Annotated in this window: 91 protein-coding genes and 2 pseudogenes (1 of these 93 running past the window's edge); 56 read left to right on the top strand and 37 right to left on the bottom strand. The window is 71.9% G+C overall.

Annotated features, from left to right (window positions below):
* Positions 1-230 precede the first annotated feature (230 nt).
* The 3 genes from H305_RS0101235 (at position 231) to H305_RS0101225 (ending at position 5,731) form a co-directional block, all read left to right on the top strand.
* Positions 231-2,561: a GH92 family glycosyl hydrolase gene (locus H305_RS0101235; RefSeq protein ID WP_028798801.1), complete on the top strand. Its 2,331-nt coding sequence runs from the start codon at positions 231-233 to the stop codon at positions 2,559-2,561.
* 223 nt (positions 2,562-2,784) lie between these two features.
* Entirely contained in the window at positions 2,785-4,113 is a 1,329-nt protein-coding gene (locus H305_RS0101230) for a wax ester/triacylglycerol synthase family O-acyltransferase (protein ID WP_028798800.1), read from the top strand.
* Between the two features lie 103 nt (positions 4,114-4,216).
* Positions 4,217-5,731, top strand: coding sequence for an SDR family NAD(P)-dependent oxidoreductase (locus H305_RS0101225; RefSeq protein WP_028798799.1), 1,515 nt, complete (start codon positions 4,217-4,219; stop codon positions 5,729-5,731).
* Positions 5,732-5,998: 267 nt separating this feature from the next.
* Here H305_RS0101225 and H305_RS0101220 read toward each other — a convergent pair whose 3' ends face one another.
* Together H305_RS0101220 and H305_RS0101215 are read right to left on the bottom strand one after the other, a co-directional pair.
* Complete coding sequence (locus tag H305_RS0101220) at positions 5,999-6,829, bottom strand: SDR family oxidoreductase (protein WP_028798798.1); 831 nt, start codon at positions 6,827-6,829, stop codon at positions 5,999-6,001.
* Between the two features lie 25 nt (positions 6,830-6,854).
* A complete protein-coding gene (locus tag H305_RS0101215; RefSeq protein WP_028798797.1) occupies positions 6,855-7,415 on the bottom strand; it encodes an HD domain-containing protein in 561 nt (186 codons plus the stop codon).
* Between the two features lie 509 nt (positions 7,416-7,924).
* Between H305_RS0101215 and H305_RS53865 the strand changes: the two genes are divergently transcribed.
* Both H305_RS53865 and H305_RS0101205 read left to right on the top strand, forming a co-directional pair.
* Entirely contained in the window at positions 7,925-8,098 is a 174-nt protein-coding gene (locus H305_RS53865; protein ID WP_199791313.1) for a hypothetical protein, read from the top strand.
* 58 nt (positions 8,099-8,156) lie between these two features.
* Positions 8,157-8,639, top strand: a complete 483-nt coding sequence (locus tag H305_RS0101205) for a GNAT family N-acetyltransferase (protein WP_028798796.1) — start codon at positions 8,157-8,159, stop codon at positions 8,637-8,639.
* Positions 8,640-8,702: 63 nt separating this feature from the next.
* Here the strand turns inward: H305_RS0101205 and H305_RS0101200 are convergent, their stop codons facing one another.
* Positions 8,703-10,043 (bottom strand): amidase, encoded by a 1,341-nt coding sequence (locus H305_RS0101200; RefSeq protein WP_028798795.1) that lies wholly within the window; start codon positions 10,041-10,043, stop codon positions 8,703-8,705.
* Positions 10,044-10,397: 354 nt separating this feature from the next.
* Between H305_RS0101200 and H305_RS0101195 the strand changes: the two genes are divergently transcribed.
* The 7 genes from H305_RS0101195 (at position 10,398) to H305_RS0101165 (ending at position 20,997) form a co-directional block, all read left to right on the top strand.
* Positions 10,398-12,773, top strand: a complete 2,376-nt coding sequence (locus tag H305_RS0101195) for an alpha-L-fucosidase (RefSeq protein WP_028798794.1) — start codon at positions 10,398-10,400, stop codon at positions 12,771-12,773.
* A gap of 223 nt (positions 12,774-12,996) precedes the next feature.
* On the top strand, positions 12,997-13,914 hold the full coding sequence (locus tag H305_RS0101190; protein WP_028798793.1) for a cyclase family protein: 918 nt from the start codon (positions 12,997-12,999) through the stop codon (positions 13,912-13,914).
* Positions 13,915-14,037: 123 nt separating this feature from the next.
* Positions 14,038-15,618 (top strand): GMC oxidoreductase, encoded by a 1,581-nt coding sequence (locus H305_RS0101185; protein WP_028798792.1) that lies wholly within the window; start codon positions 14,038-14,040, stop codon positions 15,616-15,618.
* A gap of 207 nt (positions 15,619-15,825) precedes the next feature.
* Entirely contained in the window at positions 15,826-16,620 is a 795-nt protein-coding gene (locus H305_RS0101180; protein ID WP_051370331.1) for an SDR family oxidoreductase, read from the top strand.
* Between the two features lie 34 nt (positions 16,621-16,654).
* Entirely contained in the window at positions 16,655-18,136 is a 1,482-nt protein-coding gene (locus H305_RS0101175; RefSeq protein WP_028798790.1) for a cytochrome ubiquinol oxidase subunit I, read from the top strand.
* Positions 18,133-19,173 carry a cytochrome d ubiquinol oxidase subunit II gene (locus H305_RS0101170; protein WP_028798789.1) on the top strand — a complete coding sequence of 347 codons (1,041 nt, stop codon included), beginning with the start codon at positions 18,133-18,135 and terminating at the stop codon, positions 19,171-19,173. Before H305_RS0101175 ends, H305_RS0101170 begins: the two co-directional genes overlap by 4 nt.
* 45 nt (positions 19,174-19,218) lie before the next feature.
* Complete coding sequence (locus H305_RS0101165) at positions 19,219-20,997, top strand: cation:proton antiporter (protein WP_028798788.1); 1,779 nt, start codon at positions 19,219-19,221, stop codon at positions 20,995-20,997.
* 10 nt (positions 20,998-21,007) lie between these two features.
* Here H305_RS0101165 and H305_RS0101160 read toward each other — a convergent pair whose 3' ends face one another.
* The 3 genes from H305_RS0101160 to H305_RS0101150 all read right to left on the bottom strand — a co-directional run bounded on the left by H305_RS0101160 (position 21,008) and on the right by H305_RS0101150 (position 25,615).
* A complete protein-coding gene (locus tag H305_RS0101160; RefSeq protein WP_028798787.1) occupies positions 21,008-22,846 on the bottom strand; it encodes a glycoside hydrolase family 15 protein in 1,839 nt (612 codons plus the stop codon).
* 447 nt (positions 22,847-23,293) lie between these two features.
* Positions 23,294-24,280, bottom strand: a complete 987-nt coding sequence (locus H305_RS0101155; RefSeq protein WP_234020586.1) for a CorA family divalent cation transporter — start codon at positions 24,278-24,280, stop codon at positions 23,294-23,296.
* Positions 24,281-24,571: 291 nt separating this feature from the next.
* Complete coding sequence (locus H305_RS0101150; RefSeq protein WP_028798785.1) at positions 24,572-25,615, bottom strand: LacI family DNA-binding transcriptional regulator; 1,044 nt, start codon at positions 25,613-25,615, stop codon at positions 24,572-24,574.
* Positions 25,616-25,845: 230 nt separating this feature from the next.
* On the opposite strand from H305_RS0101150, the gene H305_RS0101145 reads away from it, so the two are divergent.
* Genes H305_RS0101145 through H305_RS0101120 form a run of 6 tightly spaced genes read left to right on the top strand, consistent with a single transcriptional unit; the run spans position 25,846 to position 35,435 of the window.
* The gene (locus H305_RS0101145; RefSeq protein ID WP_028798784.1) at positions 25,846-27,135 is read left to right on the top strand and encodes an ABC transporter substrate-binding protein; all 1,290 of its coding nucleotides are present in this window, start codon (positions 25,846-25,848) and stop codon (positions 27,133-27,135) included.
* A 6-nt stretch (positions 27,136-27,141) separates the two neighbouring features.
* A complete protein-coding gene (locus tag H305_RS0101140) occupies positions 27,142-28,122 on the top strand; it encodes a carbohydrate ABC transporter permease (protein WP_078628820.1) in 981 nt (326 codons plus the stop codon).
* The gene (locus H305_RS0101135; protein WP_028798782.1) at positions 28,119-29,024 is read left to right on the top strand and encodes a carbohydrate ABC transporter permease; all 906 of its coding nucleotides are present in this window, start codon (positions 28,119-28,121) and stop codon (positions 29,022-29,024) included. Before H305_RS0101140 ends, H305_RS0101135 begins: the two co-directional genes overlap by 4 nt.
* Before the next feature lie 33 nt (positions 29,025-29,057).
* Positions 29,058-30,305 carry a glycoside hydrolase 5 family protein gene (locus H305_RS0101130; protein WP_028798781.1) on the top strand — a complete coding sequence of 416 codons (1,248 nt, stop codon included), beginning with the start codon at positions 29,058-29,060 and terminating at the stop codon, positions 30,303-30,305.
* A gap of 52 nt (positions 30,306-30,357) precedes the next feature.
* Positions 30,358-32,388 carry an endo-beta-N-acetylglucosaminidase gene (locus H305_RS0101125; protein ID WP_028798780.1) on the top strand — a complete coding sequence of 677 codons (2,031 nt, stop codon included), beginning with the start codon at positions 30,358-30,360 and terminating at the stop codon, positions 32,386-32,388.
* Positions 32,389-32,417: 29 nt separating this feature from the next.
* Positions 32,418-35,435, top strand: coding sequence for an alpha-mannosidase (locus tag H305_RS0101120; protein ID WP_028798779.1), 3,018 nt, complete (start codon positions 32,418-32,420; stop codon positions 35,433-35,435).
* Positions 35,436-35,928: 493 nt separating this feature from the next.
* Here the strand turns inward: H305_RS0101120 and H305_RS0101115 are convergent, their stop codons facing one another.
* On the bottom strand, positions 35,929-36,660 hold the full coding sequence (locus H305_RS0101115; protein ID WP_199791312.1) for a FadR/GntR family transcriptional regulator: 732 nt from the start codon (positions 36,658-36,660) through the stop codon (positions 35,929-35,931).
* A 194-nt stretch (positions 36,661-36,854) separates the two neighbouring features.
* Here H305_RS0101115 and H305_RS0101110 point away from each other — a divergent pair, with 194 nt between their 5' ends.
* The 8 genes from H305_RS0101110 to H305_RS0101075 are packed head-to-tail and all read left to right on the top strand — an operon-like array spanning position 36,855 to position 44,745.
* A complete protein-coding gene (locus H305_RS0101110) occupies positions 36,855-37,931 on the top strand; it encodes a sugar ABC transporter substrate-binding protein (protein ID WP_028798777.1) in 1,077 nt (358 codons plus the stop codon).
* Positions 37,928-39,421 carry a sugar ABC transporter ATP-binding protein gene (locus tag H305_RS0101105; protein ID WP_028798776.1) on the top strand — a complete coding sequence of 498 codons (1,494 nt, stop codon included), beginning with the start codon at positions 37,928-37,930 and terminating at the stop codon, positions 39,419-39,421. Before H305_RS0101110 ends, H305_RS0101105 begins: the two co-directional genes overlap by 4 nt.
* Positions 39,414-40,439: an ABC transporter permease gene (locus tag H305_RS0101100; RefSeq protein ID WP_028798775.1), complete on the top strand. Its 1,026-nt coding sequence runs from the start codon at positions 39,414-39,416 to the stop codon at positions 40,437-40,439. Before H305_RS0101105 ends, H305_RS0101100 begins: the two co-directional genes overlap by 8 nt.
* Positions 40,440-40,498: 59 nt before the next feature.
* The gene (locus H305_RS0101095) at positions 40,499-41,854 is read left to right on the top strand and encodes an L-fuconate dehydratase (protein ID WP_028798774.1); all 1,356 of its coding nucleotides are present in this window, start codon (positions 40,499-40,501) and stop codon (positions 41,852-41,854) included.
* Positions 41,851-42,615 (top strand): SDR family NAD(P)-dependent oxidoreductase, encoded by a 765-nt coding sequence (locus tag H305_RS0101090; RefSeq protein ID WP_028798773.1) that lies wholly within the window; start codon positions 41,851-41,853, stop codon positions 42,613-42,615. The genes H305_RS0101095 and H305_RS0101090 overlap by 4 nt, the downstream gene beginning before the upstream one ends.
* Complete coding sequence (locus tag H305_RS0101085; protein WP_028798772.1) at positions 42,612-43,598, top strand: aldo/keto reductase; 987 nt, start codon at positions 42,612-42,614, stop codon at positions 43,596-43,598. Before H305_RS0101090 ends, H305_RS0101085 begins: the two co-directional genes overlap by 4 nt.
* Positions 43,595-43,909 (top strand): L-rhamnose mutarotase, encoded by a 315-nt coding sequence (locus H305_RS0101080; protein WP_028798771.1) that lies wholly within the window; start codon positions 43,595-43,597, stop codon positions 43,907-43,909. The genes H305_RS0101085 and H305_RS0101080 overlap by 4 nt, the downstream gene beginning before the upstream one ends.
* Entirely contained in the window at positions 43,906-44,745 is an 840-nt protein-coding gene (locus tag H305_RS0101075) for an amidohydrolase family protein (RefSeq protein WP_028798770.1), read from the top strand. The genes H305_RS0101080 and H305_RS0101075 overlap by 4 nt, the downstream gene beginning before the upstream one ends.
* A 68-nt stretch (positions 44,746-44,813) precedes the next feature.
* On the opposite strand, the gene H305_RS0101070 is transcribed toward H305_RS0101075, so the two are convergent.
* The gene (locus H305_RS0101070) at positions 44,814-46,244 is read right to left on the bottom strand and encodes a lipase maturation factor family protein (RefSeq protein ID WP_028798769.1); all 1,431 of its coding nucleotides are present in this window, start codon (positions 46,242-46,244) and stop codon (positions 44,814-44,816) included.
* Between the two features lie 116 nt (positions 46,245-46,360).
* On the opposite strand from H305_RS0101070, the gene H305_RS0101065 reads away from it, so the two are divergent.
* The 3 genes from H305_RS0101065 to H305_RS0101055 all read left to right on the top strand — a co-directional run bounded on the left by H305_RS0101065 (position 46,361) and on the right by H305_RS0101055 (position 50,831).
* Positions 46,361-47,692: a DUF6777 domain-containing protein gene (locus tag H305_RS0101065; RefSeq protein ID WP_028798768.1), complete on the top strand. Its 1,332-nt coding sequence runs from the start codon at positions 46,361-46,363 to the stop codon at positions 47,690-47,692.
* A 79-nt stretch (positions 47,693-47,771) separates the two neighbouring features.
* Positions 47,772-49,847, top strand: a complete 2,076-nt coding sequence (locus H305_RS0101060; protein ID WP_028798767.1) for a SpoIIE family protein phosphatase — start codon at positions 47,772-47,774, stop codon at positions 49,845-49,847.
* Between the two features lie 123 nt (positions 49,848-49,970).
* Entirely contained in the window at positions 49,971-50,831 is an 861-nt protein-coding gene (locus H305_RS0101055; protein ID WP_028798766.1) for an Fpg/Nei family DNA glycosylase, read from the top strand.
* A gap of 176 nt (positions 50,832-51,007) precedes the next feature.
* Here the strand turns inward: H305_RS0101055 and H305_RS0101050 are convergent, their stop codons facing one another.
* The 3 genes from H305_RS0101050 to H305_RS0101040 all read right to left on the bottom strand — a co-directional run bounded on the left by H305_RS0101050 (position 51,008) and on the right by H305_RS0101040 (position 53,068).
* Entirely contained in the window at positions 51,008-51,658 is a 651-nt protein-coding gene (locus H305_RS0101050) for a zf-HC2 domain-containing protein (protein WP_028798765.1), read from the bottom strand.
* Between the two features lie 209 nt (positions 51,659-51,867).
* The gene (locus tag H305_RS0101045) at positions 51,868-52,383 is read right to left on the bottom strand and encodes a hypothetical protein (protein WP_028798764.1); all 516 of its coding nucleotides are present in this window, start codon (positions 52,381-52,383) and stop codon (positions 51,868-51,870) included.
* A gap of 136 nt (positions 52,384-52,519) precedes the next feature.
* Positions 52,520-53,068 (bottom strand): sigma-70 family RNA polymerase sigma factor, encoded by a 549-nt coding sequence (locus tag H305_RS0101040; RefSeq protein WP_028798763.1) that lies wholly within the window; start codon positions 53,066-53,068, stop codon positions 52,520-52,522.
* 484 nt (positions 53,069-53,552) lie between these two features.
* On the opposite strand from H305_RS0101040, the gene H305_RS0101035 reads away from it, so the two are divergent.
* On the top strand, positions 53,553-54,746 hold the full coding sequence (locus H305_RS0101035; RefSeq protein WP_028798762.1) for a CapA family protein: 1,194 nt from the start codon (positions 53,553-53,555) through the stop codon (positions 54,744-54,746).
* 37 nt (positions 54,747-54,783) lie between these two features.
* Here the strand turns inward: H305_RS0101035 and H305_RS0101030 are convergent, their stop codons facing one another.
* Positions 54,784-55,263 carry a universal stress protein gene (locus H305_RS0101030; RefSeq protein ID WP_028798761.1) on the bottom strand — a complete coding sequence of 160 codons (480 nt, stop codon included), beginning with the start codon at positions 55,261-55,263 and terminating at the stop codon, positions 54,784-54,786.
* Positions 55,264-55,553: 290 nt separating this feature from the next.
* Between H305_RS0101030 and lysX the strand changes: the two genes are divergently transcribed.
* Together lysX and H305_RS0101020 are read left to right on the top strand one after the other, a co-directional pair.
* Positions 55,554-58,832 carry a bifunctional lysylphosphatidylglycerol synthetase/lysine--tRNA ligase LysX gene (gene lysX, locus H305_RS0101025; protein ID WP_028798760.1) on the top strand — a complete coding sequence of 1,093 codons (3,279 nt, stop codon included), beginning with the start codon at positions 55,554-55,556 and terminating at the stop codon, positions 58,830-58,832.
* Between the two features lie 81 nt (positions 58,833-58,913).
* A complete protein-coding gene (locus H305_RS0101020) occupies positions 58,914-59,756 on the top strand; it encodes a polysaccharide deacetylase family protein (RefSeq protein WP_028798759.1) in 843 nt (280 codons plus the stop codon).
* 39 nt (positions 59,757-59,795) lie between these two features.
* Here the strand turns inward: H305_RS0101020 and H305_RS0101015 are convergent, their stop codons facing one another.
* The gene (locus tag H305_RS0101015) at positions 59,796-60,458 is read right to left on the bottom strand and encodes a class F sortase (protein WP_028798758.1); all 663 of its coding nucleotides are present in this window, start codon (positions 60,456-60,458) and stop codon (positions 59,796-59,798) included.
* A gap of 758 nt (positions 60,459-61,216) precedes the next feature.
* On the opposite strand from H305_RS0101015, the pseudogene H305_RS54285 reads away from it, so the two are divergent.
* A pseudogene (locus H305_RS54285) lies at positions 61,217-61,633 on the top strand (hypothetical protein); the annotation flags it as partial.
* Between the two features lie 176 nt (positions 61,634-61,809).
* On the opposite strand, the gene H305_RS0101005 reads toward H305_RS54285, so the two are convergent.
* The 3 genes from H305_RS0101005 to H305_RS55645 all read right to left on the bottom strand — a co-directional run bounded on the left by H305_RS0101005 (position 61,810) and on the right by H305_RS55645 (position 63,475).
* The gene (locus tag H305_RS0101005; protein ID WP_028798757.1) at positions 61,810-62,343 is read right to left on the bottom strand and encodes a hypothetical protein; all 534 of its coding nucleotides are present in this window, start codon (positions 62,341-62,343) and stop codon (positions 61,810-61,812) included.
* A 225-nt stretch (positions 62,344-62,568) separates the two neighbouring features.
* The gene (locus H305_RS0101000) at positions 62,569-63,330 is read right to left on the bottom strand and encodes a DUF4239 domain-containing protein (protein WP_078628818.1); all 762 of its coding nucleotides are present in this window, start codon (positions 63,328-63,330) and stop codon (positions 62,569-62,571) included.
* Between the two features lie 16 nt (positions 63,331-63,346).
* Positions 63,347-63,475 carry a hypothetical protein gene (locus H305_RS55645; RefSeq protein ID WP_037761960.1) on the bottom strand — a complete coding sequence of 43 codons (129 nt, stop codon included), beginning with the start codon at positions 63,473-63,475 and terminating at the stop codon, positions 63,347-63,349.
* An 810-nt stretch (positions 63,476-64,285) separates the two neighbouring features.
* On the opposite strand from H305_RS55645, the gene H305_RS0100990 reads away from it, so the two are divergent.
* From H305_RS0100990 to H305_RS0100975, 4 genes are all read left to right on the top strand, one after another.
* Entirely contained in the window at positions 64,286-65,230 is a 945-nt protein-coding gene (locus tag H305_RS0100990; protein ID WP_028798755.1) for an SCO0930 family lipoprotein, read from the top strand.
* A gap of 588 nt (positions 65,231-65,818) precedes the next feature.
* On the top strand, positions 65,819-66,631 hold the full coding sequence (locus H305_RS0100985) for an SAM-dependent methyltransferase (RefSeq protein WP_028798754.1): 813 nt from the start codon (positions 65,819-65,821) through the stop codon (positions 66,629-66,631).
* On the top strand, positions 66,628-68,763 hold the full coding sequence (locus H305_RS0100980) for a putative bifunctional diguanylate cyclase/phosphodiesterase (RefSeq protein ID WP_028798753.1): 2,136 nt from the start codon (positions 66,628-66,630) through the stop codon (positions 68,761-68,763). Before H305_RS0100985 ends, H305_RS0100980 begins: the two co-directional genes overlap by 4 nt.
* Positions 68,764-68,854: 91 nt before the next feature.
* Positions 68,855-69,634: an SDR family NAD(P)-dependent oxidoreductase gene (locus tag H305_RS0100975; RefSeq protein WP_028798752.1), complete on the top strand. Its 780-nt coding sequence runs from the start codon at positions 68,855-68,857 to the stop codon at positions 69,632-69,634.
* 242 nt (positions 69,635-69,876) lie between these two features.
* Here the strand turns inward: H305_RS0100975 and H305_RS0100970 are convergent, their stop codons facing one another.
* A complete protein-coding gene (locus H305_RS0100970) occupies positions 69,877-70,758 on the bottom strand; it encodes a LysR family transcriptional regulator (RefSeq protein ID WP_028798751.1) in 882 nt (293 codons plus the stop codon).
* 119 nt (positions 70,759-70,877) lie between these two features.
* On the opposite strand from H305_RS0100970, the gene H305_RS0100965 reads away from it, so the two are divergent.
* The 6 genes from H305_RS0100965 to H305_RS44125 all read left to right on the top strand — a co-directional run bounded on the left by H305_RS0100965 (position 70,878) and on the right by H305_RS44125 (position 77,339).
* Complete coding sequence (locus tag H305_RS0100965; protein WP_028798750.1) at positions 70,878-71,549, top strand: succinate dehydrogenase; 672 nt, start codon at positions 70,878-70,880, stop codon at positions 71,547-71,549.
* A 1-nt stretch (position 71,550) separates the two neighbouring features.
* Complete coding sequence (locus H305_RS0100960; protein ID WP_028798749.1) at positions 71,551-73,509, top strand: fumarate reductase/succinate dehydrogenase flavoprotein subunit; 1,959 nt, start codon at positions 71,551-71,553, stop codon at positions 73,507-73,509.
* Positions 73,506-74,255 carry a succinate dehydrogenase/fumarate reductase iron-sulfur subunit gene (locus H305_RS0100955; RefSeq protein WP_028798748.1) on the top strand — a complete coding sequence of 250 codons (750 nt, stop codon included), beginning with the start codon at positions 73,506-73,508 and terminating at the stop codon, positions 74,253-74,255. The genes H305_RS0100960 and H305_RS0100955 overlap by 4 nt, the downstream gene beginning before the upstream one ends.
* Before the next feature lie 98 nt (positions 74,256-74,353).
* Positions 74,354-75,379, top strand: a complete 1,026-nt coding sequence (locus H305_RS0100950; RefSeq protein WP_028798747.1) for a hypothetical protein — start codon at positions 74,354-74,356, stop codon at positions 75,377-75,379.
* A 158-nt stretch (positions 75,380-75,537) separates the two neighbouring features.
* The gene (locus tag H305_RS0100945; RefSeq protein WP_028798746.1) at positions 75,538-76,308 is read left to right on the top strand and encodes a GNAT family N-acetyltransferase; all 771 of its coding nucleotides are present in this window, start codon (positions 75,538-75,540) and stop codon (positions 76,306-76,308) included.
* Between the two features lie 227 nt (positions 76,309-76,535).
* Positions 76,536-77,339: a lysophospholipid acyltransferase family protein gene (locus H305_RS44125; RefSeq protein WP_037762080.1), complete on the top strand. Its 804-nt coding sequence runs from the start codon at positions 76,536-76,538 to the stop codon at positions 77,337-77,339.
* A gap of 163 nt (positions 77,340-77,502) precedes the next feature.
* Here the strand turns inward: H305_RS44125 and H305_RS0100935 are convergent, their stop codons facing one another.
* Together H305_RS0100935 and H305_RS0100930 are read right to left on the bottom strand one after the other, a co-directional pair.
* Positions 77,503-79,851, bottom strand: coding sequence for an ATP-binding cassette domain-containing protein (locus tag H305_RS0100935; protein ID WP_028798745.1), 2,349 nt, complete (start codon positions 79,849-79,851; stop codon positions 77,503-77,505).
* A gap of 97 nt (positions 79,852-79,948) precedes the next feature.
* Positions 79,949-80,962 (bottom strand): LLM class flavin-dependent oxidoreductase, encoded by a 1,014-nt coding sequence (locus H305_RS0100930; protein WP_028798744.1) that lies wholly within the window; start codon positions 80,960-80,962, stop codon positions 79,949-79,951.
* Positions 80,963-81,320: 358 nt separating this feature from the next.
* Between H305_RS0100930 and H305_RS0100920 the strand changes: the two genes are divergently transcribed.
* From H305_RS0100920 to H305_RS0100910, 3 genes are all read left to right on the top strand, one after another.
* A complete protein-coding gene (locus tag H305_RS0100920; RefSeq protein WP_028798742.1) occupies positions 81,321-82,094 on the top strand; it encodes a nuclear transport factor 2 family protein in 774 nt (257 codons plus the stop codon).
* A gap of 81 nt (positions 82,095-82,175) precedes the next feature.
* Positions 82,176-83,144, top strand: coding sequence for an aldo/keto reductase (locus H305_RS0100915; protein ID WP_028798741.1), 969 nt, complete (start codon positions 82,176-82,178; stop codon positions 83,142-83,144).
* A gap of 552 nt (positions 83,145-83,696) precedes the next feature.
* Entirely contained in the window at positions 83,697-85,592 is a 1,896-nt protein-coding gene (locus tag H305_RS0100910; protein WP_234020585.1) for a ricin-type beta-trefoil lectin domain protein, read from the top strand.
* 75 nt (positions 85,593-85,667) lie between these two features.
* Here the strand turns inward: H305_RS0100910 and H305_RS0100905 are convergent, their stop codons facing one another.
* The 3 genes from H305_RS0100905 to H305_RS0100895 form a co-directional block, all read right to left on the bottom strand.
* The gene (locus H305_RS0100905) at positions 85,668-86,912 is read right to left on the bottom strand and encodes a hypothetical protein (protein WP_028798739.1); all 1,245 of its coding nucleotides are present in this window, start codon (positions 86,910-86,912) and stop codon (positions 85,668-85,670) included.
* A 209-nt stretch (positions 86,913-87,121) separates the two neighbouring features.
* The gene (locus H305_RS0100900; RefSeq protein ID WP_028798738.1) at positions 87,122-87,868 is read right to left on the bottom strand and encodes a DUF4232 domain-containing protein; all 747 of its coding nucleotides are present in this window, start codon (positions 87,866-87,868) and stop codon (positions 87,122-87,124) included.
* Positions 87,869-88,010: 142 nt separating this feature from the next.
* Positions 88,011-89,396: a serine/threonine-protein kinase gene (locus H305_RS0100895; protein WP_028798737.1), complete on the bottom strand. Its 1,386-nt coding sequence runs from the start codon at positions 89,394-89,396 to the stop codon at positions 88,011-88,013.
* A gap of 46 nt (positions 89,397-89,442) precedes the next feature.
* Here H305_RS0100895 and H305_RS0100890 point away from each other — a divergent pair, with 46 nt between their 5' ends.
* Complete coding sequence (locus H305_RS0100890; RefSeq protein WP_028798736.1) at positions 89,443-89,994, top strand: RNA polymerase sigma factor; 552 nt, start codon at positions 89,443-89,445, stop codon at positions 89,992-89,994.
* A 103-nt stretch (positions 89,995-90,097) separates the two neighbouring features.
* Positions 90,098-90,589, top strand: coding sequence for a nucleotidase (locus H305_RS0100880; RefSeq protein WP_028798735.1), 492 nt, complete (start codon positions 90,098-90,100; stop codon positions 90,587-90,589).
* Positions 90,590-90,660: 71 nt separating this feature from the next.
* On the opposite strand, the gene H305_RS0100875 is transcribed toward H305_RS0100880, so the two are convergent.
* Positions 90,661-90,876, bottom strand: coding sequence for a dodecin (locus H305_RS0100875; RefSeq protein ID WP_028798734.1), 216 nt, complete (start codon positions 90,874-90,876; stop codon positions 90,661-90,663).
* 289 nt (positions 90,877-91,165) lie between these two features.
* Between H305_RS0100875 and H305_RS0100870 the strand changes: the two genes are divergently transcribed.
* A complete protein-coding gene (locus H305_RS0100870) occupies positions 91,166-92,428 on the top strand; it encodes an extracellular solute-binding protein (protein ID WP_028798733.1) in 1,263 nt (420 codons plus the stop codon).
* 126 nt (positions 92,429-92,554) lie between these two features.
* On the opposite strand, the gene egtD is transcribed toward H305_RS0100870, so the two are convergent.
* From egtD to egtA, 4 genes are read right to left on the bottom strand one after another with little or no spacing between them, the layout of a single operon-like run.
* Positions 92,555-93,526, bottom strand: coding sequence for an L-histidine N(alpha)-methyltransferase (gene egtD / locus H305_RS0100865; protein WP_028798732.1), 972 nt, complete (start codon positions 93,524-93,526; stop codon positions 92,555-92,557).
* The gene (gene egtC, locus H305_RS0100860) at positions 93,523-94,314 is read right to left on the bottom strand and encodes an ergothioneine biosynthesis protein EgtC (protein ID WP_028798731.1); all 792 of its coding nucleotides are present in this window, start codon (positions 94,312-94,314) and stop codon (positions 93,523-93,525) included. The genes egtD and egtC overlap by 4 nt, the downstream gene beginning before the upstream one ends.
* Complete coding sequence (gene egtB, locus H305_RS0100855; protein ID WP_028798730.1) at positions 94,314-95,645, bottom strand: ergothioneine biosynthesis protein EgtB; 1,332 nt, start codon at positions 95,643-95,645, stop codon at positions 94,314-94,316. The genes egtC and egtB overlap by 1 nt, the downstream gene beginning before the upstream one ends.
* Positions 95,642-96,976 (bottom strand): ergothioneine biosynthesis glutamate--cysteine ligase EgtA, encoded by a 1,335-nt coding sequence (gene egtA, locus H305_RS0100850; protein WP_028798729.1) that lies wholly within the window; start codon positions 96,974-96,976, stop codon positions 95,642-95,644. Before egtA ends, egtB begins: the two co-directional genes overlap by 4 nt.
* A gap of 257 nt (positions 96,977-97,233) precedes the next feature.
* Between egtA and H305_RS0100845 the strand changes: the two genes are divergently transcribed.
* Entirely contained in the window at positions 97,234-98,064 is an 831-nt protein-coding gene (locus H305_RS0100845) for a TIGR02452 family protein (RefSeq protein WP_028798728.1), read from the top strand.
* Between the two features lie 9 nt (positions 98,065-98,073).
* Here the strand turns inward: H305_RS0100845 and H305_RS0100840 are convergent, their stop codons facing one another.
* The 4 genes from H305_RS0100840 to H305_RS0100825 all read right to left on the bottom strand — a co-directional run bounded on the left by H305_RS0100840 (position 98,074) and on the right by H305_RS0100825 (position 102,283).
* Complete coding sequence (locus H305_RS0100840; RefSeq protein ID WP_028798727.1) at positions 98,074-98,520, bottom strand: type II toxin-antitoxin system PemK/MazF family toxin; 447 nt, start codon at positions 98,518-98,520, stop codon at positions 98,074-98,076.
* 154 nt (positions 98,521-98,674) lie between these two features.
* Entirely contained in the window at positions 98,675-100,165 is a 1,491-nt protein-coding gene (locus tag H305_RS0100835; RefSeq protein ID WP_028798726.1) for an SPFH domain-containing protein, read from the bottom strand.
* A 439-nt stretch (positions 100,166-100,604) separates the two neighbouring features.
* Positions 100,605-100,823, bottom strand: coding sequence for a hypothetical protein (locus tag H305_RS0100830; RefSeq protein WP_199791311.1), 219 nt, complete (start codon positions 100,821-100,823; stop codon positions 100,605-100,607).
* Positions 100,824-100,849: 26 nt separating this feature from the next.
* Entirely contained in the window at positions 100,850-102,283 is a 1,434-nt protein-coding gene (locus H305_RS0100825) for an amidase (RefSeq protein WP_028798724.1), read from the bottom strand.
* Positions 102,284-102,450: 167 nt separating this feature from the next.
* Here H305_RS0100825 and H305_RS0100820 point away from each other — a divergent pair, with 167 nt between their 5' ends.
* From H305_RS0100820 to H305_RS0100810, 3 genes are all read left to right on the top strand, one after another.
* Positions 102,451-103,485, top strand: coding sequence for a LacI family DNA-binding transcriptional regulator (locus H305_RS0100820; protein ID WP_037762078.1), 1,035 nt, complete (start codon positions 102,451-102,453; stop codon positions 103,483-103,485).
* A gap of 75 nt (positions 103,486-103,560) precedes the next feature.
* A complete protein-coding gene (locus H305_RS0100815; RefSeq protein ID WP_028798722.1) occupies positions 103,561-104,739 on the top strand; it encodes a 4-hydroxybenzoate 3-monooxygenase in 1,179 nt (392 codons plus the stop codon).
* 47 nt (positions 104,740-104,786) lie between these two features.
* Entirely contained in the window at positions 104,787-106,223 is a 1,437-nt protein-coding gene (locus H305_RS0100810) for a benzaldehyde dehydrogenase (protein ID WP_028798721.1), read from the top strand.
* Between the two features lie 54 nt (positions 106,224-106,277).
* Here the strand turns inward: H305_RS0100810 and trxA are convergent, their stop codons facing one another.
* Entirely contained in the window at positions 106,278-106,658 is a 381-nt protein-coding gene (trxA, locus tag H305_RS0100805; protein ID WP_028798720.1) for a thioredoxin, read from the bottom strand.
* Between the two features lie 121 nt (positions 106,659-106,779).
* Between trxA and H305_RS0100800 the strand changes: the two genes are divergently transcribed.
* Complete coding sequence (locus H305_RS0100800) at positions 106,780-108,207, top strand: dihydrolipoyl dehydrogenase family protein (protein ID WP_028798719.1); 1,428 nt, start codon at positions 106,780-106,782, stop codon at positions 108,205-108,207.
* A gap of 4 nt (positions 108,208-108,211) precedes the next feature.
* Here the strand turns inward: H305_RS0100800 and H305_RS0100795 are convergent, their stop codons facing one another.
* Positions 108,212-109,798, bottom strand: a complete 1,587-nt coding sequence (locus H305_RS0100795) for an ABC-F family ATP-binding cassette domain-containing protein (protein WP_028798718.1) — start codon at positions 109,796-109,798, stop codon at positions 108,212-108,214.
* Positions 109,799-110,373: 575 nt separating this feature from the next.
* Complete coding sequence (locus H305_RS0100790) at positions 110,374-111,030, bottom strand: peptide deformylase (RefSeq protein WP_028798717.1); 657 nt, start codon at positions 111,028-111,030, stop codon at positions 110,374-110,376.
* 222 nt (positions 111,031-111,252) lie between these two features.
* On the opposite strand from H305_RS0100790, the gene H305_RS0100785 reads away from it, so the two are divergent.
* A complete protein-coding gene (locus H305_RS0100785) occupies positions 111,253-112,638 on the top strand; it encodes a PepSY-associated TM helix domain-containing protein (RefSeq protein WP_028798716.1) in 1,386 nt (461 codons plus the stop codon).
* A gap of 109 nt (positions 112,639-112,747) precedes the next feature.
* Here the strand turns inward: H305_RS0100785 and H305_RS0100780 are convergent, their stop codons facing one another.
* From H305_RS0100780 to H305_RS44120, 3 genes and pseudogenes are all read right to left on the bottom strand, one after another.
* On the bottom strand, positions 112,748-113,095 hold the full coding sequence (locus H305_RS0100780; RefSeq protein WP_028798715.1) for a tetratricopeptide repeat protein: 348 nt from the start codon (positions 113,093-113,095) through the stop codon (positions 112,748-112,750).
* A 75-nt stretch (positions 113,096-113,170) separates the two neighbouring features.
* Positions 113,171-113,641 (bottom strand): MarR family winged helix-turn-helix transcriptional regulator, encoded by a 471-nt coding sequence (locus H305_RS0100775; protein ID WP_028798714.1) that lies wholly within the window; start codon positions 113,639-113,641, stop codon positions 113,171-113,173.
* A gap of 140 nt (positions 113,642-113,781) precedes the next feature.
* A pseudogene (locus H305_RS44120) lies at positions 113,782-114,234 on the bottom strand (MarR family winged helix-turn-helix transcriptional regulator); the annotation flags it as partial.
* Positions 114,235-114,409: 175 nt separating this feature from the next.
* On the opposite strand from H305_RS44120, the gene H305_RS0100765 reads away from it, so the two are divergent.
* Positions 114,410-115,343 carry the 5' portion of a pirin family protein gene (locus tag H305_RS0100765; protein ID WP_028798713.1) on the top strand. It continues 32 nt past the right edge of the window, so the window shows 934 of its 966 coding nt (coding positions 1-934); the start codon lies at positions 114,410-114,412; the stop codon falls past the right edge of the window.

Below are 115,343 nucleotides of genomic sequence, written 5' to 3'. Positions count from 1 at the left end.
CCGCCCGGGACCCGGCCGCACCCCTGTGCCGGACTGTCCGCGCGGCACCCGTTCCCCGGCCGCCGGGCCGGCACCCGGCAAGCCCCGCCGGCACCCGTTCCCGGAGCCGCGGGCCGCCCGCGGGCCCCCGCCCGCGACGCGCCCCGGCACGGCCCAGAGTGCCGCCGGGAAAGGGCCGGCCAACCCCCGACCATCAGGACAACGATGTCGACCCACCGGAGGTCTCCCGCATGAGATGGACCCGGCGCCTGCGCCTGTGCACGGCCGGGCTGGTGGCAGCGTCCGCGCTGTTCGCCCTGCCCACCGCACAGGCCGCCGAACCGAGCGACGGCCGCCTCACCGATCTGGTCAACTCGTTCATCGGCACCGAGAACGAGGGCAACACCTACCCCGGCGCCGCCGTGCCGTTCGGCATGGTGCAGTTCTCGCCGGACACCGGCCACAACACCGGCTACGACTACTCGCAGAACCACATCCGCGGCTTCTCCCTCGTCCATCTCTCCGGTGTCGGATGCGGCCTGGGCGGAGACCTGCCCGTGCTGCCGACCACCGGCGAGGTCACGCGGACGGACTACGCGCAGTACCAGGCGGAGTTCGGCCACGAGAGCGAGAAGGCCGAACCCGGCTACTACCGCGTCGGCCTGAAGACGGGCATCGAAGCCGAGCTGACCGCGACCGCGCGCACCGGCGTGCAGCGCTACACCTTCCCGGCCACGGACAAGGCCAACGTCCTGCTGAACACGGGCCAGTCGCTGCACAGGACGCTCTCCACCGAGGTCGAGATCCTCGACGACCGGACGGTGCGCACGGCGATCACCGGCAGCGGCTTCTGCCAGGACACCCGGCCCTACACCGTGTACACGATCACCCGCTTCGACCGGCCCTTCACGACCTCCGGCACCTGGAACGGCGACACCGTCACCGAGGGCTCCAAGAACACGGAGGGCAGCGGACGCGCCGGGGCCTTCGTCCGCTTCGACACCACGAAGGACCGTACGGTCGAGGCGACCACCGCGCTCTCGTACGTGGACGCGCACGGCGCCGCGGTCAACCTCCGCTCCGAGGGCGGCCGTTCGTTCGACGCCGTCCGCGACGGCGCCCACCGCGCGTGGGAGGACCGGCTCGACGACGTACGGGTCCGGGGCGGCGCCTACTCCCTGCGCCGGACCTTCTACTCGTCGCTCTACCGTTCCTTCCTGGCCCCCAACGTCGGCAGCGACGCCGACGGCCGCTACACCGGCTGGGACCAGAAGGTCCACCGCGCCCAGGGCTTCACCTACTACCAGAACTGGTCGCTCTGGGACACCTACCGCACCCAGTCGCAGCTGCTGTCCCTGCTCGCGCCGCGCGAGGCACGGGACATGGCGATCTCCGTCATCAAGATCGACGAGGAGAGCGGCTGGCTGCCCAAGTGGGGGTACGGCACCGTCGAGACGAACATCATGACCGGCGACCCCGTCACCCCGTTCCTCACCAACGCCTACCAGCAGGGCCTGCTCAAGGGATACGAGGAGCGGGCCTACCGGGCCCTGAAGAAGAACGCCGACGGGGTGCCGCCCGCCGACTCGCCCGCCGTGGGACGCGAGGCGAACAAGGAGTACGTCGCGAACGGCTTCGTGCCCTACGTCAAGGACCGCCCCCACGCGAAGCCCGGCGACTCGGACTACGACCACGGCGCCTCCGCGACGCTCGAATACGCCCTGTCGGACGCGATGCTCGGGGCGATGGCACGCGACCTGGGCCACGAGGCGGACGCCGCCCGCTATGCCGCCCGGGCCCAGAACTACCGCAGGATCCACGACGGTTCGACCGGCTTCTTCCGCGCACGGGACGCCTCGGGCGCCTTCACCGGACCGGCGGACCCCGCCCTGAGCGAGGGCTTCCACGAGGGCACGTCCTGGCAGTACCAGTGGCTCGTGCCGCAGGACCTGCCGGGCGTGGTCGGCCTGATCGGCGGCAAACAGGCGGCGAACGACCGGCTCGACTCGTTCTTCGCGTACGACCAGTTGCTGAAGGACCCGGCGAAGACCGCACGGGAGGTGTGGGTCAACGGCCCGTACGACTACTACAACGCGGACAAGTACAACCCGCAGAACGAGCCCGACCTCATCGCCCCGTACACGTACCTGTCGACCGGGCAGCCCTGGAAGACGACCGACGTGGTGCACGCCGCCCTGACCCTGTTCACGGACGGGCCGACGGGCATGACCGGGAACGACGACCTGGGCACGATGTCCGCCTGGAACGTGCTCTCGTCCATCGGGATCTTCCCGGTCCAGCCGGGCTACGACACCTGGGGTCTGTCGACCCCCGTGTTCGAGCGGGTGGACCTGACCCTCGACCGACGCTACTACCCGCGCGGCGCCCTGACCGTCACGGCGCCGGGCACCTCGGACGGGGACCGCTACATCCGGTCGGCCCAGGTCGACGGGACACCGTACGACCGGACCTACCTGACCACCGGCACCCTGCGGGACACGCGCGCGCTCTCCTTCACGGTGGGGGCCGAGCCGTCCGAGTGGGGGACGTCCGAAGGAGCCGCGCCGCCCGCCCTGAACTGACCGCCGCGGCGTCAAGAGCACCGGTCGCGCACCACGAGCCCCACGCAGATCGGCAGTCGCGCAAGTGTCCCGCCCCTCACTCTTGGGGCGGGACTTGATCTGCGCTCTTGGGGCGGGACTTAATCTGCTGTTAACTGTGCGTAGCTTGATCGTACTTGACCGTAATCGCCTGTCGGGGTTTGACTGCTTGTCTCCACCCCGTCGCCGACGCGAGAGCAAACCTTTGACTTCAGATCCGCTGGCACCACTCGACCTGGCGTTCTGGAACATCGAGTCCGCCGAGCACCCCATGCATCTGGGTGCCTTGGGCGTCTTCACCGCCCACTCGCCCGCCGCGGGCGCGCACGCCGCGGACCTGCTCGCGGCCCGTGCCGCCGCGGTGCCCGGGCTGCGCATGCGCATCCGCGACGTGTGGCAGCCGCTGGCTCCGCTCGCCTTCGGCAGCGCGACCCGCGAAGCCGCCCCCGACTTCGAACCGCTCGACCACGTCCGGCTGCACGCGCCGACGGACGACTTCCAGGCCGCCGCGGGCCGGCTCATGGAGCGTCCGCTGGAGCGCGGCCGGCCACCGTGGGAGGCGCACGTCCTGCCCGGCGCGGACGGCGTCTCCTTCGCCGTCCTCTTCAAGTTCCACCATGCGCTCGCCGACGGCCTCAGGGCGCTGATGCTCGCCGCCGCGATCATGGACCCGATGGACATGCCGGAGCCCCGCCCGCGCCCCGCGCAGGCCCCCCGAGGACTCCTCCCCGACGTCCGCAAGCTGCCCGGCCTGGTCCGCGGCACCCTCACCGACGTGGGCCGTGCCCTCGACATCGGCACCTCGGTCGCCCGCGCCACCCTGGACGTGCGGTCCTCACCCGCGCTCACCTCCGAGCCCACCGGGACCCGCCGCACCGCGGGCGTGGTCCTCGACCTCGACGACGTGCACCGCGTCCGCAAGACCGTCGGCGGCACCGTCAACGACGTCCTGATCGCCGTCGTCGCCGGTGCCCTGCGCTGCTGGCTGGACGAGCGCGGCGACGGCAGCGAGGGGGTCGCCCCGCGCGCGCTGATCCCCGTCTCCCGGCGCCGACCGCGCACCGCGCACCCACAGGGCAACCGGCTCTCCGGTTACTTGATACGGCTTCCCGTCGACGACCCCGACCCCCTCGGACGGCTGCGCGCGGTGCGCACGGCCATGGACCGCAACAAGGACGCGGGGCCCAACCGGGGAGCGGGCGCGGTCGCGCTGCTGGCCGACCACGTGCCGCCGCTCGGGCACCGGCTCGGCGGGCCCGTCGTCGGACAGGCGGCCCGGCTGCTCTTCGACATCCTCGTCACGAGCGTGCCGCTGCCCAGCCTCGGTCTGAGGCTCGGCGGGTGCCCCCTCGCCGAGGTCTACCCCTTCGCCCCGCTCGCCCGCGGGCAGGCGCTGGCGGTGGCCGTCTCGACCTACCGTGGCCGAGTTCACTACGGACTCGTCGCCGACGCGAAAGCCGTGCCCGACCTGGGGCTGCTGGCGCGTGCGCTGTCCGAGGAGGTGGAGACCCTGATCACCGCCTGCCGTTCCTGATCACCACGGGTTTGGTGCCGCGTACGATTGCTCCGTAAAATTCCGCCTTCGACAGCGAGCGCGGTTCGAACGCGGCGCACGGACCCGAGGAACGGCCAAGGCGATGACGGTGACAGAGGACGGCCAGGCGACCCCCGCCGTGGACACGGCAGAGGCGGCGGGGTTCTCGTACGGCCCCGGTATCGACCCGGAGCGGCTGGCCGTCTGCCTCAGCGTGCTCGACGAACTCGACAAGCTGGAGGTCGACCACCCCGACGCCATCGCCGTGCGCCGGGCCACCGCCGGCATCTACCGCACGGTGAAGCAGCGCCGCCGCCAGGAGCGCCGGGCCGCCAAGACCGCCCACGACAAGGCGGTCACCGAGGCCACCGCGACCGGCTCCGCCCAGCGCATCGACGACGAGACCGAGGGCATCCTGCCGTCGTCGGTCACCGAGGCGGGCCGGGTCGCCGGGATACTCCAGCGCCCCCGGTCCTGCTACACCTGCAAGGCCCGCTACGTCGAGGTCGACTACTTCTACCACCAGCTCTGTCCCGACTGCGCCCGGACGAACCGGGCCAAGCGCGACGCCCGCGCCGACCTCACGGGCAAGCGCGCCCTGCTGACCGGCGGCCGCGCCAAGATCGGGATGTACATCGCGCTGCGGCTGCTGCGCGACGGAGCCCACACCACGATCACCACCCGCTTCCCCAAGGACGCCATCCGCCGCTTCAAGGCCATGGACGACTCGGCGGACTGGATCCACCGGCTGGAGGTCGTCGGCATAGACCTGCGGGACCCGGCACAGGCCGTCGCTCTCGCCGAGCAGGTCACCGAGGCGGGTCCGCTCGACATCCTGATCAACAACGCGACGCAGACCGTGCGCCGCCTGCCCTCCGCGTACGCGGCCCTGGTCGACGGCGAGAGCGCCCCGCTGCCCGCCGGGGAGCTCCCCGCCCACCACGTCATCGGCGCCTTCGGGTCCGGTGCCGTCGACGGCATCGCCGCACTGCCCCTCGGCAGCGGCGGACTGGACGCGCAGAAGGTCGCCGACCTCGCGCTCGTCGCGGGCAACGCCAGCGTCGCCCGGCACCTCGACGGCACCGCCATCGACGCCGGCGGCCTCGTCCCCGACGTCGTCGACACCAACACCTGGGTGCAGACCATCGACCAGATCTCGCCGGTCGAGCTCCTTGAGACCCAGCTGTGCAACTACACGTCGCCGTTCATCCTGATCAGCGCCCTGCGCCCGGCGATGGCGGACGCCGCGAAGAAGGCCGCCAGCGGCCGTTCCTACGTCGTCAACGTCTCGGCGATGGAAGGCGTCTTCGGCCGCGGCTACAAGGGTGCCGGGCACCCCAACACCAACGCCGCGAAGGCGGCCATGAACATGGTCACGCGGACCAGCGCACAGGAGATGTTCCAGACCGACGGCATCCTCATGACCTCCGTCGACACCGGCTGGATCACCGACGAGCGTCCGCACTACGACAAGCTGCGCCTTGCCGAGGCCGGTTTCCACGCCCCGCTCGACCTCGTCGACGGCGCGGCCCGTGTCTACGACCCCATCGTCCGCGGCGAGCAGGGCGAGGACCTCTTCGGCGTCTTCATGAAGGACTACGAGCCGGGCAAGTGGTGAACACGGGCAGGGAGCGCCGGCGGGCCGCCGCCTTCCGGGCTTCCGCCGTGTGACACGCCGTACGTCCCGGGAGCCGGGCGAGTACGCCCTCGGGTTCGCGGGCCCGGGCCCGCAGCGCCCGGCGCACGACGACGTGCGCCACGAGTCCCGTCACCGTGAACAGGGCGCCGGCCACGTGCCGAGGCGGCGATGACGCGTCGGGGTCCGGACAGCGGTGAGGGCATGGCGCTCCGCGACCTGTTCGGGCGGTAAAGGCTGCGGTCCCGGCTAGTCCGCGCAGGGCCCGGAGTCGGGGGTGCGCATCCGCAGACGGTCCTGGACGGCCCGGCCCGCCCCGCCCGGCGCGTACGCGGCCCGGACGCGGGTTCCGCCGTCGACCACCAGGTCCGCGCCGGTGATCCACTCGGCCGCGTCCGAGGCCAGCCAGAGCACCGCGCGGGCGATGTCCTCGGGCAGTCCCAGCCGGCCGAGCGGAAGCCCGGCCCCCAGTTCCTCCTCGCAGCCCTCCCACACGAAGCGGGCCATCTCGGTGCGGACGAGTCCGGGGGAGACGGAGTTGACCCGGACCTTCGGCGCCAGCTCGCCCGCGAGCTGGCGGGTCAGGTGCAGCAGGGCTGCCTTGCTGGTGCCGTACGCGCCCACCCGGGGGCCGACATGGCCGGCGCCCTCCGTGCAGACGTTGACGACCGCGCCGCCGTGCTCGCCCATCCACGCCCGCCAGGCGTGCTGCACCAGGCGCAGCGGCGCCTCCACATTGACGGTGAACGCCGCGCGCCAGCGGTCCGGGTCGGCGTCCATCAGGGGGCCGTAGGGCCGATTGGTCGCCGCGTTGTTCACCACGACGTCGATGCGCCCGAACTCCGCGAGCGCGCGCTCCGTCAGCTCCCGCAGGTGCCCGGGATCGGCCACCGAGCCCGGCAGCCCGATGCCGCCCACCCGCTTCGCGGCCCGGTGCACCGCGTCCGCGTCCCGCGCGGTGACGCACACCCGGGCTCCCGCCCCGGCGAACGCCTCGGCGACGGCGAGACCGATTCCGCGCGAGGCGCCCGTGACGATGGCGACCCGGCCTTCGAACCCGTACGGAGACGTCGGAGTCATCTGCGTACGTTCTCATGACGGACCGTCAGTCGACAGTCCTGAGCCGCGCACGCTGTGCGGCGACCAGCTCCAGCACCGTGCGCCAGTCCTCCATGACCCCGGCGTCCAGACCGGCCACCTTGCCCGCGTCGTCGGCCTGCCGCAGCGTCACCGCGTCCTCGGCCAGCGGATCGTGTGCGAACGCGGCCGCCTCCCGCGGCGTCATCGGTCCGCCCTGGGGGGTCGGCGTCAGCACGCTCTGCGTGGACAGTGCCGGGCCCGGTGACGTGGCGGCGAGGTAACGCTCGGCCGTCATGTGCAGGCGGACCAGGCGGGAGACCCGCTCGCCTAGCAGGGGGCGGACCGCGTCGGCGGCGTGGCCGGCGTGCCCTGCGTCGTCGCCGGGCCTGAGCAGGTGTCCGATGTCGTGCACCAGCCCGGCCACCTGGAGCTCCTTGTCACTGGGACGGCCGCGCCGCAGCAGCGCGGCGGTCTGAAGTGCGTGATCATGCAGATCGACGGGGTCGCCGCTGCGGTCCGGGCTGTCCCAGACACCCCGGCAGGCGTGCAGCAGATCCATCAGCTCCTCGACGCTGCGCAGTTCCATGCCTCGGTCCTCCCGCGAGAAAAGCCGTTGCCGTGCGTCAGCAGATCATGGCCGCCTTGCGTTTCGGCCAACGGGACCTGAACTGCGCGCCCGTCCTCGGAAGCGGCCCCGGTGCCGGTCCCGTCGGCCGTCGGTTCCCGAGTCGCCCATCGATGGTCGGAATTGAGCCAAATGGGTGGTGGCGAAGAGGGCATCATGCTTCAAATCGCCGCAGATCTGGGCCTGATGGGCGTCTCGCGACTTGTGACAGTGACGTTTTGTTTTCGGCCCCATCGAGCGGCCACCCGCTCATTTGGTTAGTCTGTATCGGACGGACAGCCCTTCTGGTGTTCCACCCACACCCACGGTCCGTCCCGGGACAAGCCGGTCACCACGGCCTGCTCTCACACGAGTTACCGGCGCCACCGCGTCCTCTCACTGCCTTCGACTCAGACCCGAGCGGGCGTCAGACGACCGGAGCACCGGTGGTGTGACGTCCCGAGGGTGACCCGACACATAAGGAGTGCGCGGTGACACCGGAGAAGAATCGCGATCAGCGCCCCAAGGAACAGACGGAGCGCGCGGGCCGTGGGACCGAGAAGAAGCTCGGCAGCCTGGACGTGTGGGCCAGGTCCGCCCCGATCCGCCTCGCGGGGTACGAGGACGACCTCGCCGAGCCGCACATCCTGCCCAGCGTCGACTGACGCTCCGCGGGAGGCACGTCGCGATCACCGTCGGCATGGGCGTGCCAGACTCACGCCCATGCTGATCAGAGAAGCCGGGGCCGAGGACTGGGCGAGCATCTGGCCTTTCTGGCACCGTATCGTCGCCGCCCGCGAGACCTACGCCTGGGACCCGGACACCTCCGAGGAGGCGGCCCGCGTCCTGTGGGCGGGGCCGGGCAAGCACGTGTTCGTCGCCGAGGACGACTCCGGGACCGTGGTCGGATCGGCCTACGTCGCCCCCAATTACGGCGGCCCCGCCGCCCGGATCGCGAACGCCGGTTTCATGGTCGACCCGGACCACTCGGGACGCGGCATCGGCCGCGCGCTCGCCGAACACATCCTGGCCGAGGCCAGGGCCGACGGCTACCGGGGCATGGTCTTCAACGCCGTCGTGGAGACCAACCCCGCCGTCGGACTGTGGACTTCGCTCGGTTTCCGGATCCTCGGCACGGTGCCGGACGCGTACGAGCACGCCCGGTACGGACTGGTGGGGCTGCACATCATGTACCGGGACCTCTAGGGCCTGTCCGGCCGGACAGGCCCCGGGGTCGTCCGCGGGGCGGGAAGCGCCCGCGTCCGCGCGTCACTCCACGGGGGCGGTCCGCCGCCACGGGCGCGCCTGTTCCAGCCGGCCCGCCAGGTCGAGGAGCAGGGACTCGGAGCCGGGGCGGCCCACGAGCTGCACCGCGCACGGAGCGCCGCCCGGCAGCGTGCCGAAGGGCACCGACATCGCCGGCCAGCCGGTCAGGTTCCACGGCGGAGTCATCGGCGAACAGGCGCTGTTGGCCAGCAGATTGCGCAGCCAGCCCCGCTCGTGCCAGGCCGCGGCGGCCGGACCGCGCCGGGCGAGCGCCGGTGTGAGCAGCACGTCGTGCTCCGCGAAGAACGGCTCCAGGCGCCGGCGCAGTTCCTCGCGGCGCCCGCTGGTGCGCACCCCGGCCACGAAGCGGCGTCCCACGGCGGCGTGCACACGGGTGCGCCGGGTGAGCCGGCGCGGGTCGAGGTCCTCTGCGTCCACGGCGGTGCCCGCCGTCCAGTGCGCGAGCGAGGTCGTGCCCAGCCACAGGGGGTACGGCGGCTCGGCGGGCCGCACCTGGTGGCCCGCACCGGCCAGCGCCTCCGCGGCCTGCCGGGCCGCGGTCGTATACGGCCGGGTGACGCGCATTCCGGCCAGGGGACTGCGCACGGAGAGGGCGACCTTCCGGCCGGTGGTCTCGCCGGGGCCGGCCGCCCCGCCGTCGGCGAGGACCGAGAACATCAGCCGTGCGTCCTGCACCGTCGTCGCCAGCGGGCCGTTCTCCGACATGCCGAACCAGTCGCCGTGACCGATGTCCGCCGGGATCACCCCGTGGCCCGGCTTCAGGCCGATGAGACCGCAGTGGGCGGCCGGGATGCGCAGCGAGCCCATGCCGTCGTTGCCGAGGGCGATCGGCACCATCCCGGCGGCGACCGCGGCGGCGCTGCCGCCCGACGAGCCGCCCGCCGTGCGCGCGGTGTCCCACGGGTTGCGGGCGGTGCCGTGCACGCCGTCCGTGGTGCCGAAGACGCAGAGTTCGGGCACGTTGGTCAGGCCCACGACCACGGCGCCCGCCGCGCGCAGCCGGGCCACCGTCACATGGTCGTGGGCCGCGGGCGTGTCCGAGGTCGCGGCGGAGCCGTTGCGGTTCGACTCACCCCGCACCGCGAGGTTGTCCTTGACCGCCACCGGCACGCCCGCGAGGGGGAGTCCGTCGAGGTCCCGCGCCGCCAGCGCCTCGGCCTCCGCGAGGGCGGACCCGGCCCGGACGGTGCGGAACGCGCCGATCCCGCCGTCGAGGCGTTCGATCCGCGCGAGATGCTCGGCCACCACCTCGCGGGGCGTGACCCGCTTCTCGCGTACGGCTGCGGCGATCTCGGCGGCGGTCCGGCCGACCCAGGTGGTCACGGGCGCTCCCAGGGCTCGTACGTGTGCGTGTCGTGGTGTGCGTGCGCGCTTCCCGGTGCTCGTGCGCGAACGTGTACCCGGACTCGCGCGCACACGGGGCGTTCCGCGCACGTCGACGAGTCCGTACTCGTGAGTAGTGCGAGGAGCACTCTGCCCGGCCCGGGGCGCCGCGTCGAGGGGTACCGCCTCCCCGACCTGCGCCGCGTGCCTCGTGAACACCCGTGGCGCAGCCCCCGCATGTGTCCGACGGACGGCAGGTCATCCGATCACTGCTCCAACTTCCGGTCCTGCACGCCCCATTGACAGCTTTTTGCGGTGCATCAATCATCAGACATCCGATGAATGGAGCCGCTCATGAGCATGCATCCAAGACGTCAGGTACTGGGAGCCGCGGCGGGAGCCGCCGCCGCGGCCGCCCTTCCCCTCGCCGGCCCGGCACACGCGCGCACCGCGGAACAGGAACACCCCGGGCCGGTCAGGGACACCGGCGAGGCAGCCGCGGACCAGTGGGTCACGGTCCCCGATCCGGTCCCCGTCCCGCTCGACGCGCACTTCGACAACGACGGTCTCGACACCGCCGCGGCACGCGGCGGGAACTTCGACGGCTCGGGCTACACCTTCCCGGGTGAGGAGCTCCCGGCCGGACCCGTCGAAGTGAACGGCATCGCTTTTCAGTTCCCCTCCTCAGGTGCGGGCGCCCTGAACAACGTGGTCGCCCTCGGCCAGCGCATCGACCTGCCCAAGGGACGCTACCTGTCCGCCCTGTTCCTGACCGCGGGCAGCTACGGCGACGCCTCGGGCCAGGCCACCGTGCACTACGCCGACGGCTCCACGACGACCGCCGGACTCGGCGGCTCGGACTGGTACGCGGGAGGCGGTTCGCTGTCGGCGCCGTACCGCTACAAGCCGGACGGCACCAAGGACGCGCACCCCGTCGGGATCGGCACGGCGGAGGTCTGGACGGACCCGCAGCGCGAGGCCGTCGCGCTGACCCTGCCCACCACCAACCCCGCCGAGGCGAACAAGACCTCCCTGCACGTCTTCGCCCTGTCCCTGCAACCCGCCGCCCAGGGGCGGGCCCTGGCCCTGCGGGACGCGCACTCCACCTTCTCGCTCCTGGAGTCGAGCGGCGCCCAGAGCGTCGAGGCCACCGTCGTCAACGCGGGCTCCGTCACCCTCCTCGCCACGGACCGGGTGACCGTCGGTGTCGACGTACCCGGCGCCCGCACCGTCGAGCCCGCGCACGTGACCCGCCTCGACCCCGGCGAGCAGGCACGGGTCAGGGTCGGCATCCGCAACCGCGCGGGCACGACACCGGGAACCGTCCGGCGGGGCACGGTCTCCGTCGGCGGACGCGGCGGCCGGGCCGCCTCCTCCGCCGCCGACCTCACGCTCGGGACTCCGGACTACCGGCCCACCGAGGAGTCGCTCTCCGGCCACCAGGCCCCCTACTGGTTCCACCGCGCCAAGTTCGGCATCTTCATCCACTGGGGCGTCTACTCCGTGCCCGCCTGGTCGCCCGTCGGCAAGCAGTACGCAGAGTGGTACTGGAACCACATGCAGAGCCCGGACAACGCCGTCCACGCGTACCACCGGGACACGTACGGAGAGGACTTCGCCTACGACGACTTCATCCCGATGTTCACGGCCGAGCGGTTCGACCCCCGGGCCTGGGTGGAGCTGTTCCGCGACGCGGGAGCCCAGTACCACGTCCTGACCTCGAAGCACCACGAGGGATTCGCCCTGTGGGACACCGAGGTCGCCGACCGCAACGCCGTGCGGATGGGCCCGAAGCGCGATCTGATCCGCGAACTCTTCGACGCCTCCGAGCGGTTCACGCCGGAACTGCACCGGGGCCTGTACTTCTCCATGCCGGAGTGGTTCAACCCCGACAACCCCTGGATGGGCCACGCCCCGCGCAATCCGTACACCCAGGAGCCCGTCCCGTACACCGGATACACCGCGGGCAAGGACTATGTGAAGGACTATCAGGCCCGGCAGATGCTGGAGCTGATCCACGGCTACGACCCGTCCGTGCTGTGGTGCGACATCGGCGGCTCCAACGACAGCCTGAACGTGCTCGCGGAGTACTTCAACCACGGCAAGAACCGCCCGCAGCCGTACGAGGTGGCCGTCAACGACCGTGCGGGCATCGGCTTCCACGACTTCACGACACCCGAGTACACGACGTACGAGAACACCGTCGTCGCCAAGTGGGAGTCCAGCAGGGGACTCGACCCGTTCAGCTACGGCTACAACCGGGCCACGCCGGACGCCGAGTACATGACCGCGGAGGAGGTCGTCCGCAGCCTCGTCGACATCGTCTCGAAGAACGGCAACTTCCTGCTCGACATCGGCCCGCGCGCCGACGGCACCATTCCGGAGATCATGCAGACCCGGCTGCGCGAGACCGGACGCTGGCTGCGGACCAACGGCGAGGCGATCTACGACACCACGTACTGGTCGCGGATGGCCCAGCTCGGAGAGGACCTGCGGTTCACGGTGCGGCAGAACGAGGCCTTCTACATCCACTCGCTGGCCGCACCCGGAGCCCGGCTGACCGTCGAGGCGCCGGTGCCGGTCCGCTCCGGTGACAGGGTGACCATGCTGGGCCACGACCGGCCGCTGAACTGGACCGTGCGCAACGGCGCGCTGGTGATCGACGTGCCGGAGGCCGCCCGCAGGGCGGGACGGTACGTGTGGGTGTTCAAGGTGGACTGGCAGGTGTGACGGGAGGGGGAGCGGGGCCCGGGATGCGCCGGGCCCCGCGGAGGCAGACATTGGAAGCACAGCCCGCGCTCACGAGGAGGACCTCACGTGACGCACCGTCCGTACGGAACCGTGCCCACGCCCCGGCACCGGTCCCGGTGAGCCCCGGCACCCGCCCGCCGTCGTCGTCATGAGCCCGGACCGGCACCACCCGGCGCCGTCGCACGCGACGGCGCCGCCGTCCATGTCCGAGGCGGCATTCCGGTCCCTGTACGACCGGCTGCGCGCACAGGCCCTCGGCGGCGGCACCGACCGGCGGCGCGGAACGCTGAGCCGCATCACGCCCGAACGCGTGGTGGCCGCTGCGGCCGGGGTCCGGTCCGGACGCACCGTGTCGCTCGCCGCTCCCGTCGAGACCAGCCCGGGCCCGGACGACCCGCACCCGGCGTCCCACTCGATGATCGCCCCGGCGGACGGGGAAGCCGACGGGCACGGACTCCGGTTCGCCCTCGACAGATTTGCCATGAACGTGCACGGCGACGCCGACAGTCACCTGGACGCGCTCTGTCATGTGATCTTCGACGGTGAGCTCTACGGCGGTGTCCCGGCGAGCACCGTGACACCCGACGGTGCGGGCGCGCTGACGGTGGACCTCGTGCGGGACGGCATCGTCGGCCGCGGGGTTCTCCTGGACATCCCGCGTCTGCGGGGCGTGCCGTGGCTCGAGCCCGGCGACGCGGTGACCGCCGACGAACTGGCGGCCGCCGAGGTCGCCCAGGACGTCACGGTCGGCCCGGGCGACCTGCTGTTCGTGCGCGTGGGGCACCGCCTGCGGCGTCGCAGCCTCGGCCGCTGGGACACGGCACGGGCGCGTGCGGGCCTGCATCCGAACGCGATGGACTTCCTGGCCGAGCGGGGCGTCGCCGCCCTCGGATCGGACGGCAACAACGACACGGCCCCGGGCGTCGTGGCCGACGTCGCGTTCCCCGTCCACGTACTGGCCGTACAGGCCATGGGAATGCACCTCATGGACTACCTGGACTTCGAGGAACTCGTACCGGCGTGCGAACAGTCGGGCCTCCGGCACTTCCTGTGCGTGGTCGCGCCCCTGCGGCTGCCGTCGGCCACGGGCTCACCGGTGAACCCCATCGCCGTCCTGTGACGGACCGGGCCCGACGGCGCTCCGGGTGCCGCGGCGCCGCAGGCCGTATATGTTCGAAGAGGGGAGGGCCGAGGCAGATCCCGGCACCGCTCCGAGACCGCACGAGCGAGGACGGTGGTCGCCATGGGCGGCTTCCCCCACTACGACGTCATCATCATCGGCAGCGGCGCCGGCGGAGGCACACTCGCCCACCGGCTCGCCCCCTCCGGCAAGCGCGTCCTCATCCTCGAACGCGGCGACTACCTGCCGCGCGAACGGGACAACTGGGACTCGACGGCCGTGTTCGTCAAGGGCAAGTACCGGGCGCCGGAGTTCTGGCTCGACCGACACGGCAACGAATTCCCGCCCGAGGTCAATTACTACGTCGGCGGCAACACCAAGTTCTACGGCGCCGCGCTGTTCCGGCTGCGTCCGGAGGACTTCGGGGAACTGCGCCACCACGACGGCGTCTCTCCCGCCTGGCCGATCGGCTACGAGGACCTGGAGCCGTACTACACCGAGGCCGAGCACCTCTACCTGGTGCACGGCCGGCACGGTGAGGACCCGTGGGAAGGCCCGTACAGCGGTCAGTACGCCTACCCGCCGGTCGAACACGAGCCGCGGATACAGCAGTTGAGCGACGACCTGGAGAAGCAGGGACTGCACCCCTTCCACCTGCCGATCGGCGTCGACCTCACCCAGGACGCGAACGGCCGTGCCACCCACTCCAGTGTCTGCATCCGCTGCGACCGGGTCGACGGCTTCCCGTGCCTGGTCCGCGGTAAGTCCGACGCCCAGGTGATCTGCGTGGAACCGGCCCTGCGGCACCCGAACGTCGAGCTCGTCACCAACGCCCGTGTGACGCGGCTGGAGACCGACCCGACGGGCCGCAGTGTCACCGCGGTCGTCGCCCAGCTCCCCGGGGCGGAACAGGCCCGTTTCTCGGGTGACGTCGTGGTCGTGGCCTGCGGGGCGGTCAACTCCGCGGTCCTGCTGCTCGTCTCGGCCAACGACCGGCACCCGGGCGGACTGGCGAACAGCTCGGACGTGGTCGGCCGGCACTACATGCGCCACAACAACCTGGCCCTGATGGCGATTTCGAAGGAACCCAACGACACCCGGTTCCAGAAGACCCTGGCCCTGCACGACTGGTATCTGGGCGCGGACGACTGGGACTACCCCCTCGGGGGGATCCAGATGCTCGGCAAGTCGGACGCCGAGCAGATCCACGGCGAGGCCCCACGGTGGGCCGGGGCGGTCGCACCGGACATGCCGTTCGAAGTCCTCGCCCATCACGCCGTCGACTTCTGGCTGTGCGGAGAGGACCTGCCGCAGCCCGGCAACAGGGTCTCCCTGGACGCCGACGGCCGCATCCGTCTGACACTCGACGAGAACAACAACATCGCCGGTCTCGACCGCCTGCGGCACAAGCTCCAGCACATGCTGAGCCACTTGGGCATGCGCGAGCACCGTCTGCTGTCCCACAGCCTCTACCTGCACAAGGGCATGCCCATCGGTGCCACCGCCCACCAGGCGGGCACCGTGCGGTTCGGCGACGACCCGGCGTCCTCCGCCCTGGACGTCAACTGCAAGGCCCACGACCTCGACAACCTCTACGTCGCGGACACGAGTTTCTTCCCGAGCATCGGCGCGGTCAACCCGTCCCTGACGGCCATCGCCAACGCCCTCCGGGTCGGCGACCACATCGCCGAGCGGCTGTCCTGAACCACGGCCTTCGCCCGGCCTCCGACCGGGCGAAGTTCCTCAGCCGCCCAGCGCAACACAGCGGCTCCCGACATGCGCACACGCGTTCACGGTGATCGTGTGACGCCCGAAACCTCCGGGCCGCGGCCCGGCCGACCGGGTCCCGTGATCGAGGAGAGAGTCATCGTGAGTTCCGAGGGCGCACCTCAGGGCGTGGTCCCCGCCCACCTGCTCAAGGGCCAGAAGGCGCTGGTGACGGGAGCCAATTCCGGGATCGGCCGGGCCACGGCGATCGCCCTGGGCCGCGCGGGAGCGGACGTGGTCGTGAACTACGTGGCCGGTGGCGAGGAAGCCGAGAAGGTGGTCGAGGAGATCACCGCCTTCGGGGTGCGGGCTGCGGCCTATGAGGCGGACGTGTCCGACGAGGGCCAGGTCGTCGCCATGACGGACCGGATGGTCGAGGAGTTCGGCACCATCGACATCCTGGTCGCCAACGCCGGGCTGCAGCGTGACTCCGCCTTCACCGAGATGACCGTCGCCCAGTGGCAGAAGGTGCTGGACGTCAACCTCACCGGGCAGTTCCTCTGTGCCCGGGAGGCGACCAAGGAGTTCCTGCGGCGCGGCGTCGTCCCCGAGGTGTCACGCGCCGCAGGGAAGATCATCTGCATGAGCTCGGTGCACCAGATCATCCCGTGGGCCGGGCACGTCAACTACGCCTCCTCCAAGGGCGGCGTACAGATGATGATGCAGACCCTGGCCCAGGAACTCGCCCCGAACAAGATCCGGGTGAACGCGGTCGCCCCCGGCGCCATCAAGACCCCCATCAACCGCAGCGCCTGGGAGACACCTCAGGCCCGTGAGGACCTCCTGCGGCTGATCCCGTACGACCGCATCGGCGACCCCGAGGACATCGCCTACGCGGTCGTCGCCCTCGCCTCGGACCTCATGGACTACGTCGTGGGCACCACCCTCTACGTGGACGGCGGGATGACCCTCTTCCCCGGCTTCGCCACCGGCGGCTGACACCCCTCGTCGCGTCGGCCCTGGAGAGACTCACATGCACATCGCTTCCGCCCTGCTGACGGACGCGCCGGCGCAGATGCTCCCGGCCAGATCGATGATGGCCTTCACCCTGGCCTCGCACATCATCCTCGTACCGCTGGGCGTGGCACTGCCCCTGATCACGCTCGTCATGCACGGCTACGGGCTGCGCCGCGGCGACCCGGGCGCACTGCTGCTGGCGCGCCGGTGGTCCGCGGTCATGGCGGTCCAGTTCGCCATCGGGGTCGTCACCGGCACCGTGCTGTCCTTCGAGTTCGGGCTGCTGTGGCCCGGCATGATGGGACGGTGGGGCGATGTCTTCGGCATCGGGTTCGGCGTCGAGGCCTGGGCCTTCTTCCTCGAAGCCGTACTCATCGCCATCTACCTCTACGGCTGGCGAAGGCTTCCGCCGCGCACCCACTTCCTGCTCGGCCTGCCCCTGCCCTTCGCGGCCCTGCTGGGTGCCTTCGGCATCCTGGCCGCCAACTCCTGGATGAACACCCCGCGGGGCTTCACCGGCGACTCCGCCGGCAACCCGGTCGACGTGAAGATCTGGAAGGCGATCTTCACGCCCATGTTCGGGCCGCAGTACTGGCATTTCGTCGTGGCCATGTTCGTGACGGCGGGTTACGTCGTGGCCGGTGTCTACGCGGTCGGTTGGCTGCGCGGGCGCCGGGACCGATATCACCGGCTCGGCTTCACCGTCCCGTTCACGGTGGCCGCGGTCCTCACGCCGGTGCAGTTCGTGCTCGGCGACTCCATCGCCCGCCAGGTGTTCCACAAGCAACCGGTGAAGTTCGCCGCCATGGAGATCGTCTGGAACACCGACACCCACGTGCCGGAGTACCTGTTCGGCCGGCTGCACCCCGACGGCACGGTCTCCGGCGGCATCAAGATCCCCCAACTCGACTCGATCCTCGCCGGTTTCCGCCCCGACACGAAGGTGACCGGCCTGACCTCCGTTCCCGCGAGCGACCGGCCCACCGCCACCCAGGCCACCCTCACGCACTTCGCGTTCGACGCCATGGTCTTCCTCGGCTCACTGCTGCTCCTGCTCGCCCTCTGGTACGGCGTCCTGTGGCTGTGGCGCCGCCGACTGCCCACCTCTCCGTGGTTCTTCCGCGGCGCGGCGTGCGCGGGCGTGGCCTCCGTCGGCGCCGTCGAGTGCGGCTGGATCACCACCGAGGTGGGCCGCCAGCCCTGGATCGTGTACCAGAACATGCGGGTCGCCGAAGCGGTCACGTCGACGCGTTCCACCGTCCTGTGGATCACCTTCGGCACGGTCGTCGCGGTGTACGCCTTCGTCTTCGGGTCGTTCCTGGTGGTGCTGCTGAAGATGCGGACCCGCTGGCGCCTCGCCGACGAGCGCTCCGGCCCCGCCACACCCGCACAGACGCCGGAGACGGACACCCCGTACGGTCCGCGGTCCCCGGTCGCGGCGGCCGGCACCTCCCGCACCGGCGGCGACGGACCCCCCTCCTCGGGAGGCCGACCGTGATCGCCGGAGTCGTCGCCGTCGTCCTGCTGCTCGTGATCACCGCCTACGCCTGCGCCGGCGGCACCGACTACGGGGCCGGTTTCTGGGACCTGACCGCGGGCGGAGCCGAACGCGGCAAGCGCCCCCGCTGGCTCATCGACCACGCGATGGCCCCCGTATGGGAGGTCAACAACGTCTGGCTCATCTTCGTGCTGGTCATCATGTGGACGGGGTTCCCGGTCTTCTTCCAGCAGGTGTTCACGGCGATGTGGCTGCCCCTGGCGCTGGCCGCGGTCGGCACCGTCCTGCGCGGCGCCGGCTTCGCCCTGCGCAAACCCAGCCGGCGGCCGGCCGGCCGCCGGCTGTACGGAGCCGTGTTCGCCGTCTCGTCGCTGCTGACGCCGTTCTTCCTCGGCGCCGCGGCCGGGGGAGTGGCCTCGGGCCGGGTGACGGCGGGGACCATGGCGGCGACCGAGGCGTGGGCCAACCCGACCTCGCTCCTGTTCGGTCTCCTCGCCGTCGCCACGACGGCCCTGCTCGGCGGTGTCTTCCTGGCAGCGGACGCCCGGCGCTTCGACGTACCCGATCTCGACGGGTACTTCCGGCGGCGGGCCCTGGGCGCCCTGGCCGGCGTCGCCGTCCTCGCCCTGGTCACGCTCTTCGTCACCCACGGCGACGCCCCGCACCTGTGGCACGGGCTCACGCACGGCGTCGGCCTGGTCTTCGTCGTCGTGGCAGCACTGAGCACGCTCACGACGGCCTGGCTGCTGATGCGTCCTTCCGGGGGCTGGGCCCGGGTGAGCGCCGTCACCGTGGTCGCGTCGTCCGTCATCGCCTGGGGCATGGCACAGCGCCCCTACCTCATCCCGACGTCGATGACGATCGCCGAGGGCGCGGGCGCGCACACCACACTGCGCTGGCTGACGTTCGTCACCCTCGTCGCGGTCCTGCTGATCATCCCCGCGGTCGCCCTGCTCTACTGGCTGGACACCCAGGGCGAACTGGAGGGCCTCACCGACGCCGACCTGCGCCGCGGCGGCAGCGGTGACCAGGGCTGACCGCATGGCGGCCACGCACCGGGCACACGGAGAAGCGAGACCGCGATGACCGAGGACGACATCCTGCTCGGCATCGGTCTGACCGTCCTGCTCGCCGTGGGCGCCCAGATCTCGGCGAACCGGCTGCGGATCCCGGCCCTGATCGTGCTGCTGCCCGTCGGGTTCGCCGCCGGAGCCCTCACCGACGTGATCCATCCCGACCAGCTCCTGGGCGAGGCCTTCTCACCACTGGTGTCGCTGTCGGTGGCGATCATCCTCTACGACGCCGGTCTCGGGCTGGACCTGCGCCATCTCAAGGGCGCCACGCGCAAGGTCGTCGTACGGCTCATGGTGACCGGCGTGCTGCTGACCTGGGGAACCGTCCTGGCTCTGGGGCCCGCCCTGCTCGGCGTGCCCCTGGCCGTGGCCAGCGTGATCGGCGTCGTCCTCGTGGTGTCAGGACCGACCGTGGTCGGCCCGCTGCTCGACCACGTCAGGCCCTCGGACAAGGTGCGGCGGATCCTGGTGTGGGAAGGGTCCCTGATCGATCCCGTCGGGGGCATTCTCGGCGCCGTCGCCCTGCACTCCATCGTCTCGGGCGGACTCCAGGCCGGTCATTTCCGCTTCGGTTCGTTCGTCGCCGGCATCGCCGTCGGACTGGCCGGGGGCGCGGTCGGCGCCGCACTGCTGTGGTTCACCCTGCGCGTGCTCCGCCTCGGCGAGACGCTCGGCACGCTCGCCCAGCTGGGCACCGTCGTCGTGGTGGCCGCGGGCTGCGACATGGTGTTCGCCGACACCGGGCTCATCGCCGCGATCATCGCGGGGCTGACGGTCGCGAACCTTCCCGGCTTCGACCTGCCCGCCCGCCGGCCGTTCTTCGAGACGCTCGTCCAGCTGATCATCGGCCTGCTGTTCATCGCCATCTCGGCCACGGTGGCGCCAAAGGCGGTCCTCCCGGTCCTGCTGCCCACACTCGTGCTCGTCGCCGTGCTCGTCCTCGTGGTCAGACCGCTGGTCGCCCTGGTGTCCACCGCCGGGACGGACGTCGTCGCGCCCGAGCGCGCCTTCATCGGCTGGCTGGCTCCGCGCGGCATCGTCGCGGCGTCCACCGCCACGACGTTCTCCGCCTCGCTCGCCGCCGCCGGCCTGCGGGGCGCGGACAAGATCCTCCCCGTCACCTTCCTGGTGATCGTCGGGACGGTCGTGGTCTACGCGCTGACGGTGAGACCGGTGGCCACGAAGCTCGGCATCGCCCGCCCCGAGCGCGCCCGCCCGCTGCTGGTGGGCGGCACCCCGTGGGTGGTCGATCTCGCCCGGACCCTGCGCGGCGCGGGACTCGACGTGCTGATGTGGGCCGGATCGATCCAGGACAGGAACCGCATCGAGGAAGCCGGGATCGAGCTGGCAGCCGGCGAGCTCATGTCCGTGGCCACCGATCCGCAGGCGCGGCTGGAGGGCGTCACATCGCTCTACCTGCTCACGGACGACGACGATTTCAACGCGCTGGCCTCGATCGTCATGGCGGACAGCGTCGAGGGTCCGGTCCACCGCATCGGCCCGCCTCCCGACAGCCGGGGGGTCGTCGCCCTGTACACCGTCGGTGACACGCTCTTCGGCCCGGAACTCGTCCGCCACGCCGTGGCGTCCCGCTACGCGCGGGGCGCCCGGTTCCACGTATGGCCCGCCGCGGACCCGCCTCCGCCGGGCCACGAGACCCTCTTCGTCGTACGAGGCGACGGGCGGCTGGAGCCGGTCACCGGGGAGCAGCCGGTCACCGCCGTGGCCGGCGACGCGCTCGTCCTGCTCGGACCCGCGCCGGTGCCGGGCGCGCCGGTGCACGGCTGACCGACTCCGGTCACCGCCGGTCGAGCGCCGCGTTCAGCGTGATGGCGGCGTCGATGAGTGCGAGATGCGTGAACGCCTGAGGGAAATTACCGAGTTGACGGCCCGTCAAGTCGATCTCCTCGGCGTACAGGCCCAGATGGTTGGCGTACCCCAGCATCTTCTCGAACACCAGCCGCGCCTTGTTGGTCCGCCCCGCGCGTGCCAGCGCGTCGACGTACATGAACGTGCACAGCGAGAAAGTGCCCTCCGTGCCACGCAGCCCGTCGGGCGAGGCCGCGGGATCGTAGCGGTAGACCAGACTGTCGCTGACCAGCTCCTGTTCCATGGCGTCGAGGGTCGAGAGCCACAGCGAGTCGTCGGGGGTGACGAACCCCACCGTCGCCATGCGCAGCAGCGAGGAGTCGAGCACCTCACCGCCGTAGTGCTGGACGAAGGCCCGACGTTTTTCGCTCCACCCCTCGGTCATGACCTGCTCGTAGAGGTCGTCGCGCGCTCTGTGCCAGCGTGCTGCCGCGGCGGGCCGGCCGTTCGACTCGGCGAGCCGCAGAGCGCGGTCGAAGGCCACCCACGACATCACGCGGCCGTACGTGTAGTTCTTGCGTCCGCCACGGCTCTCCCACAGGCCGTCGCCCGCCAGGTCCCAGTGGTCGACCAGCCAGTCGAGGTTCGTCAGCAGCGACGTCCAGCCGTGGTGCCCCAGCTGGATTCCGTGCCGGTCCGCGAAATGGATGCTGTCCAGCGCCTCGCCGTAGATGTCCAACTGGAGCTGGGCCGCGGCCCCGTTGCCGATCCGAACCGGCGCGGAACGCGCGTAGCCCTCCCAGTGGTCGAGAATCTGCTCCTCCAGCTCGGAGGAGCCGTCGACCTTGTACATGATGTTGAGCGGTCCGGAGTCCCCGTCACTGCCGGCCCGCTCCTTGACCCGGTTGCCCAGCCATACGATGAAGGCCTTGGCCTCCTCGGTGAAACCCAGTCCCAGCAAGGCGTACACGGAGAAGGAGGCGTCACGGATCCAGGTGAAGCGGTAGTCCCAGTTGCGCTCGCCGCCCAGTTGCTCGGGCAGTGCCGCCGTCGGGGCGGCCACCAGCGCGCCGCTGGGGGCGTAGGTCATCAGCTTCAGCGTGATCGCGGAGCGCTCGATCGCCTCCCGCCAGCGTCCCGAGTACCGCGACTGCCCCAGCCAGGAACGCCAGAACGCCACGGTGTCGTCGAAGAGCCGCTGGTAATCGGCGAGACGGAACGCGTGGGGAGGCCCGTCGGCGTCCGACTCCAGCATCAGCCCGCGCTCCTGCCCGGCTTGCAGGGTCAACGAGAAGTGCAGGTCGTCCTGTCGATCCATGAGGACGTCGAGTATCCGCTCGTCCTCCGGCTCGCGGATGGAGTGCACGGTGAGTTCCGTGCCGTCCTCCGCGGCGAACACCGCTCCGTGCTCGGTGATGTGCATGCGGTGGGCCTTGCGGCCGTAGTCGAACCGGGGGGCGATCTCGACGTCGAACGTCATGCTTCCGCGCACGCAGCGGACCATGCGGACCAGCCGGTGGCGGGACGTGACCGTCATCCCCGTCACGGGCATGAAGTCGATCACCTCTCCGGCGCCCGCCTCGGTCATGAACCGGGTCACCAGGACCGCCGTGTCGGGGAGGTACAGCTGCCGGGTCGCGTACGTCGCGTGTACCGGCCGCACCGTGCAGTGCCCGCCCTTCTCCTTGTCCAGGAGCGCGCCGAACACGCTGGGGGAGTCGAACCGCGGGACGCAGAACCAGTCGATCGTACCGTCGACGGTCACCAGCGCCGCGGTCTGCAGGTCGCCCAGCAGGCCGTGGTTCTCGATCAGCGGGTAGTCGTCCATCGGCGCGTCCTTCCGGTACGGGATCCACCCGACGCACCCCCTGTTCAGCCTAAGTCGAGGGCCGGACTCCGTCCCGCCGGGCCGGGCGCGGGGCAGGGCGGCGCGGCTCGGCCGGGGCGACCGCCCTCCTGTGCCGGAGGCCTCCTGTGCCGGAGCGCACTCGACCGCGGACCGGGTCAGCGCGGCCGGCATGACCATCCGGAAGTGGATCACGTCCATCCGGGCATCCAGCGGTCGGGAGCCGGACCGGTCACCGGTCGGGCGGGGCCCTGGTGCGCGACGGACCGCGGACGGCCGGGACGGCCGTCCGGCGGGCGCTTCGGTACCGACCCCGTCGACCGGGCCACGGGCCCGCGACCGTGCCGTGGACACGAGTATGGGTCCGCCGTCAACGGGAGTGCTTCGTGCGCCCGGCGCGGTACGGGTACCACCGCTCGTGCACCGGGCTCACCGGTCCTCCCAGCCCTCGTCGCGCAGCCGTCGCCAGAGGTTCGTGCGGTGCAGCACGTAGAGGGCGCCGACCAGGGAGATCACCTGCAACCCGACGGCGAGCAGCCAGAAGACCGCTCCGCTTTCCAACTTGTCCGTCAGATAAGTAAAGTTCATACCGAAATACCCGGTGAGGAAGGTGAGCGGCAGAAAGATGGTCGACACGATGGCCAGCCGGTTGATCACACCGTTCTGTTCGCCGGAGACCAGGGACGTGTAGCTGGCGAAGGCGCGCCGGGTGGCGTCCTGGAGGGACTCGATGTCCGTGCGCACCAGCCTGCACCCCTGCTGGAACTCCCGGGCGAGCCGCTGGCGTGCCTCGGGGAAGGTGCTGCTCAGCATGCGCCGCGTGATGACCTCGTCCATCGTCTGGAGGTAGGGCAGCAGCGAGTGGTGCAGGAGAGCCGCTCGCCGCCGCAACTGCGAGAGTCGGTAGACCTGCTCCGCGCGTCGGTTCTCGAACATCTCGTCCTCGAGGTCCTCCACCGTCAGAAGGGCCGCCACAGCGGCCCGTCGGAAGGTCTCCAGCGCCGCCTGCAGCAGCAGGAACAGCACGGCCACGGCGTCGGCGGGCCTTTCCTGCGGCAGCTGCGAGGCGAGGTTCTCCAGTGGCTCGACCTGCCCCCGGTGGGCCGTGACCAGGTGCTGCTCGGTGACCAGGACGTGGACATGGGCGACCCGGTCCGTCAGGTACAGGGGTACGACGAAGGTCGCCCTGTCCCCCTGGTACTCGGCCCGTACGGGTTCGCCCTTCCTGCCGAACCAGGCGTAACGTCCGGCGTCGAGGCCGAGCTGGGGGGCGAGGGGCTCTTCGTCGGGTGCCGCTTCCTCGGGGAGCTCGACGTCGACGAGCACGAAGGCGGACGTGGCGAGACGCTCACGTGCCTGAGCCGCGTCCGTGCGCGTGACGAGCCCTTCCGGCATCGACACCACCGATACGATCATCGCCCCTCACCGTCGTCACGAAGTCCGTACGTCCCACCGTGCGCACACTCGGGTGGGAGCGCACGCGGACGGAGGCAGCCGCCCCGAAGGGTGCCCCGAACGGGTGAAACCGCGAGGGGTGAGGCAGGGCGCGGACGCAGTGCGGAGCAGGCGGGACGCCGGGCACGCGCGGAGTGGAGCAGGCGGGATGCCGGGCGCGCGGAGTGGAGCAGCTGGCACGCGGGGCGCGGGACGCCGGGCGAGCGCAGGCGGCGCGGCGGCGCGGCCGGTCGGCCGGCGGGCGCCGCCCGGTCACGCCCCGCAGGGGCCCGTGCTGTCCCGCTCGATCAGGCGCGGCACCGGCACCTGCACCGTCCGCGCCGGACCGCCGTCGAGGAGCGCGGTCAGTTCCTGCGCGGCGGTACGCCCGAACTCCACGGTGTCCCGGGAGAGCGCGGACAGCCAGGGCTTGACCATGCGGCACAGCGCGGAGTCCTCCCACGCCACCACCGACACCTGGCCCGGCACGAAGAAGCCCAGCTCGGTGGCGGCGGCGACGCCGGCGACGGCCATCACGTCGTTGTCGTAGACGAGCGCGGTCGGCGGGGTGCCGCCCTCCAGCACGCGGCGGGTGACCGCGGCGGCCTCCGAGTCGGAGTAGTCGGTGGTCACCGAGCGGACCTCGGCCAGACCGCGCCGCTCGGCCTCCGCACGCAGCGTACGGATCCGCCGCTCGGTGTGGGCGAGCCCTGGCAGACCCGCGATGTGCACGATCCTGCGGTGGCCGAGCGAGTACAGCTCGTCGACGACCGCGGCCATCGCACCCGCGTCGTCCGCCCACACGGTCGACAGGCCGGGATGCCGGGCGTCCGGCACGCCGCCGATCACCACGGCGGGCAGGCCCAGTTCGTCCAGCAGGTCCGGACGCGGATCGTCGACGCGAGGGTCGACCACCATCACTCCGTCCACCCGGTGCTCGGCCCACCAGCGACGGTAGACACCGCACTCGGCGTCCACGTCCTCGACCACCTGGAAGAGGAGGCCGAGATGACGCTCCGCCAGCACCTCCTGGATACCGGAGATGAGCTGGAGGAAGAAGGAGTCGACGCCGAGCGTGTCGGCGGGGCGCGCGACCACGAGGCCGACCGTGGCAGCCCCCTCACCCGACAACTGGCGCGCCGCCGTGCTGGGCCGCCAACCCAGTTGCTCGGCGACCCGGCGCACCCGGTCGCGCGTGACCTCGGAGACACCGGGCCGGTCGTTGAGCGCGAAGGAGACCGCGCTCTCGGAGACCCCGGCGCGCCGCGCGATGTCCTTCATCGTCGGCCGGCGCGCGGGTGACCGCTTGGCTGGCACCCTGACCCCCAATTCTCCGAGCCGTGCACTAATGCGCTTGAGTGATCCAACCCTAAAGCGCATTAGTGGGAACCTGCAAGTGTGTGGTGACACGCCTCTGACCTGGACTAATGCTCTGCGGATTCATTTAGTCCGCACGAATCCATTGACTTTCCCGAAGTGTGCCGGGCAAGGTCGCTGGCGCCACCACCGAGCACCACCCGCAGACGCCGCAAGGGAGCCGTGTCACCGTGCCTATACCCCGCAGAGCCCTAGTCGCCGCCGCCGTCGCCCTCGTCCTGCCGCTGAGTGCCTGCGGCTCCGGGGACGACGCCGGCGGTTCCACGGACGCCTCCGGCAAGATCGAGGGCGACATCACCTTCCAGACCTGGAACCTGAGGGCCAACTTCAAGCCGTACTTCGAAGGCGTGATCGCCGATTTCGAGAAGAAGTACCCCGGCACCCACGTGAAGTGGATCGACCAGCCCGCGGAGGGCTACGCCGACAAGATCAGCGCCGACGCGGCCGGCGGCACCCTGCCCGACGTCGTCAACGTCTCGCCCGACCTGGTCGCGCCGCTCGCCAAGGCGGGCCTCGCGCTCGACCTCGACAAGTCCGCCGCGCAGTACAAGAAGGAGTACCTCGACGGCGCCTGGGCGAGCCACCAGATCCCGGGGATGAACGGGACGTACGCCTTCCCCTGGTACCTCAACACCGGGCCGCTGTTCTACAACAAGTCGCTCTTCAAGGAGGCCGGGCTCGACGCCTCCAAGCCGCCCACCACGTACGACGAACTCTTCGCCGAGGCGCTCCAGTTGGCGAAGAAGAGCGACGGCAAGGTCGCCACGCTCGCCAACGTGCCCACCATCGAGGACTTCGGCCGCTATGGCGTCGAGCTCATGAACAAGCAGGGCACCGGCTTCGCCTTCAACGACGCCAAGGGCGTCGAACTCCTCACGAAGTACAAGGAGTTGTACGACGCCAAGGCGCTCGACCCGCAGGCCCTGACGGCGACCCCCGAGTCGTCCGGCAAGAAGTTCCTCACCGGCGCCGTCGCCATGAACCCGGGCAGCGCGCTGGACCTCGGAAACTTCAAGAAGCAGGCGCCGAACCTGTACAAGAACATCGGCATCACGGACCAGATCACCAGCACCGGCAAGGTGAACATGTACGTGATGGGCGTGATGGTCAACGCGCGCACCAAGCAAACGCCGGCCGCCGTCGCCTTCGCGCACTACGTCACCGACGCGCAGAACCAGATGTCCTTCGCCAAGAAGGTCGCGATCTTCCCGAGCACGGCCGGATCGCTCGACGACCCCTATTTCACCAAGGAGGACGGGACCGACGAGACGCGGGTGCGTATCGCCGCCGCCAAGTCCCTGAAGAACGCGGTGAACTACACCCCGGTCCTGTTCAGCGAGCAGATGAAGACGGCGCTGCGCAACGAGGTCGCCAAGGCGCTGCAGGGCAAGGAGAGCCCCAAGGCGGCACTTGACAACGCTGTCAAGGCCTCCGACCGGCTGCTCCAGCAGCAGGGCTGATCAGGCATGGCGAGTCCCTCCAGTACCGCACGGGTGCCGCGCTCCGCAGCGCGGGGGCGGCACCCCGGCTCCGCGACCCGCGAGCAGGGCCCCGGCGCGCCCCGGCCCGGCTCCCGGGTGAGGCGTCAACTACCCACCAGTCCCTGGCTGTTCGCAGCCCCGGGAGTCCTGGTCGTAGGCGTCTTCATCCTCTACCCCTTCGTCTCCACCCTGGTGAACGCCTTCACCGACCGCCGGACCCTGATGCCCGGCGAGTACGTGGGCCTGGCCAACTTCCGGGAGCTGCTGCACGACGAGATGTTCTGGACCGGGCTGCGCAACAGCACGCTGTACGTCCTCGGGGTCGTCCCCGCGCTCGTCCTGCTGCCGCTGCTGCTCGCCCTGCTCGTCCAGAAGAACATCCCCGGCATCACCTTCTTCCGGTCGGCCTTCTACACGCCGGTGGTCGCGTCCATCGTCGTGGTCGGCCTCATCTGGGTGTGGCTCCTCGACGAACGGGGCCTGGTGAACGCGCTACTGGAGGCGATCGGCGTCGGCAAGGTCGGCTTCCTCAGCGACCAGTGGCTGCTCCTGCTGAGCGCCATGGCCGTCACGGTCTGGAGGGGCCTCGGCTACTACATGATCATTTACCTGGCGGCCCTCGCGAACGTGCCGCGCGAACTGCACGAGGCCGCCCAGGTGGACGGCGCGGGGGCCGTGCGCCGCTTCTTCACGGTCACCGTGCCCGCCGTCCGCTCCACCATGGTGCTGGTCGCCGCGCTCTCCTCGGTCTCCGCCTTCAAGGTGTTCTCCGAGGTCTACCTGATGGCGGGCCCCGACGGCGGCCCGGCGGGCGAGGACACCACCCTCGTGATGCTCGTACAGCGCACCGGCACCGGGCTGACCGGACGGGTCGGCTACGCCTCCGCCATCTCGGTCGTCGTCTTCCTCGTCACCGTCGTCCTGATGCTGCTGGTGCTGCGCGCCGACCGGAAGGAAGAGACGTGAGCGTCACCGAGAAGGCACGCCCCGCCGAGACACCCGTCACCGTCCGCGCACCCCGCCTCCGGGACGAGCACGGCCGGCGTATCCGGGTGTGGGAACTCGTCCTGCGCTACGCGCTGTTGGTCGGTGTCCTGGCCCTCACCGTGGGCCCGTTCCTGTGGCAGCTGTCCACCTCGCTCAAGGGCCCGCACGAGGACATCTTCAGCTCGCCGCCGCGGTTCCTGCCGGGCGATCCGACCCTGCACAACTACCAGCGCGTCGCCGACACCATCCCCGTGTGGGACTACGCCCTCAACTCGCTGAAGGTGGCGGCGGCCAACGTGGTGACCAACTGCGTGGGATCCGCGCTCGCCGGGTACGCCCTCGCCCGGCTGCGCTACCGCGGTCGCAGACTCGCCACCCTGGTCTTCGTCCTCGCGATGCTCGTGCCGGCGGAAAGCATCATCATCGCCCAGTTCACGACCATGCGGGAGCTGGGCCTCAACAACACGCTGATCGGCGTCGTGCTGCCCGGCTGCATCGGAGCGATGAACGTCCTGCTGATGCGCAACGCCTTCCTCAACCTCCCCTACGAGATCGAGGAGGCCGCCTTCGTCGACGGCGCGAACGCCTGGCAGCGCTTCCTCAGGATCGCGCTCCCGTCGGTCAAGGGCACCCTCGCCGTGGTCGCGATCTTCGCCTTCATGGGTGCCTGGGACGACTTCCTGTGGCCGCTGATCGTGCTCAGCGACCCGTCGAAATTCACCCTGACCATCGGACTCAACTATCTGCACGGCACCTTCGCCAACGACGAACGGCTCGTCGCCGCGGGCACCATCATCGCCGTCGCACCCCTGATCGCGCTCTTCGCCTGCCTCCAGCGCTACTTCTTCCGCGGTGTGGGCGAGGGCGCCGTCAAGGGCTGACCTCCCGTACCACCGATTCCGCAAGGACCCCGCATGCCCCCTGCCGTGCGCTTCGGCGTCAACTACACCCCCAGCGAGGGGTGGTTCCACCACTGGCTCGACTTCGACCTCGACTCCGTACGCGCCGATCTCGACTCGATCGCAGCCCTCGGTCTCGACCACATCCGGGTCTTCCCACTGTGGCCACTCTTCCAGCCGAACCGGACGCTGATCCGGCCGCGTGCCGTCGAACAGCTCGTCGCGCTCGCCGACGCGGCGGCCGAGCGCGGACTCGACGTCAACGTGGACGGACTGCAAGGACACCTGTCGAGCTTCGACTTCCTGCCGGCGTGGACGCAGACCTGGCACCGGCGCAACATCTTCACCGACCCGGACGTGGTCGAGGCACAGGCGGAGTACCTGCGCACCCTGGCCACCGCCCTCGCGGACCGGACCAACTTCATCGGGATGACGATCGGCAACGAGGTCAACCAGTTCGCGGCCGGCCCCCACCCCGACCCCGACCTGATCACCTCCGAGCAGGCCGGCCGCTGGCTGGACCGGCTGCTCACCGCCTGCTCCGACGGCGCCCCCGGCAAGCTCCACCTGCACGCCTCGTACGACGCCGCCTGGTATCAGGACGACCAGCCGTTCACCCCCGCGCACTCGGCACGGCTCGGCGCGGTCACCGCCGTGCACTCGTGGGTGTTCAACGGCACGGCGCAGCGCCACGGGCGTACGGGTGTCGCCACCGAGCACCACGCCGCCTACCTCATCGAGCTGTCCAAGGCCTGGGCCACCGACCCGCACCGCCCCGTCTGGCTCCAGGAGGTCGGCGCGCCCGCCCCGCTGATCCCCGCCGAGCACGCCGCCGCCTTCACCGAGGCCACCGTCGCGCACGCCCTCGACTGCCCCGGACTGTGGGGCGTCACCTGGTGGTGCTCGCACGACGTCAGCCGCGGCCTCGCCGACTTCCCCGAACTCGAGTACAGCCTCGGCCTGCTGACCAACGACCGGCGCACCAAGCCCGCCGGCGAGAGCATCGCCGGGATCGTCAAGGAACAGCGCCCGGAGGCGCCCGCACCGCGCACCACAGCCCTGGTCGTCGACACCGCACCGGGCCGCTCGGTCTGCGCGCCCGGCGGCCCGGTCTTCGAGGCCTTCGCCCGGCTGACCGCCGACGGGGCGAGGCCCACCACCGTGCTCGCGAGCCGCGCCGCCGACGCGGAACACCTCGCGGCGCGAGGCATCACCGAGGTCGTCACCCCGGACCAGGTCATCCCGGACCAGGTCACCCGGTGACCGTGGACCACCGCAAGCACCGTAGTCCGTCCCCAACGATACGGAGCACACAGTGAACCTCAGCAGACGCACCGTCCTGCTCACCGCGGCCGGCGCCGCGAGCGGACTCGTGCCGGGCCTGTCCGGCACGGCGACCGCGGCGTCCCGCGGCGCCGGGGCGACGGCCGCCGCCCGGGACCTCCAGCCCTACGCGTCCTACTGGTATCCCGACTCACTGCCGTCCGGCACCCCCGGCACCGGAATCACCTGGCGCAGTCTCAAGGCCTGGCGCGCGGGCAGCGACGCCGACCTGGCCTTCAACGCCGCGTCCGTGCCGCTCGCCGCACGCTTCACCCCGACCCCCGCGAACACCACGGCCCGCTCCGGCCAGGCACGCATCCAGTCCCTGGTCTCCTTCGGGCCCACGTCGGCCAACCCCTCGCAGGGCTCGGCCGACGCCGACTACTACGCCCTCACCCACTGGGCATACATCGACGAACTCGTCTTCTGGGGCGGCTCCTCGGGCGAGGGCCTGATCCTCGCGCCCAACGCGCCGATCGTGGACGCGGCCCACCGGCACGGGGTCCCCGTCCTCGGCAACGTCTTCCTGCCGCCCGTCGCCTACGGCGGACAACTCCAGTGGACCCGCGACCTGGTGCAGAAGGACGCGAACGGCCACTACCCGCTGGCCGCGCAACTGGTCGCCGTAGCCGAGGCGTACGGCTTCGACGGCTGGTTCGTCAACGCCGAGACCGGCGGCGGGAACACGGCGCTGGCCACCGGCATGCTCGGCTTCCTGCGCGAACTGAAGTCCCTCGGCGCCGCCAGGGGACAGCGCGTCACCTGGTACGACGCCATGACCGTGAACGGCACGGTGAGCTGGCAGGGCGCGCTGAACAACCAGAACCAGTCCTTCTTCCAGGCCGCGGACTCGATGTTCGTGGACTTCCGCTGGTCCGCCGGCAGCCTGGCCTCCTCCGGGACGACCGCGCAGCAACTCGGCCGCAGCCGCTACGAACTGTGGGCCGGCGTCGACGTCGAAGCCAACGGCACCGGCGCGTCGGTGGACTGGGACGCCATCGTGCCGACCGGCAAGGCGCACGTCACCTCCATCGGCTTCTACCGGCCCGAGTGGACCCGCAACCACCTCCCCGCGAACCGGACGCCCGGCGACTTCCACGCCGCCGACGACCTGTTCTGGACCGGTGCCTCCCTCGACCCCGCCAGGCCGGACACCGACGCCGCCTGGCGCGCCCCGGCCGTCTCCGTCGCCGACCGCTCCACCGTCACCTCCGTCCCGTTCGCCACCTCCTTCAACACCGGCCACGGGCTGAAGTGGTACGAGGACGGAAAGGTCACCTCGGGCTCCGCCTGGAACCACCTGGGCCTCCAGGACCGGCTGCCCTCCCGCCGCTGGGTGGTGCGGACCACCGGCCGCCGCCCCGCCGTCACCTTCGACTTCGCGGACGCCTGGCGCGGCGGCAGCAGCGTCCTGGTCGCCGGCAGCCCGGACGCACCCACCACGCTGGACCTGTACGCCACGCGGCTGCCGATCGGTCCGGGCACGGTGGTCGAAGTGACGCACCGCACGGACGCGGGAAGTCCCGCCCTGGAACTGGCCGTCGCCACCGCCGAACCCGCCACCGCGGGCGGCGCGCCCCCGTACACGTATCTCCCGCTGCCGGTGACCCCCGGCGGCGGCTGGCAGACCTCCACCGTGCGGCTCACCGGCCTGTCGGGCACCGTCCGGGCGCTCGGGGTCCGGATGACCGGCGGCGGAGCGGTCCGCTGGCGCCTCGGCGCCCTCGCAGTCCGGGACGCGCCGGTGACCCCCGCCGCACCGGCCGGCCTGCGCGTCACCGACGCCGACGGAGGCAGCCTGCGCCTCGCCTGGCAGGGCGCCCCCGGCCCCGTACGCCACTACGAGCTGTACCGGATCCTCCCCGACGGCACGCGCCGCTTCCTCGGCGGCACCTGTCAGCGCGCGTTCCACGTCGGCGGTCTCGCACCCGAACAGGGCGAGACGGCCGCGCGGTTCGAACTGCGCGCGGTGGGGGAGCTGTTCACCGTCTCCACCGCAGCCACGACCACCCACACCTGGTAGCCCGCACCCTCACCCCACGGAGCACTCTCATGCATGACGACCGCACCCTGGTCGAAGCCCGCCTCAAGCGCGTCCTGGACGAGCGCATACGTCCCGCCGTGTACCCCGAGTCAGTACCGCTGGACGTGGCCGTGTGGCACGCGCCCGGAGAGCCGGTACCGGTCGCCGAGGGAATCGCGGCGAGCGTGGAACCGATCGAGGCGGGCGCGCGCTGGGGTGCTCCGTGGGGCACCAGCTGGTTCCGCGTCACCGGCACCGTCCCCCGGGCGTGGGCCGGCCGGACCGTCGAGGCGCTGCTCGACCTCGGCTTCGACGAGAACATGCCGGGCTTCCAGTGCGAGGGACTCGTCTACCGCCCCGACGGCACACCCGTGAAGGGCCTGAACCCGCGCAACCAGTGGGTACGCATCGGCGCGCCCGTCGAGGGCGGGGAGGAGGTCCGGCTGCACATCGAGGCCGCCTCCAACCCGGTCATCCTCGACTACCACCCCTTCCTGCCCACCCGGCTCGGCGACAAGGAGACGGCCGGCAGCGAACCGCAGTACCGCCTGGAGCGCATGGACCTCGCGGTCTTCGACGAGACCGTCTGGCAGCTCGTCGTCGACCTGGAGGTCCTCGGCGAGCTGATGGCCGAACTGCCCCTGGAGTCCGCCCGGCGCTGGGACGTCCTGCGCGCCGTGGAACGGGCCCTGGACGCGCTCGACCTCCAGGACGTCGGCGGCACGGCGGCCGCGGCACGTGAGCGGCTGGCCGACGTCCTGTCCACGCCTGCCGCGCCCTCCGCCCACCGCATCAGCGCCGTCGGGCACGCGCACATCGACTCCGCCTGGCTGTGGCCGCTGCGCGAGACCGTCCGCAAGGTCGCCCGGACGACCTCCAACATGACCGCACTGCTGGAGGACGAGCCGGACTTCGTCTTCGCCATGTCCCAGGCCCAGCAGTGGGCCTGGGTGAAGGAACACCGGCCCGAGGTGTGGACCCGGGTCAAGAAGGCCGTGGCCGACGGGCGTTTCGTACCCGCCGGCGGCATGTGGGTCGAGTCCGACACCAACATGCCCGGCTCGGAGGCGATGGCCCGTCAGTTCGTGCACGGCAAGCGGTTCTTCCTCGACGAGTTCGGCGTCGAGAACGACGAGGCCTGGCTGCCCGACACCTTCGGCTTCGCCGCCGGACTCCCGCAGATCATCAAGGCGGCCGGCTCCAAGTGGCTGCTCACACAGAAGATCTCCTGGTCGCAGACCAACAAGTTCCCGCACCACACCTTCCAGTGGGAGGGCATCGACGGCACCCGCATCTTCACGCACTTCCCGCCCGTCGACACCTACAACTGCTCCATGAAGGGCAGCGAGATCGCCCACGCGGCGGCCAACTTCAAGGACAAGGGCGTGGCCCGGCACTCGCTGGCGCCCACCGGCTGGGGCGACGGAGGCGGTGGCACGACGCGCGAGATGGTCGCCAAGGCGGCCCGGCTGCGTGACCTCGAAGGCTCCGCGACCGTGGTGTGGGAGACCCCCGGGGAGTTCTTCGCCAAGGCCGCCGCCGAGTACCCCAACGCCCCCGTCTGGGTCGGAGAGCTGTACCTCGAACTGCACCGGGCCACGCTCACCAGCCAGGCCGGCACCAAGCAGGGCAACCGGCGCAGCGAACACCTGCTGCGGGAGGCCGAGCTGTGGGCGGCGACCGCGGCCGTACGGACCGGGCTGCCCTACCCGTACGAGGCGCTGGACCGGATCTGGAAGACGGTGCTGCTCCACCAGTTCCACGACATCCTGCCGGGGTCGTCCATCGCCTGGGTGCACCGGGAGGCCCGGGCCACCTACCGCCGCGTCGCCGAGGAGCTGGACGGCATCATCGACGTCGCCCAGCGCGCCCTCGCCGGCGAGGGCGCGACCGACCTCGTGTTCAACTCCGCACCGCACGGCCGGGACGGGATCCCCGCGGGCGGCGCCCGCACGCCGCGGATCGAGGGTGTCGCCGCGCTCGCCCCGCGCGTCCAGGGCGGCTACGTCCTGGACAACGGCCTGCTGCGCGTCGAGATCGACGGTCGGGGACTCGTCGTCTCCGCCTACGACCTCACCGCCGACCGCGAGACTATCGCGCCCGGAACCGCCGCGAACCTGCTCCAGCTGCACCCCGACTTCCCGAACATGTGGGACGCCTGGGACGTTGACGAGTTCTACCGCAACACGGTCACCGACCTGGTCGGCACGGAGGAGATCACGCCCGGCGAGGACGGCGTGTCCGTCCGGATCGTACGGTCCTTCGGCGCGTCGCGGGTAACCCAGGTGCTCTCGCTCGCAGCCGGCGAGCCCCGCCTCGACATCGACACCGAGGTCGACTGGCACGAGACGGAGAAGTTCCTGAAGCTCGCCTTCCCGCTCGACGTGCACGCCGAACGGTACGCGTCCGAGACCCAGTTCGGGCACTTCCACCGGCCCACGCACACCAACACCTCGTGGGAGGCCGCCAAGTTCGAGGCGTGCAACCACCGGTTCGTGCACATCGAGGAGCCCGGCTGGGGCGTCGCCCTGGTGAACGACTCCACGTACGGCCACGACGTCACCCGGACCGTGCGCGACACCGACGGGGGCACGACCACCACGGTGCGTGTCTCGCTGCTGCGTGCCCCGCGCTTCCCCGACCCCGAGACCGACCAGGGCGTGCACCGCTTCCGGCACGCCCTCGTGCCGGGTGCCGGGATCGGCGACGCGGTGCGCGAGGGCTGGCGGATCAACCTGCCGGAGCGGCGGGTGAGCGGCGCTCACGAGGTCGCGCCGCTGGTGAGCGTCGAGCAGGACGCGGTCGTCGTGACCGCCGTCAAGCTCGCCGACGACGGGACGGGCGACGTGGTCGTCCGCTTCCACGAATCGCGCGGCGGCCGTACCCGGGCCACGCTCACACCGGGCTTCGACGTCGCGACCGTCACGGTCACCGACCTTCTGGAGCGGCCGCTGGCCGACGCGACGGCACCGGGCCGGGACGGCGACCGGATCACCGTCCCGCTTCGCCCCTTCGAGCTGGTGACGCTCAGGCTGCGGCGCGCCTGAGCGAGAACGGGGACGCCCTGACGTGACGGGGAGGGCCCGCCGCACCGTGATACGGCCGCGGCGGGCCCTGCCTGTACGTCCCGGGCGGGATCCGTGGCCGGGAGCAGGTCCGGATCAGGTCCGGCTCAGGTCCGGCTCAGGTCCGGGACGTGCGCAGCCGCGGGGTTCTGGGCGGGAGCCTCGGTCCGGAGCGTTCGCAGGTGCGGTGTTCTGGCAGGACGTCCCGGTCCGGAGCGGGGGGACGTGCGCGCTCTGTGCGGGTACCTCGGTCTGGGGCGGGCGGACGCGTGGGGTCCGGGGCGGGCGCCGGTGCGGAGGGGCGGTCGCGCGCGCTCGGAGCCGGTACCTCGGTCCGGGGCGGGCAGCGATGCGGGTTTCAGGAGGCGCCCCGGCCCGGAGCGGCCGGACGCGCTGGTACGGGGCGGACGCCCCCACCCGGAGCGCACGGAGGCGCGGGCCTGCGGGAGAGCTCCCGGGTCGGGAACAGGGCTCGCTACGCGGTGAGTTGGCTGCGCAGCCACTCCTCGACCTCGCCCACGTGGGCGGCCGCCGCCGCCCGGGCCGCCTCCGGGTCGTGGGCCACCAGGGCGCGGTGGATCGCCGCGTGCTCGCGCCGGGTCCGCTCGAACGCCCCCTCCTCCTGGTAGCCGCGCCAGACACGGGCCCGGAAGGTGCGGGAGGACAGGCCCTCCAGGATCGCCGCCATCGTCTCGTTGCCCGCGGCCGTCGCGATGGCACGGTGGAACGCGAGGTCGTGGGCGATGATCTCCTCCGGGTCGTCCGTCGCGTTCATCGCCGCCAGGTGCTCCTCCACCTCGGCGAGCTGGTCCGGCGTGATGCGGGCCGCGGCGAGAGCGGTCGCCGTCGACTCCAGGATGCGGCGGACTTCCAGGAGTTCGACCAGCCGCGGCCCCCGGGACAGATCGGCCACCACGCCGAACGTCTCCAGCAGGTCCCCGGCCTCCAACTGCGTGACGTAGATGCCCGAGCCGTGCCGCGCCTCCAGGACGCCGAGGACGGTGAGCGCCCGGATCGCCTCGCGCATGGAGCTGCGCGAGATGCCGAGCTGCGCCGCGAGGTCCCGCTCGGTCGGCAGCCGCTGGCCCGGTTCGAGGCGGCCCTCGCCGATCAGCGCCTTGATCCGCTCGATGGCGCGCTGCGTCACGGTGCCCTTCTGCGGGGCCGACTCGGCAGGCTCCGTCTCCTTGGCCAGGGTCTCGTTCACGCCACATCCTCCTGTTGCCGGGTGCGCCGCAGTTTAACCGGCCATGTGGTCCGACCACTATGGCTGGAAACCGTGAAAATCTGACGACGGAGGGTGTTGTGACCCCGAAGTGGTCTGATAAATATTCGTCCCGGCTGGAAGAGGGACCTCCGGCCACGCATCCTGCTCGATCACGCTCGATGAGGAGCCGTCAGATGGCCGGCAGAACTGTGCGGAACAGGCGAACCCCGTCGCGAGCGGCACGTGCGGCCCTCGCGGCAACCTGCGCGACCCTCGTGCTCGCGGCATGCGGCAGCACCAAGGACACCGCGGCCTCGGGCGGCGAAGGAGGCGACGGCACCGGCAAGGTCGGGGTGATCCTGCCCCTGCTGACCTCGCCGTTCTGGCAGTCGTACAACGACTACGTCCCCAGGATGGCGAAGTCCGAGGACGTGGACGCGCTCAAGACCGTCAACTCCAACAGCGATCCCTCGCAGCAGATCACCGACATCAACAACCAGCTGAACCAGGGCGTGAAGGGCCTCGTCGTGGCCCCCCTGGACAGTGCCGCGATCGCCGCCGGACTCGACCAGGCCGAACGCAAGGGTGTCCCGGTGGTCGCCGTGGACGTGGCACCCGACAAGGGCAAGGTGGCCATGGTCGTGCGCGCCGACAACGTCGCGTACGGGGAGAAGGCCTGCGAGTACCTCGGCAAGCAGGCCGGGTCCGGCAAGGTCGTGCAGATCATGGGCGACCTCGCCTCCGTGAACGGCCGCGACCGCTCCGAGGCGTTCCGCAGCTGCGTCAAGAAGAACTACCCGAAGCTGAAGGTCCTCGAGATCCCCGCCAAGTGGGAGTCGGACACCGCGGCCTCCAAGCTGGACACCCTGCTCAACGCCAACCCCGACATCAAAGGCATCTACATGCAGGCGGGCGGCGTCTACCTCGCGCCGACCCTGCAGACCCTGAAGTCCAAGGGGATGCTGAAGAAGGCGGGCGAGGCGGGCCACATCACGATCGTCTCCAACGACGGCATCCCGCAGGAGTTCGATGCCATCCGCAAGGGCCAGATCGACGCCACCGTCTCCCAGCCCGCCGACGCCTACGCCAAGTACGGCATGTACTACATCAAGGCCGCGATGCGGGGAAAGACGTTCGAGCCGGGCCCGACGGACCACGACTCGAAGATCGTCAAGCTGCCCAGCGGCATCCTCGAGGACCAGCTGCCCGCCCCGCTGGTGACCAAGGACAACGTCGACGACCCCAAGCTGTGGGGCAACACGGTCAAATGAGTACACCACTGGTCGAGGCGCGGGGGATCGTCAAGCGGTACGGCCCCACCGTCGCACTCCAAGACGGCCGGCTCACCGTCCTTCCCGGTGAGTCGCACGCCCTCGTCGGCCGCAACGGCGCGGGCAAGTCCACCCTCGTCACCGTGCTCACCGGACTCCAGGCCGCCGACGAGGGCACCGTCCTCTTCGACGGCGAGCCCGCGCCCGCCCTCGCCGACCGGGACGCCTGGCGCCGCAAGGTGGCGTGCGTCTATCAGCGGCCCACCGTCGTCCCCGAACTGACGGTCGCCGAGAACCTCTTCATCAACCGGCAGCCGGCCGGCAGGGGAGGCCTCATCAGCTGGCGCCGGCTGAGGACCGAGGCGGCCGAGGTCCTCGATACCTGGGGCGTGCACGTCGACCCGGGCGCGCGGACCGCCGACCTCAAGGTCGAGGACCGTCAAATGGTCGAGATCGCCCGGGCGTTGAGCTTCGGTGCCCGGTTCATCGTGCTCGACGAACCGACCGCCCAGCTCGACAACCGGGAGATCGACCGGCTGTTCACCCGGATGCGCGCCCTCCAGGAGGCGGGGGTGACCTTCCTGTTCATCTCGCACCACCTCCAGGAGGTGTACGAGGTGTGCCAGACGGTCACGGTCCTGCGCGACGCCCGCTGGATCACCACCGCGCCGGTCGCCGAACTCCCGCGCCCGGCCCTGGTGGAGGCCATGGCGGGCGAGTCGATCGCCGAACGCCGGGTCGCGGACCGCACGGTGGCCGCGGACGCGCCGGTGATCCTCGACGTCGAGGGCCTCACCTCGGGCGCCTACGAGGACATCGACCTCACCGTCCGCCGCGGCGAGGTCCTCGGCCTCGCCGGCTCCAGCGGCAGCGGCAAGATCGAGCTCGCCGAGTCCCTCGCCGGACTCCACACCCCGACCGGCGGAAGCGCGCGGCTGGACGGCGAGCGCCTCCCGTTCGGTGACGTCCGGGCCGCGCTGCGGGCGGGCGTCGGATGTGTACCGCGCGACCGCCACGACCAGGGGCTCGTCTCCTCGATGAGCGTCGGAGACAACACCACCATGACCATCCTCGGCCGGCTCGGGCGCCACGGATTCATCGGCACCGACCGCAGACGCGCCTTCGCCGCCGACCTCATCGAGCGCCTCGACATCCACACCGACGGCCCGGAGCAACCCGTCTGCGACCTCTCCGGAGGCAACGCGCAGAAGGTCGTGATGGCCCGCGCCCTCGCCTCGGACCCGCGTCTGCTCGTCCTCATCAACCCCACCGCGGGCGTCGACGTGAAGTCCAAGGAGTCCCTGCTGTCACGCATGGACAGTGCCCGGGAGGACGGCACGGCCGTGCTCGTCGTCTCCGACGAACTCGACGACCTGCGCCGCTGCGACCGGGTCCTCGTCCTCTTCCACGGCCGCGTCGTCGCCGAGCACCCCGCCGGCTGGCGCGACCACGAGCTCATCGCCTCCATCGAAGGAGTGGACCATGGCTGACACCAAGGCCCCGCCGCTCACCCCCCTCCGGGCCCCGGACCCGCGTGCCGCCAAGACGATGCTGCTCCGCCGAGCCCGCGAACTCGCCCTCGTACCCGCCCTGTTGCTGCTCATGGTGCTCGGAGCGTTCGTCAACGACTCCTTCCTCACCGAGCGCAACCTCATCTCGATCCTCGGCGCGTCGGCGGCCCTCGCCATGGTCGTGCTCGCCGAGTCCCTCGTGCTCATCACCGGCAAGTTCGACCTGTCGCTGGAGTCCGTCGTCGGCATCGCGCCCGCCGTCGGCGCACTGCTCGTCCTGCCCGCGGCCCAGTCCGGCTGGGGCACCGAACTCCCCGCCGCGCTCGCCCTTTTCGCGACCCTCCTGGTGGGCGCGGCCATCGGTGCCTTCAACGGCATCCTCGTCGTGAAGTTCAAGCTCAACGCCTTCATCGTGACCCTCGCCATGCTGATCATCCTGCGCGGCCTGCTGGTCGGCGCGACCAAGGGCAAGACCTTGTTCGGGATGCCCGACGCGTTCTTCTCGCTGGCCACCACCACCTTCCTGCGCGTCCCGATGTCCGTGTGGCTGGCCGCCGTCGCCTTCGGCGTCGCGGGCCTGGTCCTCAAGTACCACCGCGTCGGCCGCGCACTGTACGCGATCGGCGGCAACGCGGACGCGGCCCGCGCGGCCGGCATCCGCGTCGAGCGCGTCATGCTCGGCGTGTCCGTCGTCGCGGGCGTCCTCGCCTCGGTCGGCGGGATCATGCAGACCGGCTACGTCGGGGCGATCAGCGCCAACCAGGGCAACAACATGATCTTCACCGTGTTCGCGGCGGCGGTCATCGGCGGCATCAGCCTGGACGGCGGCAAGGGCACCATGTTCGGCGCCCTGACCGGCGTCCTGCTGCTCGGCGTCGTGCAGAACCTGCTCACGCTCGCCCAGGTGCCGTCCTTCTGGATCCAGGCCATCTACGGCGGGATCATCCTGGTCGCCCTCGTGATCGCCCGCGTGACGACGGGCCGTGCCCAGGACTGACCTGCTTCGACTCCGTACGGGCCCTCCGTACGCCCCCGTCCCGGACCGAAAGGCCTCCCGTGTCCCCAACTGCCGCCCGTATCACCGCGGTCGACACCTACGACATCCGTTTCCCCACCTCGCGCGAGCTCGACGGCTCCGACGCGATGAACCCGGACCCCGACTACTCGGCGGCCTACGTCGTACTGCGCACCGACGACGCCGACCTTCCCGAGGGGCACGGATTCACCTTCACCATCGGGCGGGGCAACGACGTCCAGGTCGCCGCGATCGACGCGCTGCGCGGACACGTGATCGGCCGGTCCGTCGACGAGCTGTGCGCGGACCCGGGGTCGCTGGGCCGGGACCTGGTCGGCGACAGCCAGCTGCGCTGGCTGGGACCCGAGAAGGGGGTGATGCACATGGCGATCGGCGCCGTCCTCAACGCCGTCTGGGACCTTGCCGCCAAATGCGCCCGCAAGCCCCTGTGGCGGCTGCTCGCCGACGCCGACCCCGAATGGCTGGTCGGGCAGGTGGACTTCCGCTACATCACCGACGCGCTCACTCCGCAGGAGGCCCTGGACCTGCTGCGCCGCGGGAAGGAGGGCGCCGGGCAGCGCCGGGCCGCCCTCCTGGAGCGCGGCTTCCCCGCGTACACCACCTCGCCCGGCTGGCTCGGTTACGACGACGACAAGCTCACCCGGCTCGCGGCCGAGGCCGTCACGGCCGGGTTCCGCCAGATCAAGCTCAAGGTCGGCGCCGACCTCGACGACGACCTGCGCCGCTGCCGGGTCGCCCGCTCCGTGGTCGGCCCCGGCATCAGGATCGCCGTCGACGCCAATCAGCGGTGGAACGTCGACGAGGCGATCGCCTGGACCAACGCGCTCGGCGAGTTCCAGCCCTACTGGATCGAGGAGCCGACCAGCCCGGACGACGTCCTCGGGCACGCGACCGTCCGCAAGGCCGTGACACCCGTGAAGGTCGCCACCGGCGAACACGTCCAGAACCGCATCGTGTTCAAGCAGTTCCTCCAGGCCGGCGCCATCGACGTCCTCCAGATCGACGCGGCCCGCGTCGGCGGGGTCAACGAGAACCTCGCCATCCTGCTGCTCGCAGCCAAGTTCGGCGTGCCGGTGTGCCCGCACGCAGGCGGGGTCGGACTGTGCGAACTGGTCCAGCACCTGTCGATGTTCGACTTCGTGGCGCTGTCCGGCACCACCGACGACCGGGTGATCGAGTACGTCGACCACCTCCACGACCACTTCGTCGACCCCGTGGTGATCCGCGACGGCCACTACACGGCGCCGTCGGCGCCCGGCTTCTCGGCCACCATGCGGCCCGAGTCCATCGCGGAATTCACCTACCCCGGTGGCGCATTCTGGGCCGCCGACCTCGCGCAGCAGTCACGAACCGAACGGAAGGGGGCGGCCGCATGACGGACGCACAGGACTTCGACGGGCTCAGGGCGCTCGTGACCGGCGGCGCGTCCGGCATCGGACGGGCCACCGCGGAGCTGCTCGCCGCCCGAGGCGCCCGGGTCGCCGTGCTCGACCTGGACCCGTCGTCGGTCGAGGGGCCACTGCTCGGCCACCGCGCCGACGTCACCGACGACGCCTCCGTCCGCGCCGCCGTGGCCGCTGCCGCCGAAGCCCTCGGCGGCCTCGACGTCCTCGTCAACAACGCGGGCATCGGCGCCCAGGGAACGGTCGAGGACAACGACGACGCCGAGTGGCACCGCGTCCTCGACGTCAACGTCCTCGGCATCGTGCGCACCACCCGCGCCGCGCTGCCCCTGCTCCGGCGGTCCGCGCACCCGGCCGTCGTGAACACCTGCTCCATCGCCGCCACCGCGGGCCTGCCCCGGCGCGCCCTGTACTCCGCCACCAAGGGCGCCGTCCTCTCGCTCACCCTCGCCATGGCCGCCGACCACGTCCGCGAAGGCATCCGCGTCAACTGCGTGAACCCCGGCACCGTGGACACGCCCTGGGTCGGCCGACTGCTGGGCGCCGCCACGGACCCGGCCGCCGAACGCGCCGCGCTGGAGGCCCGCCAGCCCACCGGCCGACTCGTGACGGCCGCCGAGGTCGCCGGTGCCATCGCCTACTTGGCGAGCCCCCTGTCCGGCGCCACCACGGGCACCGCGCTCGCCGTCGACGGGGGCATGCAGGGCCTGCGACTGCCGCCGGTGGGTCGGTGAGCACGCTGGGAGGCAGCGCGGTCGAGGCCGGTGCGCTGTCCTTCGGCGGGGCGGCCATCGGCGGCCTCTACACCGAGGTCGCGGACGAGCAGGCCTACCAGGCCGTCGACGCCGCCTGGGCGTGCGGCATCCGCTCCTTCGACACCGCGCCGCACTACGGCATCGGCCTCTCCGAACGGCGCCTGGGCGCCGCCCTGCGCGACCGGCCGCGCGCGGCGTACACCCTGTCCACCAAGGTGGGCCGCGTCCTGGAGCCGACCGACGAGGGCGGCGACGACCTCGCCCACGGCTTCGCCGTCCCCGCCACCCACCGCCGCGTCTGGGACTTCAGTGCCGACGGAGTACGGCGGAGCCTGGACGCCAGCCTCGAACGCCTCGGACTGGACCGGGTCGACGTCGTCTACCTGCACGACCCCGACGACCACGCCGAGCAGGCCTTCCGCGAGGGCTACCCCGCCCTGGAGGACCTGCGCGCGCAGGGCGTGGTCGGCGCGATCGGCGCGGGCATGAACCAGACCGCGATGCTCACCCGCTTCGTCCGCGACACGGACGTCGACGTGGTGCTGTGCGCGGGCCGCTACACCCTCCTCGAACACGGTGCCCTCGCCGACCTGCTGCCCGCGGCCGAACAGCGCGGCACCTCCGTCGTCGTCGGCGGCGTCTTCAACTCCGGTCTGCTGGCCGACCCGCGGCCGGGAGCGACCTACGACTACTCCGCCGCACCCGCGGAGGTCCTGGAGCGCGCCCTGCGACTCAAGTCCGTAGCCGAACGGCACGGCACCACGCTGCGGGCCGCCGCCCTGACGTTCCCGGCCGCCCATCCGGCGGTCGCGAGCGTCCTGGTCGGCTGCCGCTCCGCGCACGAAGTCCGCGACTGCGTCACACAGTTCGCCACGAAGGTGCCCGCCGGCTTCTGGCACGAACTGCGCGCGGAAGGCCTGCTGCCCGCAGGCGCCCCCGTACCCGTACCGGAGCCGTCATGAGAGTCGCCCTGCACACGAAGGTCCGCGCCGACCGGGTCGCCGCGTACGAGGCCGCCCACCGCGAGGTCCCCGAGGAACTGACCGCCGCGATCCGCGCCGCCGGAGCCACCTCCTGGACGATCTGGCGCAGCGGCACCGACCTGTTCCACGTCCTGGAGTGCGAGGACTACGGGCGCATGCTGGCCGAGCTGGAGAGGCTGCCGGTCAACATCGCCTGGCAGGCCCGCATGGCGGAACTCCTCGACGTCGTCCACGACTACTCCGGCGCCGGTGCCGACGCGGGACTGCCCGTGGTGTGGGAGCTGTCGTGACCGTCGATGCCCACCACCACGTGTGGGACCTGTCCGTCCGGGACCAGGACTGGATCACCGGGCCCGAACTCCGGCCACTGCGCCGGGACTTCGCACTGTCCGACCTGGAGCCCGAGGCACGGGCCGCCGGCGTCGACCGGACCGTCCTCGTCCAGACGGTCACCGTGGCCGGGGAGACCCCGGAGTTCCTGGCCCTCGCGCGGGAGAGCGCACTGGTGGCGGGGGTCGTCGGCTGGACCGATCTGACCCGCCCCGACGTCGCCGAAGAGCTGGCCCGCCTGCGCGAGCTGCCGGGCGGCGGGTACCTGAAGGGCATCCGTCACCAGGTCCAGGGCGAGTCCGACCCGCGGTGGCTGCTGCGCCCGGACGTACGCCGAGGACTCGCCGCCGTCGCCGCGGCGGGACTCGTCTACGACCTGGTCGTGCTCCCGCATCAGCTGCCCGCGTGCGCCGCTGCGGCCGCCGACCACCCCGGACTGACCTTCGTGCTCGACCACGCGGGCAAGCCGCCGATAGCCCGGGGTGCCCTGGAGCCCTGGACCGCCGCCGTCCGCGCGTTGGCCGCCCTGCCCAACACGGTCTGCAAGCTCTCCGGACTGGTCACCGAGGCGGACCTGGCCGACTGGACGGTCGAGGACCTGCGCCCCTACGCGGACACGGTCCTGGACGCCTTCGGTCCCGACCGCCTGATGTTCGGCTCCGACTGGCCCGTGTGCACCCTGGCCGCGACCTACGGCCAGGTCGTCGACGCCACGCGGGAGCTGCTGTCCGGCCTCGCCGGCGAGGAGACCGAGGCCGTCCTCTCCGGCACCGCCACGCGCGTCTACGGCGTCTGACGCGCCCGACGTCCCCCGGGGCGGCTCCGGCCGGCGAAGGGCGGACCCGCCTCCGTCTCGGAGGGCCGTCAGTGCGGGACGCGGCGCTCGGCGGCCGTCTCCAGGCGCGTCGGCGGCAGGAAGTCGCGCACGTACGTGCGGTGCCAGCAGGCGCCGGTCTCGCGCAGTTCGCGCCACGTCGTGTACCGGTAGCGGTACAGACGGGCGCGGACGTAGCGGGGCGGCGCGTCGGCGGGGAACGGAGAACGGCGCAGCAGCCGCAGGGTGTCCCGGTCGTTCTCCAGGAGCCGCTCCACCAGACCCGCGAACCAGGCGCCGGCGTACGCGGGCGACAGGGCCGCGAACCACATCAGCCAGTCCAGCCGCAGATGGTAGGGCGCGAACTGGCGCGGCCAGTGGCGAGGATCGCCCGGCTTGCCCTTGAACTCGTACTCCTGCCAGCGCGAGTGCTCACGCGGCAGATCGTCCGTGGTGCCCTCGACGACCACCTCGTGACGCACCCGGCTGACACTGCCGAACGCCCCGTAGGTGTTGACCAGATGGAGCGGGTCGAAGGAGCGGTTCATGACCTGGCGCCGGGAGAGCAGATTGCGGGCCGGCCGGTAACTGAGCGCGAGCAGACCCGCGGCCACGGCGAGCACGACGACCTCGTACCACAGTGGTGGCCCGGCGACGCGCGGGGCCGTGCCGGGGAACCGGACCGCCGACAGGGCCACGACGATGGTCGTCCAGTTCAGCCACGAGAAGTTCCCGGACAGCACCAGCCACAGCTGGGTGAGGATCATCAGCGAGGCGGCCGCGGTGGCGATCGGCTGCGGGGTGAAGAGGAGCACCGGCACGACGAGTTGGGTGAAGTGGTTGGCGGCCACCTCGATCCGGTGGAACGGCTTGGGGAGATGGTGGAAGAACCAGCTCAGCGGGCCCGGCATCGGCTGTGTCTCGTGGTGGTAGTACAGGCAGGTCAGCTTCCGCCAGCAGGCGTCCCCCCGCATTTTGATCATCCCCGCGCCGAACTCCACGCGGAACAGCACCCACCGCAGCAGGAACAGCACGACGATCGGCGGAGCCACCTCGTCGTTGCCGAGGAAGACCGCCAGGAAGCCCACTTCGAGCAGCAAGGACTCCCATCCGAACGAGTACCACGTCTGGCCGACGTTGACGATCGACAGGTACAGCGCCCACGGGACGAGCCACAACAGCATCGCGCCCCACAGCGGCAGCAGCGAGTCGGCCCCCGCGATCAGCGCCACCGACACCGCGCAGCCCGTCCAGGACCAGAGCGCGAAGAAACGGTCCGAGTAGCGCAGATGGAACACACTCGGCGCGGCACGGAACGGCACGCGCTCCACGAATCGGGGGACCGGCAGCATTCCGCGCTCCCCGAGCAGCGCGCGGAACTGCAGCGCCGCGCCCAGGAAGGCCATCAGGTACACGACGGCCAGTGCCCGCTGGAAGACCAGCCGGCTCCACCAGTACTCGGGGGCGACGAACCACTCCACGATGAGCGCTCCTCTCCCTTCCATTGTGACGCTGGGTGACCGCTTCGGCTTGCGTGACCCGAGCGGGTGACGCAGACAATGGTGGTCGAACTGCCCGGGATGAACGGGAGAACGTGGTGCACATACCCACCAGGGCCCTCGTGACGGCCTGCATGCTCGCGGCGGCGCTCCTCGTCGCCGGGTGCGGCGGCGACAGCGACCAGGCCAGCGCGTCCGGCGCCTCGTCCGGCGAGGACGTCTACCTCCAGCCCGTCGCGGCCCAGGGGCCCGACCCCTTCACCGACTCCACCGTCACCGCCGGCAGGGCCCAGCCGGGTGTCACCCGAACGCCGCAACCGGCGGCGAGCGGCGGCGCCTTCGACCCGCGGAGCACGCTCGTCGTCCCGGGCTCCCTGCCGGGCCTGTACGGCGGCACCCGGAACACCGGGAGCTGCGACGTGGAGAAGGAGATCCGCTTCCTCACCGCCGACCGGAGCAAGGCGCGCGCCTTCGCCGGGGTCTCGGGCATCTCCCGGTCGTCGATCCCGAGTTTTCTGCGCGGGCTGACCTCGGTCGTGCTGCGCGCCGACACCCGGGTCACCAACCACGGGTTCAGCGACGGGCGGGCGACCAGTTTCCAGTCCGTTCTGCAGACCGGCACCGCCGTCCTCGTCGACGACCGAGGCGTACCCCGGGTCCGCTGCGCCTGCGGCAACCCGATCGGCACGCCGGCCGCGCGCGGTGGCAGCGCGGGCACCCGCGGCACGCCCTGGTCGGGATACCGGCAGTCCCAGGTCGTCGAGGTGGCCCCGGCGCCCACCGTGATCACCGACCTCACGATCGTCGACGTCGACGACCACCAGTGGATCGAGCGCCCGACGGGGCACGACGGCCATCGCCACGACCACGTCGTACCGGCGCCGGACGGTTCGGCCGCGACGGAGCGCCCCGACCGGTCGTCACCCGGTCCGCACGACTCCGCCCCGGGGATCGGACCGGACGGGCGGGGTACCGGTCCGGACTGCGACGCGCCGACCGCGGCCGCCCCCGTGCCGTCGCGGCCGACGGGAACCGTCCCGGGCGAGACCCCGGGGACGGCCACTCCCGGCCCGCGGCCCCCCGGCTCGGACAACGGGTCCGATCTGGCCGCGGCGGACGCCGCCAGGTCCGGTCCCACGCGGTCCGGCACTCCGACGGGCACCCCCTCGGCCGCGTGCCCCACGGCGACGCCGGCGGCGACGGAATCCGGGACCGTGCAGAGCCCGCCGGACAGGAGCACCGCGCCCGGGCGGTCCGCGTCCGCGGTACCGCCCGCCCCGCCGAGCGACCCGGGGACCCCGGACGAGGACATGGGCCCCGACACGGTGCCCGAGGATCCCGACGTCCCCGACGGCGGTGGGCTCGTCCCCGAGGAGTCCGCCGACACGGACACGATCTTCGACGCGGCGACGGACGTGTTCGGCAGCTGACCGTCCGCTCGGCCCGGGGAGCCCGGAAAAGGGCTCCCCAGAAGTCGAACAATCGGACAAATCCTGGCAAGGTGGCCCCATGGTTCATCGGGGAGCGAGCGCCCTGTCACTCCCGGACGACTGGCCCGCCCACCCGGATCCGATCCTGGCGCTCAACCGCATGGGCAGCTTCGACTGGGACCTGGACACGGGTCTGATGCACATGGACGCCCAGGCCCACGCGGTCTTCGACATGTGCCCGGGCGAATACGACGGCAACCCCGCCACCCTGTCCGTGCGCGTGCCCGCCACCGAGTCGTACCGCCTCGACACCATGGTGTCCCAGGCCCTCAAGGACGGCAGCGAGAACTACGGCGCCTACTTCCGCATCCGCTGCCGCGACGGCTCACTGCGCTGGACGCACACCCAGGGCTACATCCGCCGCGACGAGACCGGACGGCCACGCCGGATCATCGGCATCGTGCGCGACGCCACCCGGGAGCTGAGCGAGAGCGCGGCACGCCGTGAGCAGGCCGCAGAGGACGAGGCCCGCCGGCATCAGACCAGCGTCGTGCAGATCACCACCGCCGCGCTCGCCCACGCCCGTACCGTGCAGGACGTCATCGACGTACTGAAGGACTCCCACGGACTCACCCACCTCGGTGCGACGAGCCTGGTCATGGGGCTGGTGGAGGCGGGTCGCATCCGGCTGGTCGCCGAAGGGCCCGAGGGCAGCTTCGTCCCCGGCACCCTGGTCACCCGCATCGACGAGCAGTACCCGATGAGCGAGGTGGTGCGGACCCTCTCTCCGCGTTTCATCGACTCGCCCGAGGACTTCGCCGAGTCCTACCCGCTGCTGTGGCCGCACATCACCGGTCTCAAGATCACGTCGGCCGCGTATCTGCCGCTCATCGCCCAGGCCCGCCCGATCGGCGCGATGGGCCTGCTCTACAACGACCGGTACGGCTTCTCGGCCGAGGACCGCAACGTCCTCGTCGCGCTCGGCAGCAGCATCGCGCAGAGCCTCCAGCGAGCCATGTTCTACGAGCAGGAGAAGGACCTCGCGCAGGGTCTCCAGCAGGCGATGCTGCCGCGCTCCATACCCAGCGTCCCCGGCGCCGACGTCGCCGTCCGCTACCGTTCGGCCTCCCTCGGACGCGACATCGGAGGCGACTGGTACGACCTGATCCCGCTGCCCGGCGGACGCGTCGGCGCCGTCATCGGCGACGTCCAGGGCCACGACACCCACGCCGCCGCCGTCATGGGCCAGCTGCGCATCGTGCTGCGCGCCTACGCAGCCGAGGGCCACACCCCGGCCACCGTGATGGCCCGCGCCTCGGTCTTCCTGCACGAGCTCGACACCGACCGCTTCGCGACCTGCCTGTACGCCGAGGCGGACCTGTCCACGGGGGTGGTCCAGCTGGTCCGGGCCGGCCACATCGACCCGCTGGTCCGGCACACCGACGGCACCTGCCGCAGGGTGAGCGTCGAAGGTGGCCTGCCGCTCGGCCTGTCCGCCGAGTTCGGGCGGCTGGAATACCCGGTCACCAGCATCGAGCTCGACCCCGGAAACACCCTCCTGCTCTGCACCGACGGCCTCGTCGAGCAGCCCGGCGCCGACCTCGACGACGGCATGCACACCCTGCGCGAGCTCATCTGCTCGGGCCCGGACGACGTCCGCGAGCTCGCCGATCGGCTGATCGACGTGGCGGAGGACCGCGGCGGCGACGACGACGTGGCGCTGCTCCTCCTGCGCCGTCGCGGCCTCACCGACCAGCGGTCGGGCGGACGGCTCCAGCAGCACGTCGCCCCCGGCGAACCCGAGGCGCTCTCCGAGGCGCGCCACATGATCCGCGCCGCGGTCCGTGCCTGGGGCGCGGGCGAGCGCGCCGACGAGATCGAACTGGTCGCCGACGAACTGATCACCAACGCCCTCATGCACACCGAAGGCTCGGCGATCGTCACCCTGCGCGTGCTCACCGGGCCCGACCGCCGCCTGCGCGCCGAGGTGGAGGACGTGTCCAGCGCCCTGCCGCGCCGCCGGGAGGCCGGCGAGTCCGGGGTCTCCGGCCGCGGTCTCCTCCTCGTCGACCGTCTCACCGACGTGTGGGGTGTGGAGGCCCGCGGCGGCGGCAAATGCGTGTGGTGCGAGTTCATCGTCCCGGACCGGGACTGACCCGGACCGGGACTGACCTGGACCGGGACTGACCTGGACCGTCCCGCTCCGGGACCGAGCCGGACCTGCCGCGCGTGCCCGGCGCGCCGTGGGGTTGTCGGTGCCGGATGGCACTCTGGTCGTATGCCGGAACTGCCCGAGGTCGAAGCGCTCAAGGACTTCCTGACCGACCATCTCGTCGGCCGCCAGGTGGTGCGGGTGCTGCCCGTCGCCATCAGTGTCCTCAAGACGTACGATCCGCCGGTCACCGCCTTCGAGGGACGCGAGGTCACGGCCGTCCACCGGTACGGCAAGTTCCTCGACATAGAGGCGGACGGCCTGCACTTCGTGACGCACCTGGCCCGCGCCGGCTGGCTGCGCTGGAAGGACACCCTGCCCGACGGCCCGCCCCGCCCCGGGAAGGGCCCGCTGGCGCTGCGGGTGGCGCTGGAGACCGGCGAGGGCTTCGACCTCACCGAGGCGGGCACGCAGAAGCGCCTCGCGGTGTACGTCGTGGACGACCCGGCCGGCATCCCCGGCGTGGCCCGGCTCGGTCCCGACCCGCTCGCCGAAGACTTCGACGTGGCCCGCCTCGCGGCACTGCTGTCGGGGGAGCGGCGCCGGCTCAAGGGGGCGCTGCGCGACCAGAGCGTGATCGCGGGCGTGGGGAACGCGTACAGCGACGAGATCCTGCACGCCGCGAAGATGTCGCCCTTCAAGCTCGCCTCCTCGCTGACACCCGAGGAGACGGGGCGGCTTTACGAGGCGCTGCGCTCCACCCTCACCGAGGCCGTCGAGCGGTCCCGCGGGCTGGCCGCCGGGCGCCTCAAGGCGGAGAAGAAGAGCGGGATGCGGGTGCACGGCAGAGCGGGCGAGGCCTGCCCGGTGTGCGGAGACACCATCCGAGAGGTGTCCTTCAGCGACTCCTCGCTCCAGTACTGCCCGACCTGCCAGACCGGCGGCAAGCCGCTGGCGGACCGCCGGATGTCGCGGCTGCTCAAGTAGTGACACGCACGGGTGCCGCCCCGTCGGGCGCCGGGCCTCCTGGCGAGCACCGGGGTCTCCAGCCCGGGGCCGAGGGTCTTTGGCGGGCGCCGCGCGCGTCCTGCCGGTTCCCCTGCCGGGTGCCGGGTGCCGGGTGCCGGGCGGCCCGGCGGTTTCCCTGCGAGCGCCCGGCGAGATCAGCGGGGCTTGAGGGTCACCAGGTGTTTGCCGTCGGTCGTACGCACCTCGAACTGACGGATGTCCTTGGGCCGCATCGCCGCGCCGCCCTGCATGCTGGTGGTCCTGCCGTCGTCGGGGGGCTCCATCCAGCTGGTCACGGTCTGCTCGGAGCCGTCCATGCCGACGACGACCAGCTGACAGGCGCGCGGCCCGCCGCTGTCCTTGACCTGGACGTCGACCTCGCTGCCCCACACCCGGTCCTGGGTCGTGACCTGGGCCCACACCCCGGTCCGCGTGTCCGTCGCGGAGATCTGGTCCGCACGTCCCTCGTGCGCGGTGACGATCGCGATCGCGGGACCGCCCACCGCGAGCACCACGGAGGCCGCCACGGCGTACAGCCAGCGCCTGCGCCCGGTGCGGTTCCGGGCCGCCACCTCGCCGAGCAGCCGGTCGAGCAGCCGGGGCCCGGGGGCGGCGAAGGGATGCACGGAGCGCGGAGTGGCTCGTCGGTACAGCATCAACTGCCGTGTGGCGGGGCGGAACTCACTCACCTGCGCCGAGCACTGGGGGCACTCCATGAGGTGATCCTCGAAACGGAAAGCCTCCGCCTCGTCCAGCACGCCGAGCGCGTAGGCGCCGACGTCGCGATGCCGTTCCAGGGACCTCATACCGAATACCGAATCCTCGTGGCCATGGTGCGGGGTGGGGGTGGTGTTGCTGCTGCCCACCGATACGCACCGGACCGGCGAATCATTCAAGACTCGTCCGGAATCGCGGACAAGACATTCGGAGCGGGGGCCCCCGCGGATTGGTGGGAGCCGAAAGAACTTTGCCCGCGGATGCGGCACCGCCGCCTCGGCGGTGTGGCGGCGCCGTCTCAGAAGAGGTGGATCGCCAGATGCCCGAGCGGCAGCCCCAGCCGCCAGGCCGGCGTCCACACCTTCGGGCCGTCGTCCTCACCGGGCACGGAACCGCCCCCTGGCACCGCGTCCAGGTCGGGCGCGAGCAGCTCGGTCTCCTCCAGCCAGCGCCAGGCCGCGGCCGCCAGTTCCAGGTCCGGGGCGGGAGCGCCGGACGCGGTCGCCTCGGCGGTCCGCCGCGCCATGTGCTCACGCACCCAGTCCTGCCACGGCTGGTCGTACGCCGTCAGCGAGAGCCAGGTGTCGAGCTGGGTGACGACCCGGATGCCGGAGAGTTCGTCCCCGCTGTCGGCGAGGTAGATGGTCAGCGCCAGGGCGTCGCGCCCGGCACGGAACTCGAAGGACGTGGGCGGCATCAGGTCGCCGGTCCGCAGCAGCTCGTCGGCGATGTACTCGGCGTACAACCAGGCCATGGGGACGGTGAGTTCGCCACCGCCGGTGCCGTCCGTGCTCTCTTGACCTCTGTGCAGCATCCCTTCCTGCCTTCCTCCGGTACGTGCGCGTCGCCCGAACCCGGGCCCCCAGTCCGGAACACGGATGAGGCAAGCTGATTGCTCAACCATGGTCCTCAGCAAGGCGCTTTACGGAGGTTTGACTCAGCCCACGGTTTCACCGCAGGTCGGCCGCGTATCCCGGAAGGACTCGGCGCAGGGCGCGCAGCGCGTAGTACGCGCGGGACTTCACGGTACCGGGCGGAATCCCCAGCGCCGCGGCGGCCTCCGCCACACTCGCCCCCTGGAAGTACACCAGCACCAGGACTTCACGGTGCTCGGGAGTGAGTGTCTTCACAGCCTCCCGTACGTCGAGCGTCGCCGCCGACCGTTCGGCGTGATCGGCGCAGACGCGCGCGCTCTCCAGTACCGCGTCGCCGACCTCCGCGGGGCGCGCCTGGCGGGCCCGGCGCGCGTCTATCGCGAGCCGCCGTCCGACGGTGAGCAGCCAGGGGCGTACGGAGTCGAAGTCGTCGGCGCGCAGTGCCTCGGGGTGCTGCCAGGCGCGCACGAGCGTCTCCTGCAGCAGATCCTCGGCGCGCTGCCGGTCGCCGTCGGAGAGGCGGAGCAGCAGGGCGAAGAGGGGCCGGCCGTGCTCGCGCTGAAGCGCGGCCAGCTCGTGCTCGGCGGTCGTCCCGTGCGTGATGGTGGTGGTTCCGGCCGTCATGGCCCGTATGCCAGCGCGATGCGCGCCGCTCGGACAGGCCGGGCACAGGGTTGTGCGGTGGGCGGTCGAAGCCGTCGGTGAACGGTGCGCCGAACGGTCAACCGGGTCCGGAGCGGCGTGCGCCGAGCGGTCACGCGGGCCGGGGCCGGGGCCGAGGTCGCCGAACTGTGGCCCGGAGCGGCAGCCGGGGTTGGAGCGGGAGCCGCAGCCGCAGCCGCAGCCGGGGCCGGAGTGGGAGCCGGGGGCCCGAGCCCGAGCCGGAGCTGGGGCTGGGGCTGGAGCCTGGGCCTGGGCCGGAGCCCGAGTCGGAGCCGGATGCGACGCGTGCCCGTCCCCGGCGCTCCTTCGCCCTGACGGGCCCGTCCCGGAGCGCCGGACGGGCTACCGGTGTGCGTTGCTCCTTGACTCCCGACGGCGCTCATATGTGGATTCTTCTCAATTCATATCTGTTCATAAGGAAATCCGACCGCATCGGGGCGATTCGATGAACGCACGCACACGACGGACCACCCTGGCCCTCGCGGCCGTGACCGTCACGGCTCTCGCGGGCTGCCAGGCCCGGCACCAGGCCCCCGAGGCCTCACCGTCCCGGCAGTCGTCAGGACAGCCGGCCGCACCGTCGTCCGGACATCCGGCGGCGCCCGCGCCCCGGACCGGGTTCACCCTCGTCGCCTCCGGCGACATCGTGCCCGACACCTCGATCATCGAGCGCGCGCAGTTCGACGCGGGGGGCCTGGGATACGACTTCCGGCCCATGCTCGCGGGGTCCGGACCCGCGGTGTCCGGCGCCGACCTGGCGATCTGCCACATGAATGCGGTCTACGGCGAGGACGGCGACCCGTCCGGCTCCCCGGCCCTCAAGGCGCCCCCGCAGATGGCCGACGCGCTGGCCGCGACCGGTTACGACGGCTGCTCCACCGCCTCGGACCACAGCCTGGACGACGGCGCCGACGGCATCCGGCGGACCCTGGACGCTTTCGACCGCGCAGGCGTAAGGCACGCGGGATCGGCACGCACGCAGGAGGAGGCGAAGAGCGTGACCATGATGCGCGCCGGCGACGCCCAGGTCGCGCACCTCGCCTACACCGTCGGCCCGAAGGACCGGTCGCTTCCCGAGGGACAGCCCTGGGCGGTCGACCTTCTCGACCGCGACAAGATCGTCGAAGACGCCCGAGTGGCCCGCCGGGCGGGCGCCGACGTGGTCGTGGTGTCCCTGCACTGGGGCACCGAGTGGCAGGACGCGCCGGACGAGCAGCAGCTGAAGCTGGCCAAGCAGCTCACGGCGTCCCGTACCGGCGGGCGGGCGGACATCGACCTGATCCTCGGCACCCACGCGCACGTCCCGCAGGCGTACGAGAAGGTCGACGGCACCTGGGTCGTCTACGGCCTGGGCGACCAGATCGCCGGCGAGACGGACAGCCGGGGGATCCGGGATCCTCGGGGCAACGTGAGCACGATCGCGCGGTTCACGTTCGCGCCCCCGGCGCACGAGGGCGAGCGCTGGCCGGTGGCCAGGGCGGAGTTCGTCCCGCAGGCGTTCGACGTCGACGCCGGCCGCGTCGTCGACCTCACCGCCGCCCTGCAGCAGGGCGCCGACGTCGGCGCCCTGCGCGACCGGATCCGGGACGTCGTCCTGAGCCGGGGGGCGGCCCAGGCCGGGCTGGTCATGGCGCAGTGATCCCGCGCTGCCGGGGCGCCGTTCGCCGACGGCCGGTCTACGGGACGACCGTGACCGGCCAGCGGCCCGCCTTCACCAGCCGGATGGCCACCGAACCGATGATCCGGTGCCCCGCCTGCTCGGACGCGCCGACCACCACGGCGTCGGCCTTCAGCTCGTCCGCGGCCTTCACCAGGCCGTTGTAGGGATCGCCGCGGAAGGTGTGGAACTCCCAGCGCACCTCGAATATCCCCTTGACCCGCTCGGTCGCGTCACGGATGTACTTGACCAGGTCCTCGGCGATCTCGTCGGTCGTCTCCGCGACCGGCACCCCGAGTGCCGCACCCGCCGCCATCACCGGCTGGACGTAGACCACCGCGAGCAGCGCGCGCTGCCGTCTGGCCAGGCCTCCGGCATATGCCGCCGCGCGGAGCGACGAGTCGGAGCCGTCCACACCGACCAGGATGACCTTCGGCCCGTCCGTGCCCCGCTCGAACTGATGCGGCTCGGACTGAGGTGAGCGCTGCTGTTCCGTCACGGTTGTGAGGCTATCGGAATCTGCAGGTCCGGAGGCCGTACGAGACCGAGGGATCTTGCCCCGAGCGAGCGGAATCCGCCCGCCGAGCGAGGGGGGACCGGCACACCGGGCGCCCCCGCTACGGTCGGGCGGCAGCCGCCTCCCCGGCGGCCCTGAGCCGCTCGCGCGGTGGACGGGACCGGTGGCGCGCGGTGCACGGAAGGCGCGGCGTCCGGTGGGTGGGGGCGCCCGCTGGACGGGCGATGGGGCTCGACGGGCGGGGGTGCGCCGGTCTTCCTACAGTCGGAACCATGAGTGCCACCGTGGAGGCCCGTCCGCCGAAGGACTCGGCGGGCGCGGCGAGGCGGCCCGGGGCAGGCTTCCTGGACAGGGTGCCGGAGGGCTTCGCCACCTTCTTCGGCGCCCTCGGACTGCTCTGCGTCCTGCTTGCCTTCTTCGCGCCGCTGCGCCTGCTGCTGCGCCCGGTGGTGCGCTTCCTGGACCTGCTGATCGTGCCGATCAGCGCCAACCTCGCGTACGCCGTCTTCCTCTTCCTGCTGGCCGCGGCGACCGCAGCCCGCAAGAGGATCGCCTGGTGGCTGGTGGTGGTCTACCTGGGCCTGCTGGTCCTGGTCGACATCCTGGGCGTCGCGGCGGGCATGTTCGCCCAGTCGATCCCCTCCCTCGTCGTCTGCGCACTGCTGCTGACGCTCCTGATCGTGGCCCGCGGCGCGTTCTACGCCGACTCCCGGCACGGCGCCGTCCGGCGGGCCCTCGTCGTCCTGCTGGCCGGGCTGGCCCTGGCGATCCTGATGGGCTGGGGCCTGGTGGAGCTGTTCCCCGGCACCCTGCCGCACGGGCAGCGACTGCTCTGGGCGGCCAACCGGGTCTGCGGCGGACTCGTCTCCGGGCAGTCGTTCGCCGGACGTCCGCCCCGCTGGCTGTTCCTCCTCCTCGGACTCTTCGGCGCCATCGCCCTCCTCAACGCCGCCGCCACCCTCTTCCGCTCCCAGCGCCTGGAAGCGGCGCTGCGCGGCGACGAGGAGTCCCGCATCCGGGCACTGCTGCACACCTACGGAGCCGACGACTCCCTCGGCTACTTCGCCACCCGCCGCGACAAGGCGGTCGTCTTCTCCCCGAGCGGCAAGGCCGCCGTCACCTATCGTGTCGAGGCCGGCGTCTGCCTCGCCAGCGGCGACCCCGTCGGCGACCGCGAGGCCTGGCCGCACGCCATCGGCTCCTGGCTCGACATGGCCCGCCGCTACGCCTGGGCGCCCGCGGCCATGGGCGCGTCCGAGGAGGGCGCCAAGGCGTACGCCCGATGCGGCCTCGGCGCCCTGCAACTCGGCGACGAGGCCATCCTGCACGTCGCCGACTTCGACCTCGGCGGCCGGGAGATGCGGGTCACGCGCCAGGCGGTCAACAGGGTCCGGCGCGCCGGCGCAACCTGCCGCGTACGCCGTCATTCCACCCTCACCGACCGGGAGATGAGACAGGTCGTCGACAAGGCGGACGCCTGGCGCGACACGGAGACCGAACGCGGCTTCTCGATGGCTCTGGACCGGCTCGGCGACCCCGCCGACGGCGACTGTCTGCTCGTCGAGGCGCTGGGCACCGACGGCCGGCTCCTTGCGCTGCTCTCCTTCGTGCCCTGGGGGCCGGACGGCATCTCCCTCGACCTGATGCGGCGCGACCGCAGCGCACCCAACGGCGTCATGGAGTTCATGGTCGCCGAACTGTGCGCGGTGGCCGGAAAGTTCGGCGTACGGCGGATCTCGCTCAACTTCGCCGTGTTCCGCTCGGTCTTCGAGGAAGGCGCCCGCATCGGTGCCGGCCCGGTGCTCAGGCTCTGGCGCCGACTGCTGCTGTTCTTCTCCCGGTGGTGGCAGCTGGAGGCCCTGTACCGCTCCAACGCCAAGTACCACCCGCAGTGGTATCCCCGCTTCATCTGTTACGGCGAGACCGGTGCCCTCGCGCGGATCGGCCTCGCCTCCGGCATCGCCGAGGGCTTCGTCTCCGTGCCGTCGCTGCGCAAGCTCTGGGGCAACGGGCACACCCGTGGCGCACCCGTACCCGCCACCGCCGAAGGCCTGCCCGCGCCGTCGGCCCCCGGGACGGACGGTACGGAGGAAGCCGGAGCGGCGGAGCCGTACCAGGGCCTGCCCGAGCAGGTCCGGATCCGCCACCGGACCCTCGACCGGCTCCGTGCCGAGGGCACGGACCCCTACCCGGTGGGTGTCCCGTCCCGCACCCACACCCTCGCCGACGTCCCGCAGGGCGCCGACGTCACGGTCGCCGGCCGCGTGATCCTCGTACGCGACTTCGGCGGCATCCTGTTCGCGGTGCTGCGCGACTGGTCCGGAGACCTTCAGATCGCCCTCACCCGGGCGGAGTCGGGCGCCGCGCTCGACCGGTTCCGCAAGGACGCCGACGTCGGCGACCACATCACCGCGAGCGGTCTCGCCGGCGCCAGCGACCACGGAGAGCGGACCGTCTTCGCCACCTCCTGGCAGCTCACCGGCAAGTGCCTGCGCCCGCTGCCGGACAAGCGACGGGGACTCGCCGACCCCGAGGCGAAGGTCCGCCGCCGCTACCTCGACCTGGTGTCCAGCCCGGACGCCCGCTCCCTCGTGCGGGCCCGCTCCACGGCCGTCCAGGCTCTGCGGCAGGGCCTGCTCGACCGCGGCTACCTGGAGGTCGAGACGCCGATGCTCCAGCAGATCCACGGCGGCGCCAACGCCCGGCCCTTCACCACTCACATGAACGCCTACGACCTCGACCTGTATCTGCGCATCGCGCCCGAGCTGTACCTGAAACGGCTGTGCGTCGGCGGCCTGGAGAAGGTCTTCGAGATGGGCCGCACCTTTCGCAACGAGGGTGTCTCCTACAAGCACAACCCCGAGTTCACGATGCTGGAGGCCTACCAGGCGTTCGCCGACTACGACGTGATGCTCGACCTCGCCCGCGAGCTGATCCAGGGCGCGGCCACCGCCGCCTTCGGCACGCCCGTCGCACGCAAGGACGGCACCGAGTACGACATCTCCGGGCCCTGGTCCGTCAAGACGGTGTACGGCGCCCTCTCGGAGGCGCTGGGGGAGCAGGTCGACGCCGACACGCCGCTGGAGACGCTGGTGCGGCTGTGCGACCGCGCCGGTGTGCCGTACGGACCGAAGGACTCGCGTGGCGACGTCGTGCTGGAGATGTACGAACGGCTGGTAGAGGAGCGCACGGGGCTGCCCACCTTCTACAAGGACTTCCCGACCGAGGTCTCCCCGCTGACCCGGCAGCACCGCGTCGACCCGCGTCTCGCCGAACGCTGGGATCTCATCGCCTTCGGCATCGAACTGGGTACCGCCTACTCCGAGTTGACCGACCCCGTGGAACAGCGCCGGAGGCTGACCGAGCAGTCCCTGCTCGCCGCCGGGGGAGACCCGGAGGCCATGGAACTGGACGAGGACTTCCTGGACGCCCTGGAGTACGCGATGCCGCCCACCGGGGGTCTCGGCATCGGAGTCGACCGGCTCGTGATGTTCCTGACCGGGCTGACGATCCGCGAGACGCTGCCGTTCCCGCTGGTACGCCGCCGCTGAAATGGTTCCATCGGGTGTTTTCGTGGCTCCGTACCGGTGGTGCTCAGCCGCGCCGCCCCTCCACGGGGTGACTCATGAATCATGAAAAAGGATCAGCTGTTCACCCGGCGCCGGACGTTGATCGCCGGTGCTGCCGTCCTGGGCGCGGCCGGGGCGGTGGGCACGGCCCGAGTCCTGACGGCCGAGCCGGCCGCGCGACCGGCGAGTGTCCCACCCGGCCAGGGCCCGCAGTTGCGCACGGCGCTCAAGCCCTCCGCCTTCCGCCTCCAGCCGATGGCGGGAGACGGACCGCCGCGGCACAGGCCGGTGAAGACCGCCGTCCGCCGCGAGCCGATCCTGCAGATGTCCGGAAGCGCCCGCCGCATGGTGCTGACGTTCGACGACGGTCCCGACCCGCGGTACACCCCGCACATCCTGAGCACGCTGCGCGAGTACGACGTACGGGCCATGTTCTTCGTGTGCGGGGAGATGGCCGTCGACAACAAGGACCTGCTGCGCGAGATGGCCGACGACGGCCACATCGTCGGCAACCACACCTGGACCCACCCGCAGCTGACCGAGCTCTCGCGTTCCGCGATCCGCCGCGAGATCGAGCGCACCTGCGAGGTCATCGACGACGCCTACGGCGAGCCGCCCGCCTGGTTCCGCGCACCGTACGGCGCGTGGAACCGGAACACCTTCAAGATCGGCGCCGAACTCGGCATGGAGCCGCTGGCATGGACGGTCGACTCGCTGGACTGGACGACCCCGGGCACCCGCACCATCGTCGACCGGGTCGAGGAGGGCGCCGCCCCGGGCGTCGTGATCCTCTCGCACGACGCGGGTGGCGACCGTTCGCAGAGCGTGCGCGCACTGCGCGAATACCTTCCGCACTTGCTGGACTCCGGCTACCACATCACCGTGCCGCACCGGAAATTCGTGTAGAGACGGCATGCGGGCATTCGCCCGCCCGGCCGGGAACGCTCAGCGAACCTCGACCAGGCGGGCGAACACCACGACATTCCCGTCGTAACCGTGCTGCTTGGAGAAACCGCCGCCGCAGGTGATGACCCGCAATTCCGGGGTGCCCTTGCTGCCGTACACACGGTCGCCGGGGAAATTGCTCTTCTCGAACACGTCGACGCCGTACACCTCGAACACGGCCGTCTTCCGATCCTCGCGCAGGACCTCGACCTTGTTGCCCTTCTTGAGTGCCCCCAGCCCGTAGAAGACCGCGGGACCCTGCGTGTTGTCCACGTGGCCGACGATGACCGACGTGCCCTTCTCGCCGGGCGAGACCGCGCCGGTGAACCAGCCGGCCAGGTTCGGGTCGTCCGGCGGCGGGGCATCGACCCAGCCGCCGATGTCCAGCCCCACCGGCACGGTCGGGGCGTCGACCTGGATCGCCGGGATCTTCACCCGCTGCACCGAGGAGAACGGCAGGCTGGAGGGCCCGTTCGAGAAGGTGCCGGCCGAGGTGCGGCTGTCCGCCGCGGCCGCCGACGCGGGCTGCGGCGGACCCACGTCGAACTCACCGGAGCCGTTCCGAATGAGTGCGAGGCCGGTCAGCAGAACAAGCGCTATAACGCCCCAAGGGGCGCGCTTCCTCCGCCGCTCCTCCTCTTCGGCCAGTTCGGACGCAAGCATTCGTCATCCCCTCTCGACGTGGCCGTCGCCACGTCCGTCGAGCATATGAGAACGCTAATTCCAGCACGGCCGTCCGGCGACGGGACGCGAGCGAACGGGTGGCGGAGTACATCGGTCGTGAGCCATCCGAGTCCCCGGGACCAGGAATTTTCTGACGGTCCGTGACCTGCGGCAATATCCGATTGTGTGGAATTCCTTCGGCGTGTCCTCTCACCAGGACGGACCATTCTCGAAATGCGGGCCCGTGCCCGGCATCTGAAGGTCGGTCTGGGAGGCGCTGTCTCGCCGATCCACCGGGGACGGTTCCCGGGGCGTCTTCCGCGGAGGATCACATGCGCAACGCACGCGCCCTGGCGGCCTCGGCCGCCGCGGCCGCACTCCTCGGGACGATCGCCCCGGCGGCTCTCGCCGACGGTATGGGCGGCGGCACGGGCACCCAGAACGGCACCATCGTGGGTGGCGGCACGGGCACCCAGAACGGCACCATCGTGGGCGGCGGCACGGGCACCCAGAACGGCACCATCGTGGGCGTCGTGCCCGGCACCGGCGTCGTGCCGGGCAACGGCTTCGTACCGGGCAACGGCTTCGTGCCCGGGTACAACAACGGATTCGGCTACAACAACGGCTTCAACAACGGGTTCAACAACGGCTTCAACAACGGGTTCAACAACAACCACGGGGGCAACAACGGCTTCGGGAACAACCACGGGTTCGACAACAACCACGGGTTCGACAACAACCACGGAGGCGGCTCGCGGAACATCGTCGCCCAGCCCAACGTCATCGCGGCAGGGGGCCGGCTGACGGTGACGGTCGACGGATGCCGCAACGGCGGCACCATGACCTCGCCCGGATTCGGGCGCGCCACCCTCGCCCGGGTCCCCGGCAACAACGACACGGCGAGCGGAACGGCGACCGTGAACCGTGACGCGCGCCCCGGCCCGTACGACATCACCGTCAACTGCGTCGGAGTGGGCGCACTGACCCGCCCGAACGCCTACACCGTCATCGGCGATGCGCTCAGATACCCCGGCCCGTCGAATCTCGGACTCGGTGGCAGCAGCACCACCGGTGCGACGCCCATCGACATGGCGATCGGCGGTGGCCTGGTGGCCTCGGCGGTGATCGGCGGCGGCGTCCTCTGGCTGCGCCGCAGATCCGAGAAGAAGATCTGACCGGCGTCCCCCGGAAGAGAACCGGTCCCGTCCCCCTTCGGAGACCGTTCGTCCTCCTCCGGGACCCGTCGGCCCGCGCGGAGCCCGCATGTGACAGCCCTCCGCCCCGGATGCCCCCGACAGGGCGGCCGGGGCGGAGGGTCGTGCCGCACCGGCCGTGGGGCCCTCGGAGCCCGTCATGAGTCGTCGGGCGTGGCGCGGCGGCGCGCCACGTACCACGCGGCGCCGATGGAACCGGTGACGAGAGCCCCTCCCAGGCCGATCTCCCGGAGGTCGAAGCCGTCGCTGCTGCCGCCGACACCGGCGTCGACACCCTGCTGCGCGGGGACGGTCGTCACGTCGGCCGAACCGCCGCCCGCGATCGCGAGGTCCGTGTGACCGGTCGTGCCGCCGCAGGAGAACGTCACCTCGTACACGGCACCCGGCTTGGCGTTCCGGTCGACCACGACGGTGGCGGAGGACTGTGCCGCGGGTATGCTGACGGTGTCGAAGACGCCCGAGGAGACCGTGGCCGCGTCGCTGCAGCCGGCGCCGTCCCGCTTCAGCTGGAGCGAGACCTGGCCGCCCGCGACGACCGTCGAGGGCTGGACGGCGAAACCGAACGGCGTGATGTTCGAGTCGCTGCCGTCGTCGGCGAGCGCGGTGGGTGCCGTCCAGGCCAGGAAGGCCGCGCCGAGCAGCGCGGCCGACGCGACGCGTATCGCGTGCATGGTGAAGCCTCCGGGTCCCGAGGAGCCTCGCTGCGGACCGTTCCGCTCGCGTCGGAAATGCGCCTCGACGGGACGAAACGCTAGGAAAGGGTGCGCGCGTGCGCGATCGCAGTCGCGCGAACGGGTCAGTCGTGTGGGCCGTACGGGGGACGGCGTACGTACCACCGGGGGACGAGAGCGGCGTGGCTCCCGGCCCTCGGCCGCGTGATGGTCGTCGGGGTTCCGTCACCCGGTCAGGTGCGGGAACAGCGCGGTGAACGGCTCCGCCGAGGCGGCGATGCCCCTGCTGTAGGGCGCGTCGAAGTCCCAGATCAAAAAGAGCAGGAAGGCGATCAGCGCGGAGAACAGCCCGGCGAGGATCAGCTCCCGTGCGGTGCGCCGGATCTGCAGCGCGAACACCATCCCGACGGTCACCAGGGCGCCGGTGATCAGCCCGAACCACACCACGCCCGGCATGGTCGCCCCGGTCGAGTCGGCGCGGGCGTTGCGCGCGGCGTCCGCCGCCGTGACCTGGTCGACGAGCGGCTGGTACGCCTGGGCCTCGAAGTCCGACTTCGGCTCGTAGTCGGTGACGTCCTGGCGGATGCGGTCGAGGAGCCGGCCGCCCTCGGCGGTCATCCGGCCCTTCTCCATCGCCTTCCACTCGGTCGTGACGACGTGACCGGCATAGGCGTTGACGTCGTCACGGACGCGGTCGCGCACCTCGGGCGGGTAGACGCGGACCCGTTCCGAGATCTCGTGCAGGGCCTGGGCCTCTGCCTGCACATGGTCCTGCGCGGCGCCCCGGGCCTCCCAGACACCCGCGATGGCCAGCCCGAGAACGATGGCGTACACCACGCCGATCATCATCGTCATGTACTCGATGACGTCCGGGGTCTCGGACGGATCTTCGTCCTCGCGGGCCCTGCGGTGGCGCACGAGCACCACGATGAGTACGACGACGCACGCGGCCGCCATCGCGAGGGCGAGAACAAGCCAATCCGACAAGGTTGCCTCCTGGGGGTCAGCGCGGGCGCAGCGCCGCGACGGCGAGCACCGCGGGCGCGGTGATGAGCAGGGTGAGCGAGACGAGGGACGGCCCGCTGCGCGGCGGGTGCTGGTGCGGTGCGGCGTGGTACGCCGGATAACTCACCGGCGTCGGCGACGGCTTGGGGCGCTCGGGCGGCGGCTTCGGTGCCGGCGGGGGAGCGGGCCGTCGTACGACGGGCCGTGGCTCGGGCGCCGGAGGAGACGGGGGTGGTGGAGGCGGTAGGTCCGGCTTCGGGGGACGAGGCGGCTTCGGCGGAGGCGTCGGTTTCGGGGGCGGGGTGGGCTTCGGCGTGGGGGGCGGAGTCGGCGTGGGCGTGGGCGGGCAGGGCGGCGTCGGCGTGGGGGTCGGGCACCAGGCGGTGTCCCCGGCCACGGCCACCGCGCCGCTTCCCGCGGCGGCCACCGCCGCTGTTCCGTCCGGGCCGGTCGAGGCGTACGCACAGGCGTCGGCCGAGGCCGAGCCGCTCGGTGCCCCGGCGAGGATCCAGGTGAGCGTCAGCAGCGTCAGCACCCGTATGACGAGGGCGGATCGGGTCCGCGGAGGTCCATGCACGACCGAGATCATGGAGCGATCGCGGCCGGGCCACGCCGGAGTGCCGGGGGAATGCCCCGAAGGGAGGACGCCTGCCCCGTCGCGGTTTGACGGCCGGGAAGAGCGGGCCGGACGGGACCGCACACGTGCGCCAGGGCGGCGCGGGCGGGGCGCGCGCAGCGGGTCCGCACGCCTGCGCCGGAATGCAGGCGGAACGCGCCGGTGACATGCGCGCTCGCGCGCCGGGGCGCACACCACGTCACAGGTTCCGGAAAGAATTTTGTGAGCCGGTTGAACACTCCCGCCACCCCCGCCCGTACCTAGGGCCATGCGCGGCGCAGCAGGGCGCTGCAACACTTATGCGAACAGCGGGAGTTACCAATGAAGACCTCCTGGCGGAGCGCCTCGCTCGTAGCGACAGCTGCGGCCGTGCTGGCGCTCACGACGGCGTGCGGTCAGGATCAGGGCGCCCAGTCGACGGGCAGCCAGAACGTGGGTGCGACCGCCGCCGCGGGTGATTACGGGACCGGCACCACCGCCGGCAACGGCTACGGCGCCGATTCCAAGGACCAGCAGAGTCCCGCCGCCCAGGCGGAATCCGCAGGTCAGCTCGATGTCACCGAAAGCACGAAGCTCGGGAAGGTGCTCACCGACAGCGCCGGCTTCACGCTGTACCGCTTCGACAAGGACACGGCCGAGCCGCCGAAGTCGAGCTGTGACGGCGACTGTGCGAAGGCCTGGCCGCCCGTTCCCGCCGAGGGTGCCGAGGCGGCGACCGGTGTGGACAAGGCCCTGCTCGGCGAGGTGACCCGCTCGGACGGCTCGAAGCAGCTGACCATCGGCGGCTGGCCGATGTACCGCTATGCAAAGGACACCAAGGCCGGGGACACCAACGGCCAGGCCGTCGGCGGCACTTGGTACGCCTCCGCCCCCGACGGCAAGAAGGCGACCCTGGCCGACCTGCCCGGTCTCTCCGTCCACAAGGACCCGAAGCTCGGCGACATCATCGTCGACAAGAACGGCATGACCGTCTACCGCTTCATGAAGGACCAGGCCTGGCCCGTCTCCAAGTCGGCCTGCACCGGTGCCTGCCTGGAGAAGTGGCCGGCCGTCGCGCCGGTTTCCGAGGACGACACCAAGGGCGTCAAGAAGAAGGGCCTCATGCCCTTCACCCGCCCGGACGGCATCAAGCAGATGACGGTCAACTGCTGGCCCATCTACACCTTCTCCGGGGACAAGGCTCCCGGTGACACCAACGGTCAGGGCGTGGGCGGCACGTGGTACGCCGTCGCCCCCGACGGAAAGCCGGTCGGCGCGCAGAAGTAGTTGATCACCTCCCCAGGGTTGATCGTCTCGCCCGGAGAACCACGGAGCGCGGAAGGGAGTGGACGCAGACAGGCAAGTGTGCCGGACCAACGGAACAGCGCGCGCGACCCCGGTCCGCCCCCTCCGCACCGCAACGGAGGGGGCGGACCGTTCGGCGTGCCCGGGCCGGTGCGGCCGGTCGGGCGTGCCCGGGCGGCACACGGAGGCGGCCGATCGACGCCAGGTGCCGGCGGCGTCCTTGCGCCGACGGAAGTTGACGGAGTCCGTCCGGACTTCAAAGATTTCCGTGATCTCCGGCCGACGGTGAATGGCCGTCGGTGAACGGGCCGATGACGGCGCCTCTCCGGACGACGTGACCACGCTTCGTAACTCCTCCGAGCTTTTTGGAATGCTTCGGAGCGATTTCGCAGGGGCGGCGCACCGCTTGTTCGTGAGCGGTTCGCGGGACGTCAATTCGGCACTTGCCGGAGGCAGTGACCGGGAACGGATGGTCAATTTCCGTTTTGGCTCGCCCGTTTGGCGGGCGATCAGTAGCCTCAGCTCGAACACCGGATCGCCTACGCCGTCGCCTACGCCTTGGAGAGATAGATGGAGCGTCCCGCCTGGGCCCCCCGCAGCATTGACATCTCCATGCCGAGCGTGTCCCGTATGTATGACTACTACCTGGGCGGTTCGCACAACTTCGAGGTCGATCGGGAAGCGGCACGCAAGGCGATGGAGTTCATGCCGGGACTTCCCAAGATCATGCAGGCGAACCGCGCGTTCATGCGCCGTGCCGTGCGCTTCGCCGCGGACGAGGGCATCGACCAGTTCCTGGACATCGGTTCGGGCATCCCCACCTTCGGAAACGTCCACGAGGTCGCCCAGTCGGCAAGGCCCGGCGCGCACGTCCTCTACGTCGACCACGACCCGGTGGCCGTCGCGCACAGCGAGGCCGTACTGCGGGACGACGACGACGCGGACGTCCTCGCCGCCGATCTGCTCAAGCCCCACGAGATCCTGGCGAGCCCTCAGCTCCAGCGGCTGATCGACCTGAACCGGCCGGTCGCCCTGCTTCTCGTTGCCATACTTCACTTCGTGGAAGACGCGGACGACCCGTACGGAGCGGTGGCGGAGCTGCGCGACGCACTCGCGCCGGGCAGCCTGCTCATCGTCACGCACGCCTCGTACGAGGGGATTCCGCTCCCGCCGGAGCGGGCCGAAGGCGCGGTCGACGTCTACAAGAACATCCGCAATCCGCTGATCATGCGCTCGCGCGAACAGATCGCGCGGTTCTTCGAGGGGTACGACATGGTGGAACCCGGACTGGTGCCGATGCCGGACTGGAGGCCCGACACGGCATCGGAGGACGAGGATCCCTATTCCTTCTCCGGGTTCGGCGGCGTGGGGCGCACCGCGTGACCGCCGAGCCGGACGGGCCGGAAGACAGACTGCGCCGGTTCGCGACGATCTGGAGCCGGGCGGTGTTCCCGGTGACTTCGACGTCGCTGACCCGGCCCGAGTTCGAGCAACTGCTGATCCCGCTGGCCCGGCGGCTGAGCGACGCGCTGCGGGCCCGGACCTTCGAGGCGGCCGAGGGCCACGCGGTCGGCGCCGCGCTCGTGGGAGCGCACTGCACGGACCCGGAAGCGCTCAGCCGCGCACTCGACTGCGTCGACGCCTACCTGGTGCTGTACTGCGGAGAGGACGGGCCGCAGGAGGCGCTGCGGACCCGGTCCGCACGGCTCCAGCACGCCATGGCCGCCGGTTTCGCGCAGGCCCTGCGGGAGCGGACCCTCGCCGAACAGGAAGCCATCTCCCGGGCGGCGCTGAGCGCGAGGAGCGCGGTCGCCGAGGCGCTGCACGCCAGCGAGGCCCGCTTCCGCGCGGTCTTCGAGGGCGCGGCCATAGGAATCGGCATCGCCGACCTGGAGGGCAACGTCCTCCAGGTCAACGGGGCGCTGCTGCGCATGTTCGGCGGCTCCGAGCAGCTGATGCTCGGCCGCAAGGTCCCCGAGTGGACCCACCCCGAGGACGCTCCCCAGGTCTGGCGGCTGTACGAGGAACTGGTCCGCGGCCAGCGCGAGCACTACCACGTCGAGAAGGCCTTCTACCGGCCCGACGGAACGGCCCTGTGGACCAATCTGACGGTCTCCCTGCTCCGCGACGCGGACGGCGAACCCCAGTACCAGCTGGCGCTGATGGAGGACACCACCGAGCGGCGGCTGCTGAATCTGCGGCTGCGCTACGAGGCCACGCACGACGCGCTCACCGGACTGCCCAACCGCACTCTCTTCTTCGAGCGCCTGGAGAAGGCGCTGTCCGCGGGCGACGGCCAGCGCTTCGGCCTGTGCTACCTCGACCTCGACGGCTTCAAGACCATCAACGACAGCCTCGGGCACGCGGCCGGGGACCGGCTGCTCGTCGAGGTCGCCGACCGGCTGCAGTCCTGCGCGACCGCCCCCGGCGAGATGGTCGCCCGGCTCGGCGGCGACGAGTTCGTCGCGCTCACCACCGGGCCCGGCACCGAGCACGAGGTCGACGAACTCGCCGGGCGGATCATGAACGCCCTCGTCACGCCGATCAGCATCGACGGCCGCGAGCTGACCGTGCGCGGCAGCATCGGCATCGTCGAGGGACCGGCGGGGGAACGCGGTCCCGCCGAGGTGCTGCGCAGCGCCGACATCACGATGTACCGGGCCAAGTCCGCGGGCGGCAACCGCTTCGAGCTGGCGGATCCCGAGGCCGACGCCCGCGCCATCACCCGGCACGGACTGACCACCGCGCTGCCCGCGGCCCTGGACCGGGGCGAGTTCTTCATCGAGTACCAGCCGCTCGTGCACCTCGGCGACGGCAGCGTCCGCGGCGCGGAGGCGCTGGTCCGCTGGCTGCACCCGCAGCACGGCGTCCTCGGCCCCGACCGGTTCATCCCGCTCGCCGAGCACACCGGCCTGATCGTGCCGCTCGGCCGCTGGGTCCTGGAGCAGTCCGTGCGCCAGGCCCGCGCCTGGCAGGAACGCCACGCAGACGCCGGCCCCCTGAGGATCAACGTCAATCTGTCGCCGTGCCAGCTGACCCACCCCGGCCTGGTGCAGGACACGGTCGACATCCTGGAGCGCGAGGGACTCGACGCCGACGCGCTGTGCCTGGAGGTCACCGAGTCCGCGCTGATCGGCGCCGACGACGACCTGCTGAAGCCGCTGCGCCGGCTCGCCGAGATGGGCGTCGACATCGCCCTGGACGACTTCGGCACGGGCTACTCGAACCTCGCCAACCTGCGCCGGCTGCCCGTGAGCATCCTCAAGCTGGACCGATCCTTCACCCAGGGCATGCAGCAGTTCCCCGCGGACCCCGTCGACCTGAAGATCGTCGAGGGCATCGTGTCCCTCGCCCACTCCCTCGACCTCGCGGTCACGGTCGAGGGTGTGGAGACGGGCGCGCAGGCCGAACAACTGCGGATACTGGGCTGCGACACCGCACAGGGCTGGTACTACGCCCGCCCGGGACCGCCGGAGCGGCTGCACGAACTGGCCCTGGTGGACGCCACGGGCTGAGACCGCGCGCGTGCCGTGGTCTCCTGGAACGGGCGGCCAGGGTGCGGGCCCCCCGACTCCCGGCACTCCCCACGGGCAGGAGCTGAGCGGCATGGGCAAGGAACTCGAGGGCCGGACCGCGGTGGTGACCGGTGCCAGCAAGGGCATCGGGCTGGCGATCGTCGAAGCGCTCGCCGGCGCGGGAGCGAGGGTCGTCGCCGGGTCCCGGACCACGACGAAGGAACTGGACGCGCTGGTCGAGCAGGGCTCGGTCGTCTGGTTCCCGGCGGACCTCGCCGAACCGGACGCCGCCGAGCGCCTGGTCGCCGCGGCGGACGGGCGGATCGACATCCTGGTGAACAACGTCGGTGCCGCCCCGGCCCGTACCGGCGGCTTCCTGTCGGTGACCGACGAGGACTGGCAGCGCGTCGTCGACCTCAATCTGCTGACGGCCGTCCGGGTCACCCGGGCCGCCCTGCCGGTGATGCTGGACGCGGGCGAGGGCTCCGTGGTGACCGTCGCCTCGGTCAACGCCACCCTGCCCGACCCCTTGGTGATCGACTACAGCGCGAGCAAGGCCGCCCTCGTCGCCTTCTCCAAAGCGCTGTCGAAGGAGGTCGGCCCGCGGGGTATCCGGGTCAACACGGTCAGTCCGGGGCCGGTGAAGACCGAGCTGTGGCTCGGTGGCGACGGAGTGGCCGCGACCGTCTCCTCGGCCGCCGGGATCACGCCGGACGACGTCGTCGCAAAGGCCTCCGCCGCCACGGTCACCGGCCGTTTCTCGCTGCCCTCGGAGGTCGCGGAGACCGTGCTCTTCCTGGCGGGCGACCGAGCCCGCAACATCACCGGAAGCGACCTGGTCATCGACGGCGGGTTCATCCCCACCTGGTGACCGCTCGGTGGGAGTGCCGCCCCGCGGGCCTGACTTCGGTCGATGGCGGTCCCGCCGGCGCGTCCCGGCCGCCGGACGCGGCGGCTCTGGTCTTGCCCGGGTGAGCGCTCGGTGGGTGTGCCCCGCCCGTCGGCCCGGCGGGGCCGACTTCGGCCGGTGACCGCCCCGCGGGCCAGCCCCGCCCACCGGCCCCCGCGGGCCTGCCCCCGGCCGGGCGTGCCTCCAGGCGGAAGGGCCGCCCGTCAGCGCTCCAGCAGCATCCGCTGGAGTTCCCGCGCCGCCCGAGGCGGAGCCACGTCGCTGCGGTGGGCCAGCGCGATCGTCCGGTGCAGCCCTGGCCGGGCCAGCGGGGTCACCCGCAGCCCCCGCCCGGACCGCGTCGCGACCATGCGCGGGACGACGGCCACGCCGAGTCCCGCGCGGACGAAGCCGAGCACGGCGTCCATCTCGCCGCCCTCGACGGCGAAGTCGGGCTCGAAGCCCTCGGCACGACACGCGGCCACGGTCAGTTCTCGCAGGTCGTAGCCGTGCCGGAACATGACGAGGCGCTCGCCCTCGAGGTCGGCGATGCGCACCGTACGGCCGGTGCCCGGCGCGGGCGCGTCCGGCGACGACACCACCACCAGGTCCTCGCGCAGCAGCTCCAGGGTGGTCAGCGCGGGAGACGGGGTGGGGAGAGGAAGGACCACGAGGGCGAGGTCCAGGGCGCCGCGCGCGAGTTCCCGTACGAGATCGTGCGAGCCGCCCTCCTCGATGAGCAGCCGGATGCCCGGATACCGGTCGTGGAAGGCGCGCAGCACATCGGGGAGCAGGCCGGTGCACAGGCTCGGGGTGGCACCGAGGCGGACCCGGCCGCTGCGCAGCTGGGCCAGTTCCTGCACCTCGTGCCGGGCCGTGTCCGCGTCGGCCAGGATGCGCCGGGCCAGCGGCAGCAACGCCTCGCCCGCGTCCGTCAGCGTGATGTTCCCGCGCGCTCTCTGGAACAGGTCCGCCCCGAGCTCCCGCTCCAGCGCCTTGATCTGCTGGGACAGGGACGGCTGCGCGACATGGACGAGATCGGCGGCGCGGGTGAAGTGCCGGGTCTCGGCGACCGCCACGAAGTACTGGAGCTGCTGGAACTGCACATCTCGACGATAGCCCATGCCTATGGAAACAAGCTGGACCATGTCTTGGACCGATCGGCCCTGTGGGCCCTAGCTTCGACGGCATGGCTCTGGCAACGCGGACGGACCGACGACCGTCCATGACGCGTACCGTGTGGGACAGCTCCGTCGGCAAGAAGACCGTGATGGCGGTCAGCGGCCTGATGATGCTGCTCTACCTGGTCGCGCACATGATCGGGAACCTGAAGATCTTCTTCGGGGCCGGCGAGTTCAATCACTACGCCCACTGGCTGCGCACCCTCGGCGAACCCGTCATGCACTACGAGTGGACCCTCTGGGTCCTTCGCGTGGCGCTGGTCGTCGCGGTCGTCGCGCACGCCGTCTCCGCGTACCAGCTCAGCCGCCGCGACATCAAGGCGCGCCCCAGCAAGTACGTGCACAAGAAGGCCCGGGCGAGCTACGCCACGCGCACCATGCGCTGGGGCGGGATCATCCTCGGCCTTTTCATCGTCTGGCACCTCCTGGACCTGACGGCCGGCACGGTGCACTCGGGCGGCTTCCAGGAGGGCCATCCGTACCAGAACGTCGTGGACACCTTCTCCACCTGGTACGGCAACGTCGTCTACATCGTCGCGATGCTCGCGCTCGGCCTGCACATCCGGCACGGTTTCTGGAGCGCGGCACAGACCCTCGGCGCCGGCCGCCGCAGCCGCGACCGCGCCCTCAAGGCCGGCGCGAACGCCCTCGCGCTGGTGCTGACGGCGGGCTTCATCGCCGTACCCGTCGGAGTCATGACCGGAGTGGTGAGCTGACATGACCGTATCGTCCGAATACGCCGCGTACCGGACCGGTGAACCGGTCGCCGACGCCAAGGCACCGCAGGGCCCGGTCAACGAACGCTGGGACACCCGCCGCTTCGAGGCCAAGCTCGTGAACCCGGCCAACCGCCGCAAGCACACCGTGATCGTCGTGGGCACCGGTCTCGCGGGCGGTTCCGCGGGCGCGACGCTGGCCGAACAGGGCTACCACGTGGTCCAGTTCTGCTACCAGGACTCGCCCCGCCGGGCCCACTCGATCGCCGCGCAGGGCGGCATCAACGCGGCGAAGAACTACCGCAACGACGGCGACTCCGTCCACCGCCTCTTCTACGACACCGTCAAGGGCGGCGACTTCCGGGCGCGGGAGTCCAACGTCCACCGGCTGGCGCAGATCTCCGTGGAGATCATCGACCAGTGCGTGGCGCAGGGCGTGCCCTTCGCCCGCGAGTACGGCGGCCTCCTCGACACCCGGTCCTTCGGCGGCGTCCAGGTCTCCCGCACCTTCTACGCCCGCGGTCAGACGGGCCAGCAACTGCTGCTCGGCGCCTACCAGGCACTGTCCCGGCAGATCGCCGCGGGCAACGTGGAGATGCACCCGCGGACCGAGATGCTCGACCTGATCGTGGTCGACGGACGGGCGCGCGGCATCGTGGCCCGCGACCTGATCACCGGCCGCATCGACACGTACTTCGCGGACGCCGTGGTCCTCGCCTCCGGCGGCTACGGCAATGTGTTCTACCTGTCGACGAACGCGATGAACTCGAACGCGACCGCGATCTGGCGCGCGCACCGGCGCGGCGCGTACTTCGCCAACCCGTGCTTCACCCAGATCCACCCGACCTGCATCCCGCGCACCGGCGACCACCAGTCCAAGCTGACGCTGATGAGCGAGTCGCTGCGCAACGACGGACGCATCTGGGTGCCGAAGGCGAAGGGCGACACCCGCCCCGCGAACGAGATCCCGGAGGAGGAGCGCGACTACTACCTGGAGCGCATCTACCCGTCCTTCGGCAATCTCGTGCCCCGGGACATCGCCTCCCGTGCCGCGAAGAACGTCTGCGACGAGGGCCGCGGTGTCGGCCCCGGCGGTCAGGGCGTCTACCTCGACTTCGCGGACGCCATCCGGCGGATGGGCCGCAAGGCGGTCGAGGAGAAGTACGGCAACCTCTTCGACATGTACGCCCGGATCACCGCCGAGGACCCGTACACGGTGCCGATGCGGATCTACCCCGCCGTGCACTACACGATGGGTGGCCTGTGGGTCGACTACGACCTCCAGACCACCGTCCCCGGCCTGTTCGCGATCGGCGAGGCCAACTTCTCCGACCACGGAGCGAACCGCCTCGGCGCCTCCGCCCTGATGCAGGGCCTCGCCGACGGCTACTTCGTCCTCCCCTCCACGATCAACGACTACCTCGCCCGCAACCCCCACCACGACGAGGTGACCGACGAACACCCGGCCGTCCAGGAGGTGCTGGCCGAGACGGAGGACCGGCTGCGGCTGCTCCTCGCCGTCGACGGCGACCGCACCCCGGACTCCTTCCACCGCGAAGTCGGCGAACTGATGTGGGAGTTCTGCGGCATGGCCCGCACCGAGACCGGACTGCGCAAGGCGCTGGAGCGGATCCCGCAGATCCGCGAGGAGTTCTGGCGGCGCATCAAGGTCCCCGGCACCGGCGAAGAGTTCAACCAGTCGCTGGAGAAGGCCAACCGCGTCGTCGACTACCTGGAACTCGCCGAGCTGATGTGCCTCGACGCGCTGCACCGCTCCGAGTCGTGCGGCGGGCACTTCCGCGAGGAGTCCCAGACCCCGGACGGCGAGGCCGCCCGCAGGGACGAGGAGTTCTCCTACGCGGCGGCCTGGGAGTTCACCGAGACGGGCCAGTCCCCCGTCCTGCACAAGGAAGACCTCGTCTTCGAGTACGTCCACCCCACTCAGCGGAGCTACGCATGAAGCTCACCCTGCGCGTCTGGCGCCAGAAGAACGCCGACGCCGAAGGCGCCATGTCCACGTACCAGGTGGACGACATCTCGGCCGACATGTCCTTCCTGGAGATGCTCGACACCCTCAACGAGGAACTCATCCTCAAGGGCGAGGACCCGGTCGCCTTCGACCACGACTGCCGCGAGGGCATCTGCGGCGCCTGCTCGCTCGTCATCAACGGCGACGCGCACGGCCCCGAACGCACCACCACCTGCCAACTGCACATGCGGTCCTTCCAGGACGGCGACACCATCGACATCGAACCCTGGCGTGCCTCGGCCTTCCCGGTCGTCAAGGACCTCGTCGTCGACCGCTCCGCCTTCGACCGCATCATCCAGGCCGGCGGCTACATCACCGCCCCCACCGGCGCCGCGCCGGAGGCCCACGCCACGCCCGTGCCCAAGCCGGACGCCGACTTCGCCTTCGAGCACGCCGAGTGCATCGGCTGCGGCGCCTGCGTCGCCGCCTGCCCGAACGGCGCGGCCATGCTGTTCACCTCCGCCAAGATCAACCACCTCAACGCGCTCCCGCAGGGCGCACCCGAACGAGAGTCGCGGGTGCTCGACATGGTGGCCCAGATGGACGAGGAGGGCTTCGGCGGCTGCACGCTCGCCGGGGAGTGCGCGACGGCGTGCCCCAAGGGCATCCCGCTGTTCTCCATCACCAGCATGAACAAGGAGTGGCTGCGCGCGACCCGCTCGTCGGGCAAGCGCTAGCCGTACGTCGTTCGCCGTAAGGGTGCGGACGGGCGGGATCGGGAGTGGTGCTCATCCCCGGTCCCGCCAGGCACCCCTGCCGTCGGTAGGCTGCCGGCATGATCTTCGACAACAACGGGAGGGAGCGGTTCCTCGAAGCCGTCACGGACTTCGAGGCCGCGGTGCGCGAGCGGGATGTCGACCGTTCGGAACGCGCGTTCGGAGAGTTGTACCGGCAGTTCGGGGACGCGGGGCAGCGGGAAGTCGGCCGGGCGGCACCGCTGTTGGCCGCGCTGCTGCCCGAGGTGCCCCCGGGGCCGCGCGGCACCGTGGCCGTGCTCGTCGGGGCCTGCGTGGAGCGCGGCGCCGACGCCGGGCCCTGCGCGCCGCACGTCTTCGCCGAACTCGCCGAGACGCTCGCCGCCGCCGGTGAATTCTGCGAACGCTGGGAGGAGACCGGCGGAGGGGACTTCCCCGACCCGGAGGGCGGTGCGCCGGACCCGGCGCTCTTCGACCGCGTCGGGGCGGAACCGGCCCTGGCCTGGATGACGCTGCCCCAGTTCGAGATGGCGTCCGTCGCCATGCTGAACCACGCCGGGGTGCGCGGCGCCCTCGACAGCGCCCTGCGCAACCGGCTGCTGCGGGCCACGCGGACCGTCGAGGAGGCCTCCGGACACCACTTCAAGTGCCTGACGTACGCCCTGCTGGTCCTCGACGAGCCGCTGATCGTGCTGCACCGCCCGACCGGAACCGGTTACGCGATGCGCATGCGGGGCATCGGCGACAACTTCCAGCTGCACACGCTGGTCGCCGACGTCCTCGTCGGCGGCGGCCACATACCCGGCCGTGCCCCGTCCGCGCAGGAGGCCGCGGTCTGCCGCGACCAGCCAGGACAGGTGCACACCACCGGCTCCTTCAACCTCGTCGCCCCCACCGGGGAGTGGGTGTGGAACGAGGGGACGCCCAGCGACATCCCCGCCGTCGACGGAGTCCGGCTGCTGGTCCTGGACCCGCCGGCCTACGAGCGGAGCTGGCCCTCGGGCCGGTTCTTCCCGAACATGACGGGCGACCTCGTCCTTGAGCGGGTGCTCGCCCCCGAGGAGGCCGGGCGCCTGCTCGCCCGGTGCGTGACGAAGGGCGGCTGACCGGGCCGGGGACCCGGCGTTCAACAACCCCACATCCACTCTCCTGGCACAGGTCACGCGCACGCCAACCGGCATCGGAAGAACAGGAGCGCACGGACCGGACACCGCTGGTCCGCGCCCGCCGCACCGCCGAACCGGCCCGTGACCAGGAGAGTGCCATGACCGGCGTTTCCACCCTCGACACCCCGCCCCAGTCCGTCGCCCCCACGCGCTACACCGTCACCCTGGCCCGCGACGAGGCCGACGTGCGAGCCGCACAGCGACTGCGCCACGACGTGTTCGCCGGGGAGATGGGTGCCCTCCTGTCCACCCCGGAACCGGGCCTCGACGTCGACGCCTTCGACGCGTACTGCGACCACCTGCTGGTCCGGGACACGGTGACCGGCCAGGTCGTCGGCACCTACCGGCTGCTGCCGCCCGAGCGGGCCGCGATCGCCGGACGGCTGTACTCGGAGAGCGAGTTCGACCTCGGTCCGCTCGCCCCGATCCGCTCCGGGCTCGTCGAGGTGGGCCGCTCCTGCGTGCACCCCGACCACCGCGACGGCACCGTCATCGGACTCATCTGGGCGGGGATGGCCCGCTACATGGTGGAGGGCGGCCACGAGTGGCTCGCCGGCTGCTGCTCCATCCCGCTCGCCGACGGCGGCACCCTCGCCGCGGGCACCTGGGACCGTGTCCGCACCCGGCACCTGGCACCCGAGGAGCACCGCCTACGTCCCCTGCTGCCGTGGAACGCCGAGGGCGTCACCCGGCCCGCCCGCGCCGAGCTTCCGCCGCTGCTGCGCGGCTATCTGCGACTCGGCGCCTGGGTCTGCTCAGAGCCCGCCCACGACCCGGACTTCGGGGTCGCCGACCTGTACGTGCTGCTGCCGATGAGCCGGGTCGACCCGCGCTATCTGCGGCACTTCCTCTCCCTCGTCCCGGCGTGATGAGCACGCACGACGTGGGAGCGCCCGGTACGGGGGCGCTCGGCGCGGGACCGGCCCGGCCGGGTGCCGGGAGCCAGGACCGGTCGCGCGCCGACGCACCCGGGCCTTGGTTCCGGCCGGACGCCCCGCCGCCGGGCGCCCGGGAACGGGGAGGTAACGAAGCCGCCGCCCCGGAGCGAGGCCGTGCCGGAGCCGCCGCACCGCCCTCCGGCACCGGCAGCGCCTGGCTGCCCACCGCGCCCTGCTCTCCGGGGGCCTGTGTGGAGTCGACGGCGTCCTGGACCGCGGTGCCCCGCGCCGTGCTGCGGCTCGCCGCGGTCCTGGCCGTCGTCCTCACCGGGGTCCTGCTCGCCCCGGGGATCGCCCGGATGCGGGGGGTGTCACGGGACAGGATGATCCGCCGCTGGTGCCGGGCCGTCGTCCGGGCGAGCGGCGTACGGACCAGGATCACCGGGACCGCCGCGCCCACCGGTGGCCTGCTGCTCGTGGCCAACCACGTCTCCTGGCTCGACATCCCGTTGCTCGCCGCGGTCCGCCCGGCGCGGATGCTGGCCAAGACCGAGGTCCGGGCCTGGCCCGTGGCGGGAGCCATCGCCGCACGCGGCGGCACCCTCTTCATCGAACGGGACCGGCTCCGCGCGCTGCCCGGCACGGTGACCCGTATCGCCGAGGCCCTGCACTCCGGCGCGGCCGTCATCGCCTTCCCCGAGGGCAGCACCTGGTGCGGACGTGCCCAGGGCCGCTTCCGCCGCGCCGTCTTCCAGGCCGCGCTGGACTCGGGAGCGCCCGTGCAGCCGGTGCGAGTCCACTACCGGTCGAGCGGGGGAGAGGAGAGCACCGCCGCCGCGTTCGTCGGCGACGACTCGCTCCTCGCGTCGCTGTGGCGGGTCGCCACCACCCGCGGCCTGGTGGCCGAGGTCGAGGTACGGCCACCGATCGCGTCCGGCAACCACCCGGACCGCCGGGGTCTGGCCGCGGCGGCGCAAGGGGCGCCGGACTGGGTGCGGACACAGACGGCAGTCCACCCCTGAAGCCTCAAGTCTCTTTGTCTGCAAGGGAACTGGAGTCGAGGGCCGAAGTGCCGATTCATCCGGGTCGGGTGCGGGGGACCCTGGGACACCTGCACCGAGATGATCAGCCGCTTCACCGAACCGGTGTTCCTGGGGCTCGCCGTGCTCGCCGTCCGCGGCCGGATCAAGCGCGGGTGATCAACTGCCGTGCCAGATAGGGGGCGGTGCGGCTGCCCGCGGAACGTGCCACCTCCGCCGGCGGGCCCGCCGCGACGATGTGGCCGCCCGCGTCGCCGCCGTCGGGGCCGAGGTCGATCACCCAGTCGGCGCCCGCGACGACCGACATGTCGTGCTCGACGACCACGACGGTGTGGCCCGCGTCGACCAGACCGTGCAGCTGGCGCATCAGCACCTCCACGTCGGCCGGGTGGAGACCGGTGGTCGGCTCGTCGAGCAGATAGAAGGTGTGTCCGCGGCGCACCCGTTGGAGTTCGCCGGCCAGCTTGATGCGCTGGGCCTCGCCGCCGGACAGCTCGGTCGCGGGCTGGCCGAGTCGGAGATAGCCGAGGCCCACGTCCAGCAGCGTGGCCAGACTGCGGGCGACGGCCGGGGTGTCGGCGAAGAAGCCGGCCGCCGCCTCCACCGTCAGGTCAAGGATCTGGGCGATGTTCCTTTCCCGGTACGTCACTTCGAGGGTCTCGGGGTTGTAGCGCGCCCCGCCGCAGGCCGGGCACGGCGCGTAGGTGCTGGGCAGGAACAGCAGCTCGACGCTGACGAAGCCCTCGCCCTGGCAGGTCTCGCAGCGGCCCCCGGCGACGTTGAAGGAGAACCGGCCCACGCCGTAGCCGCGACGGCGGGCCCCGTCCGTCCCGGCGAAGACCTTGCGTACGACGTCGAACAGCCCCGTGTACGTCGCGAGGTTCGAACGCGGGGTGCGGCCGATGGGCTTCTGGTCGACCGTGACCAGACGCCCGACCCCGTCCAGCTCCTCGGTCACCTCGCCGATCAGCGTGGACTTGCCGGAGCCTGACACCCCGGTGACCGCGGTGAACACACCGAGGGGGAACTCGGCTGTGACCCCGCGCAAGTTGTGTCGGGTGACCGGCCCGACCTTCAACTGGCCACGGGCCGGGCGGATTTCGCGTACCGGCGCGGGGGACCGGTCGAAGAGGAAGCGGGCGGTCGCCGACTCCGGCACGCCCTCCAGTTCCGCGACCGGGCCGCTGTGCAGCACCTGCCCGCCGTGTTCACCGGCGCGCGGACCGACGTCGACGAGCCAGTCCGCGCCGCGGACGACGTCGAGGTGGTGCTCCACCACGAACACCGAGTTGCCCGCGTCCTTCAGCCGGTCCAGGACCGTGAGCAGAGCCTGAGTGTCCGCGGGGTGCAGCCCGGCGGACGGTTCGTCGAGGACGTACACGACTCCGAAAAGGCCCGAGCGCAACTGCGTGGCCAGACGCAGCCGTTGCAGTTCGCCCGCCGACAGCGTGGGAGCCGGCCGGTCGAGACTGAGATAGCCGAGACCGAGCTCCACGACCGGCGCGACACGCGACCTGAGGTCCTCGGTGAGGACCCGCGCCGCCTCTCCGCTGCCGTGCAGCGCGCACCCCAGCTCGGTCAGCGGCAGCGCGGCCAGTTCGGCGATGGTACGCCCCGCGAACGTCACCGCCAGCGCCTCGGCCCGCAGCCGGCTGCCGCCGCACACCGGACACGGAGCACTGGTCAGGAACCGCTCCGCCTTGGCCCTGAGCGTCGGGCTCTTCGTGTCGGAGAAGGTCTTCATGACATAGCGCCGGGCACTCATGTACGTGCCCTGGTACGGGCGTTGGATCCGCTCCGCGTCCCGCACCGGGTGCACGGTGACGACCGGCTGCTCGTCGGTGAACAGGATCCACTCCCGCTCCCCGGCGGGCAGTTCCCGCCAGGGCCGGTACACGTCGTGGCCGAGCGTGTCGAGGATGTCCCGCAGGTTCTTGCCCTGCCAGGCGCCCGGCCACGCGGCGATCGCGCCCTCACGGATCGACAGCGACGGATCGGGGACCAGCAACTCCTCGGTCGTACGGTGCACTCGTCCGAGCCCGTGGCACTCCGGGCAGGCCCCGGCCGCCGTGTTCGGCGAGAACGCGTCCGAGTCGAGCCGCTCCGCGCCCGGCGGATAGTCGCCGGCGCGGGAGAACAGCATGCGCAGCGAGTTGGAGAGATTGGTGACGGTGCCGACCGACGAGCGCGACGTGGGTGTCGACCGGCGCTGCTGGAGGGACACCGCGGGCGGCAGCCCCGTGATCTCCCCGACCTTCGGCGCGCCGACCTGGTGGATCAGCCGCCGCGCGTACGGCGCGACAGACTCGAAGTAGCGGCGCTGCGCCTCCGCGTAGATCGTCCCGAAGGCCAGCGACGACTTCCCGGAACCGGACACGCCCGTGAAGACGGCGAGCACGTCCCTCGGCACGTCGACGTCCACGCCCCGCAGATTGTGCTCGCGGGCACCCCGGACGCGGACGTACGGATCGAGGGGACCGTGGGGGCTCGGCATCGGGGAAACTCCTGTGGGGGCCTTGGGGGCCTTGGGGGCCTTGGGGGCCTTGGGGGCCTTGGGGCCGGTACGGCGGCACGGGGCAAACCCCACGATTCTAGGCCGGGCTCAGTCCCGCGACCCGGGCCAGCCCGCGATAGGAGTCGAGCAGGGCGTCCCGGTCGTACGTGCTCGTCGTGACCAGTACCTCCTGGGCGCCGGTCTCCTTGATCAGCGTCGCGAGTTCGTCGGCGACCTGGTCCTCGGTGCCGGCGATGTGGCCGATGAGTCCGGACTCGTAGAAGGCGCGCTCCCTGCCGTTCATCGTGAGGGCCTCCACCCGCTCGGCGGGAGGCAGCGGCGGGAAGGTGCCGTGCGTGCGGGAGTACGCCGTCGACCAGGCCTCCGCAAGCAGCAGGCGATGTGCCCTCTCGGGGGTCGCCGCGACCGCCACCGTGCCGGAGACGACGACGTACGGCTCCTGTGCCCAGAAGGACGGCCGGAACGCCGCGCGGTAGTGGTCGACGCCGCGCAGCATCTTGTCCCGGTTCCTGAGGTCCCCGATGACCATGGGCAGGCCCGCTCGCGCCGCGATGCCGGCGCCCTCGCCCATGGCGAGCACGAAGGGCGGCACGGTCAGCCCCTCCGGCGGGCGCGCGTGCACACCGGTCGGGGAGGTGCCGCGGAACCAGCCGAGGAGTTCGTCGAGCTGCGCCGCGAAGTCGTCGCTCGTGGCAGCGTCCTTGTCCCGCCCGAGCGCCTTGCGCACACCGTCCGTGAAGCCGACGGAGCGGCCGAGCCCCATGTCTATCCGCCCGGGGAACAGGGACGCGAGCACGCCGAACTGCTCGGCCACGACGAGCGGCCGGTGGTTCGGCAGCATCACTCCGCCGGTGCCCACCCGTATCGTGCGCGTGGCCCCGGCGACGGCGGCGGCCAGGACGGTGGGCGCGGATCCGGCGACCCCCGGCACCCCGTGGTGCTCCGAGACCCAGATCCGGTGGTAGCCGAGGGCTTCCAGGTCCTGCGCCAGGCGCACGGTGTCACGCAGTGCCTCGGCCGGCTCGTGCCCCTCCCGGGTGCGCGAGCGGTCGAGTACGGAGAAACGGGTTTCCGCGATCACAGAGCTCACAGGGGGTTCAACGCGTGCGGGCCCTCAGGATTCCCGGTGCCGGTGCCGGTGCCGGTGCCGGTGCCGGTACCCGTGCCCGTGGCCGTGCCTGCGCCGGTCGTCCGTGCCGGTACCGGCGCCTGTGCTCGTATCTGCGACTCGGACAGCGGCCGCGCCCGTCCCCCGGTGCGCGGGGGAGCCGGCTTGAACCGGCACATGCATCCGAGTGTGAGAGTGAAGGATCCTTCACCGTCCCCGCGCCGCGGATGCCCGGCGACGTCACCCGCACGCGCCGGGTGCCAGGCCGCTGCGGTCGCGCCCGGCCGCGTACAGGCACACGATGCGAAGACGAACGTCTCGCATTCTCACTGGAGTACTCATGGTCTGGATTCCTCAGATCACGGATCTCGTCGAGCGGCTCGGAGCGACCGACCTCGCCGGTGCCCTGCGCGACCCGGGCACGGCCACCGTGCCGGTGGCGCTCGACGACCCCGGCGCCGGGCGCATCTGCGGCGTGGGCGTCCTGGCCGCCTGGCTGGCCGAGCAGGAGAAGTGGCGGACGGAGCACGCCGTCGTCGTGGAGCCGGCCGCCGTCACGGTCACCGGACGGCGGGCCGTGGGCGAATGGGTGGTGCACCTCGACGGGCCGGACGGCCGACGCATCGGGCTCCCTGTCGCCGTCGCGGTGGAGCCCGCCTCCACCATGCCGGTGCGGATCTACCACTCCCGGTGGCCGCTGCTCGGCCGTCACGTCGTACGCCCCCCGCTGGTGCGGCACGCCCCGGACGCGCACGCCTCCGACGTCGTGGACGTCTACCGGGCGGCCCTCGCGCAGGGGGACGTCGCCGCAGTGGTGGCGGCCTTCGCGCCCGACGGCTACTTCCGCGAACCGTCCGGCGAAACCCACCGGTACGTCGGCACCGCCGCGCTCAACGACCTGTTCAAGGGCTTCTTCGCCGCGGGCGGGGGCATCCCGCTGAAGCTGTGCACCGTCACGGACGACGGCACCCGCAGCGCCGTCGAGTACGTCTGCGACCGCTGGGGTGACGCCGACCTTCCGCCGCAGGCGGGTCTCGTCGTCTGCACGCGCGGCGAGGGTGGCCTGATCTCGGCCGTGCACGTGTACGACGACGTGGAGGCGCCCGTCGGGTAGGGCTTCGCCGGGCCTGTGGCGGGCAGGGGAACAGGTGGCCGCAGTGCCGCCATCCCACGGTGCGCGAGAGCAGGAGTGAGCATGCAGTACGTGAAGCTCGGTTCGACGGGCCTGGACGTGTCACGGATCTGCCTGGGCTGCATGAGTTTCGGTCTTCCCGACCGCGGAGTCCACGAGTGGACCCTGGACGAGCAGGCCTCCCGCCCGCTGATCCGCCAGGCCCTGGAGGCCGGGATCAACTTCTTCGACACGGCGAACGTGTACTCGGACGGCACCAGCGAGGAGATCGTCGGCCGGGTGCTCGGCGACCTCGCGCGCCGTGACGAGATCGTCATCGCCACCAAGGTGAACGGCGGGATGCACGACGGGCCCAACGCCCGCGGCCTGTCCCGCAAGGCGGTCATGACGGAGATCGACAACAGCCTGCGCCGCCTCGGCACCGACTACGTGGACCTCTACCAGATCCACCGCTTCGACCCGGCGACCCCCGTCGAGGAGACGATGGAGGCGCTGCACGACGTGGTCAAGGCGGGCAAGGCCCGCTACATCGGGGCGAGTTCGATGTACGCCTGGCAGTTCTCCAAGGCGCAGTACACGGCGCGGCTGAACGGATGGACGCGGTTCGTCTCCATGCAGAACCACTACAACCTCCTGTATCGCGAGGAGGAGCGCGAGATGCTGCCGCTGTGCGAGGACCAGGGCGTCGGCGTACTGCCCTGGAGTCCGCTGGCCCGTGGACGGCTCACCCGGGACTGGGACACCGCCACGGCGCGCAGCCGGACCGACGAGTTCGGCCGGAACCTCTACCTGGACGGCGACCGCGAGATCGTCGACGCCGTCGCCCGGATCGCCGCCGGACGGGAGACCTCGCGTGCGCGGATCGCCCTCGCCTGGCTGCTGCACCGCAGCGTCGTGACCGCGCCCGTCGTCGGCGCCACCGAGCCGCTGCACGTCGAGGACGCGGTCGCCGCCGTCGAGGTGGAGCTCACGGACAAGGAGATCGAGGAACTGGAACGGGCGTACACGCCCAGGCCGATCAGCGGCCACTGAGCGGCGGAATTCCCGGTTCCCGGAATTGAGCGGACCCGGCATCCCATTGGGAGCGCTCCCAATGGGATGCCTCAATGAGTCGGGCTCATGGCGGTTCGCTGGCGGCGGGGTTTCCGAATTCCGTTTTCCCGGAACCAGTTGACATTCTGTCAATATCCCGGGATGCCAGGGGAAAGGGAAATCGCCGGACCGCTTGTTCCGTCTCGGGAGCCTGTGCAAAGGTGTGCGTTGTCGGCGTGCGGACAATATTGTGCTGCCTTCTGTGTCCGTACGGTGCGGTCGTTCGTCCCCTTGCTTCGCGAGTGCGGCCGGATTGCTTCACAGGTGCGGTCCGAGGTGGTCGTGCGCGGCACAGCCCCCCATGGGTAGGCCGTCCGTCGCGTCGGGCGATCTACATACCCAATGGTATGGACTAATTTCCGTGTTGCCTTTGGGAGGAAAGCGGACGTGAATGATGCCAGGTTGCCTCATTCCCCGGCTCCGGCGCGGTCGTTCGAGGTATCGGATGAACGGCTCGCGGCCGCTCTGAAGAAGAGCCAAGGGAACGCACCCGTGCACTATCCCGTCGGCGAACTGCTGGACCGCCACTGGGAAGCGGTGTACTCGTACGCCCGTCTGTGCGCTCGCGGCGTACGGCCCGCCGGAATGCTCACCACGGCCGCATTCACCCGTCTGTTCGGCGAATCCCTGGGCCAGTCGGGGCCCGATGCCGCATGGCGGCCCCAACTCCTCGTCACCGTCCGGCGCATGGCCGCCGAGTGGCTCACCGACCAGCGGCGCGAAATGCTCCACCCGAACCTGCTCGCCGGCTCGGACCGCGAGGACCGGGCCGCGGCGCGACTCCTCCCGCCGGAGGGCAGACGCCTGCTGTCCCGGGCGTTCCAGCGGCTGCCCGAGCCCGCCCGGTGCCTGCTGTGGCACATCGAGGTCGAGGCCGAGCGACCGGAGGTGCCCGCGGCCCTGCTGGGATTCGACGCCGAGGACGTCCCGCCGGAGCTGGAGCGTGCCCGGGAACGCCTGCGCGCGGGTTGTCTGGAGATCCACCGCGAACTGGCCCCCGAGCAGGAGTGCCGGCGCTACAACCGGATGCTCGACGTCTCCCTGCGCCGCCGCGGCACCGGACTCGACCCCGATCTGCGCGATCACATGGCCCGGTGCGGTCACTGCCGCCACACCGCCGACCAGTTGGACCGGTTCAACCGCCCGTTGGGACTCCCGCTCGCCGAGGCGGTGCTCGGCTGGGCCGCGCGCGACTACGTCGCCTCCCGTCCCGGACGCGCCTCCGCGATCCCCGCGGCCGACGGGGTCCATACGGCCGACGAGGCCGCCGCCACGGCACCCGACCGCACCGGAAGTCCCGCCGACACGGGGGTGCTTGCCTGGACCGGGACGCCCGCGGACGCGCCCGCCGTTCGCGAGGTCCCGCTCCCGCCGGGACTTCGCCCGCGCACCGCTGCGCGCGGCCGCGGGGCCGGCGACCCGCGTACGCCCGCGCACCGGGCCCCCCGGGGACAGGGAGCCGGCGCGCACAAGGCTCCGCGACAGGCACCGCGCCGCCGCGACGTGGCCCTCGCCGCCCTCACCGTGAGCACCCTGATCCTGGTCCCGCTGGTCGCCTGGGCGGCCGGCACGAGCTCCGGCGGCGAGAACGGCACGGCCGACGGCACCGGCCGCTCGGACGCGCCCGGTCCGAGCCGGTCGCCCGGTGCGAACCCCTCGTGGATCGGGACCGGAGCCCGGCCGGGCGAGACCGCGCGGGGACTGCTGCGCAACGCCGCGACCGGACTGTGCGTCGGCATCGTGGGCGACAAGCCCGCCAGGGGAGTGGAGGCCCGGCTCACCTCGTGCACCTCGACGTCCGCCCGCCGGTGGACGTACGAACCCGACGGACTGCTGAGCGACGCGGCCGACCCCGGCCTGTGCCTCGACGCCCACCTCGGCCACTCGGTCCGGCTGACCGCCTGCCCGGGGGTGTCGGGCCCCGGCGCGAAGGACCGGCGCTACGACTTCACCCTCCAGGGCGCGCTGGTGCCGCGCTGGAACCAGGACCTGGCCCTCGCGCCCGCCTCCGCCGACGACGGCGCGGCCCTGGTCCTCGAGGCCCGCGACGACGGGGCCGTCCAGCGCTGGGAGCTCGACACCTCCTCGCCCACGCTCCAGATGGAGGTGGTCAACTGGGGCTCCGCCGACGGCGGACCGGACCCCACCCCCGCACCGCCCACGGAGTCGACGGAACCCGCACCGCCCACCGCCCACGGGTCGTCCTTCGCCCCGTCGACCGCGCGGCCGGCTCCGGCGACCTCCGCCCCGCCGTACGCATACTGCTCCTCCCCGTACGCCTATTGCCCCGGGGACGGGCAGTACGGCTCCGGCAAAGACCCTGGATACGGCTCCTGGGACTACGGATACGGCTCCGGACACGAGGGAGGGCGGGGAGACCGCCGGTGAGTCCGGCACACCCCGCCTGCCCCGCCGCCGTGCGGGAGACCGCAGAGCAGTCGGCCTGACGGCGGAGCCGGACCATCAGGACGACGGCGTGCCCGAACCGGACGCCGTGCCCAGGAACTCCGCCCAGCCGCCTAGCGGGGACTGCCCGGGGCTGAGGGCGCGCAGCTTCCGCAGGACCGCCGGGTCCTGCACCTCCAGCCACTCCACGAGCTGGCGGAAGGACACCATCCTGACCTCGTCGTGTTCGGCGATCCGGGCGATGGCCTGCTCGACGGCGTCCATGTAGATTCCGCCGTTCCAGCGTTCGAAGTGGTTGCCGATGAAGAGGGGAGCCCGGTTGCCCTCGTAGGCGCGGCGGAAGCCGGCGAGATAGCTGTCACGGGCCTGCGCACGCCACGCGTCGAACCGGGAACGGTCGCCGAGCGGGTTCGCGTTCGACTGGTTGGCCATCAGGTTGTAGTCCATGGACAGGACCTGGAAGGAGTGACCGGGGAACGGGATGGACTGCAGCGGGAGGTCCCAGACCCGGCCGCCCCGCACCTTCCCGGGCCAGATCTGCAGCCCGCCGGGTGAGCTGGCGTCGTACTTCCACCCCAGGTCGGCGACGGTCGGCAGCAGGTTGGCCTGCCCCTCCAGGCACGGGGCCCGCCCGCCGATCAGCTCCTTGCGGTAGTCGAAGGGGAGTGGTTCGAGATCGGTGAAGCCGGTGTTCGTCTTCCAGCGCGTGACGAACCCGATCGCCTGCTCGATCTCGCTGCGCCACTCGGCGGGCGACCACAGGCGCACCCCGTCCGCGCCGCAGAAGTGCCCGTTGAAGTGGGTGCCGATCTCGTGACCCTCCAGCCAGGCGGCGCGTATCTGCTGGAGCGTGGCGTGGATGTGCCGGTCGGAGAGGTAACCGATCGCGGAGGCACCGACCGGGTGCCGCGGCGGGCGGTACAGGTGCTTCTTCGACTCGGGCAGCGTGTAGATGCCGCTGAGGAAGAACGTCATGGACGCCCCGTGGTCGGCGGCGACCTTGCGGAACCGGGAGAACAGCTTGTTGCTGAGCTCGCCCGCGCCGTCCCAGGAGAAGACGACGAACTGCGGCGGGCGCTCACCCGGCTTCAGCCGTTGCGCCTTCGGCTGCTTGGGCTGGGCCCCCGTGTCGGCGGTCGAGCCGTCACCGATCGGCTTGGGCGGCCTGCTCCGCGACTCCTTGTCGTCGCCCTCGCCGGTACTGCCCACCGACCAGTCGTTCGCCGAGCAGGCGGAGAGCGCGCCCAGGGCGCCCGCCGATGCCGCCGCGGTCAGCAGCCGCCTGCGTGAGATACCGCTCATGATGGTCCCCCGGGTTTCTCGCCACGGCTCCCGCTCTGCGGCCGGAGCCCCCGTACCTGTGACGCCCCGCTCTGTGCGGGTGCGTCAATCGGTGGGATGCGCGGGCATCCGGAAAGGGTCGCGTGATCGAGGACACGTAGCCGTTCCGTGACAAACCCCGCCGACCTGCGGGGCAGGTGGCGGGGCAGGGGGAATTGGGGCCGCTGGGTTCAGGCGCCGGTGCCCGCCCGGACGACCGTCAGGGACACCGTCGAGGCGTTGCCGGAGACCGGCACCTTGCCCCGCGTCCACGTCACCTTGAGCGGGTCCCTCTCATCGGGAGGAGTGACGAGGAGCGCGGCGGGCGTCGCCGTCTTCGCCCCGCTGATCTCGGGATTGGAGAAGGTCAGACCCGCCCACGCGCTCTGCCCCGGCTTCAGTGTGAGCGTCGTCGGCGATTCCGAGGAGCGCTTGGGGTCGGGGCCGAGCTGCTTGCCCGACGCGTCGACGAACGCGGCCCCCGGGAAGCCGCGCACGGTGCAGGTGCGCCCCGACTTGTTGGTCAGGACGACGGGGAAGTTCTCCTGCCCCGCGCCGGGGTCGTTGTTCCCCACGGACGCGCGCAGTTCAAAGGTGTGGCAGCGGCCGCCGCCCGAGGAGTTGCCCGAGGACGTGGGCGCCGCCCCCGACGTCGTGCCGGACGCGGTGGCTGACCCGGCCGAGGCGTCGTCCCCGCCCGGGGTGGCCGTGCCGCTCGATCCGCTGTCCGCGGTCCTGTCGCCAGAGGCGGGCTCGGCGGTGCCGGAGAGCGTCTGCGGCGCACTCTTCGGTGAGCCGTCCGTGCCGCAGCCCGTGAGCAGGCCGAGCACCGCGATGCCCACGAGCACCGCCGCCCGCCGGGCGTGGGCCGAAGTGCGGTACGCGGGAACCGCGTCGACCGGGTCCGTGTCCGCCGCTTCGTGCCGGAAGGTCGCCATGTCACCACTCCTTGGGAGTCACCGCACGCGTTCCTCACGCGTACGCACGGCGCGTTGTGCCCCGTCACCCTGTCCGATGCACCCGCCCACGGAAAAGTTCGCGGGATCGGCCGGGAAAATGCGCCGGGCCGGGCGCGACCGTTCAGGTGCCGACCCGTACGGACCCGATGACCCGGTCGGCCGTGTCCTTGCCCGCGTGCTTCTGACGGATCTGCACATAGACCTGGGGCCGTGCGGCACCGCCCGCCGGGCTCAGCCCCGCCTCGACGACGGAGCCGCCGCTGCCAGGACAGTCGTCCCAGGTCCGGATCAGACCGTGCCAGCGGGCGCCGGTGTAGGCGCGGCTGCCCTCGTAGTGGCATCCGGTGTGCGCCAGTCCCCGCACCCCGGCGGCGACGTCGCCCCGCTCGCTGAGCCCGATGAAGGCGCCGTTGACGTCCGAACGGAGGTCCTGCCACCGGGCGAGGTCGTCCGCGACGGCGAGTCCGGGCTCCCGCCCGTCACCGAGCCCCAGGGCGCGCGGATTCCAGCCGGAGTCCCTTATCTGACGGCCCCAGGAGTCCGGAACCTGCGCGGTGAGCCGTCCCGTGCCGTCCTCGACCCGGACGGTCCCCGCCGAGGGTTCCCGCGTCGCGAGCGCGGCTGCGACGGTGACGGCGCCCGCGACGACGGCGACACCCAGCGCGGCGACCAGGCCGCGCCTGCCGCGCCGTGGTGCCGCCGGGGTCCCGTCCGGGCCGTCCGTGGCCAGCCGTTCGAGCTCCGCCGCGAACCCGGCGGCGGTCGGCCAGCGCCGCTCACGGTCGGGTTCCATGGCTCGCATGAGCGCCCGCCCCACGTCCGCGGGGAGGTCCGCGCGAAGACGGCCGGGCCGTACGACCCTGCCGGGCGGGCCCGGCACCGAGCCGGTGACGAGGTGGTGGCCGAGGGCGCCCAGGCTGTACACGTCGGCCCGCGCGTCGATCCCGGAACCGGGCTCGGCCTGCTCGGGAGGCGTGTACCCCGCGGAGCCCGCCGCCATGGTGAGGCCGGACGCCTGGGCCAGGCTCTTGGCCAGGCCGAGGTCGGCGAGCAGGACACGCTCGCCCCCGCCGGGCGTGCTGCGCAGCAGCACGTTGGACGGCTTGATGTCACGGTGGACGATCCCGGCCTCGTGCAGTGCGGCGGCTCCCCGGGCGGCCAGCGCGGTCAGCCGCAGCGCTTCGGGGACCGGCAGCGGACCGGTCCCGACACGGTCGGCCAGGGTGCCGCCGTCGGCGTACTCCATGACGAAGTAGGGCCTGCCGTCCGGGAGTTCGCCGATGTCGTAGACCTGCACGACCCGGCTGGAGTCCGCCCGGCGCAGCAGCCGTGCCTCGGAGAGGAAGCGCTCCCGGATGTCCAGGTGGTCGACCCAGTTCTCGGAGAGCACCTTCACCGCGACGGGCGCCTCCAGCACGTCGTCGTGGGCGAGCCAGACGACGCCGAAGCCGCCGGCACCCAGACGCCGGTCCAGACGGTAACGGCCGATCCGTTCCAGGGAGGGCATGTGACTATCATGCCTGGCCTCTGATCGACAGCGAGGGGAGCACCCGGTGCGGGACGCGGCGCAGACCGAGGAGCTGGCCCTGCGGGCGGCGGCCGGTGACGAGGCGGCCCTGGACGGACTGCTCCAGCAGATCCGCCCCGAGGTGGTACGGCGCTGCGGACGCTTCCTGCCCTGCCGGGAGGACGCCGAGGAAGCCGCCCAGGACGTCCTGCTCCAAGTGGCGCGGAAGATCACCACCTTCGAGGGCCGCAGCCGCTTCGGCACCTGGCTCTACACCGTGGTGGCGAACTGCTCCCGGCAGAAGTACCGGGAGCTCAAGCGACGGGCGGCCGAGCAGCCGGTCGCGATCGACGCCTCCCAGCAGGTCGATCCGCGCACCACGAGCGTCATCGCGGGTTCCCGCGTCGACCTGCTGGAGGCGCTGGAGCGTCTTGAGCGCGAACACCCCCACCTCGTGGCGCCGTTGGTCTACCGGGACATCTGCCAGTTGGATTACGCCGAGGCCGCCGAGCGCGCCGGGATTCCCCTCGGCACGCTCAAGTCCCGGCTGCACGAGGCGCGCAAGCAGGTCAGGCCCTGGCTGGCGGAGGCCTCCTGACGGTCCTTCACTTCGCGTGCCGGGAACGGGCGTCGGACGGGTCGGTGAGGAAGGGCCGCGGCCGGTCACGGCGCGGCAGGGTGACCTGCATAGGGTTGGGACCGTGAAGGAGACGAACAGCAGACCGCTCGCCGTGTTCGACCTGGACGGCACACTCGCGGACAGCGCGCACCGGCAGCGGTTCCTGGAGCGCAGGCCCCGCGACTGGGACGCGTTCTTCGCGGCGGCGCCGCAGGACTCGCCGCTGCCCGAAGGGATCGCGCTGGCGCTGGAGAACGCACGCGAGTGCGAGGTGGTCTACCTCACCGGCCGCCCCGAGCGGTGCCGCCGCGACACCGTCGACTGGCTGGCGGCGCAGGGCCTGCCCGCCGGGCGCACCTGGATGCGGCGCAACGACGACCGCAGGCCCGCCCGCCGCACCAAGCTGGAGATCCTGCGCCGACTGGCCCGCGACCGTGAGGTCCGCGTCCTCGTCGACGACGACGAACTCGTCTGCACGGAAGCCGAGCGGGCGGGCTTCAGGGTCGTACGGGCGCGCTGGGCGGCCACGTCGGCGGCGCTGAAGGACGCGCAGGAGCGGGAAGGGCGGACCTGACCGAGCCGTCGGGAGACCCGGCCGAGGGGGGCCGGTGGGGCGGCTCGAAGGGGCCGGTCGGGTGAGGACTCTCAGTCGCCCTCGTCCAGGCGGAAGCCGACCTTCAGGCCGACCTGGTAGTGCTCGATCTGCCCGTTCTCGATCTGCCCCCTGACCTGGGTGACCTCGAACCAGTCGAGGTTGCGCAGGGTCTGCGAGGCACGGGTGATCCCGTTGCGGATGGCCTGGTCGACCCCTTCGTGGGAGGTGCCGACGATCTCGGTGACCCGGTACGTGTGGTCGGACATGCGGGTGCTCCTCTCCGTGGCGGGTGTGCCCCGCGTCATTCCACGGTGCCCCACGGCGCGACGGTCCGCGAGATGTCGGGAGCGTGCTGCGGGGAGAGTCGCTCTCCAGCCACGCCCGGTGGGACCTGGTGAGGGCTGTCCGCACCCGGCTCCGGGCGCAGCCTTCCGTAGTCGACCCTTGACGGAATGATTGGTCCATACCAAAATCCAGAACACCCGTGCGAGCGCCATGCTCGTCCCCCACGTCGGGCCCCCTTCCCCCTGTCCGCAAGGCAGAACAGGACCCCTCGTGAGACTCCGCCTCCTCGCCGCCGTATCCGCCACCGCATTCCTGGCCACCGCCTGCGGAGCCCTGCCCGAGGGCGGGTCGGGGCAGCGGACGGTCACGGTGTGGCTGATGAAGGACAGCGCCTCCAGGGACTTCCTGAAGAGGTTCACCGAGGACTTCGAGCGCTCCCACGGCGCCCTGCGCCTCGACATCCGCATCCAGGAGTGGACCGGCATCGGCGAGAAGGTGCAGGCGGCCCTCAAGCAGCGGGACAAGTCCGCGCCCGATGTGATCGAGGTCGGCAACACCCAGGTGGCGCAGTACGTCGACGGCGGCGGACTGAGCGACCTGACCCTCGAATCCATGCGCGACTGGGGCATGAACGCCTGGCTGCCCGGACTCGCCGAACCCGGCCGCTTCGGCACCCGCCAGTTCGGCGTCCCCTGGTACGCGGCCAACCGCGTCGTCATCTACCGCAAGGACCTGTTCGAACGGGCCGGCATCAAGCAGCCGCCGAAGAGCCGCGAACAGTGGCTCGCCGACACCGAACAGCTCAACTCCGCCGGAAACCAGGGGATATACCTGGCCGGGCAGGACTGGTACACCCTGTCCGGATTCATCTGGGACGAGGGGGGCGACCTCGCCAAGGAGACCACCAGCGGCACCTGGGAGGGCACACTCCAGACGCCGGCCGCCGTACGGGGCATGGACTTCTACCGGCGGCTCCAGGCGCTCGGCGACGGGCCCGTGGGCGCCGACGAGGAACACCCGCCGCAGTCGGGGGTGTTCGCCAAGGGCCGGGTCGCGCAGATCGTCGCCGTCCCCGGACTCGTCCAGGCCATCGAGCGCACCAATCCCGCGCTCAAGGGCAAACTGGGCTTCTTCCCCGTGCCCGGCAAGACCGCCGCCGCTCCCGGCGCGGTCTTCACCGGTGGCTCCGACCTCGTGGTGCCCAAGAACACGGACGACCGGGAGGGCGCGACGGCCGTCGTCGCCGCGCTCGCGGGCGCCAAGTGGCAGACCGAGCTGGCCCGCACGATGAACTACGTGCCCAACAAGACGACCCTCGCCGACGCCGTCGCGGGCGAGGAAGGGGCCGCGGCGATGGCGGCCGGCGCCGCCCACGGGCGCGCGACCCCCTCGTCGCCGCGGTGGGCCGCGGTCGAGGCCGACAACCCGATCAAGGACTACATGTCGAAGGTACTGAGCGGTGCCGACCCGGCGACGGAGGCCCGGCGCGCCTCCGCCCGCATCACCAAGACCCTGGCGGACGACGTCGAGTGACGCGGGACGGCGGGCGCCGTGGAGCCGGCGAAAGCCGGTGCCGGACCGTCGCGGTGCCGGGGCGCGCCCCTGCCGGCGCCCGCCCCGGCCCTGTCGGCGCCCGCCCCGGCCCTGTCGGCGGTCTTGTCAGCGGTCCTGGCCCGCGAGGCTCAGCGACAGCGCGAAGCGGCCCTTCGCGTCCGTCCACCAATGGGTCAACGCGAAGCCCGCCGAGCCCAGTTCGGCCCGCACACCGTCCTCGCGGAACTTCGCCGAGACCTCGGTGCGCAACTCCTCGCCCCGCGCGAAGTGCACGGCGAGGTCGAGAGCGGGGATCTTCACCGTCTGAGCGGCCCGCGAGCGCAGCCGCATCTCGATCCACTCCTGTTCGGCGTCCCACAGGGCGACATGGTCGAACGCGTCGGGGTCGAAGTCCGCCTCCAGCTCACGGTTGACGACGCTCAGCACGTTCTTGTTGAACGCGGCCGTCACCCCGGCCGCGTCGTCGTACGCGGCGACCAGGACCGACTCGTCCTTGACCAGGTCGGTGCCGAGCAGCAGCGCGTCGCCGGGCGACAGCAGCGCCCGTACGGACGCCAGGAATGCGGCGCGTTCGGCGGGCAGCAGATTGCCGATCGTGCCGCCGAGGAACGCGACGAGCCGCGGCCCGGGGGTGTCGGGCAGCGTGAGGGAGCCGGTGAAGTCGGCGATCAGCGCGTGGACGCCGAGGCCGGGGCGTTCGGCGGCCAGCGCCTGACCGGCCTGGGTGAGCGCGCTCTCGCTGACGTCCACGGGGACGTAGGTGTGCAGGCCGGGCAGCGAGTCGAGGAGGTGGCGCGTCTTCTCGGACGAGCCGGAGCCCAGCTCGACGAGGGTGCGCGCGCCGCTCGCCCGGGCGATCTCCCCCGCCCGGGCGAGCAGGATCTCCCGCTCGGCGCGCGTGGGGTAGTACTCAGGGAGCTCGGTGATCTTCTCGAAGAGTTCGCTGCCGTGCGCGTCGTAGAACCACTTGGGCGGCAGTGTCTTGGGCGTACCGGTGAGGCCGTGCAGGACGTCCGCGCGCAGCGCGGCGTCCGTGGCGTCCTCGGGGAGGGTGCGGGTCAGAAGGAACGGACTCACGTACGGGGCTCCTTCGGCTGTGCGGGTGCCATGTCGTCGTTCATGTCCTTGAGAGGGGTGAGCAGCACCTCGGTGCGGCTCGCGGTGAGCAGGGTGCGGTCGGGGACCTCCCGCCAGTGCGGGTCGTCGTCGTACGGCTCGGATGCCACGACGGTGCGGGGGCCGGGCCCGGAGAGGTACCAGAGGGTGTCGCCCCAGGCTGTCGCCACGATCGTCTCGCCGTTGGTGAGCAGCAGGTTGAGGCGGGAGCCGGGGGCCGCCTCGGCGACCTCCACGACCGTGTCCGCCAGCGCCTGCCCCTCGTCGTCGCCGCCGCGCAGCCGGTGCAGGACCAGCGCCCAGACGAGCGCGGAGTCACAACGGGCCTCCAGCGACAGCACCTCCTGCGCGGGCAGGGTCGTGGCGAGCGGCGCGAGCGTGCCGGGCCACCCGGCCACCGCGCCGTTGTGGCTGAACAGCCAGGGGCCCGCGGCGAACGGCGCCGCCGCGGCCTCCCCGTCGGCGCCCGCCACGGTCGCGTCCCGCACCGCGGCGAGCAGCGCGGAGGTGCGTACGACACGGGCCAGGTCTGCGAACGACTGGTCGCCCCAGATGGGCACGGCGCGCCGGTAGCGGGCGGGCACCGGGTCCCCGGTGGCGTACCAGCCCACGCCGAAGCCGTCGGCGTTGACCGTCCCGTGCCGCTGCCGCCGGGGTGCCCACGCCTGCCGGAACAGGCTGTGCTCCGGTTCCACGAGGAGTGCGCCGAGAGGCTCCTCGGGCCCCAGGAAGGCCAGATGACGGCACATCAGGCGCTCCCGGGTCCGGCGTCGCGCGCGGTGCGGAACCCGCTGAAGATCTGCCGCCGGATCGGGTAGTCCCAGTTGCGGAACGTGCCCCGGCAGGCCACCGGGTCCACGGCGAACGAGCCGCCGCGCAGCACCTTGTACTCCGGCCCGAAGAAGACCTCCGAGTACTCCCGGTACGGGAAGGCCGCGAAGCCGGGGTAGGGCGCCAGGTCGCTCGACGTCCACTCCCACACGTCACCGATCAACTGCCTTACACCCAGCGAGGATTCGCCCGCCGGGTAGCTGCCGGCCGGCGCCGGGCGCAGATGCCGCTGGCCGAGGTTGGCGTGCTCGGGCGTCGGGTCGGCGTCACCCCACGGATAGCGCCGCGAGCGGTCGGCCGCCGGGTCGTGCCGGGCCGCCTTCTCCCACTCCTCCTCGGTGGGCAGCCGCCGCCCCGCCCAGCGGGCGTACGCGTCGGCCTCGTACCAGGAGACGTGCAGTACCGGCTCGTCGGGCGGTACGGCCTCGGTGACGCCGAACCGGCGCCGCAGCCACTGTCCGCCCTCGCGGCGCCAGAACAGCGGCGCCTCGATGCCGTGGCCCCGGACGTGGTCCCACCCCTCGGTGGACCACCAGCGCTCGTCGCCGTACCCGCCGTCCTCGATGAAGGCCAGGTAGGCGGCGTTGGTGACGGGCGTGGTGTCGATGAAGAACGACGGCACCGTACGCCGGTGCGCGGGCCGTTCGTTGTCCAGCGCCCACGGCTCGGTGGACGTGCCCATCGTGAAAGGGCCACCGGGGACCAGGACTTCGAAGGGCCCGGTGAACCGAGGGGCGGGAGCGGGGTCCGGCGCCGTCAGCGCGGCCGGCCCCCGGCGCAGCTGATGGGTGATCAGCATGGTCTCGTCGTGCTGCTGTTCGTGCTGCGCGATCATCCCGAAGGCGAACCCCGCCTCGGTCAGCCCCGTGCCGTGGAACGCGGTGCCCTCCAGGACTTCCAGGGCACGGCCGCGCACCTCGGCCGCGTACTTCCGGGCCTCCGCGGGCGGCAGCAGCGGCAGCGAGGGGCGCTCGGCGCGCGGATGCTCGAACGCGTCGTACAGCCCGTCGATCTCGGGGCGCATCGCGTCGCGCCCCGCGACCGCGCGCAACAGCCACAGCTCCTCCTGGTTGCCGATGTGTGCGAGGTCCCACACCAGGGGCGACATCAACGGAGAGTGCTGTGCGGTCAGCTCGGGGTCCTCCACGCAGGACGTGAGGAGCGCGGTGCGGTCGCGGGCCGTGGTGAGCGCGTCCAGCGCACGCTCCCTGAGCGACTCCGGGTCCGTGAGCGATTCGGGGGCGGTCATGTGCGGATGTCCTTCCCGTGGAACTGACCGTACGAACGACTGTGCGGGGGATCGAGGGTGCGGGCCGGAGAGTGCCCCTGGAGACTGCTGAGCAGATCGTCGGCGGGGCAGCGACCGCGGGCCACATAGCGCTCGGTGAACTCCGCCACGGCGTCCAGGACGTCCGTCGTGGCACCGAGCCGGGGCAGCGCCTCGGCCGCCGCCGCGAAACAGACGGTCGCGGCGTCCCGCAGCTCCGGATCGGCCAGACCGAACCGCGCGGCGTCCCGCCACAGCGGATTGCGCGGGGCGGCCAGGGGGCCGGCCCGCTCCGCGAGCGGCTTCACCGTCCGGTAGGCGGTCTCGGCCGCGTCCGGATCGTCGAAGAGCGCCGCCGTCACGGCGAGCGGCACGATCCAGCCGTCGTCGCCCGGCTGCGCGTCGATCATGCGCAGCTCCAGATGCCCGCGCGGTCGGACCGGCGGGAACAGGGTCGTCAGGTGATAGTCCAGATCCTCCTTGCACGGGGGGCTGCCCGACCGCGTCCAGTCACGGAACGTCATGTTCTCGGGCACGTCCCAGGGGCCGTCGGACGCCCGTACGCACATCACCGGGGAGTCCAGGACGTGCCGGGCCCAGGCGGCGCGCGGCTCGACGCCCGGCTGCGGCGCGTCGGTGCGCCCCGGGTCCATGGCGGTCCACAGCGACTGGCGTGTGGAGAGCCAGCCGGTGCGCCGTCCCCGGGCCATCGGGGAGTGGGCGAACGCGGCCACCAGGACCGCGCCCAGCTGGTGAGCCAGCCACCAGCGGCGCCCGTGGCCGAGCGGGCCCGGCTCCTCGTACCCGGCGTCCAGGCACACCTGGACGGACGCGGAGGTGCACATCATGGCCCGGCCCTCGGGCCCCGCGCGGTCGAGACAGTGCTCCATGGCGTCGTACCTGGGCTCATGGAGGAAGCGGCGCGGCGGGTTCCACGGGTCCTGGCCGTAGCCGATCAGGCCGAGACCCGCCGCCCGCAGCGTCGCACGGACGGCGTCGAGGTCGGCCGAGACGGACCCGATGCACTCCATCAGGGAGGCGGCGGGAGCGGAACTGAGCTCCAGCTGTCCGCCGGGTTCGACGGTGAGCGCCGAACGCAGGGGCAGGGTCCGCAGTGCGGCGTAGGCCGCTTCGAGTCGTGCGGAGGGGACGGGGAGCCGCGGCTGCCGCAGGTCGTGGACGAGCCATTCCACTTCGACACCGAGGTATCGGGGCGGCCCGGTCTTGAAGCAGATGCCTCGGACCAGAGCGTCGACCTCGGCCTCGGTGACGACGGAGTGGGACTCCGTACCGTCACTCACCGAATCGGACATGTAGGGATCCTCCTGAGATTCCAGCATGCCGCCGGCCCGGGATCTTGTGGGCCGGACCGGCAATCACCCGTCCCACCCAAGACCGTCGCGGCGGTTCGCACAAGGGTGCAGATCGCCGCTTTCGGGACCGCCAAACACTGTTTGCGGGGCCGCGAAACTCTGTTGCGCCGCACGACCAGCATCGCTCACGATGCGTTCATGGGCACGACGGGGGAGATCACGCAGGGGGCGCTCGCGGCACGTACGGGGGTCGCGCCATGAGCGCTCGCCTGCGTGCGACGGCACTTCGGACGGAGGAAATCGTCGCGGCGGGGGCCTATCGCGCGTCCGACGGGCGAGTGGTCCCGATCGCCGCGGCCGTGGCCGCCGCCCGCGCCGGCACGAGGATGCACGGTCCGGAGCCGGTGGAGATCCCTCCGGTCGCTCCACGGGAGACGGTCTTCGAGGTCACCGGCCAGAGCAGCCTCCAGGCCGCCCGCAGGCTCACCGGCGACGACCCCGTCGCCGTACTGAACTTCGCCTCGGCGCGCAACCCCGGCGGCGGTTACCTGAACGGCGCGCAGGCCCAGGAAGAGGCCCTGTGCCGGGCCTCCGCGCTGTACACGTGCCTGGCCGGGGTCCGCGAGTTCTACGACCACCACCGCGCCCACCGCGATCCGTTCTACACGGACCGGGTGATCCACTCGCCCGCCGTGCCGGTCTTCCGCGACGACCGCGGCGCCCTCCTCGACGCCCCGTACCACGCCGGATTCCTGACCGCCGCGGCGCCCAACGCCGGCGTGGTCCTGCGCAGGACGCCCGAGCGCGCCGCCGAGCTGCCGGGCGCCCTCGCGGTGCGCGCCGAGCGGGTCCTGGAGACTGCCGTGGCCCACGGCTACCGGAGACTGGTGCTCGGAGCGTGGGGCTGCGGAGTCTTCCGCAACGACCCCGCACAGGTGGCGGACGCTTTCCACACCCTGCTGGGCGGCGACGGCCGGTTCGCCGGCGCCTTCACCCACGTCGTGTTCGCGGTGCTCGACCGCACCCGCGGATCGGTCACCCTGGGTGCTTTCGAACGGGCATTCGCAGAGCTGGCCGTGCGGAGGTAGCCGATCCGCTCACCGCCAGCCGTAGCGCTCCCGCAGGCGGTGCACCACCAGGTTGAAACGCATCCGGTCCAGGGCGCACGCCTCGCGCCGCATGCCGGCCTCGTGCAGCCGCAGCACCCGGTCGACGTCCACCCACGAGTCGCGCCCGGACCGGTCCCACGGGCCGCTGCCGATCGGCACCCACTCACGGTCGCCGTCGTGCCGCTTGCTGGAGAGCTGCACGGCGAGGAACGTGCCGGCGGCCTCGCGGGCGACGACGAGCACCGGACGGTCCTTGCCCCGGCCGTCGTTCTCCTCGAAGGGCACCCACGTCCAGACGATCTCACCGGGATCGGGGTCCCCGTCGTGCGCGGGGGAGTACTCGGTCCGCACCCGGCCCACCTCGCGAGGCTCGGCCTCGGTGGTCGCGGAGAGGCCGTGGCGGCCGGGCACGTCTTCGTCGGTAATGGCAGTCACGCGGGCCACGTTAGAGCCTGCGGGACGCGCACCGACGGGCAGGGCCGACCTCCGCCGCCCAGACGCCGGCCGACGGCCCCCGGTGCGAGGCCTCCTGGACATGCGACTTCGGGCGTACGAGAGCCAACTCCCGTACGCCCGAAGTCTCAGCGCCTCACCCCTCGTCGTTCTCCACGGCCACCTTCTCCGTGCGCGGCGGCGTGAAGCCGTTGAGCCCGGCGGCCGTGCCGTTCGGCGTGGTGCCGTTCTGGTTCATCGAAGCGAGCAGCTGCCGGGCCAGACCAAGCCCGGTGCCGCCCATGGTGAGCGCCTTGGCGAACATGTCCGACATGCCGTCGGCCCCGTTGAGCAGGACCATGTGGTCGACGTTGCCGAACGCGCTCGCGCCCGCCTGGACGATCTCCGGCCAGTTCTCGGCGAGTTGCTGGGCGACCACCGCCTCCTGGTTCTCGGCCAGGGCGGCGGCCCGCGCCTTGATGGCCTCGGCCTCCGCCAGACCCCGCGCGCGCGTCGCCTCCGCCTCGGCCAGACCCTTGGCCTGAGCGGCGGCCGCCTCCGCCTCACCGGTGGCGCGCGTCGCGGTCGCGGCGGCCGCACCCCGGGCCTTCGTCGCCTCGGCCTCCGCGTTGGCGGCTGTCTTGACCCGGTTCGCCTCGGCCGCGGCGGCCAGTTCGGTCTCCTTCGCCTTGGCCTGGGCCGACGAGATGCGCGCGTCGCGGTCGGCCTCGGCGCGGGCACGGATCTCGTACGCCTTCGCGTCCGCGGGCTTGCGGACGTCCGCCTGGAGCTGCTGTTCGCGGCGGTGCGCCTCGAGTTCGGCGACCCTGGTCTCCTGGACGACGACGTCCTGCTGGGCGGCCGCGAAGGCGAGCGGTCCGGCCTGCTGGGCCTTGGCGGCGGCCTTGTCCCGCTCGGCCTGGTAGCCGGCCTGGAGGATCTCGCTGTCCCGGGTCGCCTCCGACATCCGTGCCGCGGCCTGCTGTTCGGCCTCCGTGGCGAGACGATTCGCCTCGGCCTGCGCGATACGCGCGTCGCGCTGGACGGCGGCGGCGTGCGGCATGGCGAGGTTCTTGATGTACCCGGTCGGGTCCTCGATCTCATGGATCTGCAGCGAGTCGACGATCAGGCCGAGCTTCTCCATCTCCGTACCGCACGCGGCACGGGTCTGACCGGTCAGCTTCTCCCGGTCGCGGATCATGTCCTCGACGGTCAACCCGCCGACGATGGACCGCAGATGACCGGCGAACACGTTGTGCACCCGCTCCGACATCATTTTTTGCTGGTCGAGGAAGCGGCGGCCCGCGTTGGCGATCGACACGAAGTCGTCGCCCACCTTGAAGATGACCACGCCCCGCACCTTCAGCGGAATGCCCTGGGTGGTCACGCAGTCCACGTGCAGCTCTGTCTCGTTGAGGTCGAGCGAGATCTTGCGCACCGCCTGCACGCCCGGCAGCACCAGCGTGCCGCGCCCCGTCACGATGCGGAACCCCATGCCTTCTTCAAGGCCTTCGGTCCGATGCTTCGAACCGGAGATGATGAGTGCTTCGTTGGGCTCCGCGACGCGCCACATGAGCTTGAAGACCACAACGATGAAGATCAGCGCGAGGACAACCGCCCCCGCCACGACGCCGACAACCATCGGCATACGCCCCCTTTGCATGGTGCCCTATCGGCACCGAACGAACGGGAGTGTGCTCCTGCGCAAGGCCGGGGTACAGACGCTGGCAGATCCTTGTCGCAATCTTGACGCATACGGCTCTCACCTGGGACGAAGGCCTCACATACGAGCTGTTGACGACGGTGCGCGGAGAACCCGCCGACGGCCGCGTCGTCGCGGCGCGCCGATCGGTGCACGCCGGGAGGCGGAGGGCGTGGTCACCGGCTCAGGCCCTGCGAGGTGGGGGCGCGTTCACCGGTTGGTCCCCGCGAGGTGCGGGGCACGGTCAGCGGTTCACAACGCACGGCGGAGGGCGCGGACACCGGCTCAAGCCCTGCGGTGCGCGGTGCCGACTGACGCCGTGCAGTGGAGCGCGTCGCACGCCGAACTTCCCTGCGGCGCACTCCAGTCGGTGTCGGCGCCGGCGTCAGTCGTCGTACGCGGCCGACACGTACACCGTGCGCGGCGGCAGGTACTCCACCACCATCACGACCGTGCCCCGCTCGATGCGTTCCTTCGGCGTGGCCGGGTACGCGAGGAAGTGCTCGGCACCGCCACGCACCCGCACGATCACCTCGCCGACGAGCCCGGGCCCGACCGTGCCGGTCACCCGCCCCATCAAACCGACCATCGACGCGTCGCCCATGGTCACAGGGTAAGGCCGGAACTCGCTCACGCCGCCGGTGAGTCGGCGGAGTCCGCGGGAGTCCGGTGCGGCGGCCACCGCTCGTGCCAGCGCCCGTCCGCCTCCAGCTGCGCGGCCAGCGACACCAGCAGGAGTTCGCTGTTCGCGGGGCCGAGCAACTGCGCGCCCACGGGCAGTCCGTCACCGACGAAGCCCGCGGGCACGTTGACGCCGGGCCAACCGAGGATGTTCCACGGCCAGGCGTAGGGGCAGGCCGCGATCATGGCCCGGTCGGTGCCCAGGCCGTTGAGGTTCACCATCGAACCGATCCGCGGCGGGGGAGCGGCGGTCGTCGGCGCGAGCAGCACGTCGTATGTGTCGAAGAGCGCGCCGACCCGCCGGTGCAGGGCGGTCTCCGCCTTCCGGGCGGCCCGCAGGGGCGCGCCGCCGAGCAGCCTGCCCAGCCGGGCGGCGTCGAGGGTGCGCCGGTCGAGCAGATCCTGCCGCGGGACCTCGCGCACGTGTTCGGCGAGTCCCGCCGTGGCACGCGGGATGAAGGTGAGGCCGATCCGCCCGTAGCGCGGCTCCGCCTCCTCCACCACGTGCCCGAGTTCCGCGAGTCGTTCCGCCAGGGCGACGACACGCGCGCGTACGGCGGGGTCGAGACGGGCGGGCAGCGCCGTGAACGGCGGCTTCAGCGACAGCGCGATGCGCAGCCGTCCGGGGTCGCGCCCCACCGCGTCCTGGACGCGCAGCGCGGGCGGGCGGTGCAGATCGCCGTCGTGGTTGCCGCTCGCCGCGTCCAGGAGGAGGGCCGCGTCGGCGACCGTGCGGGCCAGCGTGCCGTTGACCGTGATCCCCTGGAACGACTCCGGACGCGGCCAGGTGGAGATCCGGCCGCGCTGCGGCTTGATGCCGACCAGGTGCGTCCAGGAGGCAGGGATGCGCACCGAGCCCGCACCGTCCGAGCCCAGCGCGGCGGGAACCAGACCCGCCGCCACGGCGGCCGCCGAACCCCCGGACGAGCCGCCCGGGGTGTGGTCGTGGTGCCAGGGATTGCGGGTGGCACCGAAGGCGGGCCCTTCGGTGAAGGGCCACTGGCCGAGCTCGCACGTGTTGGTCTTGCCGACGACGACGGCTCCGGCCGCCCGCAGCCGGCGGACCGCCTCGCCGTCCCGGTCCTTCGGCGGGAAGTCGCCCGGGCAGCCGAACGCGGTCGGCTCGCCCGCCACGTCCATGTCGTCCTTGACCGCCACCGGCACCCCGAGCAGGGGCCGCCGCACCCCGGCCGCCAACTCCGCGTCCGCGGCGTCCGCCTCGGCGAGGGCGGCCTCGGCGCGCACCACACGGAACGCGTTCAGGGTCGGCTGCGTCGCCTCGATCCGTGCCAGCGCACGTTCCGTCAACTCCCGCGCGCTCACCTCGCCGTCGGCGAGGGCACGCGCACATTCGGCCAGACCTGCGGCACGGTCGGGAACCATCCGGGACACCTCCGAAGCAATCTGTCTACCGAACGGTAACCTCCGGACGCTCCGACCGGTACGAGAAGGGCAACTTCCGTTGGCCCAAATGGAGTTCCGCACGTCGTCGGCCCTTGGACCCCCGGCACGGAGCGGCTCGCCGGGGTTCTGCAAGGATGCCGTACGTCATGGTGCAGATACCGAAGCAGTCCGCCCCGTCGTCCCCCGCCCAGCGCCCCGTGCCGACGAGCGCCGATGTGGCCCGTCTGGCGGGAGTGTCCCGCGCGACCGTCTCGTACGTCCTGAACAACACCAGCGCCGTCCGGATCAGCGAACCCACCCGCCGCCGCGTCCACGAGGCCGCCAAGGAACTCGGGTACGTCCCGCACGCCGCCGCCCGCAGCCTGCGCGCCGGACACAGCCGCATGGTCCTCATGCCCGCCCCGACCGTCCCGGTGGGCCCCCTCTACAGCCAGTTCTTCAACGAACTCCAATGGGCGCTGAGCCGCCTCGACTACACCGTCGTGCAGTACGGCGGTCTCGGCCTGCACGGCGACGAGGCGGCCCGCGCCTGGGCGGAGCTCCGCCCGGTCGCCGTCCTGGTGCCCGGCAGCGGCCTCGGCCCGGAGGGCCTCGCCGTCCTCAAACGGGCCGGTGCCCGAGCCGTGGTCACCCTGGGGCCCGAACGCGTCGAGGGCGCCCACGCACTGCTCATGGACCACGACCGCGTCGGCCACAGCGCGGGCGCCCACCTGCTGGCCCGCGGCCGTCGCCGGATCGGCGTAGTGATGCCCGGCGAATCCGGACTGGAGATCTTCTCCCGGCCCCGCCTCGAAGGTGTCCGCCGTGCCCTGCGCGGCAGCGAGGCGTCCGTCACCGAACTGCCGCTCGCGTACGCGGAGGAGGACGCGGCCCGGCTCGCGGCGCGCTGGCGCACCCTGGCCCTGGACGGTGTGTTCGCCTACAACGACGAGTACGCCATGCTGCTGATGCGCGCCCTGCAGGACGAGGGTGTCGGCATCCCGGACGAGACGGCCGTCATCGGCGCCGACGACCTGATGCTCGGTCGGCTGCTGCGGCCCCGCCTGAGCACCGTCCACATCGAGTTGCCGTCCGGCCGCGACCTCGCCGAACTGGTCGACCGCGCCGTCCGCCGGCCCGGTGCCGCGCCAGAGACGCACGAGGTCCTCGGCGCGCGGGTCGTGCATCGCGATTCGAGCTGAGAGGCTGGGCCCGCACCCGGGTCTGTGTGAGGCTGGGGGCTGTTCCCCGCGGACACCGGACTCCGGAGGCTCGACATGCGGACCACGGTCGGCATCATCGGCGGCGGGCCGGCAGGCCTGATGCTGGCCCGGCTGCTGCACCGGACGGGGATCGACTGCGTCGTCCTGGAGAGCAGGACACGGTCCTACGTCGAGCGGCGCCAGCGCGCCGGGATGCTGGAGCAGGGCACGGTCGACGCGCTGCGCGAGAGCGGAGCCGGTACGCGCCTCGGCGCCGAGGGCCTGGTCCACCACGGGATCGAGCTGCGCTTCGAGCGCGAGCGCCACCGCATCGACTTCCCCTCGCTCACGGGCGGCCGTACGGTCACGATCTACGCCCAGACGGAGATCGTGAAGGACCTCGTCGCCCTCCAACTCGCCGACGGGCCACCGCTGCTGTTCGGGGCGCGGGCGCTGGCCGTCGAGAAGGCGGAGAGCGAGGCGCCCGTCGTACGGTTCGTGCACGAGGGCCGCGAGCGCACCCTGACCTGCGACTACGTGGTGGGCTGCGACGGCTCCCACGGCATCGCCCGTGACGCCTTCCCCGCGGAGGTGAGCCGCACATACGCCCACGACTACCCCTACTCCTGGCTCGGCGTCCTGGCCGAGGTGCCGCCCTCCTGCGAGGAACTCGTCTACGCGCGCGGGCCGGGCGGTTTCGCGCTGCACAGCATGCGCTCGCCGTCGGTGTCACGGCTGTACCTCCAGGTCCCGAACAACACCGTCGGCGACGACTGGCCCGACGACCGCATCTGGGACGAACTCGCCGCGCGCTTCGCGATCGACGCCGACTGGCGGCTGGAACGCGGCCCGATCACCGCCAAAGGGGTGACCCCGATGCGCAGCCTCGTCCACGAACCGATGCGGTACGGACGGCTGTTCCTGGCGGGCGACGCCGCCCACATCGTGCCCCCGACCGGCGCCAAGGGACTCAACCTCGCGGTGTCCGACGTACGGGTCCTCGCCCGCGGCCTCGCCGAGCTCTACCGCACCGGGTCACCCGAACTCCTGGACGCCTACTCGGACTTGTGCCTCGAACGGGTGTGGCAGGCCACCCGCTTCTCGTACGACATGACCAGGATGCTGCACGCACAACCGGACGGGGACGCCTTCGACCACCAGGTGCAACTGGCACGGCTGCGCCGGGTCATGGCATCCCGATCCGCGGCGGCCGAACTGGCGGCCAACTACACGGGACTTCCGCTCACCGTGTGAGCCCCTCGGCCCCACTGGTGACCAGACAACGATCGGAGAGAGCCGTCATGCCGTTGCTCGACCCCACGAACTGGCAGTCCCGTCCCCTGTCGGGCGGCGGGCACACCGTCACCGAACCCGCCACCGGCGACTCGCTCGGTGCCGTCACCCTCGCCACCGCCGAGGACGTCGCCACGGCGGCCCGCACGGCCGGCGCCGCCCAGCCGGAGTGGGCCCGACTCCCGCACTTCGCGCGCGCCGCCGTGCTGCGCAGGGCGGGGGACCTCTTCGCCGCGCACGCCGACGAACTGCGCGACTGGATCGTCCGCGAGTCCGGTTCCATCCCCGGCAAGGCCGACTTCGAACTGCACGTCGCCGCCCAGGAGTGCTACGAGGCCGCCGGGCTCGCCTCGCGCCCGGTCGGCCAGATCCTGCCGTCGGAGGCCCCCCGCCTGTCGTACACGCGGCGCGTGCCCGTCGGCGTCGTCGGCGTCATCGCCCCCTTCAACGCCCCGCTCATCCTGTCGATCCGCTCGGTGGCCCCCGCGCTCGCCCTCGGCAACGGCGTCGTGCTCAAGCCCGACCCGCGCACCGCGGTCTGCGGCGGCCTGGCACTCGCCGCCGTCTTCGCCGAGGCGGGCCTGCCCGACGGGTTGCTGCAGGTCCTGCCGGGCGGCCCCGAGGCCGGACAGGCCCTCGTCGCCGACCCGCACGTGCCGGTGATCTCCTTCACCGGATCGACCGCGGCCGGACGCGCGGTCGGTGAGGCCGCGGGCCGTCACCTCAAGCGGGCGCACCTCGAACTGGGCGGCAACTCGGCTTTGATCGTGCTGGAGGACGCCGACATCGACGCGGTCATCTCCACGGCCGCCTGGGGCTCGTTCTTCCACCAGGGGCAGATCTGCATGACGACGGGCCGCCATCTGGTGCACGCCTCGCTCTACGAGGAGTACGTCGAGCGGCTCGCCGCCAAGGCCGACTCCCTCGCCGTCGGCGACCCCTACCGCGAGCAGGTGCACCTGGGACCGATCATCGACCGCGCCCAACTCGACAAGATCCAGGGGCTGGTGGAGTCGAGCACGGCCCACGGGGCGAAGCTCGCGGCCGGCGGCTCGCACGAGCGGCTCTTCTACCGGCCGACGGTGATCGCCGGGGTCGACGACACGACTCCCGCGTACACGGAGGAGGTCTTCGGCCCGGTCGCCCCCGTTCGCCCCTTCAGCACACCCGAAGAGGCCGCGGCCCTCGCCTCCGCGGGACCCTACGGCCTCTCACTGGGCATCGTCACCCGGGACACCGCGCGCGGCCTCGACCTCGCCGAGCGCATCCCGACCGGCATCGCCCACATCAACGACCAGACCGTCAACGACGAGGCCGTCGCACCCTTCGGCGGCATCGCCGCCTCCGGCACCGGGGCCCGCTTCGGCGGCGAGGCCAACCTGGACGCCTTCACCGACGTGCGCTGGACGACGGTGCGGGGCGACGTGGCCGCGTATCCGTTCTGAGGACGTGCGCACGACGGGCCGGCGGTCCCGAGGGACCGCCGGCCCGTCGTCCGCTCACTGGCCGTTCTGCTGGGCCTGCTGCTCCGCGATGGACTTGCGGACCTCGTCCATGTCCAGCTTCCTGGCCTGCCCGATGACGTCGTCCAGGGCGGCCTCGGGCAGCGCCCCGGGCTGGGCGAAGATCGCCACCTGGTCCCGCACGATCATCAGCGTCGGGATCGACTGGATGTCGAAGGCGGCGGCGAGCTCCGGCTGGGCCTCGGTGTCCACCTTGGCGAACACCAGGTCCGGGTTGGCCTGAGCGGCCTTCTCGTAGACGGGGGCGAACTGACGGCACGGCCCGCACCAGGACGCCCAGAAGTCGATCAGGACGAACTCGTTGTCCGCGACCGTCTGGTCGAAGTTCTCCTTGGTGAGCTCCACGGTGCTGCTCATGCGCGTTTCCTTCTTCCTCGGGTCCGGGTCATACCGGTTTGCACAACGCCGCCTTCCAGGGACGTATTCCGCGCACGTACCCATGTGGAAACCGCGCACACCACCGACCAGACTGGCCCCCATGACGGAAACGGAATCCATCGCCTATGACGTAGTGGTGCTCGGTGCCGGACCCGTGGGGGAGAACGTCGCCGACCGCACCCGCGCGGCCGGTCTGTCCACCGCGGTCGTGGAGAGCGAACTCGTCGGCGGCGAATGCTCGTACTGGGCGTGCATGCCCAGCAAGGCCCTGCTGCGCCCGGTGATCGCCCGCGCCGACGCCCGCCGCGTGCCCGGCCTGCGCCAGGCCGTGCAGGGCCCTCTCGACGCCCCCGCGGTACTCGCGCACCGCGACTACTACACGTCCCACTGGAAGGACGACGGCCAGGTCGCCTGGCTGGACGGCATCGGAGCGGACCTGTACCGCGGCCACGGCCGGCTCGCCGGACCGCGCACGGTGACGGTGGAGGGGGCGGACGGGACCCGGGTGCTCACCGCCCGGCACGCCGTCGCCGTCTGCACCGGAAGCCGCGCACTCCTGCCCGACCTGCCGGGACTCGACCAGGTCAAGCCGTGGACCAGCCGCGAGGCCACCAGCGCGCAGGCCGTGCCCGGACGGCTCGTCGTGGTGGGAGGAGGCGTCGTAGCCACCGAGATGGCCACCGCCTGGCAGGCCCTCGGCTCGCAGGTCACCCTCCTGGTGCGCGGCAAGGGCCTGCTGCCGCGCATGGAGAGCTTCGCCGGCGAACTGGTCGCCGAGGCGCTCACCGAGGCGGGCGTCGACGTGCGCACCGGTACGTCGGTGGCATCGGTGACGCGCGAGGGCTCCACGGTGGTAGCCGTGACCGACGCCGGCGACCGCATCGAGGCCGACGAGATCCTCTTCGCCACGGGCCGCGCGCCCCGCACCGACGACATGGGCCTCGACACGCTCGGCCTGGAACCGGGCTCATGGCTGGAGGTCGACGACAGCCTGCGGGTGACCGGCAGCGACTGGCTGTACGCGGTCGGCGACGCCAACCACCGCGCACTCCTGACCCACCAGGGCAAGTACCAGGCCCGGATCGCGGGGGCCGCCATCGCCGCCCGCGCCGCCGGGGTGCCCCTGCTGGAGTCCGACCCCTGGGGCGCGCACGCCGCGACAGCGGACCACTCGGCCGTGCCGCAGGTCGTCTTCACCGACCCGGAGGCCGCGGCCGTCGGGCTCTCCCTGGCCGAGGCGGAGCGGGCCGGCCACCGTGTGCGCGCCGTGGACGTCGACATGGCGTCCGTGGCGGGCGCGGGCCTGTACGCGGACGGCTACCGCGGCAAGGCCCGCATGGTCGTCGACATCAACCGCGAGATCCTCCTCGGCGTCACCTTCGTCGGCCCCGGAGTCGGCGAACTGATCCACTCGGCGACCATCGCCGTCGCCGGGCAGGTGCCGATCAGCCGCCTCTGGCACGCGGTCCCGTCCTACCCGACGGTCAGCGAGGTGTGGCTGCGCCTCCTGGAGGCGTACCGGGACTAGCGCGTCAGGCCAGGGACACCAACTCCAGGTACTCCTCGCTCCACAGGTCCTCGTCCGCGTCCGGGAGCAGCAGCACCCGGTCGGGACGCAGGGCCTCGATGGCACCCTCGTCGTGGGTGACCATGACGATCGCGCCCGGGTACGTGCCCACCGCGCCCAGCACCTCGGCACGGGAGGCCGGGTCGAGGTTGTTGGTGGGCTCGTCCAGGAGCAGCACGTTGGCGCCGGAGTGCACGAGACCCGCCAGGGCGAGGCGGGTCTTCTCGCCCCCGGACAGGACGCCGACGCGCTTGTCGGCCTCGTCGCCCGTGAACAGGAACGAGCCGAGCACCCGCCGCACCTCGCCGTCGGTGAGATGCGGCGCCGCCGCGGCCAGATGGCCCCGGACGGTGTCGGCGGGGTCCAGCGTGTCGTGCTCCTGGGCGAAGTAGCCCAGGCGCAGCCCGTGGCCGGGCACCACGCGCCCGCTGTCCGGGCGGTCCTGCCCGGCGAGGAGCCGCAGCAGCGTGGTCTTGCCCGAGCCGTTGAGGCCGAGGACCACCAGTCGGCTGCCCCGGTCGACGGCCAGGTCCACCCCGCTCAGGACGTGGTGATCGCCGTACGACTTGGACAGCGCGACCGCGCCGAGCGGCATCCGCCCGCAGGGGGCGGGCTCGGGCAGCCGGATCCTGGCCACCTTCTCCGCCCTGGTCACCGGTTCCAGGCCGGCGAGCATCCGGTCGGCGCGGCGGGCCATGTTCTTCGCGGCGACCGCCGTCGACACATAGGCGCGCATCCTGTCGGCCTGCGCGTGCAGCGCCGCCGCCTTCCGTTCGGCGTTCGCCCGCTCCCGGGCACGGCGGCGCTCGTCCGCCTCGCGCTGCGCGAGGTAGGCGTGCCAGCCGGTGTTGTGGACGTGGAGCGTGGCGTGGTGCGGGTCCAGGTGGAAGACGCGGTTGACCACGTCGGCCAGCAGCGAGGTGTCGTGGCTGATGAGCACCAGTCCGGCCCGATGGTTCGTCAGGAAACCGCGCAGCCAGGCGATCGAGTCGGCGTCCAGGTGGTTCGTCGGCTCGTCGAGCAGCAGCGTGCCGTGGTCCGCGAACAGGATGCGCGCCAGCTCGACGCGGCGTCGCTGTCCGCCGGACAGGGCGCCGACCGGCTGGTCCAGGACCCGGTCGGGGAGGCCGAGCCCCGCGGCCACCCGCGCCGCCTCGGCCTCCGCCGCGTACCCTCCGCGCGCCTGGAACTCGGCCTCGGCGCGCGCGTACGCGTTCATCGCGCGCTCCGACCCGTCGGCCATCGCGGCCTCGGCCGCACGGAGCGCGCGTACGGCCTCGTCCAGACCCCGCGCCGACAGGATGCGGTCGGTGACGGTGACCGCGGGGTCGGCGGCGCGCGGATCCTGGGGCAGGTAGCCGAGCGCCCCCGTCCGGGAGACGGACCCGGCGGCGGGCCGCGCCTGCCCCGCAAGGGTGTTCAGAAGGGTGGTCTTGCCCGCGCCGTTACGGCCGACCAGGCCGACGCGGTCGCCGGGGGAGACGTGGAAGGAGATGTCGGACAGCAGCAGACGGGCGCCTGCGCGCACGTCGACACCGCGAACGGTGATCATGGGAATTCGCTCCGGGAATCAATCGGCAGAAGGACACACGTGTGGCGTGGAAGCGGGTCCTTGAGCTAAGAGAGCCGGGGCGTAGACATGGGCCCAGGCTAACGAGCGCGGGTTGCGGACCGCCACCGGTTTTCGCTTCGCGAGCGGCTGCGGTGTCGGCCGGCAGGAGTGCCGGATCCCGTAGGCCGCCCGGTACCGGTGGGATCGGCCCGGACGGCCTCGTCCTCAATCGCCGGACGGGCCGGGAACTGCCGCCGGGCTGGCTGAGGAAGGGCCGGACGACGGGCCGGGAACTGCCGCCGGACGGGCTGAAAGGGGAACCCTACCCTCAGCGGCCTGCGAAAACCCGCGACGGACGTACCCGCACCCCCCTCTCACGGAAGGGGCCGTGACGGTGAATCACATGCCCGTTGCGGACGGCGACACGAACCCACCGCACTGACCCACCGGACCACTCGACGGCTGCAACGGGCGGATCACCGGCACGGACCCGACCCCCACCGGACGGACGGCGAAACGGCCGGAGCGCCCTCACACCCACCGACACGCCCGCCGCGCAGCTCGGCTCGGCGCCCTCACCCGGGCAGCGGAAAACCCAGGACCGCCGCGGCCCGTTCCGGCGTCGGCTGGCTCCAGAGTTCCGCCATCGCCTGGTTCGACGACAGGGACCGCAACTCGGCGCGGTCCAGGTACAGCGTCCCGTCGAGGTGATCCGTCTCGTGCTGGACGATGCGTGCGGGCCAGCCGCTGAACACCTCGTCGACCTCACGGCCCCGCTCGTCCAGCGCCCGCAGCCGCACCTGAGCATGCCGCTCCACGACGGCCTGCCAGCCCGGCACACTCAGGCAGCCCTCGAAGAACGCGGCCCGCTCCGCTCCGGCCCCCTCGTACGACGGGTTCACGAGCACCCGGAACGGCTGCGGTACCCGCCCCCGTGCGAGCCGCACCTCCTCGGACACCGGAGCCGGGTCCTCGATCACGGCGAGCCGCAGCGGCACGCCGACCTGGGGCGCCGCGAGCCCCACGCCGGGCGCCGCATGCATCGTCGCGCGCAGCGCGGCGACGAAACGGGCCAGCAGACCGGCGTCCAGCTGCCCGTCGAAGCGTTCGGCCGGCTGCCGCAGCACCGGGTCGCCGGCCGCGACGATCGGCAACGGCCCTTCGTGGTCGAGGAGTTCCTCGACCAGGTCGCTCAGAGGGCGGGACATGCTGGAGTCACGTTCGGATGCCATCGCGCCAGGATGCCAAGACGGACGGCACCGAGCGAGGCGGAGCCGGGCGAGTCCCGGAGCTTTCTCCCGCACCCACCCTCCCCCTCCTGTGACCCACGCCACACGAAGCCTGGGGAACTCGATGCGACCGCCCCGCGACTACTGGACCGCAACCCCGAACGGGAGCCCAATCCCCGTCCGGTGGCCCCTTTCCGTCCCCTGCCCGACCGGAGACCCCTGCCTGTGTCCACCGCGCCCTCGACCACGACGGACGACCCCACGCCCGACACACCGACCCCGTCACGAAGCATCCGGGCCACGCTGCGCCCCCTGGTCCTGCGTCTGCACTTCTACGCAGGCGTACTGGTCGCCCCGTTCCTGCTGGTGGCCGCCGCGACGGGATTCCTCTACGCCGCCTCGTTCCAGGCGGAGAAGATCGTGTACGCGCACGAACTGACCGTGCCGGCAGGCGACCGCGAACTGCCGTTGTCCGAGCAGGTGACCGCGGCCCGCAAGGCTCACCCCGAGGGCACGGTCTCGGCCGTGCGGCCCTCCCCGGAGGCGGACGCGACGACCCGGGTGCTGCTCACCGGCGTCCCGGGTGTCGACGCCGACCACACCCTCGCCGTGTTCGTCGACCCGTACACGGGGAAGGTGCGCGGAGCCCTGGAGCAGTACGGCTCAACGGGCGCGCTCCCGCTGCGCACCTGGATCGACGGGCTTCACCGGGACCTGCACCTCGGTGAGAACGGCCGGCTCTACAGCGAACTCGCCGCGAGCTGGCTGTGGGTGATCGCGGGCGGCGGCCTGGTGCTGTGGTTCGGCCGTCGAAGGGAGCGGCGCAAGGTGCGCGGCACCACCGGACGGCGCCGCACCCTCGGGCTGCACGGCACGCTCGGCGTCTGGGCGGCCACCGGCTTCGTCCTCCTCTCCGCGACGGGGCTGACATGGTCGGCGTACGCCGGCGCGAACATCGACGAGCTGAGGACCTCCCTCGGCCAGGCCACGCCCTCCGTCTCGGCCGCGACCGGCGGCGACCACGCGGCGCACAGCGGTGCGAAGTCCGGCGAGGCCGCCGTGCAAGACCTCGACGCCGTCCTCGCGGCGGCACGGGCCGAGGGGCTCGGCGACCCCGTCGAGATCGTCGCGCCCGCCGACGCCTCCTCGGCGTACGTCGTGAAGCAGATCCAGCGCAGCTGGCCCGAGAAGCAGGACTCGGTGGCCGTGGACCCGGCGACCGGCGAGGTCACCGACGAACTCCGGTTCGCCGACTACCCGCTGCTGGCCAAGTTGACCCGCTGGGGCATCGACGCGCACACCGGCACGCTGTTCGGCCTCGTCAACGAGATCGCGCTGATGGCCCTCGCGCTCTCGCTGGTGCTGCTCATCGTGTGGGGATACCGCATGTGGTGGCTGCGCGGCCGGGCGTCGGCGTTCGGGCGGCCCATTCCGCGTGGCGCGTGGCAGCAGGTCCCGCCGCAGATTCTGGTCACTGCTCTGGTGGCGGTCACCGTCGTCGGCTACTTCGTCCCGCTGCTCGGCATCCCGCTCGCCGTGTTCGTCGCCGTGGACGTCCTCCTCGGCGAGATCGCCCATCGCAGGGGGAGGCGCACGCCCGCCGCCGGATAGCGGGATCAGCTGAGTGTGGCGAGCGGCGACACACAAGGGGCCGGCCACCTCGAGTGGCCGGCCCCTGCGTCTGCGACGGACCTTTCGAGCGGCCCCGCCGGACAAGCGGTCACACCTGCTCGAAGTCCCCCGCGAGCGCGGAGGCGATGCGCATGTGCGACTCCGCCTCCTCGTGCCGCCCCTGGCGCTGGAGCGTGCGTCCCAGCATCAGCCGGGCGTAGTGCTCGACCGGGTCGAGCTCCACGAGCGTGCGCAGCTCCGTCTCCGCGCGGCGCAGCTGGGCCGAGTGGTAGTAGGAGCGCGCCAGCAGCAGCCGGGGTCCGACCTGCTCCGGCACCTCCTCGACCAGCCCGCCCAGAATCCGCGCCGCGGCTGCGTAGTCCCTGGCCTCGAAGAACATCCGCGCCCGCTCCCAGCGCTCCGCGGCCGTTCCGTGGTCGTAGTACGTCGTTTCCACTGCTGACCTCCTTCGACGGTCCACAACCGAGGTGTTTGGTTGAATATTCCACAACCGTGCTGAGGGTGCCGACCTCTACGCCCCGACCGCCTCGGCATCGATCGACTTCCCGTCGGCAAGCTCGGCATCGGCCCGCTCCGTGATCAGTGCCAGCACGCGACCGGCCGTCGCGAGGTCCTCGGCCGGAATGCCGGCGTAGAGCCGGGCCGCGATCGCGTTGCCCCCGGTGCGGACCGCTTCGAACAGTTCCCTGCCGCTGTCCGTGAGCGACACGTGGCCCGCCGCCGGCTCGTCCAGCAGCTTCCGTGCCGTCAGTTCCTCGACGGTCCCGTGGGCCTGCGACTCGTCGATCTTCAAGGCTCCGGTCAGGCGGCCCACGAGCCGGTCGCGCTCGACGGTCCCGCCGTTGTCGGAGACCGCGCGGAGGGCGACGGACTGGTGGAAGGTGGTGCCGGTGCGGGCCAGGACCTTCTCCAGGGCGGCGCGGCTCGCGTAGTGGGCGAGGCCGATGACCTGGCCGTTGACCGGGGGAGTGGTGGTGGTCATTTCGACTCCTTCTCGGAATGCGGATCGGATGGATCGGACGCGGCGGGCTCTTCCTGCGGGCCGGACTCCCCGCGCGCGCCGGGCGCTCGCCGTGCGGCGGCCCCCCGTGCGGCAGCCCCCCGTGCGCCGGGCTGGGCGTGCGGATCGAGAGGTACGTCGAGCAGGGTGGCCAGCTCGGCGCTGAACGCCCGCGTGCGTTCACCGTCGAGCCCGCCGAGGGGTTCGAGGAGCTGGTCCAGGAGGCCCTGGACGACCCTGACGGCGCGACGGGCGATCGTGCGCCCGTCCTCGGTCAGGGACAGCTGGACCGCCCGCGGGTCCGCCGGGTCCCGTACGCGGTCGACGAACCCGGCCGCCTCCAGGGCGCGGGCCAGCTTCGAGACGTAGAGCGGTTCGAGCCCGGTGTGATCGGCGAGCCGGCGCTGACTGGGGCGCACCCCGTCCCGCTGCATGCCGTACAGCGACGCCATCAGCGAGTACTGCGCGTGGGTCAGGCCGAGCGGGGCGACCGCACGGTCGACCGCCACACGCCATTTCATCGACAGACGCCAGACGAGGAAGCCGGGCGTCGCCTTGTCGGGTACCGAACTCATGGCAGTTACCGTACATAGCTACTATGTACATGGCTACTATTTTTTCCAGGGTCCACCCTATGGCCTACGCGCCTGCGACCGAGGACCTAGGACCCCTGCCGTCTCTCGGCCAAGCCCCCCGTACGGCGGTCCGACGGCCTGACGCAAGGTCCTCGACAGGGCTAGGTTGTGCCCCATGAGCAATCTTGATCGCGAGGCGGTTCCGGCCCTCTGCGGTGGCCGCGGGTTCGTGGTGGCCGAGCCGGTGCGCGAACTCCTCAGTCCCCGCCGGGTCAAGCTCGGCGAGTCCACCGAAGTCCGCCGACTGCTCCCCAACCTGGGCCGTCGCATGGTCGGCGCGTGGTGCTTCGTCGATCACTACGGGCCCGACGACATCGCGGACGAGCCCGGCATGCAGGTCCCGCCGCACCCGCACATGGGCCTGCAGACCGTCAGCTGGCTGCACGAGGGCGAGGTGCTGCACCGTGACTCCACGGGCAGCCTGCAGACCATCCGCCCGCGCGAACTCGGTCTGATGACCTCGGGACGGGCCATCAGCCACTCCGAGGAGAGCCCCAGGTCGCACGCCCGCTTCCTGCACGGCGCGCAGCTCTGGGTGGCCCTCCCCGACAGTCACCGCCACACCGAACCGCGGTTCGAGCACCACGCCGAACTGCCGGTCGTCACGGCACCCGGCCTCGACGCCACGCTCATCCTGGGGTCGGTCGACGGCGCGACCTCGCCCGGCACGACGTACACGCCGATCGTCGGTGCCGACCTGGCCCTCGCGCAGGGCGCCGACGTACGGCTGCCCCTGGAGCCCGACTTCGAGTACGCCGTGCTCTCCATGTCCGGCGAGGCGCACGTCGACGGCGTACCGGTGCTCCCCGGCTCGATGCTCTACCTCGGCTGCGGCCGCACCGAACTCCCCCTGCGGGCCGAGTCGGACGCGGCCCTCATGCTCCTGGGCGGGGAGCCCTTCGAGGAAGAGCTGATCATGTGGTGGAACTTCATCGGACGGACCGACGCGGACATCGAGCAGGCTCGGCAGGACTGGATGGGCGGCTCACGCTTCGGTGAGGTCAAGGGATACGACGGCGACCCGCTGTCCGCGCCCGACCTGCCCCCGG

The sequence above is a fragment of the Streptomyces sp. 142MFCol3.1 genome (assembly GCF_000424945.1).
Taxonomy (GTDB): Bacteria; Actinomycetota; Actinomycetes; order Streptomycetales; family Streptomycetaceae; genus Streptomyces; species Streptomyces siamensis.
This window is presented reverse-complemented; position numbering and strand designations above follow the sequence as displayed.

What these genes read in the sequence shown, in the direction of transcription:
- H305_RS0100820 (WP_037762078.1), top strand. Translation starts at nt 102,451, where the DNA reads ATGGTGCAGATACCGAAGCAGTCCGCCCCGTCGTCCCCCGCCCAGCGC.
- H305_RS0101040 (WP_028798763.1), bottom strand. Translation starts at nt 53,068, where the DNA reads ATGACGGCCGGAACCACCACCATCACGCACGGGACGACCGCCGAGCAC.
- H305_RS0100835 (WP_028798726.1), bottom strand. Translation starts at nt 100,165, where the DNA reads ATGCCGATGGTTGTCGGCGTCGTGGCGGGGGCGGTTGTCCTCGCGCTG.
- H305_RS0100800 (WP_028798719.1), top strand. Translation starts at nt 106,780, where the DNA reads ATGACGGAAACGGAATCCATCGCCTATGACGTAGTGGTGCTCGGTGCC.
- H305_RS0100920 (WP_028798742.1), top strand. Translation starts at nt 81,321, where the DNA reads ATGGTCTGGATTCCTCAGATCACGGATCTCGTCGAGCGGCTCGGAGCG.
- H305_RS0101055 (WP_028798766.1), top strand. Translation starts at nt 49,971, where the DNA reads ATGCCGGAACTGCCCGAGGTCGAAGCGCTCAAGGACTTCCTGACCGAC.
- H305_RS0101160 (WP_028798787.1), bottom strand. Translation starts at nt 22,846, where the DNA reads ATGGACGACTACCCGCTGATCGAGAACCACGGCCTGCTGGGCGACCTG.
- H305_RS0100875 (WP_028798734.1), bottom strand. Translation starts at nt 90,876, where the DNA reads ATGTCCGACCACACGTACCGGGTCACCGAGATCGTCGGCACCTCCCAC.
- H305_RS0100845 (WP_028798728.1), top strand. Translation starts at nt 97,234, where the DNA reads ATGAGCGCTCGCCTGCGTGCGACGGCACTTCGGACGGAGGAAATCGTC.
- H305_RS0101185 (WP_028798792.1), top strand. Translation starts at nt 14,038, where the DNA reads ATGGGCGGCTTCCCCCACTACGACGTCATCATCATCGGCAGCGGCGCC.
- H305_RS0100975 (WP_028798752.1), top strand. Translation starts at nt 68,855, where the DNA reads ATGGGCAAGGAACTCGAGGGCCGGACCGCGGTGGTGACCGGTGCCAGC.
- H305_RS0100965 (WP_028798750.1), top strand. Translation starts at nt 70,878, where the DNA reads ATGACGCGTACCGTGTGGGACAGCTCCGTCGGCAAGAAGACCGTGATG.
- H305_RS0100915 (WP_028798741.1), top strand. Translation starts at nt 82,176, where the DNA reads ATGCAGTACGTGAAGCTCGGTTCGACGGGCCTGGACGTGTCACGGATC.
- H305_RS0101080 (WP_028798771.1), top strand. Translation starts at nt 43,595, where the DNA reads ATGAGAGTCGCCCTGCACACGAAGGTCCGCGCCGACCGGGTCGCCGCG.
- H305_RS0101105 (WP_028798776.1), top strand. Translation starts at nt 37,928, where the DNA reads ATGAGTACACCACTGGTCGAGGCGCGGGGGATCGTCAAGCGGTACGGC.
- H305_RS0100895 (WP_028798737.1), bottom strand. Translation starts at nt 89,396, where the DNA reads ATGCCCTCCCTGGAACGGATCGGCCGTTACCGTCTGGACCGGCGTCTG.
- trxA (WP_028798720.1), bottom strand. Translation starts at nt 106,658, where the DNA reads ATGAGCAGCACCGTGGAGCTCACCAAGGAGAACTTCGACCAGACGGTC.
- H305_RS0101140 (WP_078628820.1), top strand. Translation starts at nt 27,142, where the DNA reads ATGGCGAGTCCCTCCAGTACCGCACGGGTGCCGCGCTCCGCAGCGCGG.
- H305_RS0101060 (WP_028798767.1), top strand. Translation starts at nt 47,772, where the DNA reads ATGGTTCATCGGGGAGCGAGCGCCCTGTCACTCCCGGACGACTGGCCC.
- H305_RS0100815 (WP_028798722.1), top strand. Translation starts at nt 103,561, where the DNA reads ATGCGGACCACGGTCGGCATCATCGGCGGCGGGCCGGCAGGCCTGATG.
- H305_RS0101190 (WP_028798793.1), top strand. Translation starts at nt 12,997, where the DNA reads ATGTCCGAGGCGGCATTCCGGTCCCTGTACGACCGGCTGCGCGCACAG.
- H305_RS0101195 (WP_028798794.1), top strand. Translation starts at nt 10,398, where the DNA reads ATGAGCATGCATCCAAGACGTCAGGTACTGGGAGCCGCGGCGGGAGCC.
- H305_RS0100935 (WP_028798745.1), bottom strand. Translation starts at nt 79,851, where the DNA reads ATGCCGAGCCCCCACGGTCCCCTCGATCCGTACGTCCGCGTCCGGGGT.
- H305_RS0101235 (WP_028798801.1), top strand. Translation starts at nt 231, where the DNA reads ATGAGATGGACCCGGCGCCTGCGCCTGTGCACGGCCGGGCTGGTGGCA.
- egtB (WP_028798730.1), bottom strand. Translation starts at nt 95,645, where the DNA reads ATGACCGCCCCCGAATCGCTCACGGACCCGGAGTCGCTCAGGGAGCGT.
- H305_RS0100905 (WP_028798739.1), bottom strand. Translation starts at nt 86,912, where the DNA reads ATGAGCGGTATCTCACGCAGGCGGCTGCTGACCGCGGCGGCATCGGCG.
- H305_RS0100990 (WP_028798755.1), top strand. Translation starts at nt 64,286, where the DNA reads ATGAAGACCTCCTGGCGGAGCGCCTCGCTCGTAGCGACAGCTGCGGCC.
- H305_RS0101005 (WP_028798757.1), bottom strand. Translation starts at nt 62,343, where the DNA reads ATGCACGCGATACGCGTCGCGTCGGCCGCGCTGCTCGGCGCGGCCTTC.
- H305_RS0101045 (WP_028798764.1), bottom strand. Translation starts at nt 52,383, where the DNA reads ATGCTGCACAGAGGTCAAGAGAGCACGGACGGCACCGGCGGTGGCGAA.
- H305_RS0101205 (WP_028798796.1), top strand. Translation starts at nt 8,157, where the DNA reads ATGCTGATCAGAGAAGCCGGGGCCGAGGACTGGGCGAGCATCTGGCCT.
- egtA (WP_028798729.1), bottom strand. Translation starts at nt 96,976, where the DNA reads ATGTCCGATTCGGTGAGTGACGGTACGGAGTCCCACTCCGTCGTCACC.
- H305_RS0101090 (WP_028798773.1), top strand. Translation starts at nt 41,851, where the DNA reads ATGACGGACGCACAGGACTTCGACGGGCTCAGGGCGCTCGTGACCGGC.
- H305_RS0100960 (WP_028798749.1), top strand. Translation starts at nt 71,551, where the DNA reads ATGACCGTATCGTCCGAATACGCCGCGTACCGGACCGGTGAACCGGTC.
- H305_RS0101155 (WP_234020586.1), bottom strand. Translation starts at nt 24,280, where the DNA reads ATGATCGTATCGGTGGTGTCGATGCCGGAAGGGCTCGTCACGCGCACG.
- H305_RS0101225 (WP_028798799.1), top strand. Translation starts at nt 4,217, where the DNA reads ATGACGGTGACAGAGGACGGCCAGGCGACCCCCGCCGTGGACACGGCA.
- H305_RS0101020 (WP_028798759.1), top strand. Translation starts at nt 58,914, where the DNA reads ATGAAAAAGGATCAGCTGTTCACCCGGCGCCGGACGTTGATCGCCGGT.
- H305_RS0101100 (WP_028798775.1), top strand. Translation starts at nt 39,414, where the DNA reads ATGGCTGACACCAAGGCCCCGCCGCTCACCCCCCTCCGGGCCCCGGAC.
- H305_RS0100795 (WP_028798718.1), bottom strand. Translation starts at nt 109,798, where the DNA reads ATGATCACCGTTCGCGGTGTCGACGTGCGCGCAGGCGCCCGTCTGCTG.
- H305_RS0101050 (WP_028798765.1), bottom strand. Translation starts at nt 51,658, where the DNA reads ATGAGGTCCCTGGAACGGCATCGCGACGTCGGCGCCTACGCGCTCGGC.
- H305_RS0101035 (WP_028798762.1), top strand. Translation starts at nt 53,553, where the DNA reads ATGAACGCACGCACACGACGGACCACCCTGGCCCTCGCGGCCGTGACC.
- H305_RS0101220 (WP_028798798.1), bottom strand. Translation starts at nt 6,829, where the DNA reads ATGACTCCGACGTCTCCGTACGGGTTCGAAGGCCGGGTCGCCATCGTC.
- H305_RS0101110 (WP_028798777.1), top strand. Translation starts at nt 36,855, where the DNA reads ATGGCCGGCAGAACTGTGCGGAACAGGCGAACCCCGTCGCGAGCGGCA.
- H305_RS0101165 (WP_028798788.1), top strand. Translation starts at nt 19,219, where the DNA reads ATGACCGAGGACGACATCCTGCTCGGCATCGGTCTGACCGTCCTGCTC.
- H305_RS0100950 (WP_028798747.1), top strand. Translation starts at nt 74,354, where the DNA reads ATGATCTTCGACAACAACGGGAGGGAGCGGTTCCTCGAAGCCGTCACG.
- H305_RS0100945 (WP_028798746.1), top strand. Translation starts at nt 75,538, where the DNA reads ATGACCGGCGTTTCCACCCTCGACACCCCGCCCCAGTCCGTCGCCCCC.
- H305_RS0101015 (WP_028798758.1), bottom strand. Translation starts at nt 60,458, where the DNA reads ATGCTTGCGTCCGAACTGGCCGAAGAGGAGGAGCGGCGGAGGAAGCGC.
- H305_RS0100775 (WP_028798714.1), bottom strand. Translation starts at nt 113,641, where the DNA reads ATGACCACCACCACTCCCCCGGTCAACGGCCAGGTCATCGGCCTCGCC.
- lysX (WP_028798760.1), top strand. Translation starts at nt 55,554, where the DNA reads ATGAGTGCCACCGTGGAGGCCCGTCCGCCGAAGGACTCGGCGGGCGCG.
- H305_RS0101120 (WP_028798779.1), top strand. Translation starts at nt 32,418, where the DNA reads ATGCATGACGACCGCACCCTGGTCGAAGCCCGCCTCAAGCGCGTCCTG.
- H305_RS0100825 (WP_028798724.1), bottom strand. Translation starts at nt 102,283, where the DNA reads ATGGTTCCCGACCGTGCCGCAGGTCTGGCCGAATGTGCGCGTGCCCTC.
- H305_RS0100955 (WP_028798748.1), top strand. Translation starts at nt 73,506, where the DNA reads ATGAAGCTCACCCTGCGCGTCTGGCGCCAGAAGAACGCCGACGCCGAA.
- H305_RS0100830 (WP_199791311.1), bottom strand. Translation starts at nt 100,823, where the DNA reads ATGGGCGACGCGTCGATGGTCGGTTTGATGGGGCGGGTGACCGGCACG.
- H305_RS0100985 (WP_028798754.1), top strand. Translation starts at nt 65,819, where the DNA reads ATGGAGCGTCCCGCCTGGGCCCCCCGCAGCATTGACATCTCCATGCCG.
- H305_RS0100810 (WP_028798721.1), top strand. Translation starts at nt 104,787, where the DNA reads ATGCCGTTGCTCGACCCCACGAACTGGCAGTCCCGTCCCCTGTCGGGC.
- H305_RS0101130 (WP_028798781.1), top strand. Translation starts at nt 29,058, where the DNA reads ATGCCCCCTGCCGTGCGCTTCGGCGTCAACTACACCCCCAGCGAGGGG.
- H305_RS0100790 (WP_028798717.1), bottom strand. Translation starts at nt 111,030, where the DNA reads ATGGCATCCGAACGTGACTCCAGCATGTCCCGCCCTCTGAGCGACCTG.
- H305_RS0100900 (WP_028798738.1), bottom strand. Translation starts at nt 87,868, where the DNA reads ATGGCGACCTTCCGGCACGAAGCGGCGGACACGGACCCGGTCGACGCG.
- egtC (WP_028798731.1), bottom strand. Translation starts at nt 94,314, where the DNA reads ATGTGCCGTCATCTGGCCTTCCTGGGGCCCGAGGAGCCTCTCGGCGCA.
- H305_RS0101215 (WP_028798797.1), bottom strand. Translation starts at nt 7,415, where the DNA reads ATGGAACTGCGCAGCGTCGAGGAGCTGATGGATCTGCTGCACGCCTGC.
- H305_RS0101175 (WP_028798790.1), top strand. Translation starts at nt 16,655, where the DNA reads ATGCACATCGCTTCCGCCCTGCTGACGGACGCGCCGGCGCAGATGCTC.